Source organism: Clostridium frigidicarnis, assembly GCF_900111985.1.
GTDB classification, from domain to species: domain Bacteria; phylum Bacillota; class Clostridia; order Clostridiales; family Clostridiaceae; genus Clostridium_Z; species Clostridium_Z frigidicarnis.
Genome location: NZ_FOKI01000014.1, coordinates 1 through 105,249, shown reverse-complemented (window position 1 = coordinate 105,249; position 105,249 = coordinate 1). Strand labels below are relative to the sequence as shown.

General features: G+C 28.9%; 86 protein-coding genes, 1 tRNA gene, 1 pseudogene and 3 other annotated features. Of the genes and pseudogenes, 67 read left to right on the top strand and 21 right to left on the bottom strand.

The annotated features are described in order from the left end of the window. The first annotated feature begins 208 nt into the window (after positions 1-208). Positions 209-553 carry a hypothetical protein gene (locus tag BM119_RS10400; RefSeq protein ID WP_090041243.1) on the top strand — a complete coding sequence of 115 codons (345 nt, stop codon included), beginning with the start codon at positions 209-211 and terminating at the stop codon, positions 551-553. Between the two features lie 138 nt (positions 554-691). Here BM119_RS10400 and cooS read toward each other — a convergent pair whose 3' ends face one another. Then, the gene (gene cooS / locus BM119_RS10395) at positions 692-2,575 is read right to left on the bottom strand and encodes an anaerobic carbon-monoxide dehydrogenase catalytic subunit (RefSeq protein ID WP_090041242.1); all 1,884 of its coding nucleotides are present in this window, start codon (positions 2,573-2,575) and stop codon (positions 692-694) included. Between the two features lie 223 nt (positions 2,576-2,798). Then, positions 2,799-3,209 carry an RrF2 family transcriptional regulator gene (locus BM119_RS10390; protein ID WP_090041240.1) on the bottom strand — a complete coding sequence of 137 codons (411 nt, stop codon included), beginning with the start codon at positions 3,207-3,209 and terminating at the stop codon, positions 2,799-2,801. Positions 3,210-3,509: 300 nt separating this feature from the next. Between BM119_RS10390 and BM119_RS10385 the strand changes: the two genes are divergently transcribed. Then, entirely contained in the window at positions 3,510-3,785 is a 276-nt protein-coding gene (locus BM119_RS10385; protein ID WP_090041238.1) for a hypothetical protein, read from the top strand. A gap of 28 nt (positions 3,786-3,813) precedes the next feature. On the opposite strand, the gene BM119_RS10380 is transcribed toward BM119_RS10385, so the two are convergent. Together BM119_RS10380 and BM119_RS10375 are read right to left on the bottom strand one after the other, a co-directional pair. Then, positions 3,814-4,890, bottom strand: a complete 1,077-nt coding sequence (locus BM119_RS10380) for an HD-GYP domain-containing protein (protein ID WP_177199388.1) — start codon at positions 4,888-4,890, stop codon at positions 3,814-3,816. 130 nt (positions 4,891-5,020) lie between these two features. Further along, complete coding sequence (locus BM119_RS10375; protein WP_090041235.1) at positions 5,021-6,922, bottom strand: type I glutamate--ammonia ligase; 1,902 nt, start codon at positions 6,920-6,922, stop codon at positions 5,021-5,023. 574 nt (positions 6,923-7,496) lie between these two features. Between BM119_RS10375 and murI the strand changes: the two genes are divergently transcribed. The 8 genes from murI to BM119_RS10335 all read left to right on the top strand — a co-directional run bounded on the left by murI (position 7,497) and on the right by BM119_RS10335 (position 18,267). Continuing rightward, positions 7,497-8,270, top strand: coding sequence for a glutamate racemase (gene murI / locus BM119_RS10370; RefSeq protein ID WP_090041233.1), 774 nt, complete (start codon positions 7,497-7,499; stop codon positions 8,268-8,270). Positions 8,271-8,747: 477 nt separating this feature from the next. After that, on the top strand, positions 8,748-9,026 hold the full coding sequence (locus BM119_RS10365; RefSeq protein ID WP_090041231.1) for an STAS-like domain-containing protein: 279 nt from the start codon (positions 8,748-8,750) through the stop codon (positions 9,024-9,026). A gap of 353 nt (positions 9,027-9,379) precedes the next feature. Continuing rightward, complete coding sequence (locus BM119_RS10360; RefSeq protein ID WP_090041230.1) at positions 9,380-9,895, top strand: peptidylprolyl isomerase; 516 nt, start codon at positions 9,380-9,382, stop codon at positions 9,893-9,895. 14 nt (positions 9,896-9,909) lie between these two features. Next, positions 9,910-10,272, top strand: a complete 363-nt coding sequence (locus BM119_RS10355; protein WP_090041228.1) for a DUF3783 domain-containing protein — start codon at positions 9,910-9,912, stop codon at positions 10,270-10,272. Between the two features lie 17 nt (positions 10,273-10,289). Beyond that, on the top strand, positions 10,290-10,970 hold the full coding sequence (locus tag BM119_RS10350) for a helix-turn-helix transcriptional regulator (RefSeq protein WP_090041227.1): 681 nt from the start codon (positions 10,290-10,292) through the stop codon (positions 10,968-10,970). 425 nt (positions 10,971-11,395) lie between these two features. Beyond that, complete coding sequence (locus BM119_RS10345) at positions 11,396-14,923, top strand: S8 family serine peptidase (RefSeq protein ID WP_177199387.1); 3,528 nt, start codon at positions 11,396-11,398, stop codon at positions 14,921-14,923. 44 nt (positions 14,924-14,967) lie between these two features. After that, the gene (locus BM119_RS10340; protein ID WP_090041226.1) at positions 14,968-16,323 is read left to right on the top strand and encodes a peptidoglycan-binding domain-containing protein; all 1,356 of its coding nucleotides are present in this window, start codon (positions 14,968-14,970) and stop codon (positions 16,321-16,323) included. A gap of 153 nt (positions 16,324-16,476) precedes the next feature. Beyond that, complete coding sequence (locus BM119_RS10335) at positions 16,477-18,267, top strand: heme NO-binding domain-containing protein (protein WP_090041224.1); 1,791 nt, start codon at positions 16,477-16,479, stop codon at positions 18,265-18,267. 163 nt (positions 18,268-18,430) lie between these two features. Here BM119_RS10335 and BM119_RS10330 read toward each other — a convergent pair whose 3' ends face one another. Beyond that, positions 18,431-19,480, bottom strand: coding sequence for a YkvI family membrane protein (locus BM119_RS10330; RefSeq protein WP_090041222.1), 1,050 nt, complete (start codon positions 19,478-19,480; stop codon positions 18,431-18,433). Between the two features lie 120 nt (positions 19,481-19,600). Between BM119_RS10330 and BM119_RS10325 the strand changes: the two genes are divergently transcribed. From BM119_RS10325 to BM119_RS10310, 4 genes are all read left to right on the top strand, one after another. Beyond that, positions 19,601-20,641, top strand: coding sequence for a hypothetical protein (locus tag BM119_RS10325; protein ID WP_090041220.1), 1,041 nt, complete (start codon positions 19,601-19,603; stop codon positions 20,639-20,641). Positions 20,642-20,816: 175 nt separating this feature from the next. Further along, entirely contained in the window at positions 20,817-21,743 is a 927-nt protein-coding gene (mnmL, locus tag BM119_RS10320) for a tRNA modification radical SAM protein MnmL/YtqA (protein WP_090041218.1), read from the top strand. A gap of 200 nt (positions 21,744-21,943) precedes the next feature. Beyond that, positions 21,944-22,888, top strand: a complete 945-nt coding sequence (locus tag BM119_RS10315; RefSeq protein WP_090041217.1) for a PucR family transcriptional regulator — start codon at positions 21,944-21,946, stop codon at positions 22,886-22,888. Between the two features lies 1 nt (position 22,889). Further along, positions 22,890-23,597, top strand: a complete 708-nt coding sequence (locus tag BM119_RS10310; protein ID WP_090041215.1) for a 2-phosphosulfolactate phosphatase family protein — start codon at positions 22,890-22,892, stop codon at positions 23,595-23,597. A 608-nt stretch (positions 23,598-24,205) separates the two neighbouring features. Here the strand turns inward: BM119_RS10310 and BM119_RS10305 are convergent. After that, complete coding sequence (locus tag BM119_RS10305) at positions 24,206-25,381, bottom strand: class I SAM-dependent rRNA methyltransferase (protein ID WP_090041213.1); 1,176 nt, start codon at positions 25,379-25,381, stop codon at positions 24,206-24,208. A 212-nt stretch (positions 25,382-25,593) separates the two neighbouring features. Between BM119_RS10305 and BM119_RS10300 the strand changes: the two genes are divergently transcribed. From BM119_RS10300 to BM119_RS10290, 3 genes are all read left to right on the top strand, one after another. Then, entirely contained in the window at positions 25,594-27,513 is a 1,920-nt protein-coding gene (locus BM119_RS10300; protein WP_090041211.1) for an ABC-F family ATP-binding cassette domain-containing protein, read from the top strand. 316 nt (positions 27,514-27,829) lie between these two features. Then, positions 27,830-28,681: a CPBP family intramembrane glutamic endopeptidase gene (locus tag BM119_RS10295; protein ID WP_090041209.1), complete on the top strand. Its 852-nt coding sequence runs from the start codon at positions 27,830-27,832 to the stop codon at positions 28,679-28,681. 254 nt (positions 28,682-28,935) lie between these two features. Beyond that, positions 28,936-30,510, top strand: a complete 1,575-nt coding sequence (locus tag BM119_RS10290; protein ID WP_090041208.1) for a [FeFe] hydrogenase, group A — start codon at positions 28,936-28,938, stop codon at positions 30,508-30,510. Between the two features lie 276 nt (positions 30,511-30,786). On the opposite strand, the gene BM119_RS10285 is transcribed toward BM119_RS10290, so the two are convergent. Together BM119_RS10285 and dusA are read right to left on the bottom strand one after the other, a co-directional pair. Beyond that, complete coding sequence (locus BM119_RS10285) at positions 30,787-30,999, bottom strand: (2Fe-2S)-binding protein (protein WP_090041206.1); 213 nt, start codon at positions 30,997-30,999, stop codon at positions 30,787-30,789. A 210-nt stretch (positions 31,000-31,209) separates the two neighbouring features. Next, positions 31,210-32,247: a tRNA dihydrouridine(20/20a) synthase DusA gene (dusA, locus tag BM119_RS10280; protein WP_090041204.1), complete on the bottom strand. Its 1,038-nt coding sequence runs from the start codon at positions 32,245-32,247 to the stop codon at positions 31,210-31,212. A 293-nt stretch (positions 32,248-32,540) separates the two neighbouring features. Here dusA and BM119_RS10275 point away from each other — a divergent pair, with 293 nt between their 5' ends. The 5 genes from BM119_RS10275 (at position 32,541) to BM119_RS10250 (ending at position 41,463) form a co-directional block, all read left to right on the top strand. Then, complete coding sequence (locus BM119_RS10275) at positions 32,541-33,560, top strand: glycoside hydrolase family 25 protein (RefSeq protein WP_090041202.1); 1,020 nt, start codon at positions 32,541-32,543, stop codon at positions 33,558-33,560. Positions 33,561-34,255: 695 nt separating this feature from the next. Beyond that, positions 34,256-34,515: a binding site (T-box leader), on the top strand. 42 nt (positions 34,516-34,557) lie between these two features. Then, positions 34,558-37,683: an isoleucine--tRNA ligase gene (gene ileS / locus BM119_RS10265; protein ID WP_090041198.1), complete on the top strand. Its 3,126-nt coding sequence runs from the start codon at positions 34,558-34,560 to the stop codon at positions 37,681-37,683. Between the two features lie 263 nt (positions 37,684-37,946). Continuing rightward, positions 37,947-38,942 (top strand): LacI family DNA-binding transcriptional regulator, encoded by a 996-nt coding sequence (locus tag BM119_RS10260; RefSeq protein ID WP_090041196.1) that lies wholly within the window; start codon positions 37,947-37,949, stop codon positions 38,940-38,942. Positions 38,943-39,003: 61 nt separating this feature from the next. After that, the gene (locus BM119_RS10255; protein ID WP_090041195.1) at positions 39,004-39,687 is read left to right on the top strand and encodes a M48 family metallopeptidase; all 684 of its coding nucleotides are present in this window, start codon (positions 39,004-39,006) and stop codon (positions 39,685-39,687) included. Positions 39,688-40,086: 399 nt separating this feature from the next. Next, positions 40,087-41,463 (top strand): MATE family efflux transporter, encoded by a 1,377-nt coding sequence (locus tag BM119_RS10250; RefSeq protein ID WP_090041193.1) that lies wholly within the window; start codon positions 40,087-40,089, stop codon positions 41,461-41,463. A gap of 32 nt (positions 41,464-41,495) precedes the next feature. Here BM119_RS10250 and BM119_RS10245 read toward each other — a convergent pair whose 3' ends face one another. Beyond that, positions 41,496-41,681 (bottom strand): hypothetical protein, encoded by a 186-nt coding sequence (locus BM119_RS10245; RefSeq protein ID WP_090041192.1) that lies wholly within the window; start codon positions 41,679-41,681, stop codon positions 41,496-41,498. Between the two features lie 15 nt (positions 41,682-41,696). Next, a complete protein-coding gene (locus tag BM119_RS10240) occupies positions 41,697-41,939 on the bottom strand; it encodes a metal-binding protein (protein ID WP_090041191.1) in 243 nt (80 codons plus the stop codon). Between the two features lie 286 nt (positions 41,940-42,225). On the opposite strand from BM119_RS10240, the gene BM119_RS10235 reads away from it, so the two are divergent. From BM119_RS10235 to BM119_RS19860, 5 genes are all read left to right on the top strand, one after another. After that, the gene (locus BM119_RS10235) at positions 42,226-42,801 is read left to right on the top strand and encodes a nucleoside recognition domain-containing protein (protein WP_090041190.1); all 576 of its coding nucleotides are present in this window, start codon (positions 42,226-42,228) and stop codon (positions 42,799-42,801) included. A 27-nt stretch (positions 42,802-42,828) separates the two neighbouring features. Next, positions 42,829-43,350 carry a spore maturation protein gene (locus BM119_RS10230; RefSeq protein WP_090041247.1) on the top strand — a complete coding sequence of 174 codons (522 nt, stop codon included), beginning with the start codon at positions 42,829-42,831 and terminating at the stop codon, positions 43,348-43,350. Positions 43,351-43,515: 165 nt separating this feature from the next. Beyond that, on the top strand, positions 43,516-44,238 hold the full coding sequence (locus BM119_RS10225) for an ABC transporter ATP-binding protein (RefSeq protein ID WP_090041189.1): 723 nt from the start codon (positions 43,516-43,518) through the stop codon (positions 44,236-44,238). Further along, complete coding sequence (locus BM119_RS10220) at positions 44,231-45,895, top strand: putative ABC transporter permease subunit (RefSeq protein WP_090041187.1); 1,665 nt, start codon at positions 44,231-44,233, stop codon at positions 45,893-45,895. The genes BM119_RS10225 and BM119_RS10220 overlap by 8 nt, the downstream gene beginning before the upstream one ends. Before the next feature lie 51 nt (positions 45,896-45,946). Next, the gene (locus BM119_RS19860) at positions 45,947-46,123 is read left to right on the top strand and encodes a glycine zipper domain-containing protein (RefSeq protein WP_177199386.1); all 177 of its coding nucleotides are present in this window, start codon (positions 45,947-45,949) and stop codon (positions 46,121-46,123) included. Positions 46,124-46,393: 270 nt separating this feature from the next. Here the strand turns inward: BM119_RS19860 and BM119_RS10215 are convergent, their stop codons facing one another. Further along, the gene (locus BM119_RS10215) at positions 46,394-47,746 is read right to left on the bottom strand and encodes an MATE family efflux transporter (protein WP_090041185.1); all 1,353 of its coding nucleotides are present in this window, start codon (positions 47,744-47,746) and stop codon (positions 46,394-46,396) included. A gap of 214 nt (positions 47,747-47,960) precedes the next feature. Continuing rightward, positions 47,961-49,118, bottom strand: coding sequence for a dicarboxylate/amino acid:cation symporter (locus BM119_RS10210; protein WP_090041184.1), 1,158 nt, complete (start codon positions 49,116-49,118; stop codon positions 47,961-47,963). Between the two features lie 659 nt (positions 49,119-49,777). Here BM119_RS10210 and BM119_RS10205 point away from each other — a divergent pair. The 4 genes from BM119_RS10205 (at position 49,778) to metG (ending at position 55,615) form a co-directional block, all read left to right on the top strand. Continuing rightward, positions 49,778-50,968: a glycine C-acetyltransferase gene (locus BM119_RS10205; RefSeq protein ID WP_090041182.1), complete on the top strand. Its 1,191-nt coding sequence runs from the start codon at positions 49,778-49,780 to the stop codon at positions 50,966-50,968. A gap of 30 nt (positions 50,969-50,998) precedes the next feature. Beyond that, positions 50,999-51,955 (top strand): L-threonine 3-dehydrogenase, encoded by a 957-nt coding sequence (locus tag BM119_RS10200; protein ID WP_090041180.1) that lies wholly within the window; start codon positions 50,999-51,001, stop codon positions 51,953-51,955. Between the two features lie 292 nt (positions 51,956-52,247). Continuing rightward, positions 52,248-52,685, top strand: a complete 438-nt coding sequence (locus BM119_RS10195) for an ACT domain-containing protein (RefSeq protein WP_090041178.1) — start codon at positions 52,248-52,250, stop codon at positions 52,683-52,685. Positions 52,686-53,341: 656 nt separating this feature from the next. Continuing rightward, positions 53,342-53,597: a binding site (T-box leader), on the top strand. 77 nt (positions 53,598-53,674) lie between these two features. Next, positions 53,675-55,615, top strand: coding sequence for a methionine--tRNA ligase (gene metG, locus BM119_RS10190; protein ID WP_090041177.1), 1,941 nt, complete (start codon positions 53,675-53,677; stop codon positions 55,613-55,615). 181 nt (positions 55,616-55,796) lie between these two features. Here the strand turns inward: metG and BM119_RS10185 are convergent, their stop codons facing one another. After that, positions 55,797-56,483: a Crp/Fnr family transcriptional regulator gene (locus BM119_RS10185; protein ID WP_090041175.1), complete on the bottom strand. Its 687-nt coding sequence runs from the start codon at positions 56,481-56,483 to the stop codon at positions 55,797-55,799. Between the two features lie 322 nt (positions 56,484-56,805). Between BM119_RS10185 and BM119_RS10180 the strand changes: the two genes are divergently transcribed. Beyond that, positions 56,806-57,972: a DUF445 family protein gene (locus tag BM119_RS10180; protein WP_090041173.1), complete on the top strand. Its 1,167-nt coding sequence runs from the start codon at positions 56,806-56,808 to the stop codon at positions 57,970-57,972. 74 nt (positions 57,973-58,046) lie between these two features. Here the strand turns inward: BM119_RS10180 and BM119_RS10175 are convergent, their stop codons facing one another. Next, positions 58,047-58,253 (bottom strand): cold-shock protein, encoded by a 207-nt coding sequence (locus BM119_RS10175; protein ID WP_090041171.1) that lies wholly within the window; start codon positions 58,251-58,253, stop codon positions 58,047-58,049. 116 nt (positions 58,254-58,369) lie between these two features. Here BM119_RS10175 and BM119_RS10170 point away from each other — a divergent pair, with 116 nt between their 5' ends. From BM119_RS10170 to BM119_RS10125, 10 genes are all read left to right on the top strand, one after another. Next, on the top strand, positions 58,370-59,146 hold the full coding sequence (locus tag BM119_RS10170) for a TatD family hydrolase (protein ID WP_090041170.1): 777 nt from the start codon (positions 58,370-58,372) through the stop codon (positions 59,144-59,146). Between the two features lie 273 nt (positions 59,147-59,419). Continuing rightward, a complete protein-coding gene (locus BM119_RS10165; protein ID WP_090041169.1) occupies positions 59,420-60,442 on the top strand; it encodes a G5 and 3D domain-containing protein in 1,023 nt (340 codons plus the stop codon). 438 nt (positions 60,443-60,880) lie between these two features. After that, complete coding sequence (rnmV, locus tag BM119_RS10160; protein ID WP_090041167.1) at positions 60,881-61,417, top strand: ribonuclease M5; 537 nt, start codon at positions 60,881-60,883, stop codon at positions 61,415-61,417. Between the two features lie 12 nt (positions 61,418-61,429). Then, on the top strand, positions 61,430-62,269 hold the full coding sequence (rsmA, locus tag BM119_RS10155; protein ID WP_090041165.1) for a 16S rRNA (adenine(1518)-N(6)/adenine(1519)-N(6))-dimethyltransferase RsmA: 840 nt from the start codon (positions 61,430-61,432) through the stop codon (positions 62,267-62,269). 380 nt (positions 62,270-62,649) lie between these two features. After that, on the top strand, positions 62,650-63,861 hold the full coding sequence (locus BM119_RS10150; RefSeq protein WP_090041163.1) for a DUF7922 domain-containing protein: 1,212 nt from the start codon (positions 62,650-62,652) through the stop codon (positions 63,859-63,861). Between the two features lie 71 nt (positions 63,862-63,932). Further along, entirely contained in the window at positions 63,933-64,517 is a 585-nt protein-coding gene (locus BM119_RS10145; RefSeq protein WP_090041162.1) for a hypothetical protein, read from the top strand. Between the two features lie 106 nt (positions 64,518-64,623). Beyond that, entirely contained in the window at positions 64,624-65,379 is a 756-nt protein-coding gene (locus tag BM119_RS10140; protein WP_090041160.1) for a prolipoprotein diacylglyceryl transferase, read from the top strand. Positions 65,380-65,431: 52 nt separating this feature from the next. Continuing rightward, a complete protein-coding gene (locus BM119_RS10135; RefSeq protein ID WP_090041158.1) occupies positions 65,432-66,265 on the top strand; it encodes a YhfM domain-containing protein in 834 nt (277 codons plus the stop codon). 12 nt (positions 66,266-66,277) lie between these two features. Then, positions 66,278-67,123, top strand: a complete 846-nt coding sequence (locus BM119_RS10130) for an Mrp/NBP35 family ATP-binding protein (RefSeq protein WP_090041156.1) — start codon at positions 66,278-66,280, stop codon at positions 67,121-67,123. A gap of 361 nt (positions 67,124-67,484) precedes the next feature. Further along, positions 67,485-67,673, top strand: a complete 189-nt coding sequence (locus tag BM119_RS10125) for a ferredoxin (protein ID WP_090041154.1) — start codon at positions 67,485-67,487, stop codon at positions 67,671-67,673. 32 nt (positions 67,674-67,705) lie between these two features. On the opposite strand, the gene BM119_RS10120 is transcribed toward BM119_RS10125, so the two are convergent. Both BM119_RS10120 and BM119_RS10115 read right to left on the bottom strand, forming a co-directional pair. Beyond that, entirely contained in the window at positions 67,706-68,143 is a 438-nt protein-coding gene (locus BM119_RS10120) for a PadR family transcriptional regulator (RefSeq protein WP_090041245.1), read from the bottom strand. A 14-nt stretch (positions 68,144-68,157) separates the two neighbouring features. Continuing rightward, complete coding sequence (locus BM119_RS10115; protein WP_090041153.1) at positions 68,158-69,003, bottom strand: DegV family protein; 846 nt, start codon at positions 69,001-69,003, stop codon at positions 68,158-68,160. 326 nt (positions 69,004-69,329) lie between these two features. Between BM119_RS10115 and nrdD the strand changes: the two genes are divergently transcribed. The 5 genes from nrdD to BM119_RS10095 all read left to right on the top strand — a co-directional run bounded on the left by nrdD (position 69,330) and on the right by BM119_RS10095 (position 76,793). Further along, complete coding sequence (nrdD, locus tag BM119_RS10110; protein WP_090041151.1) at positions 69,330-71,444, top strand: anaerobic ribonucleoside-triphosphate reductase; 2,115 nt, start codon at positions 69,330-69,332, stop codon at positions 71,442-71,444. A gap of 202 nt (positions 71,445-71,646) precedes the next feature. Then, entirely contained in the window at positions 71,647-72,159 is a 513-nt protein-coding gene (nrdG, locus tag BM119_RS10105; protein WP_090041149.1) for an anaerobic ribonucleoside-triphosphate reductase activating protein, read from the top strand. 278 nt (positions 72,160-72,437) lie between these two features. Further along, positions 72,438-72,563 (top strand): hypothetical protein, encoded by a 126-nt coding sequence (locus tag BM119_RS20410; RefSeq protein ID WP_278336790.1) that lies wholly within the window; start codon positions 72,438-72,440, stop codon positions 72,561-72,563. A 174-nt stretch (positions 72,564-72,737) separates the two neighbouring features. After that, on the top strand, positions 72,738-74,243 hold the full coding sequence (locus BM119_RS10100) for a leucyl aminopeptidase (RefSeq protein WP_090041147.1): 1,506 nt from the start codon (positions 72,738-72,740) through the stop codon (positions 74,241-74,243). A gap of 396 nt (positions 74,244-74,639) precedes the next feature. After that, positions 74,640-76,793, top strand: a complete 2,154-nt coding sequence (locus tag BM119_RS10095) for a YhgE/Pip domain-containing protein (RefSeq protein WP_090041146.1) — start codon at positions 74,640-74,642, stop codon at positions 76,791-76,793. An 89-nt stretch (positions 76,794-76,882) separates the two neighbouring features. Here the strand turns inward: BM119_RS10095 and asnS are convergent, their stop codons facing one another. From asnS to BM119_RS10070, 5 genes are all read right to left on the bottom strand, one after another. After that, the gene (asnS, locus tag BM119_RS10090; RefSeq protein ID WP_090041144.1) at positions 76,883-78,274 is read right to left on the bottom strand and encodes an asparagine--tRNA ligase; all 1,392 of its coding nucleotides are present in this window, start codon (positions 78,272-78,274) and stop codon (positions 76,883-76,885) included. Between the two features lie 55 nt (positions 78,275-78,329). Continuing rightward, positions 78,330-78,585: a binding site (T-box leader), on the bottom strand. Positions 78,586-78,675: 90 nt separating this feature from the next. Continuing rightward, positions 78,676-80,463, bottom strand: a complete 1,788-nt coding sequence (locus tag BM119_RS10085; RefSeq protein WP_090041143.1) for an ABC transporter ATP-binding protein — start codon at positions 80,461-80,463, stop codon at positions 78,676-78,678. Further along, positions 80,463-82,217 carry an ABC transporter ATP-binding protein gene (locus tag BM119_RS10080; protein WP_090041141.1) on the bottom strand — a complete coding sequence of 585 codons (1,755 nt, stop codon included), beginning with the start codon at positions 82,215-82,217 and terminating at the stop codon, positions 80,463-80,465. Before BM119_RS10080 ends, BM119_RS10085 begins: the two co-directional genes overlap by 1 nt. A gap of 562 nt (positions 82,218-82,779) precedes the next feature. Beyond that, complete coding sequence (gene murC / locus BM119_RS10075) at positions 82,780-84,153, bottom strand: UDP-N-acetylmuramate--L-alanine ligase (protein ID WP_090041140.1); 1,374 nt, start codon at positions 84,151-84,153, stop codon at positions 82,780-82,782. A 73-nt stretch (positions 84,154-84,226) separates the two neighbouring features. Continuing rightward, complete coding sequence (locus tag BM119_RS10070; RefSeq protein ID WP_177199385.1) at positions 84,227-85,270, bottom strand: HD-GYP domain-containing protein; 1,044 nt, start codon at positions 85,268-85,270, stop codon at positions 84,227-84,229. A gap of 216 nt (positions 85,271-85,486) precedes the next feature. Between BM119_RS10070 and purR the strand changes: the two genes are divergently transcribed. From purR to BM119_RS09970, 20 genes and pseudogenes are all read left to right on the top strand, one after another. Then, complete coding sequence (purR, locus tag BM119_RS10065; RefSeq protein WP_090041136.1) at positions 85,487-86,287, top strand: pur operon repressor; 801 nt, start codon at positions 85,487-85,489, stop codon at positions 86,285-86,287. A 101-nt stretch (positions 86,288-86,388) separates the two neighbouring features. Continuing rightward, positions 86,389-86,679 (top strand): septation regulator SpoVG, encoded by a 291-nt coding sequence (gene spoVG, locus BM119_RS10060; RefSeq protein ID WP_090041135.1) that lies wholly within the window; start codon positions 86,389-86,391, stop codon positions 86,677-86,679. Between the two features lie 172 nt (positions 86,680-86,851). Further along, positions 86,852-88,225 (top strand): bifunctional UDP-N-acetylglucosamine diphosphorylase/glucosamine-1-phosphate N-acetyltransferase GlmU, encoded by a 1,374-nt coding sequence (gene glmU / locus BM119_RS10055; protein ID WP_090041133.1) that lies wholly within the window; start codon positions 86,852-86,854, stop codon positions 88,223-88,225. Between the two features lie 42 nt (positions 88,226-88,267). After that, positions 88,268-89,227, top strand: a complete 960-nt coding sequence (locus BM119_RS10050) for a ribose-phosphate diphosphokinase (protein WP_090041131.1) — start codon at positions 88,268-88,270, stop codon at positions 89,225-89,227. 212 nt (positions 89,228-89,439) lie between these two features. Then, positions 89,440-90,126 carry a response regulator transcription factor gene (locus BM119_RS10045; RefSeq protein WP_090041130.1) on the top strand — a complete coding sequence of 229 codons (687 nt, stop codon included), beginning with the start codon at positions 89,440-89,442 and terminating at the stop codon, positions 90,124-90,126. A 6-nt stretch (positions 90,127-90,132) separates the two neighbouring features. Next, complete coding sequence (locus BM119_RS10040) at positions 90,133-91,551, top strand: HAMP domain-containing sensor histidine kinase (RefSeq protein WP_090041129.1); 1,419 nt, start codon at positions 90,133-90,135, stop codon at positions 91,549-91,551. A gap of 89 nt (positions 91,552-91,640) precedes the next feature. Beyond that, positions 91,641-92,819 (top strand): S1C family serine protease, encoded by a 1,179-nt coding sequence (locus BM119_RS10035; RefSeq protein ID WP_090041127.1) that lies wholly within the window; start codon positions 91,641-91,643, stop codon positions 92,817-92,819. A gap of 116 nt (positions 92,820-92,935) precedes the next feature. Next, complete coding sequence (gene pth / locus BM119_RS10030) at positions 92,936-93,499, top strand: aminoacyl-tRNA hydrolase (protein ID WP_090041125.1); 564 nt, start codon at positions 92,936-92,938, stop codon at positions 93,497-93,499. A 26-nt stretch (positions 93,500-93,525) separates the two neighbouring features. Then, complete coding sequence (mfd, locus tag BM119_RS10025) at positions 93,526-97,041, top strand: transcription-repair coupling factor (RefSeq protein ID WP_090041123.1); 3,516 nt, start codon at positions 93,526-93,528, stop codon at positions 97,039-97,041. A gap of 121 nt (positions 97,042-97,162) precedes the next feature. Next, positions 97,163-98,164 carry a peptidylprolyl isomerase gene (locus BM119_RS10020; RefSeq protein WP_090041122.1) on the top strand — a complete coding sequence of 334 codons (1,002 nt, stop codon included), beginning with the start codon at positions 97,163-97,165 and terminating at the stop codon, positions 98,162-98,164. A gap of 325 nt (positions 98,165-98,489) precedes the next feature. Then, the gene (gene spoVT, locus BM119_RS10015) at positions 98,490-99,044 is read left to right on the top strand and encodes a stage V sporulation protein T (RefSeq protein WP_090041120.1); all 555 of its coding nucleotides are present in this window, start codon (positions 98,490-98,492) and stop codon (positions 99,042-99,044) included. A 167-nt stretch (positions 99,045-99,211) separates the two neighbouring features. Next, entirely contained in the window at positions 99,212-100,759 is a 1,548-nt protein-coding gene (locus BM119_RS10010; protein ID WP_090041118.1) for a putative polysaccharide biosynthesis protein, read from the top strand. Beyond that, positions 100,756-102,210 (top strand): bifunctional methyltransferase/pyrophosphohydrolase YabN, encoded by a 1,455-nt coding sequence (yabN, locus tag BM119_RS10005; protein ID WP_090041117.1) that lies wholly within the window; start codon positions 100,756-100,758, stop codon positions 102,208-102,210. Before BM119_RS10010 ends, yabN begins: the two co-directional genes overlap by 4 nt. A 196-nt stretch (positions 102,211-102,406) precedes the next feature. Further along, positions 102,407-102,697, top strand: a pseudogene (locus BM119_RS10000) (HU family DNA-binding protein); the annotation flags it as partial. Between the two features lie 354 nt (positions 102,698-103,051). Further along, positions 103,052-103,312 carry an RNA-binding S4 domain-containing protein gene (locus BM119_RS09995; RefSeq protein WP_090041113.1) on the top strand — a complete coding sequence of 87 codons (261 nt, stop codon included), beginning with the start codon at positions 103,052-103,054 and terminating at the stop codon, positions 103,310-103,312. A 78-nt stretch (positions 103,313-103,390) separates the two neighbouring features. Further along, entirely contained in the window at positions 103,391-103,684 is a 294-nt protein-coding gene (gene yabP, locus BM119_RS09990; RefSeq protein ID WP_090041112.1) for a sporulation protein YabP, read from the top strand. Between the two features lie 3 nt (positions 103,685-103,687). Next, positions 103,688-104,077 (top strand): spore cortex biosynthesis protein YabQ, encoded by a 390-nt coding sequence (yabQ, locus tag BM119_RS09985; protein ID WP_090041110.1) that lies wholly within the window; start codon positions 103,688-103,690, stop codon positions 104,075-104,077. A 99-nt stretch (positions 104,078-104,176) separates the two neighbouring features. Then, positions 104,177-104,452 (top strand): FtsB family cell division protein, encoded by a 276-nt coding sequence (locus BM119_RS09980; RefSeq protein ID WP_090041109.1) that lies wholly within the window; start codon positions 104,177-104,179, stop codon positions 104,450-104,452. A 62-nt stretch (positions 104,453-104,514) separates the two neighbouring features. Then, the gene (locus tag BM119_RS09975; protein ID WP_090041107.1) at positions 104,515-104,925 is read left to right on the top strand and encodes a S1 domain-containing RNA-binding protein; all 411 of its coding nucleotides are present in this window, start codon (positions 104,515-104,517) and stop codon (positions 104,923-104,925) included. Between the two features lie 230 nt (positions 104,926-105,155). Beyond that, positions 105,156-105,244: transfer RNA gene (locus BM119_RS09970), tRNA-Leu, on the top strand. Positions 105,245-105,249 lie beyond the last annotated feature (5 nt).

The following is a 105,249-nucleotide window of genomic DNA, read 5'->3' as shown; positions in this document are numbered from 1 at the left end:
AACTTTAGAATGAGTAACTTTAGTCCAGATAGCGGGGAGCAATCCGATTTTTATCCTAAACTTTAAACTCTCCACTATCCACTTTCAACTAAAAAGGGCACAGCCACTTTTGTTCTTATAGTGATGTATATATTGGTTGTGGAATAGCAATAATTTATATGATATTATATGAATGCACAAAAGTATACTTAAATATAGGAGAGAAAAAATGAATACTATAAAAAATAAAAATGTAAGATATATAAGTTTTGTATTATATGCAATGTTTGTTTGTTATGTAGCATCAGTTATAGCTAATGTAGTTTATGGAGATATTAGCAACTTAAATACAAAAATATATACAATAACTTCAGTAATGGGGGCAGTGTGTATATTTGCTATAATAAAAAAACAAAAGTGGGGAATATATGGGTTTGTAATATATAATATTGCACTTGGAGCATACAATATAATTGAGTATGGATTTAGTGGCAATACTATAAAGGGAATAGTTATGGGAATTATAATATGTGCATTTATAGTTATGGAGTCCCTTAAAAGATGTGAAAGGTAAGAAATATATATATATGTAAAAATTTTGATTTTAAAATGATGATAAAATCTAGGGTTAAATATATTTTTAATTAGTGACAAGTGGCAAGTTAAGGAAAACCTGTGGTTTTCAACTATAACTCGTCACTTGAAAATTTTACTATAATCCTAAAGCACTTCTTTTTTCTAATATTATCTTTTCAAGTGTGTCAGCAGTACTATCTATTTCACCATCTAATATTAATCTTCCACCTGTTAGATTAACAAGGTCATTAGTTAAGATATTAGTAACAACATCACTACCTTCAATAAATGGAGGTATGGCTAAATGAAGAGGTAACCCAAGAGCTAATCCAAATGCGCCATCTGCTAAAGCTTGTTCTTCTAGCCATTGAGGTGCAGATAAAACTAATGGAAGCTGAGGAATATCAATTCCTAAATATTCAGCAAGCTCTGTTGCAACTATTTCCAATCTTCCAATTGCAAGACAAGGACCAAAGTTTAGCACAGGAGGTATTCCTAAAGTTTTGCATACTTCCTTTAAATTATCACCTGCTAAATCAGCAGCAGAAGGGCTCATAAGACCTACATTTTCAAGTCCTCCTGATGAGCATCCAGCAGATAATACAAGGATATCTCTCTTTATCAATTCTTTAGTTAATTCAACAGTAAAAACGTCATGACCTTTTGCTGTTAAATTAGAACATCCAACTACACCAGCAATACCTTTTATCTTGCCACTGGCTATTAAATCTATTAATGGTTTCCAAGTTCCACCTAAAAATTTCTTAAGTGAAGTCTCGCTTACTCCTGTTATTGTATCATCATTACCGTGATCTTTAGGTATATTTATGGATATTTTTGATCTCCTGTTTTTATAGCTATCTAGTGCAGAAGCTATTATTTTATTTGATAAATTTTCTCTTTCATCATATGAATATCCTAAGAAATCAGCATTAGCCTTTTTAGCCACATCATCTATACAAAGCATTTTAACTTGGAATTTATCAGCTATTGGCTCTATTCCAGGTAAAGTACAGTTGAACTCAGATAATACTAAATCTATGCCACCGGTTGCCAGTACTGCTTCACTAGTATAGTTGTTTCCGGCATGACCAGAGAATACTTCATTATAGTGAACACTTCTTAATTGAAGATCTTGTCCGACACAAGTACATCCAACAATTTTAAATCCTTTAGCACCTAAATCTTTTGCTTTATTAGCAATTTCTTCAGAAACTAATATCTCTTGAAGATGAGATATCATTGAATGTTGATGTCCAGTTATCATTATATTTATATAATCAGGATCTATAACCTTTAAGCCAACTTGGGCAGTAGTTATTTCAGGCTCGCCAAGTAAAACATCATTTAGAAGATTTGTAAGTGTTAAACCATACAATCCAGTTGATACTCCTAAAGTTAAAGAATTTAAGAGCATATCTACTGGATCACTATTAAGATTGGTAGATGTTTTTATAATACCATCAAATACTTCAGATTTAGCACCACCAGGCAATATACCGAGCTCTTTCCATTTTTTAAATCTTGGAGCATAGGCTAATTTTTCAACTAGATCCATTTTTTCATATTTAGGCTTGTATAAATCCTTTAAAATCACATCAGCAATTTTTGTTGCTTTTTCATGTATATCGCTACAATCTATTCCAAAACTTTCAGCTAGATAATTAAGTGTTGCAACTCCTTTAATATCCCCATTATTTTCCCCAACAGATTTTAAATTGGTGGCAGTAGTTTCTATAACATGTATATAGCAACCTGAACCAGCAGATACAGCTCTTAAAAAATTTCTAGCAACTATTGTATGAGCATCTGCTCCACAAACTCCTCTTGGGGATTTTGGTGTTATTTTACATGGTCCATTAGCACAAAGCTTACAACAGACTCCTTGAGTACCAAATTTACACTTATTTTTTTGAGACTCAACCCTATGGTGAGAAGTCTCTACATCTAAAGTTGATATAAAGCTATGAAGCTTTTCATCAGCAGTATTACATAAATTACAATTTGAACAATTACCCATTATTATATTCCTCCTAAATAAACACTAAAAAGGTATACTTTATTTCATAAAATTAAAGGGGTCAGGCACATGAAAGAAAATAACAAGTCCAATATGCAATGTATATTTTGTGTCAGACAAGGAAGTGATATTAGTTCATAGCATAGACTATGGGCTGATATCGTTGACGAAGTATGACACAAAATAGACTAGCATACTGACTTATTATTTTTTTGAATGTGCCTTAATCCTCTTTAATAAATGTATCAAATGTTTTGGATTTTAAATCCTTAATTAAATTTTCTTGTACAATAGCTAAGCTCTTGTGAATTTCACAGTGAGCTGCATTAGATTTGTTGCAAGACTCTGGACAGTTTAAACATCTATTTAAAAATATAGGTCCATCAATTGCGATAATTACATCATATAGTGATATTTCTGATGGTTTCATATTCAATGCATATCCACCTGAAACTCCTCTGAAAGAACAAATTATCTTGGACTGTGTAAGCTTTCTTAAAAGTTTAAGTAAAAACCTATGAGGTATACTCTCTTGTTGTGAAAGAGTTTTAGCCTCAATCTTTTGGTTTAAACCAAGTTTAGATAAGTACATAATTACTCTAAATGCATAATCTACCTCTTGAGTTATTTTCATAAATCATTCTCCCAATATTCTTAATCTACACCCGATTAGTATACTATTTCGGTATATTTTTGTCAACGAAATAAAAATAGGGTTAAATTTATTTCATTGACAACAGAACATATGTTCTATATAATTAAGTTGCAGATAGAACAAATCTAACATTAAGGGGGTATTTTTCCACCACTTGAATGTTAGCTGAGTTAATCTAGGGACGTAGTTATCAGATAAAATAAGCATTATTAGTAATAATTAAAGGTAAAAGGTAATATACATAGACTAACACTAAGAAAATAAGAGGGGGCATTTACAATGCAAAAAAGGGATGGTTTATTTGTTAAAATTAATTATAAAATGGATTATATAAAAGGAAATCAAAAGAGGGATTTAAAAGAAAACAAAAATAATATTAATTTAACTAAATATTTATACTGTGCGGGGACTTACAATAAAAATGGTGGAACAATGATATTTAGAGCAGAAAATATTGATGAAGCTAAATTTATTATAGATAATAATCCATTTTCTCAAATGGCTACATATAATTATGAAATACTAAGCAAAAATAAAATAAATTTACTAATGTAAAAAACCTTATGACTAAATCCATAAGGTTTTATAAAATATTATATGCAACTTCATTTATAACTAAAGATAAGTTTTCTCTAAGATTAATTTTCTTGCCTAAATTAAAGTTATTAGAAGTTTTTATTATTTCTATGTTAGGTCTTAGCGGGAAATTATTAAAATTATCTTTAACAATAGCAATTTCTCCGGTATTAAGTTTAACCAAAGATCCATTAGGATAAGGTACTATAGTGCACTTAAATATTTTTACTAGATAAAAATCAAAGTGTGAGCCAGCGTTTCCTAATATAAATTCTAAGGCTTCATTGGGACTTAAAGGTTTACGATAAGGTCTATTAGATGTTAAGGCATCGTAAACATCAGCAATTGCTACAATCTTTGAAAGAATATTTATTTCTTTGTTCTTTTTATATAGTGGATAACCACAGCCATTTACCTTTTCATGATGTTCTATAACTATAAGTCTAGACTTTAAAGGTATATTTTCAATATTTTTTAAATAATCATAACCTCTTATTGGATGAGATCGAATTACTTTGAATTCTTCTTGAGATAATTTGCTGGGTTTGTTTAGTATTTCTGTTGGAATAAACATTTTTCCAACATCATGTAATAGCGCTCCAACACATAGTTGTTTTAGATCTTCCCTATTTAATCCAAGTTTTAATCCTATCACCAAGGAAAGCATAGCTACATTTACACTATGTTCGTATGTATAATTATCTAAAGTTTTTATGTCAACTAAATTAATCAAAATATCATTTCTATTTAAAATATCATCTATAAGCTCTTCGGATAAATCTAAAATTTTTTGAAAGTCGTTGCTTTTTTTTGTGCTTTTTTTATTTGAAAATAAATTACCAAAAGTACTTTTTATTAAGTTTAATGATTTTTCTTTAAGTTCAGGTTTGATTATATTCTCAAGCTCTATGTAACTATTCTGGTCAACTACATTTAAACAGTTTATGCCTAATAGTTTAATGCTATCAAGTGTTTTTTTATTTAATCTATTCCCTTGTTTTAACAATATACGACCATCAAAATCAAAAATATCCTTAGCCAGTAAAAAATCATCTTTTATACAATAAATAGGAACTATTCTCATGGCATATAACACCTCATACATATATATATGTTATATACTACCATAAAAATTATCTTTTAACAAAGAATATATTGCATAAAAAATACCAATTTAAATTGAGTATTTAAATTGGTATTTTAAAATAATATATTTATATATCTAAAAGATTTTTTTTATAGTTAGAATATAAATGTCTAAGAGCGATCATTTTATCTTCTAATTCTATTTGTAATAATGAAAGATTATTATAATCTTTATTAGTTATACAATCTTGTATTCTAGTAAAGAGGCTTTTAGTTGAATAAGTATCTTTCATTATATAGTATCTTAATTCGTTTATTGACATCCATGTTGAAATATCTAAGTCTAAGGCTTTATCATTACTGTGTAATTGTTTAAGTGATCGTATTTCATCTATATAATTATTTATTAATCTGTGCTTAATTTCAGTTACCCACCTGTTGATAGTAGCCAGTTTGAAGCTATTAATCAAAGAATCATCTAAAACATTATTTACTTTTAAAACTTCTAATTTAGATTTATAAAGTTCAAGATTTTTTAAATTTTCGTATACTGTGGCTGGAGCTACACCAAAAAATTCACTACGTTCAGCTTCAGAATAATACTCAAAAACATCTTCCTCTGATCTGTAACATCTACCCTTTTCAAGATAGTCGGAATAATCACCAGGTTTTTTAGATAATTCACTTAATAACTCATCATTTGATTTTTTAGATTGTATTGCGTAATTTACACCATCTGCCATAGACATATAAGTAACAGCTAATGCTAAATAAGTGTTTGTGTGGGGATTTGGGCTTCTAAGCTCAAATCTAGTAGCTAATGGATTTTGTAAATCTCTTATTAGACCCACCAATACTGTTCTGTTCCTAGATGGAATAGAAGTATCTACACCTAAAGATGTTACTGTACATATAGGGGCTTCAAATCCAGGTTTTAATCTTTTTAAAGAATCATTAGTTGAAGAAATAAAGGGATTCATAATCTCATAGTTTTTAAGTATTCCCATTAAAGCTCCGTATCCTATATTACTAATAAAATGATTATTAGGAGCTGAGAATAAGTTTAGTTTTTTTCCATTTTTAAGTTTAAGAGCAATACCTACATGTATATGCTTTCCGCTACCAGCTACATCATCAATAGGTTTAGCTAAAAATGTAACATCTAGTCCGTTTCTTCTAAAAGTTTCTTTAATTAAAGTTCTAACTAATAACTCGTTATCTGCACATTGAACTGCAGTAGAGAACTTCCAATCCACTTCTAATTGTTCCATTATATGAGTGAGACTTCCATCATCTGTAAGTTTAGCTTTGACACCACCAACTTCTTTATGACCCATCTCAGGCTCTAACCCATAACTTTCCATAAGCATAATGCTTTGCTCTAATGCTGTTCTTACACATCCTTTAGTTCTTGTCCAATATTGCTCTTGTAAAACTTCAGATGTGGATAGCTCTTCAATTTCAGCATTATCATTAGGTGTTTTAACCCAAAATTCTAATTCTGTAGCAGAAGTTGCTATTATATCCTGAATATCATCAAATTGTATTCCGAACTGAGATAAAGTTTCTGGGTATTTTTTTAATAATGATAAAATAGTGCTTTTAAAATGTTCAATAGAATTGTTTAAGATATTACGGGAATCGACAGCTTTGTTATCATGATAAAGAAAACAGGGGATTCTTAATGTTCCAATAGGTTTATTGGTTAGGGGGTCAATATGTTCATAATTATAGTCAACAAACCAATTGCACTTTAAGTCAACAATCATATCAACTTTAGCATTATTTAATGTGGCTATACCGGGAAATGCTACAGATGATCCATCTGTTTGAGCAGCAGCTCCATGAAGAAATGTATCAATATCTTCTATAAATAATTTTATAGGAATTTTTTCATCGGTATCATTACCGGATAGGTCAACACCTATTAATGATACAAATTTAATCTCAGGATGGCTAGAAAGTGTTTCTAACAAAACCTCTTTAGAGTGATTTTCGCTTGGTATAAGGTATATTAAATCATTTTTCATAATGTAACATCTTGCAAAATGTGAAGTTGCAAGAATGAGTTCACATCCTTTCTTCAATAAGCTGTTTTTTACATTTATGGGGTTTTTTGTTTGATCTGAATCGTAATTAATATAGATAAATTCTATGTGAAAACAAGAATACTGTCAATAAAAAATATATAAATTAGAGTGAGAAATGAAACTATTATTAATAAAAATTTCAATAAGTTAAAAATAGTATTATATTCTAAATAAATTAAAAGTAAAATTATTATCTAATCTTAAGTAATTACATAGAAAGAGTATGAGTTCTACTAATTAGGGAAATAAATCTAATAGGAATCATAAATTAAGATTATTTAACTTACGCACATTCAAAAAATAGCAAGTCAGTACGCTGGTCTGTTTTGTGGCATACTGCATCATCTTTTTATATTTTAAAGGACACATAACCCAACTTATAGAATATGGAAGTGTTAGATAAGCTAAACAGAGTATAGAATAAATATAAAAATCTATATATTTTTTACAATAATATATTTTTTTGATAAAATATAAACTAGTTAAACATTTGTCTTTAAGGAGTGAATATCTTATGGAGGATAAAAATAATAGACCAATAGGTTTTTTTGATACAGGTGTAGGGGGATTAAGTGTTTTAAAAACAGCTATTAAGTTAATGCCTAATGAGAACTTTGTATATTTTGGAGACTCTAAGAATGCTCCATATGGAACAAAATCTATAGATAAAGTTAGAGAATTAACATTAAAATCAGCAGAATTTTTAGTATCAAAAAATGTAAAAGCTATAGTTATTGCGTGTAATACTGCTACTAGTGTTGCTATAAATGATTTAAGAAAAATATATGATATACCTGTAATTGGTGTAGAACCTGCTTTAAAACCAGCTATTGAATTAAAAAGAGATGGTAAGATTGTTATAATGGCAACTACAGTTACTTTAGCTGAAACTAAATTCAACAACTTAGTTAATAAATATGGTAAGGAAGCAGAAATTGAACCACTTCCATGCCCAGGACTTGTAGAGTTTATAGAAAATGGAGATTTAAATAGCAAAGAATTAAAAAGTTTTTTAAAGTCTAAATTTAATAAATTTGAGGGCAGTAAATTATCATCAATTGTTTTAGGTTGCACACATTATCCATTTATTGAGGATGTAATTAAAGAAATTATTGGAAGTGATGTACCTATAATTGATGGAAGTTTAGGAACAACTAATGAGCTTAAAAGAAAGCTTGAGGAAAAAAATCTTCTTAATCTTAATAATAAAGATAGGTACATAAAAATATTCAATTCTTCGGAAAATAAAAATTTGATAGATTTAAGTTATAAATTAATAGAGATATAATTCTTTTAGTTGAATGTGGAAAGTGGATAGTTGAGAGTGAAGGATAAATCTTCTAAGGAAGATTTTAAATTTAAAATATAAGCTTGGAAGAAAATCTGTGATTTTCAACCATAACTTTCAGCTTTCCACCTTCCACTCTCAACTTTTATAAATAAGAAAACCTGTAATTTTTAACCATAATTGTAAATTGTCAAATCTCAATTTTTAATTAAAGTGTGGAGTAGTGACTTTTTAATTTGTAAAGAAATTATTAATAAATAAAAAAAATTAATGATTTCTTTTAATATTAATGGCTTTATTATGCTTAATTTGGACTTAATAAGAAGATTTAGAAAGAAGTTATATATATATTGATAAAATTAACACAAAATACATTGTTAAAACATTGACACAATTATTTGTTTTTGATATATTAAATATAAAGATATAATTGTTAGAAAATTTAGAAAACAAATTTGTGTGTGGGGGGGATTTTATATGGAGATATTAGTTAAGGATGTTATAGGGGCTGAATATGAAAGTGAAGATGCTATAATATTAAGGGAATTTGTACGTGATGCATTAAATGAAGAATATAAAGAGAAAGTTATTTTAAACTTTGATGGAATGGGAAGGATTCCCACCACGTTCTTATTTTCATTCTTTACAGATTTAATAAACACAAAAGGAAGAGACTATGTAATCAATGCTGTTAATGTTAAGAATTTATCAAATTCTAGAGATTATAAGAGAGTGTTATTAGGCACAGCTTTTTAAAATAAATAATTTTTAACAAAATAGGGGCTCCTTTTTATAAAGGTGTCTCTATTTTTTTATATAAAAATATAGGATTTTATAAATAGATATGTTATTTTTATATTAGGTACATTCAAAAAATAACAAGTCAGTATGATAGTATATTTCGTGTCATACTACATAAGTAATGTTAGCCCATAGCTTGCTATAAACTAATATTACATCCTTATCTGACCCAAAATATACATGTCATTTTTGGTTTGTTATTTTGTTCCATGTGCCTTAAAGCACATAAATGCGCTAAAAATTAGAATAATTTTTGTGCTAATGTATAATCAATATAATAGTAAGACATTTTGAAGGGAGATAGATTTATGAATCCAATAGTTTCAATAAAATTAAAAAATGAGGAAGTAATAAAAATAGAATTATATCCAGAGGTTGCACCAAATACAGTTAAAAATTTTATAAGCCTTGTTAAAAAGGGGTTTTATAGTGGTAAAATATTTCATAGAGTAATTCCAGGTTTTATGATTCAAGGTGGATGTCCAGATGGAACAGGTATGGGAGGTCCAGGATATAGTATAAGAGGAGAATTTACAAATAACGGATTTAATAATGACTTAAAACACTCAAAAGGCGTAATTTCAATGGCTAGATCTATGCAAAGAGATTCTGCTGGTAGCCAATTCTTTATAATGGTAGCCAATTCACCTCATTTAGATGGTCAATACGCATCATTTGGAAAAGTTATAGAGGGAATGGAGTTTGCTGAAAAAATAGTTAGTGTAGCTACAGATAGATCAGATAGACCATTTGAGGATCAAGTTATGAAAGAAGTAACTGTTGATACTTTTGGTGTTGAATATGATGAGCCAGAAAAGCTATAGGAGTGATTTTATCTATGGTAGATAAGAAAGTATTATTAGCGTATGGTTTAGCTAATAAAGATTTAAATATATTAAAAACATTTAACAAAGAGTATATAATTGTAAAAGACAATATGATAGGGACTAAAATAGAAAACTTAATAAATGAAGTTGAAATTCTTCCTAGTGAAAAAAGTATACCAAAAGAAAAGATTATACTTATAAATGGGTATTCAAATAAAGAGGTTGACGTACTTATAAAAATAATTAGGGGTGCAATGGGAAAAAGAGTAATTATAGCTGTAATTACTGAAAATTCTAATTCCTGGACTTTTGATTATCTTGCAACAGAACATTTAATAAAAGAGAGAGATTGGTATAAAAAAAATAATAAATAATTGAGAGGTAAAGTAAAGTGAGTAGGGTTGGAGAAAAAATAAAGATAGCAAGAGAAGAAAGTAAAATGACTCAAAAGCAACTAGCTAAAAAATTAGGCGTTGCAGAAAGTTTTATAAATGAGCTTGAGCTAGGAAGAAAAATTGCCAATGAACAAGTTTTACAAAGAATATCTAAAGCTTTAAATAAAAATGTTAATGATATTGGTATGTCTTTTGAATCAGAGGTGTTTAAAGAGGAAAAAGCTCCTTCATATTCATCTATAAAAAAAGATAAGTCAAAAGATGGTGAGACTAAAGATATATGGAACCAAGCTTTTGGAGATGTATTGAGAAATGTACCAATATATAAATATGATTTAAGAAAAGCTATTGGTTATAGGGAGTTACCAGTTCATTCTAATAAAATAGAGGGATTTGCTCAAGATAAGGTAATGTTTTTAGAAATAGAAAATGATGAAATGCTAGGTTATAGAATGCAAAAGGGAGATATAGCATTTTGCCATAGTATAAAAGAAATAGAGAATAATTCTCTATGTTTTATAGAATATAATGGTATACGTGCTGTAAGGTATATAAAAAGATTAGATAATTCAAAGCTTCTAATATTAAGCAATAAAGGTACTATGCAAACAGAAACTGTTTATATAAAAGAAGTAACACCTATAGCAAAATTATTAAAATTAGAAATTAAATTATAATAAGGCACATGAAAGAAAATAACAAGTCCAAGATGCCATGTCTATTTTGTGTCAGACAAGGAAGTGATATTAGTTCATAGCATAGACTATGGGCTAATATCGCTGACGAAGTATGACACAAAATAGACTAGCATACTGACTTGTTATTTTTTTGAATGTGCCTAAGAAGCTTATATGTAAGACTCTAAAATATTGTCTTATATATAAGCTTTTTTTTATTTTGTAGAAGATATTATATATTTGAGAAATACGTTATATAGTGACAAGTGGCAAGTTAATGATGAAATAAGAACTATTTTTAAAGAAGATCTGTGATTTTCAACCTCAACTTGTCACTTGTCACTGAGTAAAATGGATTTTAATATAAATTTTAATAACTATTTACCATATTTAACATAATTATATAATGATAATGATTTTGGGGGATGATTACAATAAAAGGAGATGCGCTCTTAGGTTTAATACAAAATTTACCACCAAATTTAAGAGAAACACTTATAAAACGTGTTCAAAGGGAAAAGTTTTTACAAGGTAAATTAGAATTTATGGCTATAGTTGGGGATAATGTGGATAAAGTGGATAAGTCTGTGGACAAGGTTGGAGGAACCTTTGAAAATCTAGGATTTGGATTTGGAATAATAACTTTGCCTGTGGATAACTTGGAAAATTTAGCACAGATAGAAGGTGTAGGTTATGTTGAATTACCTCAAACTTTATATACAACTGAATTTTCTAGTAATAAAGCATCTTGTATACCTGATTTATGGGATCTATATAAATTAACAGGAAAGGGTGTAATGGTTGGGGTACTTGATTCAGGTATAGACTATTTACATCCTGCATTTATAAATAAAGAAGGAAAAACAAGAATAAAATATATATATGATTTATCTCAAGTTGGGGTAATTTACACTGAACAGGAAATAAATAAAGCTATAGAATCTGAAAATCCATACTCAATAGTTAATCAAAGAGATCCAAATGGTCATGGAACACATGTAACAAGTATAGCCTGTGCCGGAGGAAACATAAGAAGAGAACTTTATGGAGTAGCTTATGAGAGTGATATAGCTATGGTGAAGCTTACTCCAGAGGGAATGTTAAATTATACAAAGAGCACAGTCATAATGAGAGGAATAAAGTTTTTACTTGATAAAAAAAATGAAAATAATCAGCCACTAGTTATAAATTTAAGTTTCAGCACCAATGATGGAGCACATAATGGAAGTAGTGTAATGGAGCAGTATATAAATACAGTTTGTAATGCAGAAAATATAACTTTTGTAGTTGCGGCTGGAAATGAAGCAGATAGGGGGCACCATGTAGGCGGAATGCTTAGGAAGGAACAGAATATTTCTTTAAATATTGGAAAAGAAGAGACAGGCATAATATTTCAGTTGTATAAAGGAATTCTAAGTGATATTAGCATAGAGCTTAAAAATCCATCTGGAATAAGTACAGGAAAGTTTAGAATAAAGGAAGGGTTTAGAGAAGGGAATGCTGGAACAGATAGAGTTAGTTTTTATTATACAGGACCTAAACCATTTAATATAAGTGGAGAAATTATTATAGCAATACTTCCTGAAGTCTCAAATTATATAAATGATGGAGTATGGACAATAAAAATATATTTGGATAATGACTATTCAAGTAATTTTGATATATGGTTACCAATTGCTGAGGGATTAAATACAGCTACTAAGTTTTTGAAACCAAATGTTTTTAATACATTAGGAATACCAGCTACAGTACAAAATGTAGTTTCAGTAGGGAGTTATGATTATGCAACTGGTAATATTTCTTCATTTTCAGGAAGAGGTGGTGAAGGTAATCCTGTATTAAAACCAGATTTAGTAGCACCAGGAGAAAGTATTCAAGGTGCGATACCAGGTGGAAGATTTGATACTAAAACTGGCACATCCATGGCAGCGCCTCAAGTTGCAGGAATTTGTGCCCTTTTCATGCAATGGGGAATGATAGAAAGAAATGACCCATTTTTATATGGTGAGAGGTTAAAATATTATTTGCTCAGAGGTGCAAAAAGGAACAGGCAACTAACAGTATATCCCAATGTAACTTGGGGATATGGGACAGTATGTGCAGACAATAGTCTTCAACTTTTAATAGATGAGAGCTTTAGTAGAAATTTAAATAATGAGTATAGGGGATTCAGAATGAACTGTGGTGATTTATATGTAGATTCTAATTATACCAATTATGTAGTTGAATACAATGGTGATATTCTAGGTGCATTAGAAAATATAGATTTTGCCTGTGGCTTTATACTAGATGATAATTTTGCAATTGTAACAGTTCAAACGGGTAAAGAAAGGAGATTATTAAAAGAGGTTAAGGAAATTGTTTATTTAGTACCTAAGATGCCATATACGCTAAATTCAACACCTATAGAAGCTGCGCAAATAGATAAATTTAATGATAATAAATATCTAAATTTAAGAGGAAAAGGGGTGTTAATAGGAATTGTTGATACAGGCATTAACTATCTAAGTAGAGAATTTATGTATGAGGATGACACAACAAGAATTTTTTCTATTTGGGATCAAACAGTGAGCATAGGACCATCACCAGAAGGGTTGATTTTTGGAACAGAGTATACAAGTGAAAAGATAAACGAAGCTATAAAGGCTAATGAAAGAAATGAAAATCCATATTCAATAGTTCCATCATTTGATGAAATAGGGCATGGAACAAGTATGGCATGTATTATAGCAGGAAGAGGATACAATCCTCAAGTTAGGGGTGGAGCACCGGATTCAGAGCTAGTAGTAGTAAAGTTAAAAACAGCGAATAGTAGACTTGATATAAATATAGAGGATCCGGTATATGAGGGGACAGATTTGATTGTTGGTATAAAATATTTGTTCAATATTGCAAGAGCTTTAAATAGACCAATGGTAATATATATACCATTAGGTACAAATCTAGGACCACATGATGGGAACAGTGTAATAGAGAGATATATTGATGATGTTTCAAGAGTAAGAGGAATTGTTGCTGTAACATCAACAGGAAATGAAGGAGAATCAGGAACACATGCTGCAGGTGAAATTGATGAAACTGGAGATTTTCATATATTAGAACTTAAAGTATCACCAGAGCAGAAAAATTTAATGTTTGAGGTGTGGGCTACAAAACCGGATAAAATATCATTAGGCATAGTTTCGCCTTCGGGAGAAGTAATTGAAAAAATACCAGCCAAATTACAAGAGGTAGAAGAAATAAAGTTTGTATATGAAGGTACTAGAGTTACTGTAGAATACTTTTTACCAGAAGAGCTTACAGGAGATGAGTTAATAAGGGTAACAATGAGGGACTTAAAGGAAGGGATATGGCAATTTAGAATTATAGGTGATTATATAGTTAATGGAACATTTAATGCTTATCTTTTACAAAGAAAATTATTAAGGGGAGATACAAGATTTTTAAATTCAACTCCATATGGAACATTAACGCCACCTTCAACAAGTAGATATATAATATCAACATCTTTTTATAATCAAAATAATAATTCTATAGTTGCAGTTTCTGGAAGAGGATTTACAAGAGATGAAAGAATAAAGCCAGATATAACTACTGGAGGAATCGATGCGAGAACAATTTCTAAAAATGATAGTGTAATAACAATAAGTGGAGCAAGTGTAGCATCAGCTACATTAGCATCAGCATGTGCTTTAATGCTTCAATGGGGAATTGTGGATGGAAATGATCCAACTTTATATGCTCCTAAACTTAAAACTTATCTAATAAGAGGTACGAATAAGCGTCCCGGAGACGTTTATCCAAATAGAGAGTGGGGATATGGTATGTTAAGTTTAGAGGGAGTTTTTCAAAGCATAAGAACTAGATGTTCAAGTTGTGAAAGTATAAATTTTTTGCCTGATGATTTAGACGAATTAAAATCTATGGTATTAGACCGTAACAAAGAAGTGTAAAAATTCATATTATATACAGTATTAGTAATAAAAGGGGAAAGATTATGTCAAAAGGTTTTTTAAAAGCTCAACTATTCAGTGGGGATGGTTTTCTACCTTTAGATGGAGCTAAAATAACAGTAACAAACACACAAGATATAGGTTCAAGACAAATAGAAGTAGATCTGAAAACAGATTCTTCTGGTTTATCTCAAACTATAGAAATAGAAGCACCTAATATAGAATACTCTCAGACTCCAACAGGTAAAATACCATATAGCTTTGTAGATTTAAGATTAGAAGCAAGAGGATATGCGGATGTTATGATAAAAGGAGCACAAATATATCCTGATATTACAGCACTTCAAAGATTCAACTTAACTCCAGATACAGGGCTTACTAGAGCTCCAGAAAGAATAATAATAGTCGAGCCCAATACTTTATTAGGTGGTTTTCCTCCTAAAATTCCAGAAGATCCGGATAAACCATTACCACCAACAACTGGTGGGGTAGTTCTTCCTCAACCTGTAGTTCCAGAATTTATTATAGTTCATGCGGGTAGTCCTAATGATCCATCTGCACCAAATTATACGGTTAGATTTAGAGACTATATAAAGAACGTTGCATCATGTGAGATATTTGCTACTTGGCCAGAAACTACAATAAGAGCAAATGTATATTGTATAATATCATTTACACTAAATAGAATATTTACTGAATGGTATATATCAAAGGGTAAAAATTTTGATATAACAAATTCAACAGCATACGATCATGCATTTAACTTTGGAAGAAATATATACGATAATATAAGTAGAATTGTAGATGATATTTTTTCTACGTACATTAGAAGGCAAGGAGCAAAACAACCATTACTTGCACAATATTGCGATGGAGTAAATGTTAAGTGCCCAGGATGGCTAACACAATGGGGAAGTAAGTTTCTTGGAGATGAAGGGAAAATACCATTTGAGATTTTGACCCATTTCTATGGAAATAACATTGACTTGGTTAGAGCGGAAAAGGTAGAAGGAATTCCTAGATCGTGGCCGGGATATACATTGGTTTTGGGAAGTGTAGGAGAACCAGTAAGAACTGTACAATTATATTTAAACAGGATTGCCAAAAATTATCCACTTATACCTAAAACCGCTGTTGATGGAGTATATGGTCCTAGTACAAAAGAATCTGTAAGAGTATTTCAAGGAATATTTTCACTTACACAAACAGGAAATACAGATTTTGCAACATGGTATAAAATATCAGAGGTATATGTTGGAGTAACAGAAATTGCTGAACTTAGAGGGGGGGAGTTAAATAATTCTATAGAAAAGAAATTTATACCACCAACTAACTTTAATAGGTATGATGATGAAAATATTCCAAATATAACTTATTGGGATGATTTAAATAATATCTAAAGAATTTCAATATAAAAGATAAAAGAGAGGTATACTCTCTTTTATTTTTTATGAAAATATTGTAAGATTAAATTAATAATATTTAGTTTGTAATATTTATTAATAAATATATAATATTAACATATTTAAATAATTTATATGGGGGTAGAAACTATGAAAGGAACAGTTGTGTCTACATGGATTAAAACATGTAGAAGATTATATGGTGAATCTGTTGTAGATGAAGCAATGGAAAGTAATGGTTGGAACAAAGATAAATTCTTTACACCTGTGGAAACTGTTGAAGATGAAAAAATTAAATCAGTTATAAGAAGTATAGCAAATCAAAAAGGAATGGATATAGGTAAGTTGTGGAGAGAAATTGGTCGTGATAATTTACAGACCTTCTATAAAGATTACCCTGCACTTTTTGAACATGATAATTTATATTCTTTTTTAAGATCTTTATTTGATATACATGTTGTAATGACTAAAAAGTTTAGTGGAGCAAAACCACCATTAGTAGGAATAGAAGCTATATCATCAAGAGAAGTATATTTTACTTATAGATCTAAAAGAGGAATGTTCGATTATTTCATGGGACTTTTAACAGGTAGCTGTGAACATTTTAATGAGAAGGTTGATATAAAACAAGTTGAAAAAAACTCTGAATATTTGAAATTAAAATTAACTTTTAGTAAGGATATATATTATAAGAAGAAATATATTTTAAATAATATGCTATCCTTTGGATTTATTAAGAGTTTTTCAGGAAAGATAGCGCTAGCAACATTTATACCTATAATTATATTATCTATAATACTTGCAGGCCCAGTTAAAGGTATAATTATATCAGCATTTTCCTCTATAATAAGCTTTATAGTATCTAGCTTACTTATAAGACCAAAGGAGGATATTTTAGAAGAATTAAAAAGAATTAATTCAAATAAATATTTTCACGATGGTAAAATATGCACAAATGATTTCTTTGAGCAAATTTATGATGAACTAAAAGTTTACGGAAAGGTCGTAAGATCCGATTTCACAGGATTTAAAGGAATTACTGATGAAATGAATTCATTTGTTTCAACAATAAATGAAATTTCAGAGAATATGAATTATACATCAGGAGAGATATCTGGTGTAGTTGAACAAGTTGCCACTGGTGCTGTGAATCAAGCTGAAAATACAGAGGAAGCAGTTTCAAGATTAAATGGTAACATAGAAGCATTAAAAGGAATAGTGCAAAACGAAAATTCTAATAAAAAAGAATTAGAAAAAGCTATGGATAAAATAAATAATAGCTTTAGCAATGTTGACAATGCTTCAAAAAATATAGAAACAACATTAGAAAGCTTTATGAAGGTTAAGGAAAAAGGTGCAAACTTACAAGGTAAAGCTCAAGATATAACAAGTATAGTATCAATAGTATCTGATATAGCAGAACAAACTAATTTATTAGCTTTAAATGCATCTATAGAAGCAGCTAGAGCTGGGGATCAGGGAAGAGGATTTGCAGTGGTAGCAGAATCAATAAGAAAGCTTGCAGAGCAATCTAAAGAAGCTGTTAGAGATATAAATTCAAATCTTGCTAAATTTGTTGATGATATAGGGATGCTTGTTGGAAACATAGATAGTCAATACAAAGTATTAGAAGATGAAACAAATAGTTTGAGCGTAGTTAGAGATATAAGTTATGAGGCGACTGTGTCAATACAATCTGTTTCAGAATCAATGATTCAAACAATTAGTGAATTAAATAAAGAAGCTGACTCTATAGCATCTATTTATGATACTATAGAATCATTATCAGCAATTGCAGAAGAAAATTCAGCATCGTCAGAAGAAGTAAGTGCAAACGTAAGTAAGTACACAGAAGAAATAAGAAGGCTTATAACAAATATTGCTGATTTTAAAAAGGTTACAAATCAATTCAAAAAAGACTTAGAAAAATATAAGATTTAATAAAAAAGCTATCTCTTTAAAGAGATAGCTTTTTTTAGTGACAGTGACAAGTGAATGAAGGTTTTATTCCGGTGTCCAGAAAAACTAATAATTAAATTTTAGACTTTTCGTAGAAAAGTCATCCCCAACTTGTCACTTGTAACTAACTAACTTGTAACTTAAATTATTTATCTTTTATAAAAAAGAAATATAATAGTTGAAACATAAATATTAAACTTATAGCACCAAAGAATGGATATATAATGGATATTAAATTTCCAAAGCCTATCTGGGATATAGGTAAAGCAAGTAAAAGTACTATAAAAATACCTTTTTTAAAGGAAATTTTAAATTTTGTCTCTAAGGTTTTAGCAATACTATATATGTCAGAAACTTCAGTTGAAAACATTTCACACCATATAATAACTAATAATACTATCTGAACTATTTTACCAAATCTATTACTTATATATAGTAGTGGAATTTCATACTCATATATATACGGTATATTTGACATTAGCATTATGTTTATAAGAACACAAAGTATAGAAAGAACTACAGAGCCTATTATTAGGCCACTAATTATGTTTTTTTCATCCTTCATTTCCTTACTTAAAGGAACAAGTACACCACTACAACAAAGTAAATTAAAACCGGCATATAAAAGGCTAGATATGAACCAGTTATTTTTAGGATGAGGAGTTGAGATTAGATGGTTAAGACTAATCATATCCTTACAAAATATTGTATACAAAATAAATATTGATACAATAATAGTTATTAATGATGGTACTATAAAGCTGTTAATTTTAATTAGACCAGAGGTATCTTTTAATAGAACTAATGATGAAAGCAGTGCCATTAAAAAAATACCTACCCACCTAGAAACTCCAAAATATTGATGGAGAAGTGCTCCACTACCAGCTAAAATTATAGCTGCACTACTAATAAGAAATAAAGTTGTTATAAAATCAATTATTTTTCCAAGAAACCCTGGACTTACAAAAGTTATAAATTCGTTATATGAATTTAGATCATATTTTATACTTATAGAGGCAATTAAGCTACTTATAAGTATATATAGAAGTCCACATGCAATTATGCCAAAAAAACTAGCAAATCCATAAGATGTGAAAAATTGAGTTATTTCTTTACCGGAAGCTAAGCCCGCACCAACTACTGTACCAATAAATACAGCAGCACATTGAAAAACCAACGTTGAGCTCTTTTTCAATAGTAATCCCTCCTAAAAATGATTATCTGTATAATATATAACTTATATAAAGGAAAAATGAATTTATATTATGTTTTTTTGGAAACATATTATAGATAATTTAAATAAGGAGGAGTTTTTATGAAAAAAGGTTCTTATATTATAATGATTTTAAGTATAATATGCATATTAGTTTCATGTTCTAGTGGTAAGCAACATAATGATAATGAGTTCAATTCAAGGGAAGCTCAAGATGTACTTGAAAAATACATGGATGCCATTGAACTTAACGATTTAGATAAAGCAAAAACATTTTTAGCTGATGAACAATTAGAGAAGCTTAAGACTCCAGAAAAGTCTAAATTAAAAACAAGCGGATGGAATATGGAAGATTCTATGTTAGCTGGAAGTGCAGCATTATTTAAAGTTAGCTCATCATCTTTTTTAGATGAAAATCCATATTCTGTAGTAGAGGAAGTAAGCATTAAAGTTGAAAAGATAGATGATGAATATAAAATAAGTGATATAGGGGCAACTAATATTAAAGAGGCTTTTATGGATAAAGATGAAATAAGATTAAGGCAAAAAGACGCTGTAAAAACTCAACTTGTAATAGATCTCGAAAAGATGCCTTCATATACATATTATAAGGATGATGTAGCTAAGTTTAATAAAATAGATGTGCCAAGAGAGAGTTTTGATGTAATAAGTTTGAGTTTTTCTGGAAATAAAATGGCAATATCATCTAGTGATAAAGCAAGCTATGTTGGTATAGTAGAGATAGAGGATTCAGTTCCAACTGAAGGAGAAGAGCAAGGTCAACAAAGTAGTGGGGAGAGTAAAAAAATGACCCCTAAAGAAATACCAATAGGCAAAAAAATTACGAATATAGATTTAGTGGATGATGTAAAGATAAAGGAAATGGCTTTTTGTAAAAGAGAAAAATTTTTAGCTGTTCAATATGAAGGCAATGAAAAATTTCTAAAATGTTACAATGCAGAATCGGGGGAAGTTGTTTCTAAAACTTTAGAGGAAGAATTTCCGAAGTCAAAGTATGATGTTGTGTTTTCAAAGTTTAAGCTTGATAAGTTAATTTTTGATGTTAAGTCAAAACAAGGGGAAGATGAAAAAGATGGAAATTATGAGATGGAGTTAGAAGACTTTGAAATAGAGAAATTATAATTTATACTAATAGATAGTAAGAATTTATAGAACTAATCTTCATTCAGATGGTATTTTTAAAATCATCTGGATGTGAGATGAGGTAATCTAGGAGTATATAACCTTGTTATTCAACACCTTGTAAGAGGGTAATGGTATATAGGTGAATACATCAGATAAATGAAAGGAATATAATATGAAGAAAATGTGGGGAGAAAAAAGATATAAAAGCTTAAATTATTTTTTAAGAGAGAAGTTTGGAGAAAAGGTTTTTAAGATATCTTTAGATGGAGGGTTTACTTGTCCTAACAGAGATGGAAAAGTTTCTATAGGAGGATGTACATTTTGTAGTTCCAAAGGATCAGGAGATTTTGCAGGAAATAGTAGTATTTCAATAACTGATCAATTTTATAATATAAAAAATATGATGAGGAAAAAGTGGAATGGAGAAAAATATATAGCTTATTTTCAGGCTTATACAAATACTTATGGTACAGTAGAGGAACTAAGAAAAAAATATAATGAAGCTATAAAAGAAGAAGGTGTTGTAGCATTAGCAATTGCAACAAGACCAGATTGCTTAGAGGAGGATATTTTAGATTTACTTAAGGAGTTTAGTGAAAAAATATATTTATGGGTAGAGTTAGGGTTTCAAACATCTAGAGATGATATAGGTAGAAATTTTAATAGAGGTTATGATAGAGATGTGTTTGATAAAGCAATAGAGGGCCTTAGAAAAAGAAATATAGAGGTTGTTGTACACACTATATTTGGATTACCAGAAGAAAACCCAGAAGATATGTTGAATACAGTAAAGTATGTTATATCAAAAGATATACAAGGAATAAAATTGCATCTCCTTCACTTGATGGAGGAAACTGCAATGGTGAAAGATTATGAAGAAGGGAAGTTAAAATTTTTAGAAAAGGATGAATATGTAAAGCTTATATGTGAAGCTATTTGTTTACTACCCAAAGATGTAGTTATACATAGGTTAACAGGAGATGCACCAAGAGATAAGTTAATAGGACCCATGTGGAGTCTTAAAAAATGGGAAGTATTAAATGCAATAGATAAATATTTAGAAGATAATGATTTATATCAAGGAAAATATATAGATTAATTTTAAAAAATGCTTAAAATCTTTAATAATTTTATTATTATGAAGGATTATTAAGCATTTTTTATTTTATTTACTTAGATTTTGATACTATAATTAAGGAAGTAATTTCACAAATAAACAGGTATATGGTAATATTTAAGTGAATAAATTCCATATATAGCAACTAATACAGTATTAAGATATACATAGGGGGGATATGGGTGTATTACTTTAAAGACTTCTTAAGGGAATTATCAGTAGATACTAACATGATGTTTAGTATTGAATGGAAGGATAAAGAAGATATTTATTATTGTGGATTAGATATAGATAAAGAAAATAGCTCATGTACCGAATTGAGTTTAGGAGATGATAAGTATATACTAAGGGTAAAGAAAAGTGAAGAAGCTTGTTTATCTATTTTAAAGTATTATATTGAAAATAAATACTCTGAACTATTTTGTTTAAGAGAGCAATTTTTTACGGATGTAATACAAGGAAATAAAGTATACTTGGAAAAAATTAATGCAATAGAGCCATTTTTAAAAGGTGGCTGTACTTTAATGATTATAAATGTTGATGGCAGCAAGTATGAGGCATTAAATATTTTAAAAGAGAAATATGATGAAAATAAAATCACTAGTATGATATACGATGAAAGTTTAATAGTCATTGGTATGTTTGAAAATAAAAAATTAGAATGCAAAATAATAAAAGAATTATTAAGTAGTAAGTTATGTTGTAAATGTGCTATAAGTTATGGTCATGATTCCTTTAGTGTAGAAGATTTTAAAATATCTTATGAGGAAGCTAAGGATGCAATGATATTAGGTGAGAAAATAAGTAATAAAGATGAAATATATAGTTATAATGAAATGTTTTTTGAAAAAGTTATATTTAATATAGATGATAATATAAAAAAACAATACTTAAATGAATTTAAAGAGACATTTGATAGTCTTGATGAAGAAATGATAAACACAATTGAAGAATTTATAAATTGCAATTTAAATATAAGTGAATCAGCTAAAAATTTATATATACATAGAAATACTTTAATATATAGATTAGATAAACTATCAAAAGATACAGGTTATGATATAAGAATTTTTAAAGATGCCACAGTATTTACAATAGCATTTTTAATTTGGAAGGGGATAGAGTAACATGAAGATTGATTTAATTATATCAGCTGATGATATAAGTGAAGTAAAAACAAAGGGAAAAACAGTGGTTGTTATAGATATGCTTAGAGCAACATCAGTAATAACTACGGCACTAAATAATGGAGCAAAAAAAGTAATTCCATTTTTAACAGTAGAAGAAGCATTAGAGTATAGCAAAGATAATAGGAAGAATTTTATACTTGGTGGAGAAAGAAGAGCAGTAAAGATAGAGGGATTTGACTTATCTAATTCACCACTTGAATATGTAAAGGAACTTGTAAATGATAAGGTAGTTATAATGACTACAAGCAATGGGACAAGAGCAATAAAGGGTTGTGAAAATGCAAAAAATCTATTAATAGGTGCTATGATAAATGCTAAAGCTATAGCAAAAAGAATAATAGAATTAGATAATGATGTTGTATTTGTTAATGCAGGAACCCAAGGACAGTTTTCTATGGATGATTTCATATGTGCAGGATATATGATAAAACTTCTAGAAGAAAATGATAATGTAGATTTAACAGATGTAGCATTTACAGCAAAACATATATATGAAAGCCATGAAGATATTCAATCATTTATAGTTAATGCAAGACATTATAATATTATTAAAAGTCTTGGATTAGAAGAGGATTTAGGTTATTGTATGAAAAAGGACATACTAGATATAGTTCCTTTTTATGAAAATGGAGAGATTATTATATAGAACTTTAAATAGTGACAAGTGATAAGTTAATGATGTTTTTTTCACGTTGTTTGGAAACTTAGAATGATATGAACAGTCAGCTAGTTTAAGTTGATTAGACCTGATTTGACATTAAGTTGTATTTTAGATGAACATTTTTATAATATAAAATTATCTTAATGAAAATAGAATGATAAGTGATAGTAAACTATTATATGAATCGCAAGTATTCTTAGTGAAAAAATATTGCTTCTGTTAAGAACTTCAATTGTTGAACGTAGTAAGTAATATATTTTTTTCTATTTAGAATACTAGGTGAAATTTGCTTTTTTACGGTTATTATAATTCTATTTTTGTGTTTAGATAAAGTTATTATGCTTTTATGAGTTTCTATTTTTAAATAGATATATATTAAAAATGAGTGGGTATAAGTATTAGCAAACTATCTGGCGAGCATTAATCATTCTTGTTATAAAAAATATTTATGGCGTTAAGAATTCCAATTGTTTGAGCAAAGTGAGTTATTGGAATTTAGCCATAAATATTTTTTATAACTTAGAATGATATGTGCAGCCAGCGAGTTTGCGTTGCTTATACCCACTCCTTTTTTATTTAGATGAAATTACTTATTAATAAACTTGGAATACGAAGAATTTTAAGTAGTATGATTCATCTGAATTCCAAAGTATAGGATGATCACAAGATTGAGTTCTAAATTCCACTTGTCTTAAGCATCTTTTAGCATCTACAGCAGCATCAGCTATTGTTTTTCTCAAAAGATCCTCTTTCATGTAGTGTGAACAAGAGCAAGTTATAAAATATCCACCTGGTTTAACCATTTTTAAGCCTCTAAGGTTTATTTCTTTATAACCTCTAGTTGCTCCTTTTACTGCATTTCTTGACTTTGTAAATGCAGGAGGATCTAATATAACAACATCAAATTGTCTGCCTTCTCTTGACCATTGAGGAAGAACATCAAATGCATTATGACATTCAAATTTAACAACATCATCAAGATTATTAAGTTTAGCATTTGTAGTTGCACAATCAATTGCATGTTGAGATACATCTACTCCTAAAACAGATTTGGCACCTGCAATACCAGCATTTAAAGCAAATGAACCAGTGTGTGTAAAGCAATCTAAAACTTCAGCATCTTTACAAATTCTATGTATTGCAGCTCTATTTTCTTTTTGATCTAAAAAGAAACCTGTTTTTTGACCATTAGCTAAGTCAACTATGTATTTAACACCATTTTCTATTATTTCAACATTAGTATCGAAAGGTTCTGTTAAAAATCCTTTTGTTTGCTCTAAGCCTTCAAGTTCTCTTGTACCAATGTCACTTCTTTCATAAACACCTTTGGCATTATAATCTTCAACTAATATTTTAACAATAGTATCTTTGTATTTATCCATACCTAAAGTTGAAAGTTGGATTACGTAATAATTTTCAAATTTGTCTATAGTAAGACCAGGTAAAAAATCAGCTTCCCCAAAAACAAATCTACAGCTTGATGTATCTATAACCTTAACTCTATAATCCCAAGCTGCTTTCATTTTTCTCTTAAAGAAATCTTCATTTATTTCCTCATCTAAATCTCTTGTCATTATTCTTATAGCCATTTTAGAAGCGTCATTTATGTAGCCTTTTCCTAAAAATTGACCTTTATCTGTATATACTTCAACTATATCGCCATTAGTATATTCACCATCATATATATTTATTTCATCTGAGTATACCCAAGGATGACCCTTAATAACTCTTTTGCCCATTCCTTTATGTAAAAAAAACTTACAAGCCAAAATATTCATCTCCTCATACTTAAATTACTGTTAGAATTATACCACAAAATTAATATAAATAATCAATTTAGGTACATTCAAAAAAATAACAAGTTAGTATGCTAGTATATTTGACTTATTATTTTCTTTTATGTGCCTTATAGATGTTGTTTAAAAAAAGCTCATGTTGTATATTGTTTATATGACAATACGTACATAAGGAAGGAGAACTTATGAATTTAATTACTATAGAAAATTTAAGTAAAAGTTACAGTGAAAAAATACTTTTTGATAATATATCTTTAGGAATAAATGAAGGAGATAAAATAGGTATCATAGGAATAAATGGTACAGGTAAGTCAACATTTTTAAAAATCATTGCAGGTGTTGAACATTCAGATACAGGAAATATAGTTAAGGGCAATAGTGTAAGAATAGAATACTTATCTCAAAACCCAGAATTTGATTTTAATGCAACAGTGTTGGAGCAAGTATTTAAGGGTAATTCTAAAGAAATGAAACTTTTAAAAGAATATGAGGAAGTATTACATAAGGTATCTACTGGAGATAATACATTGCAAAATATACTTATAAAGATCCAAAGTGATATAGATACATTAAATCTTTGGGCACTTGAAAGCGAAGCTAAAACAATTCTTACAAAGCTTGGGATAAACGACTTTACAGCTAAGATTGGAGAGTTATCAGGGGGCCAAAGAAAAAGAGTAGCATTAGCCAGTGCTTTAATAACTCCATGTGAATTACTTATATTAGATGAGCCTACAAACCATATGGATAGTGAAACAATAGATTGGCTTGAAGAATATTTGAATTCTAGAAAAGGTGCACTACTTATGATAACTCATGATAGATATTTTCTAGATAGAGTTACTAATAGGATAATAGAAATAAGTAATGGCAAATTATATGCATATGAAGGAAACTATAGTATATTTTTAGAGAAAAAAATAGAAAGAGAAACCTTAGAAGTTGCAGAACAACGAAAAAAAGAAAACTTATATAGAAAAGAATTAGCTTGGATAAGAAGAGGGGCTAAAGCTAGAACTACAAAACAAAAAGCAAGAATAGATAGATTTGAAGATTTAAAAGATGATATGGTAAGTGAAAATCAGGAACAACTTGAACTTTCAGTTGTTGGATCAAGACTTGGTAATAAAATAGTAGAAATCAATGAAATAAGCAAAGCTTTTGGAGATAAAGTTTGTATAAGAGATTTTTCTTATATTTTATTGAAAAATGATAGAATAGGAATAGTTGGACCAAACGGAGAAGGAAAATCAACTCTTATGAAAATAATAAATGGAGAAGAAGTGGTTGATAGTGGATCTATAGAGATCGGAGAAACTGTAAAAATAGGATTCTTCTCTCAAGAAACATATCACATGGATGATTCTCTTAGAGTTATAGATTATGTTAAGGAGGTTGGAGAATATTTACCTTTATCAAATGGAGATAAAATAACAGCATCTCAAATGCTTGAGAGATTTTTATTTACTCCAACAGCACAATATACTCCAATAGGGAAATTATCAGGTGGGGAAAAAAGAAGATTATATCTTTTAAGAATTCTTATGTCTGCACCAAATATATTACTCTTAGATGAGCCTACGAATGACTTAGATACAACAACCTTAACAATACTAGAGGATTTTATAGATGGATTTAACGGACCAGTAATAACAGTTTCCCATGACAGGTATTTTTTAGATAGAATATGTAACAATATATTTTCATATGAGGGAAATGGATTAATTAAAAGGCTTAATGGAAATTATACTGATTATCTTAAAGAAAAAAAATCCACAGAATGTGAAAAGAATAGTGCTAAAATCGAAAAATCTGTGGATAAAAAAGCAAATGATGTGAACAAAAATAAAAAAGAGAAACCATTAAAGTTTTCATTTAATGAACAAAGGGAATTTGATGAAATTGATAGTGTGATAGAATCTATAGAAGAAAAAATAGAAAACATAGAAAATCAAATCAAAACAACAACAAGTGACTTTGTAAAGCTTCAAGAATTATTAGAAGAGAAAGAAAAGAAAGAGGCATTATTAGAAGAGAAGATGGGAAGATGGGAATACTTAAACGAATTAGCAGAAAAAATAGAAGAACAAAAAAGAAATAAATAAACACAAAAAGCATTGATGGCTAAATTCTAATAACTTGCTTCGCTTCGAACAAATTGGAATTTTTAACGCCATCAATATTTTTTTGCTTTAATAGGATATTATAAAATTTCGAATCTGTGAACAACTTTATTAAGTGATGAAACATATGGAATTGTTAAATAAATTGAGAATTGATGATTGACAATTAAAAAAGGGCGTAGCTTTTTTTATAAGTTAGCCAGATAGTTAAGATGTATTTAATGGTAATATATTTAATATTAGTATAATATAAAATATATTAACAAAAAATTAATATACTAGTTTTAGGAGGTCACATATGAGAGAATCTAAATTGTTAAAACCACTTAAATTTTTAAGTGATATTGAACATGGAAATATAACTTTTAACTTAGGAATATGGGGAAGTATAGGCGTATTAATTCTTTTCCTCCTATTTGGAGATCTTTTAATTTCATTACCATTATATATAAAAAAACAAACAACCTTTATGATAATAGTTAGAGTATTATTAAGTCTAGTATTGTTAATATTTGTGCTTTGGGCAGCATCAATGGTTGTAGGTACAAAATCAGAGAATATAAGTAATCATAATACACCAAGTAAAAAAATATTTGTTTATTTTGCATTATTGCTAATTGGGTATAGACTTTTTTTTGGAGGAACTATATCACATATATTAGATTTAATACCACAAAGTAGTATCATTGAATATTTAGGTGAAAGTCTAGAAAATGATACAGTTTTTATGATGTTTACTGTAATTGTTATAGCGCCTATAAAAGAAGAGTTTTTAATGAGAGGTATAATATGCAATGGACTATCTAAGAGATACTCTAATAAAGTTGCAATATTAGTTTCGGCATTTATGTTTGCATTAATACACCTTAATATACAGCAAGGAGTGAATGCGTTTTTATTAGGTGTTATTTTGGGATATGCATATTTAAAAACAAAATCATTATACCTAACTATTTTTCTTCATATGTTAAATAACACTATAGTATTTCCACTCTCAATACAATATGTATTAGGTGGAGCAGTACAGATTGTGTATTCTGCTATAGCCGCTATTATTGGACTAGCTTTGATTTATAAATATTATAATAAGTTAAAACTTAGTTTGGATTCTAAGGATGTTATTGTAGTTGAACAAAATTTACAAGTTTAAATTTAAAATATATTATAAAAAACTAGAGGATTTCGTATGAAGTTTTCTAGTTTCTTTTTATGTATAAGAGTTTGTAACGAAGTTTAAATATGTGGATAAATTTAAAAATATAGAATGTGTATGTTTTTTCAATTTTTTACTCTCGACTTTCCACTAAAAAAGTAGCGTAACTATTTTTTATAATGAATATGTAATAAAAACTAGATTATTTGATTAAGTATTAAGTAAGAATAATAAATAGGAGTTTATGTATTTTGAGTAAATCTAAAGGTAGACAAGTTACACAAAATGAAAACATTATAGATATAAACAAGAAGAAGTGTATAGGATGTACTGGTTGTGCTATTGGATGTACAGATATAACAGGTATTTCAGTGTTAAAAGTAACAGACGATGGGAAAAGGACAGTTGTACCTAAAAAAGGTACCTTTAATAACACAGGGTGCATCTACTGTGGTCAGTGCACACTTATATGCCCAACAACTGCAATAAACGTTAGAAATGATGTGAATAAGGTTAAAGAAGCTTTAAATAGTGGGAAGTATTTAGTTGCAATATCAGCTCCAGCATTAAAAGCAACATTAGGAGAGGAGTTTGGATTACCAATAGGTACAGATGTTGAAGGGAAAGTCCAAGCCTCAGCAAGAAAATTAGGATTTCAAAAGGTTTTTGATACAGATTTTGGAGCAGATATGACAGTATTAGAAGAAAGTAATGAGTTAATAAAAAGATTAAGTACTAAAGAGAATTTACCTATGTTTACATCTTGTTGTTCAGCGTGGGTAAGATGGGTGGAGTTATTCAAACCTGAAATTATAAATAATTTATCTACAAGTAAATCACCACAACAAATGATGGGTGCATCAATAAAAACATACTTTGCAGAAGAATTTAAAATACTTCCTCAAAATATATTTTTACTTTCAATTAAGCCTTGCACAGCAAAAAAATACGAAGCTGAAAGAGAAGAGATGGGGAGAGATAATTATAAGGATATAGATGCAGTGCTTACTGTTAGGGAATATTCAGAGCTTTTGAAAGAAAAGGGCATTGATATAACGGCAATAGCAAGTGAACAATCAGACAGTTTTATGGGAACTTACACAGGAGGAGCAGCTATATTTGGAGCATCTGGAGGAGTTATGGAAGCCACATTAAGAGCTATTGCTTATTATTTAAAAGATGATATAAGTAAGATAAATGATATAAGATTTAATAGTATTTATGGAACAGAAGGAGCAAAAGAATCATCTATTTCTATAGGGGGGAAAATCATAAAAGTTGCTGTAATAAGTACTACAAATGAAGTTGAAAGGTTTTTAAAAGATGACAAATGGAAAGAATATGATTTTGTAGAAGTAATGGCATGTCCCGGAGGATGTATAAATGGAGGTGGAACTCCTAGAATACTTAAAAAATCTGAAATTACAGAAAGAAAGTGTATTAGGTGTGGAACTTGTGTGGAAAATTGTCCTGTAGGAGCAATTGAATTTAATGCTAGGGGATATGCGGAAACCTCAAAAGAAAAGTGTGTTGGGTGTACTTTATGCAGTAAAATATGTAGGACAAAAGCAATAAACATAATAAATTATGATAAATCTACAGGGGAATCTCTAAAAGAAAGTTATATAAAACTCAGGGCAAATGTTCTTAAGAATATTGATAAAAAGTCTATTAAAAAAGTTTCTGTTGAAAATAGTGAACTAAAAATTATGTATGAAAAATATATGGGTGAACCTGATGGAGAAAAGGCTCAAAGTCTTCTCCACACTAAGTATACAGACAGAAGCAAGGATTTAATTGTTCAAATGAGAAAGAAAAAAAGGTAACATTTTAAATTATATAAATTGGTATATGCGTATAATGTTAAAAATTATTTTAAAGAAAAGGAAGGGTCAAGCATTAAAATAGTTGAAGGTTGAAAGTGGAGAGCTGAGAGTAAAGGATGTTTTTCTTCACTCTGTTTAGAAAAACTAATAATTTAATATTTAATTCTAGATTTTTCGTAGAAAAATCAACCTTAACTTTCCACTTTCCACTCTCAATTTTCAAGTTAATATTAAGTGCATTCAGATAGATTATGTTGCTTATACACATTCACTTTTTTAGTTCTTACTTTGTTCTATAAGATCAATGATTTTATTTTTGCATCTACTACCACAACATCCACCAGTAGTTGCTTTAGTTGCATCTTTAACTTTATCTAATGTGTCAGCACCATTTGAAATAGCATCTTTAATTTGTGCTCTAGAAATAGCTTTACATATACAGACTTTAGTTAATTTATCCATTAATTTTTCATTATCTATATTTGACATTATATGACCTCCAAAATTCAAAGTGATTATATTTAATAATTGTTACTTAATAATTATTGTTAAATATATTTTAGTACATTATTTTATAATAATCAATAGATATATGAAAAAATAATATATGCAATATTAAGGCACATTCAAAAATAACAATAAGCCAGTATACATGGCATTTTTGACTTGTTACTTTCTTTCATGCGCCTGAAATAAAAACTATTTAAAATATAAAGTTTCTTCAGGAAGAGATTTTAATGCTAGTTTTACCCTCTCTGATGCTTTCGTATCTTTAAAAGGAGGGCTTATAAGTTGTTTCCATTGTTTCGTTCCTTTTTCATTAAAAAATAATGCAAGTGTATGTTTAAGAATTAAATTAGGGTTTTCACCTTTGTTTTCAAGATCTTCAACATAGGGAAGAACCCAGTTTATAATATCAGCTCTAGAAATATTGCTATCTAAATTGCTATCGAAAAATTTATCTGCGGATCTAAGCATAAATGGGTCTTCATATGATGCTCTTCCAATCATAACACCATCAACATATTTTAAATGGTTTTCTATATCATCAGGGGTTTTTATACTACCATTTATATCTATATTTAAATGAGGAAAATCCTTTTTAAATTTATATACATCTTCGTATCTTATAGGGGGAATTTCTCTATTTTCCCTAGGACTTAAGCCTTTCAGTATAGCTATTCTTGCATGAATTGTAAACCTGTCTATTTTAGCAGCTGATATTGTATCAACAAACTTTACCATATTATCATACCTATTAATAATTTTTGGAGAAATGTTATCTGGAAGTATACCGGTGCCATCTATACCTATTCTATGTTTAACAGTTACAGGTTTATTTGTTGCTTCTTTCATAGCAAAAAGCATTTCTTTTACTAATTCAGGATAAGCCATAAGACATGCTCCCATGCTATTTCCAGAAACTCTATTAGATGGACATCCTACATTTAAATTTACTTCGTCATAATCCCATGAATCGGCTAATTTAACAGCTTCATATATTTCATCAGGAGTTGAGCCAGCAATTTGTAGTGAGAGAGGTTTTTCAATTTTATTAAAATCTAGTAATTTATTTAAGTCACCATTTAAAATAGCTTGAGAAGTAATCATCTCAGTATATAATAATGATTTTTTAGTTATACCACGTAAAAAGTATCTAAAATGTCTATCAGTTCTATCAACCATAGGCGCAATGCTTATCTTTGGTGTAGTTACTTTAGAAATATAATTATTCATATTTTTGCTCCTTGTTTTTAATAGATTTAAAAATTATCTTTTATTAAATATTAAAAAATTATTCTTAATTTAATTTATCATAAGTTTATAAAATTAGCTATTATGGTAGTTGAAGGTTGAAAGTAGATTTCAACCTTCAACTCTCGACTTTATATAGTCCACAATTTTGAGTAATGATAAATTTGTAGTAACAAGTGATAAATTAATATATTGATAAATTTAAAAGTAGTAACAGTTTCATACTAAATCCAATAAAATACAGTATAATCACTATATTTATATTGGAGGAAACAATGCAAGATAGAAATCCCAAAAGTTTATTTGGAGCAGATATAAATGAATTTAGTCAGGGCGTAGATTTTAGAACTTTAGCAACGAAGCTAGATTTTTTATATTTAAGATCATCAGGGTCAGGATCAGGAGCATTTAGAGTGGATAAGAAATTCTTGGAGTTTGCTAGTGGTGCTAGAGGTTTTGGAATACCTGTAGGTGCATATCATTATGCTTTTCCATACAGTGATTTAACCACAGCAGATAGTCAGTGTGATGATTTTATAGACATTTTACAGCAAGGGTTTGGAACAGAAAATTTTGGAGATTTATTTCCAGTTTTGGATGTAGAAGCTCCAGTGGAAAAAACAATTTCAACTAAAACCCTTTTAAGCTGGGTTGAAAGGTTTAAGAAAAGATTTGAAAAAAGAACAAGAAGAAGATTAATGATTTATACAGGAATATTTTTTATACAATTATATGATGATTTCTTATATCCAGGTAGAGGTCATATACTATCCAATATGCCTCTTTGGATTGCACTATATCCCGAAATAAAAGGAAATCCACCATATCCACCTAATGCAGGAGGTTGGACTAGATGGACTATTTGGCAGTATACAGAAAAGGGAAAAGTTGATGGAATAGAATCGTTGACAGATTTAAATTGGGGACCTAATAGTATAGATTACTTAGTTCAACCTAGAAATGTATTAGGATTAAAAGCATATAGAGTAAAAAATAAAATTTATGTATCATGGACTCCAAATAAAGATGTTGATTTATCGGGATATAATTTATATTTAAATGGCTTATATGCTGGAACTGTTGGTAAAAAAGTATCTAATTTTGTTATTGATGTAAATAAATTCACTATCCCTAAAGATTTAGATTATGAGGTTCAAATAGAAGCATTTGATGCAGTTGGAGAATTTTCACCTAGTCGAAGTATTGTTACATTGCCAAGAAATGATAAGGTGAGAAGTAGTGATGAATCTGGTATATATTATGCTTATCCAGATATAATAATGAATGCAAAATAAGTATTTAAATAAAACAATAGACATGCGTTTTTGAAACTGCATGTCTATTGTTTTTATATTGAGAAATTATTACTACTAATAAATAAATTTAGAGTATTTTGTATTTTGGGGATATCTTTTTTTGAAATTACAAATGAAGCTTCGTTTGTCAAATAATCTTCGTCATCATAGTTATTATAGAGAATCTTTAGTACATGATAATTATCTGAGTACAAGGTATAACTGCATATTGATCTCCACTCTACAAAACAATTCTTATTAATACCTAGAAAAGAAGTTTTTAATGAGATACCATCTTCTGTTATGACTAGACGTTCTGTAGATTTATCAAATCCTTGAAGGAAGCATATAGCTAATAGCCAACATAGACAACAATTAAAATTTAATGGATATTTAAGCATAATTGTTTTATAAGATATGAAGAATAGTAATATATACATTATGCAATAAATTATTGTGAAAATATAATTGAATGAAAACTCCTCAATCCAACATTTTTTTGAATGAAATTTTTTGTTGTTTAAATAAGTTAATAAAAATGATAGTGTAAATAAGCAAGATAAACCCACTATAATGCTTTCTAGTGTGAATAAATACAAAGCCAAACCTCCTAAGAATTGATATCTGTAATATAATATATGTATAGTTAAGTAACCTATTGACAATATTTTTCTAATATATTATCATTTAACTTAACAAAGGCTATGATTAGGAAAAGTACTTGAATTTGAACCTCAAAGAGAGTGGTAGTTGGTGCGATACCATAGGTAGGGTTTAGGGAAAATCACCTAGGAGCTGGGAGCTGAATTATAGTAAGCCACCTCGTAATTCTGCGTTAAAGGATAGAGTATATTATTGTACTTGAAATTAATGCTCTATTTTAAATATGATTTCAAAAAAAAATTTGTAGAGCAATTAACCATAGGTGGTATAGCGATTTAACTTCGTCCTGTAGGATGGGGTTTTTTTTATATATAAAAAGAAAGGAGAAATTTAAATGTACAAAAAAGTTGACTCTTCTAGAAGTTTTGTTGATATGGAAAAAGATATATTGAAGCTTTGGGAAGATAAAAATGTTGTAAAGAAAAATTTCAAATTAAATGAAGATGGTGAGTTTTTTACTTTTTATGATGGGCCTCCAACTGCAAATGGTAAACCACACGTTGGGCATATTTTAACTAGAGTTATGAAAGATATAATCCCTAGATATAAAGTTATGAAGGGATATAAGGTTATAAGAAAAGCTGGATGGGATACTCATGGACTTCCAGTTGAACTTGAAATAGAAAAAAAATTAGGGATTTCAGGTAAAGAGAAGATAGAAGAATATGGTGTTGAAAAGTTTGTTAAGGACTGTAAAGAGAGTGTGTTTACTTATGTGAGCATGTGGGAAAATATGACTAACAAAATAGGATATTGGGTTGATATGGAAAATCCATATGTTACATACCATAACAACTATATTGAGTCAGTTTGGTGGGCATTAAAGCAAATGTGGGATAAAGACCTTTTATACAAGGGACATAAGGTTATGCCATACTGTCCAAGATGTGGAACATCATTATCATCTCATGAAGTTTCACAAGGATATAAAGATGTTAAGGATGAAACTGCTATAGTTAAATTTAAGGTAAAAGGAGAGGATAACAAGTATATACTTGCTTGGACAACAACTCCTTGGACATTACCTTCAAATGTGGCACTTACAATAAACAAGGCTTATGACTATGTAGAAGCTAAGGTTGGCGAAGAAATATTCATATTGGCTAAGGATCTTGCACCAAAGGTTCTTGGAGAAGATTATGAAATAATTAGTGAATTCAAAGGTAAAGAATTACTTGGAACAGAATATGAGCAATTATTTAAATTCTATACACCAGAAGAAAAGGCATTCTATGTTATACATGGTGATTTTGTAACCTTAAGTGATGGTACAGGAATAGTTCATACAGCACCAGCTTATGGTGAAGATGATAGCTTAGTATGTAAGAAGAATAATTTACCATTAATAAATTTAGTAGATGGAGAAGGTAAATTTATTGATTGTGTTGAACCGTGGAAAGGGTTGTTTGTTAAAAAAGCAGATTCTAAAATAGTAGAATATATGAAAGAAAACAATATGCTATTTAAATCTGAAAAACATACTCACTCATATCCACATTGTTGGAGATGTGATACACCACTTTTATACTATCCAAGAGAGAGCTGGTTTGTAAGAATGACTTCTCTTAGAGATAATTTGTTAGAAAATAATAATAAAATAAATTGGTATCCTGATAACATTAGAACAGGAAGATTTGGAAAGTTCTTAGAAAATGTTATAGATTGGGGAATATCTAGAGATAGATATTGGGGAACTCCTCTTCCAATATGGCAATGTGAATGTGGTCATATAGATTGTATTGGAAGTATAGAAGAACTTAAATCAAAGGGTATAAATGTACCAGATGACATAGAGCTTCATAAACCTTATATAGATAATATTGATGTTAAGTGTGAAAAATGTGGAAAAATTATGAAGAGAACATCAGAGGTTATAGACTGTTGGTTTGACTCAGGTTCTATGCCATTTGCACAACATCACTATCCGTTTGAAAATAAAGAATTATTTGAGCAAAACTATCCAGCACAATTTATCTCAGAAGCAGTTGACCAAACAAGAGGATGGTTCTATACACTACTTGCGATATCTACAGCACTATTTGATAGAAATCCATTTGAAAATTGTATAGTATTGGGTCACGTTTTAGATAAAAAAGGATTAAAAATGTCTAAGTCAAAAGGTAATGTTGTTGATCCTATAGATGTTATAGAAACTCAAGGAGCAGATGCTACAAGATGGCATTTTTACACAGCAAGTGCACCATGGCTTCCAACTAGATTCTCTAAAGACGATGTTGCAGATGCTCAAAGAAGCTTTTTAGGTACATTCTGGAATGTTTATTCATTCTATATTTTGTATGCTAACTTAGATAATTTTGATGCATCTAAGTATGTAGATTTTAAATCAGAAAATGTAATGGATAAATGGATTTTATCAAAATTAAATACTTTAATAAAATCAGTAGATGATGATTTAAATTCTTATAGAATAACTCAAGCAGCTGAATCTCTAGAAGATTTTGTTGATGAATTATCTAACTGGTATGTAAGAAGAAATAGAGCTAGATTCTGGAGTGAAGAATTAACTGATGATAAAATAGGCGCATATTCAACTTTATATAAAGTACTTGTTGACTTATGTAAGATATCAGCACCATTTATTCCATTTATGACAGAAGAGATATACCAAAACCTAGTTGCAAATCTTAATAGCAATGCAGAAGAAAGTATACATTTATGTCTATGGCCAAAATATGAAAAAGAATTGGTTAATGAAAAATTAGAAGCTGAAATGGATATGGCATATTCTATGGTTAACCTTGGAAGAAGTGCTAGAAATTCTGCTAATATAAAGAATAGACAGCCGCTTTCAGAGATGCTTGTAAGTGTATCAACTCTTCCAGCGTATTATGGAGATATAATAAAGGATGAGCTTAATATAAAAGAAATTAAGTTTGGTGCAGATCTTTCATCATATGTTAATTTTGAAATAAAGCCTAACTTGCCAGTTTTAGGAAAGGCTTATGGAAAATTAATACCTGGAATAAGAAAAGAGATCTCTTCAAGAAATCAAATGGAACTTGCTGGGGCGATACAAAATGGAGAGACTGTAGTTATAAATGTAAATGGAACAGAAATAGAACTAAATTCTGAAAGTTTACTTGTAACAATGCAAGGGCTAGAAGGATATGCTTTTGCTGGAGAAGGTGAAATAGGAGTAGTTTTAGATACAACTATAACTGATGAACTTAAAGAAGAAGGTCATGTAAGAGAAATAATCAGTAAGGTTCAAAACATGAGAAAAGAAAGTGGATTTGAAGTTGCTGATAAAATAAATTTATATTTTGGAGACAATGATGAATTGATAAATATTGTCAAAAAGTTTGAAGACAATATTAAGAGAGAAACATTGACTGTTACTGTAAGATACAATGAAGAAATTTCATACAATGAATGTAGTATAAATGGTCAGACATTAAATATGGCTGTTGAAGTAATTAAGGCACATTCAAAAAAATAACAAGGTTAGTATGCTAGTCTATTTTGACTTTTTATTTTCTTTCATGTGCCTAAGTAACTTAAAAAATAAAAGTAACCATAATTCTATGGTTACTTTTTACATTGGATTTGCATAAAAACAGTGATAGTAGAGAAAATTAAGAATGACTACATAATAAAACCATATTTAGACATTGTATAAAACATGGTTTAAAAGTATAATAATGAACATAATGATAACGATATTTAAATTAATATGTAATTTTATGAATAGAGGTGAATTGTGTGGCAGCTTCAATAAAAGATGTAGCGAGAGAAGCAGGAGTTTCCATTGCAACGGTATCTAGAGTTTTAAATGAGGTTGACGTTGTTAATGAAGAAACTAAGAAAAAAGTACAAGAAGCTATAAAAAAACTATGTTATAGACCTAATATAGTAGCTAGAAGTTTAAAGACCCAAAGAACTAAGACTATAGGAATCTTAGTACCAGACATATCAAGTCAATTTTACCCAGAGGTAGTTAGAGGTGCAGAGGACGTTGCAAACATATATGATTATAATGTAATGTTATGTAACTCTGATTTTGATCTTGAAAAAGAAAAAGAATATTTAAAGGTAATGAGAGAAAAAATGGTAGACGGACTTATTTATATGAGTAGCTACTTAGATTCAGAAATGTTAGACCTTATAAATGAACTTCAAGTTAGTACAGTACTTGTTGAAAGTAAAGATAAAGAAGGAAAACTTCCGAGTGTAACAATTGATGGAGTTCAGGCAGCGTATGAAGGAACTAAGTATTTAATAGAAAAAGGAAATAAAAATGTGGCATTTATAGGAACTCATAAGGATAATCCTAATGCTTGGTCTGCAAGGTTTGATGGATATGTTAAAGCTTTAAAAGAGGCTGGTATAGAACCAAATGAAAATCTTATGTATTTTGATGATTTAAAAAGTAAAACTGGATATGATGGCGTAGAAAGTATACTTAAAAAATCAAAGTTTGATGCTATTTTCTGTTCATCAGATGAGATAGCTATGGGAGCTATAAATTCATTAAGGGATAAAGGAATAAGGGTTCCAGAAGATGTAGATGTAGTAGGATTTAATGACATATATACAGCATCTATATTTTATCCAAAGTTAACAACTGTTTCTCAACCAATGTATGACATGGGTTCAATAGCTATGAGATTACTTATAAAGCTTATAAACAAAAAACCAGTTGAGGAAAAACATTTTGTTTTACCTCATGAGTTAATTAAGAGAGATTCATGTAAATAGAAATTTAAAAAACTCTACAAAGATTTTTCTTTGTAGAGTTTTTTTTATAGTAGAGGTTAAAATGGAAGTATATATAGAGTTAAAAGGAAAAACATATAGATATAATCTTATTAAGAGTAAAAGAAAAACAATTGTATTAAAAATAAATAGTTTCGGAAAAATAGAAGTAAGGGCACCGTATAAGGTTTCGATAGATTATATAAACAGCTTTATAAATAAAAAAGAAAATTGGTTAATAAAAAATATTAATAGTATAAATGAAGATCTGGTAAGTGATAAAATATATTTTTTAGGTGATCTATATAAAATTAAAACAACAGAAGGACTATGTAATAGTTGCTTAATTGATAAAAATGAAATAAATATAATTCACAAAAAACATATAAATCCAAAAGATATTTTTATAAATAAATGCAAAGAAGAATTTTCTAAAATTATACAACCTATTATATATAAAAATGCAAATATGCTTTGTGTAAATCCAAACAAAATTAATATTAAAATATTAAAAAGTAGGTGGGGTAGTTGTTCAAGCAAAGGAAATATAAATTTAAATCTATGTTTGATAGGAGCTCCACTAAGTGTTATAGAATATGTAATTGTCCATGAACTCTGTCATATGATTGAAATGAATCATTCTAAAGAATTTTGGGATTTAGTAAAGAGATCTTATGGTAATTATGATAAGAGTGAGCTTTGGCTTAAAAACAATGGGATGAATCTTATAAACTTCTTTGTCTTATAGGAAAATACAAAGTTTAAACCTTTGGATAACTTTTAGAAATATAGAAAAAGTAAATTGGGGGTTGAGAATTGAAAAGTGAGAGGGAAGGATAAAATCTTCTTAAAAAGAGTTTTAAAACAAAAAATATTTTTAAGAAAATCTGTGGTTTTCAACAATAACTTGTAACTTAAGGCACATTCAAAAAAATAACAAGTTAGTATGCTAGTCTATTTTGTGTCATACTGCGTCAGTAATAATAGCCCATAGCTGTACTATGAACTAATATCACTTCCTTGTCTGACACAAAATATACATGGTATCTTGGATTTGTTATTTTCTTTCATGTGCCTAAAAATATATCAAAATATGATATAATTTATTATCTATTGTTAAATTAATATAATACAGAGGAGGAGTTATATGAATAAAGAAAGATCATATAGGTTAGCTAATGAAGATGTTAAAAAACTTTTAATTAGTTTTTCTATACCAAGCATAGTAGGAATGCTTGTAAATGCTCTATACAATATAATTGACAGAATGTTCATAGGTAAAATACCTAATGTTGGAGGACTAGCTATAACAGGGGTTGGATTAACCTTCCCTATAGTAACCATAATACTTGCATTTGGAATGTTAGTTGGAGTTGGAGCTGGAGCTACAGTATCAATTAGACTTGGACAAAAAAGAAGTGATGATGCAGAAAATATAGTTGGTAATGCTCTAAGTTTAGTTATTATTATAAACATACTTTTAAGTATAGCAGGACTAATATTTGTAGAACCAATATTAAGACTTCTAGGGGCATCTGATAATACATTAATATTTGCTCTTGAATATATTAAGATTATACTAGTTGGAGCAGTATTTAGTAATATAGCATTTAGCATGAATAATTTACTAAGAGCTGAAGGTAATCCTAAAATATCTATGATAACAATGATATTTGGTGCTATTTTGAACGTAATACTAGATCCTATATTTATATTTGTTTTTGATATGGGTATAAAAGGTGGAGCTTTAGCAACAGTTATATCTCAAATGGCATCGTCTGCATGGGTACTATATTATTATTTAAGTGGCAAAAGTGTTTTGAAAATAAGAAAAAAATATTTAATGCCTAGACTTAGTATAGTAAAGGATATTTTTGCAATTGGAATGGCACCCTTTGCCATGCAAATAGTGGCAAGTGTGGTAACTACTATATCAAACAGAACTTTAAATAAATATGGTGGGGATGCTGCAATAGGTGCAATGACCGTTATAAATAGTGTATCTATGATATTTCTTATGCCTATATTTGGGATAAATCAAGGAGCACAACCTATTATTGGATTTAATTATGGAGCTGAAAATTATAAAAGAGTTAAGGATACGTTAAAGTATGCGGTGATTGGAGCTACTACCATATGTTTATTAGGATTTGTTTTAGTACAGGCATTTCCAAAAACTATAATAAATTTCTTTAATGACGACCCTTTATTGGTGGAAATAGGAGTAAAAGGTATAAGAACATTCCTATTTATGCTTCCTATGATAGGATTTCAAATAGTCGGATCAAACTTTTTTCAATCAATAGGTAAGGCAAAGACATCTATTTTCTTAAGTCTTACAAGGCAAGTTATATTTTTGATGCCATTATTAGTTGTTTTACCTAGATTTTTAGAACTAAATGGAGTGTGGTTTGCTGGACCTACATCAGACTTTTTAGCATCTTTAGTAACAGCATTATTTCTTATTTACGAGATGAAACATCTAGAATATAAACATCAAGAACAATTAATAGGAGAACAATAAAAAGGAGCTGTGTATACAGCTCCTTTTTTATATTAAATTATACCTTCAGTTTTCAATATGTTTTCAAGCTCTTGAACTTTTTTAGATAAAATTAAAAACTTATTTCTTAATTTATCGGGAGATAAATTTTCTTCATCTAATACTTCTTCTAGAGATTCTACAGCATTTAATGCTTCATCGATATCTTGTTGAGCTAATTTTAAAGAGGTTTCTTTCATAAATACATTCTCCTTTTAGTTAAGTTTTGAATTGTTTTTGTTTGAAAAAGTTCTATCTATTATAAATGGTGCTGAAAAGTGAAATTGTTTCTCATGTCCACAATTTTCACAAATACATTGGCATACATCAAATGCCATACCATCTCTAAGAGAAATCAACGTGTTATCAGTTAAGTAATATCCTCCACATATTTCGCATGGAGTGTTATTTATAATGACAAATTCGCTTTCTATATATTTCATTATTTCCTCAATCATTTCATATATACCTCTCGTGTACCATTATAAATTAAATATTATCATTTCATAAATATTTATGCAACTTAAACACTAAAAAAACAAGTCTTATTTATGATAATTTAGTCATATTATTTATAGAACGAATCTTTATTCAGGTGATGTTTTTTAATATATAAGAAATTATAGAATTTTTCAAGTCTAAAAGGTTGATGAAATCTAAAGTTATAGAGATTTTTTATCATCTGAATGTTAGATGAGTTAATTGAGGGCTGTAGCCATAAAATAGATAAGAGGGGGATATGTAATGATAAATTATATTTGGTTTATTATGATTTTTTGTGGTGTGATTTTTGGAATATTTACGGGGAAAGGAGAAATTTTATCTAAAGGAATTGTACTAGCTGCAGGAGATACAGTTGAATTAGTTATTGGAATAATGGGTCTTATGTGTATGTGGTGTGGCGTAATGAAGATAGCGGAAAAAAGTGGATTAATGGATAAAATAGCAAGTTTATTAAGGCCAATATTAAAGCTTTTATTTAAGGATGCTTCTAAAGACCCAAAAGCACTAGGAGCTATAGTTATGAACTTAACAGCAAATATGATGGGGTTATCAAATGCTGCAACACCATTTGGGATAAAGGCAATGGAAGAAATGGATAGGCTAAATGTGGATAAAGAGAGGGCAAGTAATGATATGGTTTTATTTTTAGTATTAAATGCAGCTTGTATTCAATTCATTCCATCAACAGTAATATCAATTAGGGCAGCAGCCGGGTCAACGAATCCAGGAATGATAATTGTACCTGCAATAATAGCAACTGGATGTGCAGCCATAGTAGGAGTTACGGTATGTAAAATTTTTCAAAGATACTTTTGATTAAGGAGGAATCTGTCTATGGATATAATTAAATATGTAATGTCTTCTATAATACCAATAATAATTTTTTTGATTATTGTTTATGGAATGATAAAAAAGGTAAAAATATATGAAGCCTTTGTTGAGGGGGCAAAGGAAGGAATGGGCATATGCTTTAGAATATTACCATATTTATTAGCTATTTTAATAGGAATAAAAATTCTTAGGGAATCTGGATTGCTTGATTATATGATTATATTCTTAAATCCAATTGTATCTAAATTAGGAATACCTCCAGAAATAATGCCACTAATAATTGTAAAGCCCTTATCTGGAAGTGGTGCAATTGGAGTATTTACGGAAACAATAAAAACATATGGGGTAGACAGCAGAATTGGATTAATAGCATCTATAATAATGGGATCAACAGAAACAATTTTTTATACTCTTACAGTATATTTTGGTGCTGTTGGCATAAAAAAAATTCGACATACGTTATGGGCTGCAATAACAGCAGATATAGTGGCAATATTAGTTGCAGTAAGTATAGTTAATCTTTGGATGATGTAATTTACTTAAATTTATATTAAATTACAAATATATGCTTGAAAAGTGATTTTACAAACCATATAATACAACTTAATATATCTTTTAAGACATTATAGCTATTTTTTAAGAGTTTCTTAATAATTACTTAAGAAATAAATGTTAAAATTAAATAAAGGGGTTGGTGGAATGATTTGTGTAAAAAATATAACTAAAACCTACGGGGATAAAAAAGTTATAGATGATATAAGTCTGGATATAAAAGATGGTGAGATATTTGGATTCCTCGGACATAATGGAGCAGGAAAGACAACTACAATAAAAATGATTACGGGAATCACAAAACAAAATTCAGGAACTATTGAAATAAATGGTATAGATGTATTAGAAAATAGTCTTGAAAGTAAAAAGCAATTTGGATATGTATCAGATAGTCCAGATATGTTTTTAAGATTAAAGGGTATAGAATACTTGAATTTTATAGCAGACATATATGGGGTTTCTGAAGAAGATAGAAAAGAAAGAATAAAAAATTATGCAAATCAATTAGAGATGTCAGAGGCATTGGGAGATAAAATACAAAGTTATTCTCATGGTATGAGACAAAAGATTGTATTAATAGGAGCATTAATACATGATCCTTCTGTTTGGATTTTAGATGAACCATTAACAGGGTTAGATCCTAAATCATCTTATATACTTAAAGAAATGATGAGAGAGCATGCTGATAAAGGTAATACTGTATTTTTCTCAACACATGTACTAGAAGTTGCTGAAAAAATTTGTGATAGGGTTGCAATCATAAATAAGGGGAAAATTATATTTTGTGGCACATTAGAAGAGATGAAGCAACACTTTAAGAATAATAGTTCTTTAGAAAAAATGTTCTTGGAGATGACTAATAATGAGTAGGCTATTAGCATTAATAAAAATATCACTAAAATCAGGCAGCAACTTTTCAGGCAACAAAGGTGGCAATAGTAAGAAGGGAATAATTTCCGCTGTAGCTTTAGTAATAGTAATGATAATGTGTTTTGCAGCACCTATGGAAGCCATTGTTAGTACTTTGTATGATGGATTATCTCAAGTAGGACAAGAAGGAGTAATAATAGGATTAATAACCATAGCAGTATCTTTTACTATATTTATATTCGGAATAATTTATGTTATGGGTACATTTTATTTTTCAAAGGACATTGAATATTTACTCCCATTACCATTAAAACCTTGGGAAATAACAGTATCTAAGTTTATAACGGTTTTAATATATGAGTATTTGACAGAAGCAATAATATTAGTAATTCCATTAATAACATTTGGAGTTAGATCTCAGGCAGGAGCATTATATTGGCTTATATCTATAATAGTGTTTATAGTTTTGCCAATATTTCCACTTGTTATAGCAACAATTATAAATATTATATTAATGAGTTTTACAAATATAGGAAAACATAAAGAAAAACTAAGAACATTATTTGGAATAATAAGTGTATTTTTAGGAATGGGAATAAGTTTAACAATGTCAAAATTTTCTCAAAACATAGTTAAAGATCAAAGCAAATTAATAGAAATGATATCTAGTGGAAATAATTCAATGGTAGCAACTATAACGGCTATTTTTCCAACAGCAAAATTTTCGTCATTAGCATTGATAAATTCACAAGGAATAAAATCTTTTTATTATATATTAGCTCTTTTAGCAACTACTATAGCTGCTGTATTGATTTTTATTCTTATAGCAAATGCATTATATTTTAAAGGAGCTCTTGGAGGAGCTGAAGTAGCTGCAAAAAGAACTAACATGAAAAACTCAGAATTTTCAAAGGCTACTAAAAAAAATTCAATTATATTTTCTTATACAATTAAAGAATTGAAAATTTTATTTAGAACACCAGCTTATTTAATAAATTGTGTACTTATGTCTTTTTTATGGCCTATATTTTTGATTATTCCAATGGTATCTCAGGCAGGTGCTTTAGGAGAATTAACAACATATATGGATTCAGTAAAAAATTTGAATATTGATGGTACAATTTTGGCAATAGTAGTAAGTGTAATGTTTTTTATATCAGGTTCTAATATGGTATCAGCTACTGCAATATCTAGAGAAGGCGAAAATGTGTTTTTTATGAAATATATTCCTCTAAGTTATAAAAATCAAATTTTATCAAAGGTGTTGTCAGGGGGAATTTTATCTTTGGTATCTTTAGTATTTTTAATAGCAGCTTTAATTATGATTAAAATGGACATACTGTTTATTATGGTGTTTATAGTAATTTCTATAATAGCTGGACTAGTAGCTAATTTCATATGTATACTAGTAGATTTGAGTAAACCTAAATTAAAATGGGATAATGAGCAAATGGCAGTTAAGCAAAATTTTAGGTCTATGATATCCTTCTTTACATGCGCTATAATCGCGGGATTAAATATATTTATTTTTATAAAATCATCACTAAGTTTTTCAATAACAGCATTAATTCTTTTTATTGAAATGTTAGGATTGTTATTAATTTTAAATTACATTTTAAATTTAAAATGTAATAAGTATTTTGAAGATATAGAATAAAAAATATTAGGGGGGTGAAATGAGGGCTTGAAATTTTAGCCTTCAGAATTTATGGAAAAACATGCTGATTTAAAAAGAGATAACACTAAAGAAGTATGCTTAGGTATAGCATTTGGATCAGGTATAGGAATATTAGTAGGAATGTTTTTCGATAATATATCCCTCGGTATGACATTGGGGGCGTGTGTAGGAATTGTTATTGGGGGTACAATCGGATTGTTTAAATAACAGTTGTCCTATATCATTGTAGTAAAAAAGTTGTTTGGTTTAATACCAAACAACTTTTTTATTTTATAGGATATTATAAAATTTCGAATCTGTGGATAACTTTGATAACTATTAAAATACATAGATTTTTTACTTGATAATTGAAGGTTGTGAGTTGAGAGTGAAGGATAAATCTTCAACTTTATATTTAGGAAGTCCATGACTTCCAACAATAATCGTCAATTCTCAATTCTCAATTGTCAATTTAAAAAAGGGCGTAGCCTTTTGTACTTAAACAGTAGTTTTCAATTTGTTAAAATATTTTTTGAATAAGTAATATATAAGAAGTCCATCAAATATCCATTGTATAGTAGTGATCATCCATACATATATCACAGATAATTTTAAGAAATACACAAAATAAATCATAAAAGGAAGTCTTAAAACCCAACTAGAAATAAATGATACAATAAAAGGAGTTTTTACGTTACCAGCACCTTTTAAAGCACCACCAGCTATCATTGATATTCCCATAAAAGGTTGTTCTATAGCTGCTATCATTAAGCATATTGACCCTAAATTTATAACATCAACTTCAGAGCTAGTTATAAAGAGGTTAATTAATAATTTGGGCATTATAATAAATAAAAAAGAACATACAAGCATTATTCCAGAACCTAAAACTATTGATGTATGGGCATAGTCTTTAGCTTTTTCATAATTTTTTTCACCAACTTTATGGCCAACCAAAGTTGTAGCTGCTATGGCAACGCCCCATCCAGGCATAAAACTTATAGATTCTATTGTAGTGGTAATTTGGTTTGCGGCAAACTGAATTGTTCCTAGAGATATTATAAGAAAATTACTTATAAGTCTACTTATGCTAAAAGCTGCCTCTTGCATAGATGAAGGAACACTTAACTTTAACAAATCTTTAAGCATTTGAAATTTGAAATCACGTATATATTTGAAATTTATTTTTATTTTAGATTTATAGGCTACATAATAACAAATGAAACCAAAACCGCTTACTTGAGCTATAGATGTTGCTATAGCTGCACCTCTCACACCAAGTTCTGGAAAACCAAATTTCCCAAATATAAGTAAAAAATCTAAACAAATATTAATTACATTTATCATTGCAGATGCAAATAATGGTGTCTTTGTATTTCCAAATCCTCTAAGCATTGCATTTAAAGAATTCATAAGCATATTAAAAAATATACCTATAGAAGCTATCTTCATATACGGGGAAGCCATATTAATTACATTTTCTTCTGCGCCAGCTAATCTAAGAATAGATGAACTAAATAATAGTATAAACAAAGAAAAGAGCAAAGAAATAATCATTGTTGCACAAAATCCTAAGGTTGCGTATTCCTCCGCTAATTCATAATTTTTAGAACCAATTTTTCTAGCAACTAACGAGGTTATACCTACTGAAACACCAACAGCAATTAAAATATTTGCAAAGGTGTATATAATTTCGGTACTTAAACCAACACTACTTACTGCTAAATTGCCTCCATACTTACCAACCATCATAGTATCAAACACACCTATCATCATATAGAGAACCATTTCGCCTATTGCTGGTAAGGCAAGTTTAAGAACATCTTCAACTGTTTCTTTATGTAACCTCATAAATCTCCTCCTGTAGACTAAAATAACTCTTAATAAGCATATAAATATATAATATCACAACTTTGAGAAATTTGTAAAATATATGCAGATTAAGAGTTATATTTTTGTATATATGAGTTCTAAGTAGCAAAATTAATAATTTGTTAAGTTATCTTGTTATGAATTACTAAAATCTAGTTGAAATTAAAATCAATAAACTTTTTTAGAACATATATTAAATTTTTTTGTTAATTGAATCTACAATTAGTGCTATAGCATTGTCACCAGATATATTACAAGCAGTACCAAAACTATCTTGAGTTACATAAAGGGCTATCATTAAAGCAAGCAAGGCTTCATTGAAACCTAAAATTGACTGCAATACACCTAAGGCAGCCATTACAGCACCACCTGGTACTCCAGGTGCAGCTATCATAGTAACACCTAACATAGCAATAAATCCAAAAATTTTAGGAAAAGTAAAAGGCATATCATTCATAAGCATTATTGCTATTGAAAGACAAGTTAGTGATATTGTGCTTCCAGATAAATGAATTGTGGCACATAGAGGTACTACAAAATCTCTAATTCCTTTAGAAACCTTGTTTTTTTCAGCACATTGTAAGTTTATAGGTATTGTAGCTGTTGATGATTGAGTTCCTATAGCAGTTAAATATCCAGGAATTTGATTTTTAAGTAGTGTAATAAGATTTTTATGACTAATTATTGAGGCAACTGCAAACTGCAAAATAATTATTAAAAAATGTATAACTAAAATTATTAAAAATACCTTCCAAAATACAGATAGTATACTAACAATTTGTCCACTATAAGTCATATTTGCAAATATACCAAGTATATGAATAGGAAGTAATGGAATAATAAATTTTGCTATTGTATTTTGCATTATTTGTTGAAAGTCCGATGCCATGTTATAAAGAGTTTTTCCTTTAATGGATGCGATACCAAGACCAAGTAAAAAAGCAAGTATAAGTGCTGAAGTTATGTCCATTAAAGGTGGCATTTCAATTTTAAATAACGGCTCAAGTAAACTTTCTTCTGGATTTGAAGTTGTAGCTATTAATGCAGAATTTATAAACTTAGGAAATAAATTAGAGGAAACTAGATATGCAATAAGGCCAGCAACTAGTGTTGAAAAATAAGCAATTCCAGTAGTAATACCTAAAAGCTTTCCCGCAGTATTTCCTAGATCAGCAATACCACATACAATAAAGCCAATTATTATTAATGGTATTGAGAATGATAGGAAGTTTCCAAAGATTGAGTTAAAAGTACTTAAAATTTGTACTATTATTTTAGGTGCAAAAGTTCCAAGTAAGATACCTAAAATTATAGCGATTATTAATTTGTAAATTAGTCCAAGTTTTTTCATGTTTAATCCTCCCTGTTGTATAATTTTTCTTGTTATTTGTACATGTGTTTGTTTATGACGAACAAAAAAGTGCAAAAATAATGAGGTTAACGGACCTCTATAAATGATATTTGAATACATTGTAAGTTAAGATCCTGAAAAAATCAATAGAGAATATAGAAAAATAAGATTTATTAGTACATTAGGTGCAAAGTTTTAAAGTACTATAGGCAAAACTAAGGCACATGAAAGAAAATAACAAGTCCAAGATGCCATGTATATTTTGTGTCAGACAAGAAGGTGATATCAGTTCATAGCATAGACTATGGGCTGATATCGCTGACGAAGTATGCCACAAAATAGACTAGCATACTGACTTGTTATTTTTTTGAATGTGCCTAAAGTGATTATTAATTTGTGAATTAATCCAAAGTTTTATATATAAAAAAAACTAATAGTAAATATAGAAAAAAACTATCTAAATTTTCAGAAAATACAAGATAAAGAGATATAAGGAGGAAAACATTGTAAACATTAATAAAATAAAGAAAATTCAGAATCGTAGAACTTAACAATTATAAAATGGGTCTGATATAATGAATTTAAACACAATTTTCAATAAATGTTTGCAATTCAAAAACAATTGTAAGTAAATATAAATTAATTAGGGGGTTAAAGTTATGGGAAGTAAAGCTTTATCAAGTTTTTTAAAACAAAATTTAGATGATTTAAAATCAAAGGGCTTATACAATGAAATAAATATATTAGAAGGTGCTAACGGAGCAATAATAAAAATAGATGGAAAAGAATTAGTGAATTTATCATCAAATAATTACTTGGGATTTGCAACTAATAATGCAATGATAGAAAAATCTATAGAGGCAACTAAAAAATATGGAGTAGGTGCAGGTGCAGTAAGAACTATCAATGGTACATTAGAGATACATAGACAACTTGAAAAAAGAATAGCTGAATTTAAGCATACAGAATCAGCAATAGCATTTCAATCAGGATTTAATTGTAATGCTGGAGCTATACAAGCTGTAATGAATAAAAAAGATGCTATATTATCAGATGCACTTAATCATGCATCTATAATAGATGGATGTAAATTATCAGGAGCAAAAATATTAAGATATAAACATAATGATATGAATGATTTAAGAGCTAGAGCTAAGGAAGCTAAGGAAAGCGGCCTTTATGAAAAAATAATGGTTATAAGTGATGGAGTATTCTCTATGGATGGTGATGTTGTTGACTTGCCAGGTATGGTAAAAGTTGCTGAAGAATTTGACTTAATAACTTATATAGATGATGCACATGGATCAGGTGTTATGGGAAATGGAGCAGGAACAGTTAAACATTTTGGATTATCTGATAAGGTTGATTTCCAAATAGGTACTCTTTCAAAAGCAATAGGTGTTGTAGGTGGATATGTTGCTGGTTCTAAGGATTTAATAGATTGGTTAAAAGTTAGAGCAAGACCATTCTTATTTTCTACATCATTAACACCAGCAGCTTCAGCAGCATGTATAGAAGCATTTGATATTATGACTAAAAGTCCAGAAATAGTTGAAAAGGTATGGGAAAATGGAAGATATCTTAAAAAAGGTTTAAAAGGATTAGGTTTTGATATAGGACATAGTGAAACACCAATAACCCCTTGTATAATTGGTGATGAAAATTTAACTCAAAAGTTTAGCAAAAGATTATATGAAGAAGGGGTATATGCAAAATCAATAGTGTTCCCGACAGTGCCATTAGGAACAGGAAGAGTTAGAAATATGCCTACAGCAGCTCATACAAAAGAAATGCTAGATAAAGCTTTATCAATATATGAAAAAATAGGTAAAGAATTAGGCATAATTTAAAAATAACTTAAATAAATAGGGGGCAAAATTATGAAAAAGATATTAGTTACTGGTTGTCTTGGACAAATAGGATCAGAATTAGTACCACATTTAAGAAAAATATATGGTGCTGATAATATAGTAGGAACAGATATAAGAAAAGTAGAAGGATCAAAAGTTATAGAGGGTGGACCTTTTGAAATATTAGATGTATTAGATGCTAAGAAAATGGGTGAAATAGCTAAAAAATATAAATGTGATACCATAGTTCACATGGCTGCCTTGTTATCAGCTGTGGCGGAAGCAAAACCAGCATTAGCTTGGGAATTAAATATGGGAGGATTATTTAATGCGTTAGAAGTTGCAAGAGAAAATAAATGTTCTTTCTTTACTCCAAGTTCAATAGGTGCGTTTGGATCAACTACTCCAAAAGCTAAAACACCACAAGATACAATACAAAGACCAGAAACTATGTATGGGGTTACAAAAGTTTCAGGAGAACTACTTTGTGATTATTATCATAAAAAGTTTGGTGTTGATACAAGAGGAGTTAGATTCCCAGGACTTATTTCTTATGTAGCACCTCCAGGAGGAGGAACAACTGACTATGCAGTTGATATTTACTATAAAGCATTACAAGAAGGAAAATATAATTCTTATATAGCAGAAGGAACATACATGGATATGATGTATATGCCAGATGCATTAAATGCAGTTGTAAAGTTAATGGAATCAAATCCAGAAAAATTAATACACAGAAATGCATTTAATATAACAGCTATGAGTTTTGAACCATCTCAAATAGCAGCTGAAATTAAAAAACATATAAGCAGCTTTGAGATGACTTATGAGGTTGACCCAGTTAGACAGGGGATAGCAAATACATGGCCAGACTCAATAGATGATACTTGTGCAAGAGAAGAATGGGGATTTGAAAACAAGTATAACTTAGAGAACATGACAACAGATATATTAGATAAACTTAGAAAAAAATTAGATATTAAATAAATTACTATAAACTCCCTTTACTTGTAATAGTATGGGGAGTTTGTGTTAATTATATTAGGCACATTCAAAAAAATAACAATTCAGTATGCTAGTGTATTTCGTGTCATACTGCGTCAATAATATTAGAAAATAGCCCTGCTATGAATGAATATTAATTCTTTGTTTTACTCAAAATATATATAGCATCTTTGACTTGTTATTTTCTTTCATGTACCTTATTGATTAATTTTCATAATGAGGGTATCATTAAATTTGAAAAATAAAGATCATATTAACTTAAAAGGTGGTAAATATGGCAGAAAAATTTTTAATAGTAAATAGTAGGGTATTACCTGAAGTTTTTGAAAAAGTAATACAAGTAAAGGAACTTATTTACAGTGGTCAGGTAAAAGATATCTCAGAAGGTGTAAAACACGTAGGTATAAGCAGAAGTACTTATTATAAATACAAGGACAACGTATTTCTTGTGTCAGAAGGGCTTAAGGGTCAAAAGGTTACCATGGGGCTGCTTTTAAATCATACAACAGGTGTGCTTTCAAAGATACTAGATAAGATAGCTGATGAAAATGGAAATATACTTACAATAAGTCAGGATATACCTATAAACAATGCAGCAAATGTTAGTATAACTTTTGATATATCTCAAATGAAAGTAAACATAAAAGACCTAATTAACAGATTTGAAAAGATAGATGACATAATTAAAGTAAGCTTAATAGCTATGGAATAGTAAAAAAATGACAGTGGGGGACACTGTCATTTTGGTTTGGGGATAAAAGGGGGATTAATATCTAAAATAAATTAGTATTCCTTTAAATTAAGGATGTTTAAGTGTATGATTAAATTATAAAGAGAATAATAATAATTGTCAATAGATAATGGTTATTATGTTTGATATTTTTATTATACGAATAAATTATAAAGAATTTTAATTCTAAAATTATGGTAAACCCAGAGTTGAAGGTCTTTTGAATTGAGAATTTACAACATTAATTTGTCACTTTTAACTTGTCACTAAAAAAGGGCATAGCCTTTTTTTTGCTTTATAGGATATTGTAAAATTTCAAATTTGTGTATAACTTTGATGACTATTAAAATACATAGATTTTTTAGTTGATAATTGAAGGATAAATCTTCTTAGGAAGATTTTGAAACTTAAAAAATATAATTAAAGAAAATCTGTGATTTTTATCCTAAACTTTCAACTCTCCACTTTCAACTCTCCACTTTCAACTAAAAATGGTGCAGCCTTTTGTTCTTGATATTAACTAAAAAATAGGAATTTATTATTAAAAGATAAGCTACTATACAACATAGAGTAAAGCTAAATAATAAAAATTAGTTGACATATATAGTATATTTGAATATTATATAAGTAATAAATTTTTAAATGTTATGAAGAGAAGAGTAATAATGCAAACAATCTAAAGAGAGCTGGGAATGGTGAGAACCAGTGATTTAAAGCTTTATGAATATGGACTCGGAGCAAACTTACTGAATAAGTATTTCTTTTTAAGTGAGTTCGGTAGCAACCGTTATATTGCATGGTGATAAAAACCTTAAAGGTGGAGTCACTTATAGAGATATTATTGGTAACAATAATATGAAATAGAGTGGTAACGCGTAAATATATGCCTCTATGTAGAAAAAAATTTCTGCATAGAGTTTTTTTTATTTTAAAGTAAATAATAATATTAATGAATTTAGGAGGAATAAATTATGTGTGATAAGAAAAAATTTTATATTACAACTCCAATTTACTATCCATCTGCAAAGCTTCATATAGGAAATACTTATACAACAGTTGCAGCAGATGCATTAGCTAGATTTAAGAGATTAGCAGGATATGATGTGTTCTTTTTAACAGGAACAGATGAGCATGGCCAAAAAATCCAAAGGTTAGCAGAGGAAAAAGGTGTTGCTCCTAAGGAATATGTTGATGAAATAGTTGCTGGAATAAGAGAATTATGGGATCTTATGAACATAAAGTATGATAAATTTATAAGAACTACTGACAAGTACCATGTAAAAGCAGTTCAAGATATATTTAAAAAACTTTATGACCAAGGGGATATTTATAAAAGTTCTTATGAAGGTTTATATTGTACTCCATGTGAATCCTTCTGGACAGAAACTCAATTAGTTGATGGAAAATGTCCTGACTGTGGAAGACCAGTTGAAAAAGCTAAGGAAGAAGCATATTTCTTTAAAATGAGTAAGTACGCAGATAGATTAATTGAGCATATAGAAAATAATCCAGATTTTATACAACCAGAATCAAGAAAAAATGAAATGGTTAATAACTTTTTAAAGCCAGGTCTTCAAGATTTATGTGTATCTAGAACATCTTTTAATTGGGGAATACCAGTTGAGTTTGATAAAGAACATGTAGTTTATGTATGGATAGATGCATTATCAAACTATATAACTGCATTAGGCTATGGAAGTGAAAACTTAGATTTATATAATAAGTATTGGCCAGCAGATGTACATTTGATAGGAAAAGATATATTAAGATTCCATACTATATATTGGCCAATAATGTTAATGGCACTAGATATCGAATTACCAAAACAAGTATTTGGTCACGGATGGTTACTTGTTGATGGTGGAAAAATGTCTAAATCAAAAGGTAATGTTGTAGATCCAGTTATACTTGCAGATCACTTTGGAGTAGATGCTATAAGATATTATCTTTTAAGGGAGATACCATTTGGGGCTGATGGATTATTTACTAATGAAACATTTATAAAGAAAATAAATGCAGATCTTGCAAATGACCTTGGTAACTTAGTATCAAGAACAGTTGCAATGGTGGAAAAATACTTTAATGGTGTAATTCAAGCGCCAACTGCTAAGGAAGATATAGATAATGAATTTATAGAATTAGCATTAAATACACCTAAGCTTGTTGAAAAATCTATAGATGAATTAAAAATTCCTGAAGCTCTTTCACATATATGGAATTTAATTTCTAGGTCTAATAAATATATAGATGAAACAACTCCTTGGATACTTGCTAAAGATGAAAGTAAGCAAGAAAGACTTGGAACGGTACTTTATAATTTAGTTGAAGCATTAAGATTTACATCTGTTTTAGTAAGTTCATTCTTACCAGATACAGCAGAAAAAATAAATGCTCAAATAAATGTAGATTTAACTACATGGGATAGTTTAGCATCATTTGATGGAACTCAAGCTGGAAGTAAAGTTAAAAAAGGTGAAGTTATATTCCCAAGAATAGATGTTGAAGCTAAAATAGCTGAATTTGAAGCATTAAAAGAGGCACAAGAAAAAGAAAATAAAAAACCAGTAATGGAGCCTCTAAAAGAAGAAATAACAATTGATGATTTTGATAAGATAGATTTAAGAGTTGTAAAAGTTCTTGAATGTGAAGCAGTTCCAAAAGCTAAAAAACTTTTAAAATTAAAAGTTGAGTTAGGTGAGGAAACAAGACAGGTTATATCAGGAATAGCTCAACATTATAAGCCAGAAGAATTAGTTGGTAAAAATGTTGTGTTAGTAGCTAATTTAAAACCTGTAAAACTTAGAGGAGAGTTATCCCAAGGAATGATATTGGCAGTATCAAATGATGATGACTCTAAACTATTTACTGTAGATGTACCAGCAGAACTTTTAACTGGAAGTCAAGTAAGATAATACATTTCAAAATATAAATAAAGATTTAAGGCACATTCAAAAAGCTGTGAAATTAAATGTTTTAAATTTAATTTCACAGCTTTTAATTTTAAGTATACATATTATTTTTTTAGTTGAGAATTGAAAGCTTTAATTAGTGACAACTTGTAACTTGCCATTTGAAACTTATCACTTAAAAAAGTTAGTTCATCATATCTTCCAGCATTTCCAAATCTTTAATAATTATAATGTCTCTATCATAATCAATTATGCCATCATCTTTAAGTTTAATTAATTCCCTAGAAAGAGATGGTCTTTGTACACCTAATTTATCTGCCCATTCTTTTTTAGAAGTTGTAAGTTTAATTTTGCTGTTATTGTTATTATTTTTGTATTCACTTAAAAGAAACTCGCATATTTTTTGGCGAATAGTTTTTAGTGTAACTTCTTTAATCTTACTACTTAAAGCAAAGGCTTTATTAGACTGTATCTTTAAAAATTCATATAAGAATGTAGAATTTGATTCACAAAGCTTAGCTAAGGAATCTTTACTTATATTAAGTATAATAGAGTTTGAATCTGCTACAACAGTCATAGGATATGAGTTGCGATCTCCAAAGATAAGATTTTCACCAAAAACATCTCCAGATTTAAATCTAGAAACTTTCAATATTTTTCCGGAAATATCTATCTTTTGTATTTCTACACCACCATCTAAAATTACACTTAAAGATGTACAGAGATCATCTTCCATAAATATAATATCATTTTTTTCATATTTACTTATTGTGTAGTTAATATGAGAAAATATATTAGTTAAATCATTATTCTCAAAAACCTTAAATAATTTGTTTGTCTTTAAAATATCTAGATAGTTTAATATATTCATATAATCACCTATTAAGGCATATTCAAAAAAATAACAAGTCAGTATGCTAGTCTATTTTGTGCCATACTGCGTCATCGATATTAGCCCATAGTCTATAATGTGAACTAATATCACTTTCTTGTCTGACACAAAATATACATGGCATCTTGGATTTGTTATTTTCTTTCATGTGCCTAAAACTAATTTACAATAATTATAGCTTTTAATTTATAGCATATACAAGAAAAACTTAAGTTATTCTAAGACAATATTGAAATACATGTAAATAAAACATATAATCAATATTGAGTTGTACTATATAGTATAAAGAGGAGGAGAAAAAATGAAATATATAATAGCTTGTATTACAGGAGCCTTTATAGGGTATATAACAAACTGGTTAGCTATAAAAATGCTTTTTAGACCTTATACTGAAAAAAGAATATTAGGAATAAAAATACCATTTACACCTGGTCTTATACCAAAAGAACAAAAAAGAATAGCTAAAAGCGTTGGAGAAACTGTTGGTAAACATTTATTATCAAAAGAAACTTTAGTTAGTGAACTGTGTAGTGATAAAATTTATAATCACATAGAAAAACTAATAAATGATAAAGTTATTAGTTTGGGAAAATCAAACTTGAAATTAGGCGATAAATTAATGCCATTAAAAAACAATATTAACAATAAAATTATAAACTTGGGGAAAAGTCAGAAGGTTAAAGGTGCTATAAAGAATTTTATTAATAGCAAGGGAAGTCAGCTAAAGAATAGTGATTATACTGTAACTGAAGTAATTGGAAACAAAAGTGTAGATGTTATAAAGATGTATGTAGAGAAAAATAAAGAAACTATAAGTTTAGATATAGTTACGGCAATAAAAGATCCTTTAATGGAAAATAAAATAAAATCAGCAATTTCATCAGGGGTATCATCTAATGTTAATCCATTAATGGCTATGTTTATAAATGCAGATACTATATATGAAAAAGTAATATCATATATAGAAAACAATATTTACAAACCAGATATCCAAAATGAAATTATTTTAATGATATATAAAATAATAGATAAAATAGGAAATCAAAATATAAAGGATATAATTGAAGAAATTGATTGTGAAGATAAAGAAAAATTACTAGAACTGTTAAGTGATAAAATAAGTATACATATATTAAATGAATCATTAATAAATTCTGCCATAGATAATATTTTCGATATAAACATATCAGATTTAATTAATGGTAATGAAAATAAAATAATAGCAGTTGTAAATAACATAGTGAAAGGTTCATATTCAAACTTTATAAGTAAACAGGGAGAAGAAATTGTTGATTTATTAGATATAGAAAGAATAATAGAAAATCAAATAAATTCATTTCCAGTTGAGTTTGCAGAAAAACTTATAGTTGATATTGCTAATAAAGAATTAAAGGCAATAACATGGTTAGGTGCATTATTGGGCTGTATTATGGGTATTTTATCACCTATATTATCATCTTTATACTAGAAAAAAGTACGCTATAAAATGTATACATTTTATAGCGTACTTTTTAATTCAGTAATTTATGGTTTAATATAAAATTACTCTTTTGAATTAGATATAACATTAACAGCTTGATTTCCTTTATCACCTTCTGCTATATCAAAACTAACAGATTGACCTTCTGCTAATTCTTTAAAGCCATCATTAACAATCGCTGAAAAGTGAACGAAAACATCATCTCCATTTTCAGTTGTTATAAAACCAAATCCTTTTTGAGCATTAAACCATTTAACAGTTCCTTGCATAAAAAAACCTCCTAAAGTTAATACATAATATATGATTTCCTATACTCCAATTAATATACTTATTTTAATAATTAGGTTATAATTTACATATAATTTTAAATATAGGAGTGAGTTTAATGGATATAAAGATATTTGATTCACATGCTCATTATGATGATGAATCGTTTAATGATGATAGAGAAGCTGTAATAGAAGATATAAAATCTAAGGGAGTAATAGGGGTATTAAATTGCGGCGCGTCATTACAGGGTGCTAGGGGTTCAGTGGAGTTATCTAAGAAATATGATATGTTTTATGCTGCAGTTGGAATACATCCTGAGTATGCCAATGAAGTTACTAAAGATGTTTTAGAAGAAATAGAAAAATTAGCTTCTTTTGAAAAAGTAAGAGCTATAGGTGAGATTGGGTTAGATTATTACTGGGATACAAATCCACCAAAGGAGACTCAAAAAGATGCATTTAGAAAACAAATGGCTTTAGCAGAAAAGTTAAATTTACCAGTTGTAATACATGATAGAGATGCACATGAGGACACATTAAATATTATGAAGGAATTTCCTAATGTAAAAGGTGTAGTTCATTGTTTTTCAGGGAGCGTTGAGTTCTCTAGGGAATGTTTGAAATTAGGATATTACATAGGATTTACTGGGGTTATAACATTTAAAAATGCAAAAAAAATAATTGAAGTAGCAAAAGAGATACCATTGGATAGAATATTAGTAGAAACAGATTGCCCCTATATGTCACCAAGTCCTTTTAGAGGTAAAAGAAATCAATCTAATTATATAAAGTATATAGTTGAAAAAATAGCGGAAATAAAAGAAATTCCAGTAAATGATTTAAATAATCAAACTATTTCGAATATAAAAGAGTTGCTAAGTTTAAAAAGATAATATAGAATATACATAAACTATAAAAAAATAAATGGAAAAAAATTCAAACAACAAATATTACAATATAAATATGTTAAATAATCACCATACTCTTGGGATAGCTGAGTTTTTATTCACCCTACTGACAAAGATAACGCAATCATATAATTTTTTATACAGATTTTTTTATTAGGGCTTTTATGAGTGCTTGTCGATGATTTTCTTGCAAATTTGACAAGTTTCTACATGCAAGCTATAATGTACAAGTATGTTTTGCCAGAGGGAGGTAATGGAATGGTTGAGAAGTTTAAAAATATTTGTAAGCAGTACTTTTCAAATGGTCCAAAGGCGGCATTTATAATGTCATTAGTTGTAGTTGGGATAGTTGTTACTATCGTTAGTATGAGAAAGACAGTTGTAGTTGTTATAGACGGAGAAGAAAAGAATGTAGTAACTTATAAAAGGACCGTTGAAGGGGCTCTTAAGGACAACAGAATTGAAGTTGGACAAAAGGACAAAGTAGAGCCTAATTTAGACACCAATATAGGGAATCATGACATAATAAATATAAAAAAGGCTGTTAATGTTGAGATAAAAGTTGATGGTCAACAGGTAGACATTTTAACAGCTGAAGAAGACATAGAGTCTATGCTAAGAGCAGAAGGAATAAACGTAATAGAAGAAGATAGGGTTCTTCCAAGCAAAGATTCTAGAGTACATGATGGAATGGAAATTCAAGTAGTTAGAGTTGAAACAAAAACACTTACTGAAACTCAACCTATAGATTACAATACAGTTGTAAATAAGGACGATAATTTAGCAAATAATCAAACTAAAGTTGTCCAAGAAGGTTCAAATGGTGAGAGAGAAGTTTCAGTTAGAGTAGTTTATGAGGATGGAAAGGAAGTTTCCAGAAAAATCATAAGTGAAAATGTTGTAAAACAACCAACTGATAAGATCATGTTACAAGGAACTTTGGGAGTTCTAAATCTATCTAGAGGTGCTGCAGATCAAACTTTATACAAATTATCAATGCAAGTTAGATCAACAGCATATTGTGATACTGGAAATAATGGAAATCACATTACGGCATCAGGAACAGCAACAGTTAGAAATCCAAATGGATATAGTACTATAGCGGTAGATCCAAGAGTCATTCCTTTGGGATCAAAGGTTTATGTAGAAGGATATGGATATGCTATAGCTTCTGATACTGGTGGTGCTATAAAGGGAAATAGAATAGACTTGTTTTTTGATTCTCCAAGCGAGGTATATAATTGGGGAGTAAAATATGTAACTATGTATGTCTTAAAATAAGCAGTAGTTGAGGGGTATGCCCCTCCTACTGCTTATTTTATTTATGTAGCAAAATATAAAATTTTTTGATTCTAAAATGATGATAAAATCTAAGAATAAAGACAGTTTTTTAATTGAGAACTTTACAGAGTGACAAGTTTAGGATAGATCGTTTTAGGGAGATTGAAATGAATTGACAATTGACGATTGAGAATTGACAATTGAAGGATAAATCTTCTTAGGAGGGTTTTAAAATTTTTAAAATATAATTAAAGAAAATCTGTGATTTTCAACCTGAACTTTCAACTTTCAACTCTATATTTAGGAAGTCTGTGACTTCCAACAATAATCATCAATTGACAATTATCAATTCTCAATTAAAAAAGGGCGCAGCCTTTTGTTCTTAATAAATTGTGTGTATAATATATAAATAAGGTTTAGTGAAAGGGAGTAGAATAATTGATTAAAGAAGTTATTGTTGTAGAAGGTAGAGATGATATAACAGCGGTAAAAAGGGCAGTAGATGCTGAACTTATTGCAGTAGGCGGCTTTGGAATAAATAAAAAAGTAATAGATAGGATAAAAGAAGCACAAAAAAGACAGGGAGTTATAGTGTTAACTGATCCTGATTTTGCTGGAGATAAAATAAGAAGAATAATATCAAAAAGAGTAGAAGGAATAAAACATGCATATATAACACAAAGCGAGGGCACTAAAGGTGATGATATAGGTGTTGAGAATGCCGAACCAGAAGTAATAATTAAAGCTTTAGAGAAAGCAAAATGCACAGTTAAAGAAAAGCGAGAAGAATTTAATATTCAAGATATGATGTTTTTTAAATTAGTTGGAGATCCTAACTCAAAGGAAAGAAGAGATAAGCTTGGAAAAGAGCTTGGGATAGGATATTGTAATGCAAATCAGTTTATATCTAGGTTAAATAATTTTGGGATAACGAAGGAAGAGTTCGTTAAAGCTATAAAGAAAATTAATATTTAGGAGATAAGATATATGGATAATAAGACTAGAGAGATAGTTGAAAAACATAAGTTTAAATTTAGCAAGAGTTTAGGTCAAAACTTTTTGATTGATGATACGGTTTTAGATGACATTATAGTAGGTTCAGGAATAAATGAGGACGATTTTGTTATAGAAATAGGTCCAGGGGTAGGTACGTTAACTAGAGTAATGTTACCTAGAGCTAAAAAAGTAACAGCAATAGAACTTGACTCAGATTTAATACCTATATTAATAGAAGAATTAAATGAATTTCCTAATTTTCAATTAATACATAATGATGCATTAAAGGTTGACTTTAATGAAATCATAGGTGATGAAGAGAGTGTAAAGCTAGTAGCTAATTTACCTTATTATGTGACAACACCTATAATAGTTAGGCTTTTAACAAAAGGGTATAACTTTAAATCATTAACAATAATGATTCAAAAAGAGGTAGCAGAGAGAATAGATTCGGAACCTAACTGCAAGGAATATGGATCTTTATCAGTTTTAGTACAATACCATTGCAATACAAAAATAGTTAGAAAAGTATCACCTACGTCATTTTTGCCAAGACCAAAGGTTGATTCTATAGTAATAAGATTAGATAAATTAGATAAACCTAGAGTTGAAGTTGAGGATGAAAAATTGTTCTTCAAGGTTGTAAGAGCATCATTTAATATGAGAAGAAAAACTTTATGGAATGCATTAAAGCCTTTAGGGTTAAGTAAAGAAGATTTAGAGAGTGCATTTATAGAATCAGGAATAGATCAAAAAAGAAGAGGGGAAACTTTATCGCTTGAAGAGTTTGCAACTCTAGCTAATTCAGTATATAAGTTTTCAATCAAATAAGACATATTCAAAAATAATAATAAAACACATTAAGGTAAAATAATACTTTAATGTGTTTTTTATTTTAAGTAAGCATATAGTTTTTGCAAGATTGTCCAGAAATAAGTGGTAAGAGAGTTGCAGGTTTGTAGTTGAAAAGAACAGTGTTATAGCTGTGAATTTTTATAGTTGGTAGCCATAGAATAACTGTATAGTATGCAGTTGTCATCTCAATTTTTAGAAGGTGGGAGTATTACAGTACCAGGTTATGTTATGAGTTTTTATTAGAGCAAGTTAAGTAATGATTTAAAATAGTATATAAATAAAAGAAATAAATAGGAAAGTTTTTACATGTTATACATATAATATAATGAGTAAAAATATGTGGAGGTAACATAAAGGTGTCTAGTAGTAAGAAGCCATATAGTAGATATTTTATAATTTTACAAGAAGATGAGAAAGGATACTCTGTTTCACAAGATAAACAGATATCCGGATACGCAAAAGTAGAAACAAAAAATGATAAATGTAAAGTATCCTATTACGTTCAAAATATAAAAAAGGATAAAAATAATTGTTACATGATATTGATATGCAATAAGAAAGATTGCAAAAAAATTATTAATCTAGGGATATTGAACATAGATGATAATGGTAGAGCTGACGTTACCTATGAGTATAGCCTAGATAATATAGGAGGAACAGGTATAGAAATTGACAAAGTAGGAGGAGCTGCTATTGTCAAATTTATAGGAGAAAAAGTTGTATATTTAATGCATGGATTTGCATCAAGTGATATACCTCAGGGATTTAAAAACTATGGAATGATTAATTGTAAGAAAGAGGAAATGAAAGAGATTGAAAAAGATATTAAGAACGATGAAAAGGATGAGTATAAAAAGAAAGAGGAGCATAAAAAGAAAGATGAGGATGTAAAAAAAGAACATAAGAAAAAAGATGAAAAAGTAGAACCTAAAAAATGTAAAGATGATGATTATGATAGTGAAACAAAGGAGAAAGATGATGATAAAGGCAAAGATGATGATTATGATGATAAAGGTAAAGATGATGATTGTAAATGTAAAAAAGTAGAATTTGATAATTATGAGAGAGAAATTGATGAGCAAATAAAAGATGAAAGAAGAGAAGAAGAAAAAAAATTAGAAGAGATGATAGATGAAAATCCTAAAGGCAGTATGGGAGAATTCTTTAAGAGTGCAATGTTGGGATTTGAAGAAGCTAAAAATATATGCCCTAATATGAATAAATGTAAATGGTATAAAATACCAGTGGAAGAATTGGATACTATGTGCAACATGTCAAATTACAATAAGTATACAATAGCATATTATCCTATGTTGAATTACTTCCCATATATAAGAAAGCATGGCCATTATATGATGGGACTAATGTACGATGCTGATGGGAATATGAAGTATCTAGTATATGCTATACCAGGAACCAAAGATAAATGTGAACAACCTTATGGAGGAAAATCAGGTTTTGTTACTTGGATTACTGAAAAAATACAAAATGAAAAAGAAAGTGAAATGGGATATTGGGTTATGTTTTATGATTTTAGAAATTCTATGATAGTAGTTCCTATGAAATGATCTAAGTATATTTTAGCATGTCCATATATTGTATGGACATGTAATACATAGAAGAAAAGAGGGTTAAAGGTATGAAGTCTTTTAATGTAAATAATAAAAGATTGGGAGTAACATTAGTTGTTGTAGGATTAGTTATTATTTTGTTTGGATTGCAAATTAATTTTCAGGGAAATATTAGAGAACTTGCATTGAAGAATAGTGGATTAGATGAGTTTAAAGAATATAGGGTTTTAAATGATAAATTAATATATGGATTGCCAGAAGTATGGAGTTCAGAAAATGGAGAATATAAGGTAAGTGACATATTATATCATAGTTCATTTAGCTCATCAGATATAGGCTTAAACGGATATATAGAAGTGTGGAGCAATGAAGATGCATTAGAGACGTTTATTGATAGAAGCAAAGATTATACGGTTAAAGAATATACGTATGATAAATATACGTCAAATAAAGTACAGTTAGATTCAAATGAAGCATATGAAGTAAGTTATAATATGAGTTCAAAGGATAAAAGCTATAATATATATGAGTATTTTGTAAGCTTAAATAATAATGTTATAAAAATTTCTTTTTCTGTGGATAAAACTAAGGACAAAGAAAGCAACAATTTAGTATTTAAGTCAATAGTTAATACAATTAAATATAAAGAGTAGTGATTTTTTTAAATTTAATTGATAAAAAAAAACTAAAGTATTATAATTTAAACAAAGAGAATAAGAGAAGCTATATAGCTTCTCTTTTTGTATTAAGGAGGGAAACATGAAGCCAATATTATTTGATGTATGGGGTTTTAAAGTTTACGGATATGGTTTTATGATAGCAATAGGAATAATATTTGCTATTATCTTATTAACAAAAAGAAGTAATAAGGCAGGATATAATGAAGACCATATTTTAAATATGACTATAATATCTATAATAGCAGGTATTTTAGGCGGAAAAATTCTATATATTATAACTGACTTTAAATCTATAATTAAAAACCCAGAAATTTTAAGAGACTTTGGAGCTGGATTTGTTATTTATGGAGCAATAATTGCAGGAGTATTATCAGTATATTTATATGCAAAAAGAAAATCTTGGGACATTCTTGAGGTCTTTGATTTAGTTATTCCTAGTTTACCATTAGCTCAAGGCTTTGGAAGAATAGGATGCTTACTTGCAGGGTGCTGTTATGGAGCTGAAACTAATAGTGTATGTTCAATAGTTTTTACTGGCTCACAGTTTGCCCCTAATAATGTACATTTACATCCAACTCAAATATACTCATCTATTTTTGATTTTATCTTAGCTGCTGTACTTATATGGTATGATAAGAGAAATAAAGGTAAGGGAAAAACATTTATATTATATTTAATCTGCTATTCAGCAGGAAGATTTTTTGTAGAGTTTCTTAGAAATGATCCAAGAGGGAATGTTGGTAATTTATCAACATCACAATTCATTTCTATATTCGTATTTATTATAGGTGTATATTTGTTTAAAACACATTCAAAAAATAACAAGTCAGTATGATAGTCTATTTTATTTCATGTGGCTAATATAGATAAATTAAAGGAGAAAAAAATTGAAAAAGATAAATAAAAAATATTTATATATTTTTCTTGTAGTTTTAATGTTTATACCTTTAAGTGGTTGTAGTAAAATCGACAACTTAAAAGTTAAAATGGGATTAAAGAATAATGATTTTGATTATATGACAGAAAATAAAGTTGATAAAATTGTAATACAAAGTAATAGAGATCCAAGATTTAGATTTGTTGTAACTGATAAGGGTACGATTCAGGATTTAAATAAAATATTATCAGAAGCAAAGGTTGCAAATGAAAAAACTTCATTAGAGCCAGATTATATATTTGAAATTCATCAAAATGATGAAACTGTAATAAAGTTTAATTATGTAGTTGGGCTTCAAGAAAAAAAACAAGGTAATTTTTATAATGATGATAAGGCATATGTAGTATCTAAAAGAATAGATAATGACATTATAAGAAACCTTTCTACATTGACAAAACCTAGAAAATTTGAAGAACTATATTATGATACTATATTAAAATTTATTGATAAATATGGAGAGTCATTTGATACGAATAAGAAAATAGGGGTAAATATTAGTGATGATGTAGAAGTTTTAAAATATGTATTATCAACGGATTTAGAATATTTTAAAGATAGGCTAAACGATAAATTACCTAATGCTGAGGTTGTAAATAAAAATAAAAATGATTTTGATATTTTAGTAAATGTAAAAACTTATGGATATAAAACAACAATATATAAGAGTATAATAACATTACAAGACAAATCTAATAACACAGAGAACAAGTATTATGTATTATGTAATTATGAAGATAATTCTTGGTCAATAGATGTTTCAAAAGAGAAACCAGAGGGATTTTAAGGAGGTTTTATTATGGGAAATTGTTCAACTTGTGCAAGTAAAAGTAGTTGTTCAAAAAAAGGATCTGCTGAAGGCGATTCTTGTGGCAAAATGATGCCTAAATATGGGGAAATAAAAAATATAATAGGTATTATAAGTGGTAAAGGTGGAGTTGGAAAAAGTACAGTTACTGGTATTATGGCAACTGAACTTGCAAAAAAAGGATTTAAGGTTGGAGTTCTCGATGCAGATATAACAGGACCATCAATGCCTAGATTTTTTGGAATAAACAATGAAAGAGCAAAAATATTATCAGATGAAAATGGAGAAAATATAACATTTACACCTGTTAGTACAAAGTTAGGAATAAAGGTTATATCAATAAATCTATTAACAGAAATAGAAGATCAACCTGTAATATGGAGAGGGCCAGTTATAAATGGGGTTCTTAATCAAATGTACCAAGACACTAAATGGGGGGAATTAGATTATCTATTAATAGATATGCCTCCAGGAACTGGTGATATAGCACTTACAGTTATGCAAAGCTTTCCTTTAACAAGTATGATTATAGTTTCAACACCTCAGGATATGGTATCAATGATAGTGAAAAAGGTTGTAATTATGACTGAGAAGCTAGAGGTTCCCGTTAAAGGTGTAGTAGAAAATATGTCATACATAGATTGTTTAAATTGTGGAGAGAAAACTAGAATATTTTCTAAAAAACCGGCTGCTGAGCATGCTCAATATTTAGGGTTACCTCTTATTGCAGAACTTCCAATAAATTTAGATTTAGTAGAGAGTTTAGAAGAGGGTTTGGCAGAAGATTACTTAATAAATACTGATAAATATACATTTTTAATAGACTCAGTAAAATAAATAATAGATAGATGTCTCTAAAATAAAGAGGCATCTATTTTTTTGATGTATAGAAAATTTTAACTCTAAAATGATGATAAAACTAAAGTTAAAGAGTTTTTCAATTGTAACGGTGTATAGATATTTTTATTCATTTATTAGATATTGTGGATTTTGAATTTATCGATAACGTTGAGAAACACTTCATATTGTGACAAGTTAATGATGTTTTTTGTTGCTTAAAAAATAATTTAACCTTAACTTGTCACTAAAAATTTGTCACTAAAAGAATGGAGTAGTCAATTTATAAGTAAGTTAGTATGAATAATTTTCGAGGGTATGATAAAAGATAGTATAGATTTTAAAAAGAGGAGGTGTAGTTATGAATGCACATGTGGATAAAGATGTCTGTATAGGATGTGGATTATGCCCATCTGTATGTCCAGCTGTATTTGATATGGATGATGATGGGAAAGCTAAGTCTATAGTTGATGAGATACCTTCAGAAGAAGAGGCTAGTTCCAAAGAAGCTGAAGAGAGTTGTCCTGTAGATGCGATAGCTGTCCAATAAAAAAATAAAGGATTTTAGATAACTAAAATCCTTTATTTATATAAATCTTGAAAAATTATTTTGAAAACCTCTAAAGCTTCCTCAATTTTAGTTTTCATTAGATATTTTTTGCTTTCAAATTCTTTAAACCCATCTTCCGTTAGACAATATATTTTTTGAAATTTCTTTTTTGGATCATCCCATTGACCTTCAACAAAGCCTTGCTTTTCTAGCTTTTTTAAAAGAGGATAAATACCGCCTGTACTAGGAATCCAAAGGCCATGTGTATTGTCACCTATTTTGTGAGAGATTTCATTACCATTAGTGGGTTCTAAACTAAGAATATACATAACGTATATGGGTAATAAACCTTTTGTAAAAACTTGACCTACAGCTTCTTTTTCTTTGGTAACTTTTTTTAGTTCGTCTAATTTGCTTTTATACTCTTCATACAATCTTTTCTCTTCGGCTTTTATATCATTATCATCCATGAAGCTAGCCATTCTTAATCATCCTTTTCTATAATTAACCCTACAAGACCAGGACCTGTGTGTACACCAAGAGAAGGACTTATTTCTCCAAAATAGGTATCGGTTACGTTATCTAGGGTTTGTATCTGAGATAAAAGATTTTTACTATCATCTAAGGAATCTCCATGTAGTATTGCTATTTTGCATTTAGATTCAGAAAGCGATTTCTTTGCAACATTAAGTAGCTTAGATAATCCTTGTTTTTTTCCTCGTATTTTTGCAAAGGTATAATATACACCTTCATCATTAACAGAAATTATAGGTTTTATATTTAATAAATCACATAAAGTTCCAGATACTTTACCTATACGACCACCTTTTTTTAAATATTCAAGGGTGTCTATAATATAGTATACAGAAACATTTTTTCTCATAGAATGAAGGTTTCCAACTATTTCATCAAAAGAAAGTCCTTGTGCTATCAAAGAGGCACATCTTAATATTATAAATCCAGTAGCCATAGTTAAAGTTTTAGAATCAAATATATGAATGTTTAACTCTGGATAATTTTCAGAAATTAAATTTAATGCATTAAATGTTCCAGATAATTCACTTGATATAGTTATAGCTATAACATGAGTGTATCCTTCAGATATAAGTTTTTTTAGTGTAGTATCCATATCTTCTATTGATGGTAAAGAAGTAGTTGGAACTTCATTACAAAGATTATTATAAACTTCACTTGGAGAAATTTCTATACGGTCTCTGTATTCACGATCCTTATATATGATTTTAAATGGTAGTAAATTTATATTATATTTCTCTAATAATTCCATTGAAACATCACAAGAACTATCACAGATTAAAGCTATCTTTTCCAAAATTGTACCCTCCTAAAATTTAATTATATATCATATTATATCACAACTGATAACTATATCAATACTGATATAGTTATCAGTTGTGATATTTATAAACTACATATTATGTTTATTTTAGATTGAATAAATGTAAAAATATAGAATATATAAAATGTTTTTTGTCAACAAGCGAAAACATGTAAAAAACTCTAAAAATATAAGAATATAAAAATTAAACCACTATAGCATAATAAAAAACTTAAAATTAAAATTGATAATAAATTAGGTTTGCATTATAATAAGTCAGTATGATTAATACTAGATATAGTGCTTTGGAGGTTTTAGATATGCTATATGTTGTGAAACGTGACGGTAGAAGGGTTGAGTTCAACTTTTTAAAGATAACAGAGGCCATAAAAGGGGCTGCTGATGAGATTGGATATACACTAAAAGAAAGTGAACTAATGGAAATTACTAAGAAAGTAATTAATTACATAGAAGATGAGAATTTAGAAAATGTTTCTGTTGAAAAAATACAAAACCTAGTTGAAAAAGGTTTAAGAGATAACGGGGCTAAAGAAATAGCTCAAGCATATTCTAATTATAGAAAAGAAAGAAATAAGGTTAGAGAAATAAAATCTGATTTAATGAAAGCTATTGGTAAGATTGGTATTGAAACAGATAGAGATAATGCAAATGTTGGGAATAATTTCAGTTCAAAATTATTAAGAATAGCTAGTGAATCAAATAAATGGTACAATTTAGCTTCTATGCCTAAGCATTTATCAAAAGCACACGAAAATGGAGATGTGTATTATCATGATTTAGATAGTTATAATTTAACTACAAATTGTTTGCATATTCCAACTAAAGAGGTACTTGAAAGAGGATTTAATACTGGATATGGAACAATAAATCCACCAAGAAGAATAGAAACAGCAGCAGAGCTTTCTTGTATACTTCTTCAATCAACTCAAAATGATATGTTTGGCGGTCAGGCTCATCCTGAATTTGATAATGATTTAGGATGTTTTATAGAGCCAACAAGAGAAGAAATAAGAAATGAATTATTGGAACTAGGAATAGAGGGGTATAAATTAGAGGAGCTTGTTGAAAAAAGATTAAGATCTAGAATACATCAGGCTATGCAGGGAATAGTTTATAACCTAAACACTATGCACTCAAGAGCTGGATCACAGGTTCCATTTAGTTCAGTAAATATAGGATTACCAGAAAGTAAAGATGCCGCTCTTTTATGTGAGATATTTTTATTAGAGTATGAGCAGGGGTTAGGTATGGGAGAACAACCTATATTCCCTAATATAATATTTAGAGTGAAAAATGGTGTGAACAGAGAAAAAGACGATCAATATCATTACTTATATAAATTAGCATGTAGGGTAGCAGCTAAAAGAATGAATCCTACGTTTATGAATATTGATGCTGATTTTAATAAAGAATATTATGATAAGGGATATACACCAGCTACTATGGGATGTAGAACTTATTTAATGAGCAATGTTAATGGTGAGCCAGGAACAAAAGGTAGAGGAAATATAGCACCTACTACAATTAACTTACCAAGAATAGGAATACAGGCTAAGGGAGATAGGAAGAAATTCTTCTCATTACTTCAAGCTAGATTAGACTTAGCTAAGGAATCATTACTTCATAGATATGGAGTTTTAAGACAGTTAAGAGTTAAGGATTTACCTTTTGTTGCAGGTCAAGGTTTAATGAAGGGATCTGAGAATCTATTACCTGATGATTCAATAGAACCTATATTAAAGCAAGGAAGTTGGGTTATAGGATTTATAGGATTGGCTGAAACATTAATTGCTTTAACAGGAAAGCATCATGGTGAAGATGAACAAATAAAAGAATTAGGTGTTGAAATAATTACTTTTATAAGAAATTATACAGATAAATTAACTGAAGAAACTAAGCTTAATTGGAGCACATATGCTACTCCAGCAGAAGGTCTGAGTGGAAAGTTTATAGCTCAAGATAAGAAGGTATTTGGTGAAATAAAGGGCGTAACAAATAAGGACTATTATACAAATTCATACCATGTACCAGTAGGATATCCTATATCAATAAAGGATAAAATAGAAATAGAAGCACCATATCATAAGCTATGTAATGCAGGACATATAACTTATTTAGAAGTTGATGATTGTCCTACAGGTGAAAATATAATGGATATATTAAATTTTGCATATAAAAACACTAATATAAATTATTTAGGAATTAATTTTCACATAAGATACTGTAGAGATTGTGGAACATATCTTCAAAGTAGTGATAGTAAATGTAAAAGTTGTGGTAGCTATAATATACAAGGTGTATCTAGAGTAACAGGATATTTAAGTCTAGACGAAAGATTTGGACCAGGAAAATATAATGAAAGAAAAGATAGATTAACTCATACATCAAATATGTTGGGTTATAAAAATTGTTAGGTTAAGGATTAAGGAACATTCAAAAAAATAACAAGTCAGTATGCTAGTATAGTTGACTTATTATTTTCTTTCATGTGCCTAAAGTTATTTTTAAAAATGCCTTAATAAATAGAGAATGTGTGGTGATAAGCTGAAAATATAAAGCATATTGCCACACATTCTTTAGGGTTAATATATATTACATATGGAAAGAGGAGAATATATGGATAAAAATATAAGGTTATCAGGTCTTATACATGAGAGCTTAGTTAATGGACCTGGAATAAGAAGAGTATTCTTTTCACAGGGATGCAAGCATAATTGTCATGGATGTTTTAATGTGGAGACTCACAGCTTTAATGGTGGTAACCTGTTTAATATGGATGAATTACTTTCTGATATAAAAGAAAACCCAATGATAAAAGGAGTAACTTTTAGTGGAGGAGATCCTTTTGAACAAAGTGACAAATTTTCATATATGGCTAAAGAGTTGAAAAAATTAAATATAAATATATGGTGTTATACAGGGTACAGATTTGAGAATTTAATAGATGATGAAAAAGAGAAGTGCCATTGGGGTGAATTATTAAGAAATATAGATGTTTTAATAGATGGTAAATTTGACGAAAATCGAGCTAGTGAAGATTTAAAATATAGGGGATCAGATAATCAAAGGATTATAGATGTTAAAAAATCTTTAGAGAAAAAAGAATTAATCTTATTTGATATAGAATAATATACAAGATTATTATAGTTAGGTACATTCAAAGAAACAACAAGTCCGTATGCTAGTCTATTTCGTGTCATACTGCGTTAGTAATATTAGCCCATAATTGGCTGGCACGAAATATACATGGCATCTTTGACTTGTTATTTTCTTTCATGTACCTTATTGATAAATTTTATATGAAAAACTAAGGTGTTTTAAATTAGGGTAAATAAACTTTTGCTTACAAAGTAATAATTAATAGAGTTTTTAGGAATCATATTAATTATATGAAGGAGGTAAGCAATATGACTAAATTTAAAATACTTAAGTTTATAATTATAGCTGTAGCTTTAACATTATCATGTGTAGTTATTATGAATAGTACAACGGGAGCTGTAAGAAGTTCAACTAGTATAGAAGTTGAACCTTAACAAAATGTTAAAAATTATTATTAACAAATAATCATTTTACATATTGGAATTTACTGAAAAATAATATATACTTATTTTAGGTACATTCAAAAAATAACAAGTCAGTATGCTAGTCTATTTGACTTATTATTTTCGTTCATGTACATTAATAGAACTTTAAGGGGGGTATATACTATGAATATAAAAATATCTGATATAGCTTGTGATAATATAGAAAATGTAGTAGTTCCCGTTTTTGAGGATGGGAAATCTGATTATATATGTGATGATGTAAAAGCTGTAATTAATACATTAAAAAATAAAGAACAGTTTAAGGGAAAGTGTGGAGAGGTATTTTTCTTTACTAAAAATGGAGAAAACAATTTTAAACAAGTAATTTTACTTGGTTTAGGAAAAGAAGAAGGATTAACTTCAGAAAAAATTAGAGTTGCATATTCTAAAGCTTTAAGAAAAGCAAAAGAACTAAAATTACAAGATCTTTCAGTTAGATTTTTTGAATCTGAGAAAGTATGTAGAAAAAGTAGAATAAAAGCTATAGCAGAGGGAATGGCTTTAGCTAACTATGCTTTTAATAACTATAAAAGTGATAAGAAAGAAAGTACAATTAAAAACATAAATGTAATAGGTGTTAAGGATGAAGATAAGAATAAAGTCCAAGAAGGATTAGATGAGGCCAATTCACTTATTAACGCAATTTATGAAGCTAGAAATTTAGTGAATGAACCAGCTAATACAATTTACCCAGAAACTTTGGCTAAAAGGGCTGAAGAATTAGGAAAAGAATTTGGGTTTGAGGTAGAAGTTTTTGGTGAAAATAAAATACAAGAACTTAAAATGGAAGCCTTTATGTCTGTTGCTAAAGGATCAAATCATGAACCAAAACTTATAGTTATGAGATATTTTGGTGATAAGGCAAATAAGGATAATGTAATTGGTCTAGTAGGTAAGGGACTAACTTATGATTCAGGTGGATATTCAATAAAGCCAACAGCAGGAATGGTTAGTATGAAGACAGATATGGCTGGAGCAGCAGCTGTAATAGGAGCTATGACTTCAATATCAAAAATGGATATTAAAGCAAATGTAGTTGCAGTAGTTGCAGCATGTGAAAATCTAATATCAGGTGCAGCTTATAAGCCAGGAGATATTATTTCTTCAATGGCAGGTAAGTCTATAGAAATCTTGAATACAGATGCAGAAGGAAGACTAACTCTTATAGATGCAGTACACTATATAATAGAGAAAGAAAATGCAACTAAGGTTGTTGATATTGCAACATTAACAGGTGCCGTTGTAGCAGCTCTAGGAAAAACAGTTACAGGAGTAGTTACTAATAATGATGAATTTTATAGTGATTTAGAGAGTGTATCTAAAGTATCAGGAGAGAAGGTATGGAAATTCCCTGCATTTGATGAATACAAAGAACTTATAAAATCTGATATAGCAGATCTTCAAAATTTAGGCGGAAAATATGGTGGAACTATAACAGCAGGATTATTTATAGGAGAATTTGTTCAAGATATACCATGGTTACATCTTGACATAGCTGGAACAGCAGATTCAAATGTTGAAAAAGAATATTTAACTAAAGGCGGTACAGGAGTTGGAGTAAAAACTCTTTATTACTTAGTAAAAAAAACTGTAGAGTGTAAAGAAAAATGTTGTTGTAATAACAAATAACATTTTTATATAAAAAATATAATATGAAAAAGTGAAGCGAGAAATTGCTTCACTTTTTTATTTTATAGGATATTATAAAATTTCAAATCTGTGGATAACTTTGATAACTATTAAAATATATAGATTTTTTAGTTGAGAATTGAAGGTTGAGAGCTGAGAGTGAAGGATAAATCTTCTTAGGAAGATTTCAAAACTTAAAAAATATAATTAAAGAAAATCTGTGATTTTTAGCCTAAACTCTCAACTAAAAAAGGGCGCAGCCTTTTTTTTATAGCAATATGTAACATTCTAAAACTTTAGTATAGATTCTAGTAATTAATTATATATAGGTTAGGGATTAATTTATTCTATATAGCAAATAATAGATTATATAAAAGATCAAGAGGGTGATAACATATGAAAAATATACTAAAAATATACAAAAGAGATATGAAAAGTATAGTTACAAATCCAATAGCTATTATAGTTATACTAGCACTAATATTTTTACCATCATTATATGCATGGTTCAATATTAAGTCATCTTGGGATCCATATAGCAATACAAAAGGTATAGCAGTAGCCATAGTAAATAACGACATAGGATCTAGTTTTAATGAAAAAGAAATACATATAGGCGATGAAATAATAGAATCATTAAAGACTAACGAACAAATGGGATGGCGATTTGTTGATGAAAAAACTGCTATGGATGGAGTAGAAAGAGGAGATTATTATGCATCAGTAATAATACCAGAAGATTTTTCGGAAAAAATAACATCTATAATTAATAGCAAAAAAATAGAAAAAGCTAAGCTTAACTATTATATAAATGAAAAGCTAAATGCAGTTGCTCCTAAGATAACAAGTAAAGGAGCATCCTCAATCCAACAAGAAGTAACCAAGAATTTTATAGAGACCGTAGATGGGGCAATTCTTGAGGCCTTTAATAAAATTGGAGAAGATCTTGAAGAGTATAGACCTAAAATTGGTGAATTTAAATCAGGAATACAGGAATTAAATGATAGGATGCCTGAAATAAAAGAAAAAATTGATTTAGTAGAAAAGGGTATTATAAAAGGAGAGGAGCTAACAGACTCGCTTCAAAAAAACATGCCGTTAATAGAGGAAACACTAAATAAAGGAGTTGAATTAACTAATTCATTTAAAGACTACTCAGCAAGTACAAAAGAAAATATAAATTCTATAGCTCCAACTTTAAAGAAAGATTTGCAGTATTCAAAAACAATATCAGATAATATCAATAGTTTAAGTGGTAAGCTATATGAATTAAATGCATCAGACGAAATACAAAAGGTTCTTAATAGTTTAAAAAATAAGAGCGTAGTTTTAAGAACGATGATTAGTAACACAAAGGATATAATAGATAAGATTAATATATCAAATTCACCAAATTTAAACATACTATCAGAACTATTAGGTTCTAAAATTAAAAAATTAGAGCAATATGAAAATGAAATAGATAGTGCTCTAGTACAAATAGAATCAGGAAACCAAGTAGCTAAAGAAACATTAGATGCTATAAATAATATTTCTAGAGATGTATCCAATGGGTTAGAAATAGCAATAAATGACTTCGACTCTAAATTTTTACCAGAAATAAATTCTGTTGCAGATAAAATCTATGATATAGCATCGAATTCTAATGTTTTAGCAAAAGAAGCAACCAGTAAGATACCAGATGTTAAAGACTTGCTAAATAAAATCTCTGTAATAGGAGAAGGTGGTAAGGAAGATGTTTATAAATTACAAGAAAAACTACCTGAGGTTCAGGTTATATTAAAAAAATTAAATGATAAGATTAATGAGTTAGATAATGCTGTAGATATAAATGAATTAATAAGGCTTCTTAAAACTAATCCTGAGGAAGGAAAAACATTTATATCATCCCCAGTAGAACTAGAGGAAACATCATTATTTAAAATACCTAATTATGGGTCAGCTATGGCTCCATTTTTCACAACTCTATCGCTATGGGTTGGAGGACTAATATTAGTATCAATATTATCAGTAGAAGTCCCACATGAATTTAAAGAAAAATTTAAATACTATGAGATATATTTTGGAAAAAGTCTATTGTTTATAACAATATCTTTACTTCAAGCATTATGTGTAAGTTTAGGGGATATATACTTTCTAGGGACATATACTTCAAATAAAACTGTTTTTGTATTAGGATCAATGTTTACTGGATTTATATTTATGAGCATTATTTACACCTTTGTATCTGTGTTTGGAAGTGTAGGTAAAGTTCTTGGAATAATTGGTCTTGTAATACAATTATCAGCATCAGGAGGAACATTTCCAATACAGGTTACTCCTGAATTTTTCCAAAAAGTAAATCCATATTTACCTTTTACTTATGCAATACAGTTAATGAGAGAAGCAACAGGAGGAGTAATATGGGATGTAGTAAGAAAGGATATCCTTATACTTTTAATATACGTTGCTATATCTATCTTAATAGCACTTGTATTAAAGGAGCCAATTAATAAGAGTAGCGTAAAGTTTGTTGAAAGATTTAAAGAAAGTAAACTAGGAGAACATTAAGTTAAGTGATAAGAGACCTATATCTAAGCAGTAATAATATATGTACAACAAAAAGGACTTGAAAATTAAATTTCAAGTCCTTTTCATAATTAAAATTCAAAATTTCCTGTAGTTCTTGGGAATGGTATAACGTCTCTTATATTAGACATTCCAGTTATATACATTATTAATCTTTCAAATCCTAATCCGAAACCAGCATGCTTAGTTCCGCCGTATTTTCTAAGTTCTAAATACCACCAGTAATCTTCTTTGTTAAGACCAAGTTCTTCTATTCTTTGTTCAAGAACATCAAGTCTTTCTTCTCTTTGGCTACCACCTATTATTTCTCCTATTCCAGGAACTAAACAGTCCATAGCGGCAACAGTCTTTCCATCTTCATTTAATCTCATATAGAAAGCTTTTATATCTTTTGGATAGTCAGTAACGAATACTGGCTTTTTAAATATTTCTTCTGTTAAATATCTTTCATGTTCTGTTTGAAGGTCGCAACCCCATTCAACAGCATATTCAAATTCTTTATCAGCTTTCTTTAAAAGTTCTACTGCTTCAGTATAAGAAACCTTACCAAATTCAGAAGAAACTACATGGTTTAATCTTTCTTTTAATCCTTTATCTATGAAAGAATTGAAGAATTCTATTTCTTCAGGACATTCATCCATAACATATTTAATTACATATCTAAGCATATCTTCAGCAAGCTGCATATCATCTTTAAGATCTGCAAAAGATATTTCAGGCTCTATCATCCAGAATTCAGCAGCATGTCTTGCAGTATTAGAATTTTCAGCTCTGAATGTTGGTCCAAAAGTATAAACATTTTTAAATGCTAAAGCAAAACATTCAGCATTTAATTGTCCAGAAACAGTCAAGTTTGACTCTTTTTCGAAGAAATCTTCTTTATAGTTTATTGAACTGTCATCATTTTTAGGAATATTGTGTAGGTCTAAAGTTGTTACTTTAAACATTTCACCAGCACCCTCACAGTCAGATCCAGTTATTAATGGAGTGTGAGTATATACAAATCCTTTTTCATTGAAAAACTTGTGTATAGCATAAGCTGCAACAGAACGTACTCTAAATACAGCGGAGAAAGCATTACTTCTAGGTCTTAAGTGAGCTATTGTTCTTAAGTACTCAAAAGTATGTCTTTTCTTTTGTAGAGGGAAATCACTATGAGATAGACCTTCTACAACTATGCTAACTGCCTTTATTTCAAATGGTTGTTTAGCTTGAGGTGTAGCAACTACAGTACCTTCAATTGTTAAAGAAGAACTTATAGGAAGCTTTGCAATCTCTTTGAAATTACATAAAGCATCATCAAATACTACTTGAAGATTTTTAAAGAAAGTTCCATCATTTAATTCTATAAATCCAAAACTCTTAGAGTCTCTAAGGGTTCTTATCCAACCAGAGATTGAAACTTTTTGATCCATGTATTGTTCTTTGTTTCTGTATAGTTCTTTAATAGAAACGTTTTGCATATAAATCATCCTTTCAAAAATAAATTTTTGTAAATAAAAAAGCCCTCCATCCACATAAAGGGACGAAAGGCATTAACTTCGCGGTACCACCCAAATTGTTATAAAAATTTATAACCACTCGATCAACATCATATAAATGTTGTTCTTCTATAACGGGAAGCTACCGTCCAAGTCTACTATCATAATGTTATATGATTTCGGTTAGAAACTCTGAGATGTTCTTCAATATAAGCTCCCTACAAGGCTCTCACCATCCCTTGTTCGCTATAAGGTACTAATCCTATATTTACTCTTCTCTTCATAGTCGATACAGATAATTAAATTATTTATCTAACATTCATTCTATATAGTGACTATTATACTATTATTATATGAAAAATCAATACTTTTGAAATTAAATATTATGCTCCTTCTTTTAAAAAGTTATATTGAGCAATGAACAAATCATAATACTTACCTTTTAGTTGAATTAATTCTTCATGATTACCACATTCGCAAATCTTACCATCATCGATAACCATTATTTTGTCACAATCTCTTATTGTAGATAACCTATGTGCTATAACAAAAGAGGTTCTTCCGTTTAAAAGCTTGTTTATACCAGTTTGCACTAGGCTTTCAGTATAGGTATCAATGTTAGAAGTTGCTTCATCTAATATAAGAATTCTAGGGTTTGCAAGTAAGGCTCTAGCAAAAGAAATTAATTGTCTTTGGCCTACAGATAGTCTTGATCCTCTCTCATTAACCTCAGTATCATATCCATTTTCAAGCTTCATTATAAAGTCATGGGCACTTACAGCTTTAGCCGCAGCAATTATTTCATTATCTGTTGCATTAAGTTTTCCATATCTTATGTTTTCTTTGATGGAAGCCGAAAATAAGAATGTATCTTGAAGCATTATGCCCATTTGACTTCTTAAAGAATATAGTTCAACATTTTTTACATTTAAATTATCTATAAAAATATCACCTTTTGTAGTATCATAAAATCTGCTTATTAAGTTAACTATAGTAGTTTTACCAGCACCAGTAGGGCCAACTAAAGCAATGCTTTCACCAGGCTTTATTTTGAAATTAATGTCATGTATAACTGCATCGTCATCATCATAAGCAAAAGTAACATTTTTAAATTCAACATGTCCTTTGATTTTGGGCATTTTAATGGCTGATTTTCCACTAATTATATAAGGGTCAATAGACATAATTTCAAATATTCTTTCAGCAGCTGCGAAATTAGTAATAAGAGTATTATAGAAATCTGATATATTCATTATTGGTTTCCAAAACATTGTTATATATAGTGTAAATGCAATAAGGGTTCCAACAGATATATCACCTTTAGTTATTAATCCAGCTCCAACCCAGTACACAACTATTGATCCTATACCCCAAGAAAGTTCTACTAATGGCCAGAAAAAATCATTTAGTCTTACACTGGATACAAAAGAGTTTACCATATCATTTACAAGACTTAAAAATGTTTCAGATGTATCTTTTTCTTTTGCAAAGCATTGGATTACTCGAATACCCGAAAAATCTTCATGAGTAAATGCATTTAGGTTTGAACGCTTTTTTCTATAATTCATCCATCTTTTAGTTGCAAACTTTTCTATTGAAAATAAGCTTACAAATAGAAGTGGGAGTATAATAATAGCTGATAGAGCTAACTTATAATTCATAGAAAACATAACTATTGTTACACATATAAGGCTTAGAGTATCAGGAATTAGGGTAGTTATAGAATTTGAAAAAAGTTCCTGTAGAGCATTTACATCTCCCATAACTCTAGCTAAAATTTTACCAGCAGGTCTGTTGTCAAAGAAAGAAAATGATAGTTTTTGAATATGGGAATAAAGTTCATTTCGTATAGTCAAAAGTATATTATTAGTTATTGAAGACATAATGACGATTCTTTTTTTTGAAGCTATCATTGATAGAAAGTTTAAAAAACATAGGACTACAGCTATTATTATCAATCCATTAACATTTGAATTAGCTATTTGGATGTCAATAGCGTTTTTTAACAAGTATGGATTTACTAAACCACACATCATAACAAAGATTAACAAAAGTATTACTATAAAAACTTTTAATTTATATGGTTTTAAATATTTTAATAATTTTTTAAGTGTTTCCTTTTTAGAAGAAACATTGGATATTTCATCTTCTTTTACAGCATTTCTAGCCATTATATCACCTCTTTTTCGTTAGAGTCATTATCAGTCAATGATTCAAAATCTTTAAATTGCTCACAATAAATTTCATAATACTTTCCTTTTAAAGATAATAATTCAGTATGAGTACCTTTTTCTATAATTTCACCATTGTCCATAAATACTATTAAATCAGCATTTTTAACAGCAGAAATTCTATGGGCTATTATAAAAGTTGTACAATGTTTTTTATGGTTATTTAAGTTCTTTAAAAGTTGAAATTCTGTTTCCATATCTAGCGCGGATGTTGAATCGTCCAAGATTAGTATAGGACTATTTCCAACTAAAGCTCTAGCAATAGAAAGTCTTTGCTTTTGTCCACCTGAAAGACCAAGTCCACGTTCACCTACTATAGTTTGAAATTTATCAGGAAGATCATTAATAAAGTCTAATACACAAGATAAGTTACAAGCAGTTTCTATTTCCTCTAATGAAGCATTTTTTTTGCCAAAACGTATATTTTCAAGTATAGAATCTGAAAACAAAAATGTATCTTGAGGAACTATAGAAATAGATTTTCTTAATGATGATATATCAAAATTTTTAATATTTATATCATCAACAAGGATTTCTCCAGAGCATACATCATAATATCTTCCAATGAGATTAACTAAAGAAGACTTACCAGAACCAGTAGTTCCCATTAGTGCAATAGTGCTTCCTGATGGTATGTCTAAGGTTATATTTTTTAATATCAAAGTATCATTGTATTGAAAAGATACATTATTAAAAGATATTTTACCTTGTATACTATGATCGCATAAGCAGTTTTTATCGCTTACTATTTCAGGTTTTGTATTTAGAATTTTCATTATTTTTTTGTATGATGCTTTATTTTGGGCAAGAAGGTTTGTAAGCCATCCAAGCATTCTTACAGGCCAAATAACATTCCATATATAACCATTAAAAGCTACTAAAACTCCTATTGTTATCTCTCCTTTTATTACAAGATATCCTCCTAAAGCTATCATAATTACAATAGATATATTAGTTAAGAACTCTATAGGAGGAAAGTACTTACTTAAAATTTTAGATTGATTCATATTAAGATTGTAGTTGTGCTTATTCATATCAAGAAATTTTAATATTTCATGCTTTTCTCTAGAAAAGGCTTTGACAAGTCTTACCCCAGCTATATTTTCTTGAGCTGTAGTATTCAATTCTGCATTTTGATCACTTATTTTATCATAAGTCTCAACTTCTAATTTTTCTAACTTCATAGCAATGAATGCTATAGGGATCATTATAGATATACATGCAAGAGCAAGTTTCCAGTTAAGATAAAATAACGCAATAGATGCAAAAACAAAGTATATAGCATTCTCAATGAATAGGCGTAATCCAAAGCTTAAAGTCCTCCAAATGTTGTCTACATCTTCACCAATTCTGGACATGAGTTCTCCAGTATTCATATTATCGAAATACTTAAAATTAAGACTTTGTATATGGTTAAATAAATCGAGTTTTAAATCTCTATTTACCTTAGTTCCCATAACGTCAAATAGATATTCTTTAAAGTATCCCATTATAGCTCTACTAAGAGTAATTACAAGTAAGCTAATTGAAATAGTTAATAAAAGAGAAAAATCTTTACCTATTATTACTTTATCAACTAAATCCTTTATCAGTAGTGGGTTGATCATATCAAGAATGATATTGGCTAACATGAAGACTGTAGGAATAAGTACAAGAGCTTTATACCTACATACATACTTAAAAATTTTGTTCAAAATAATACCCCCTTTTAGAAAACAAAAGTCATGATAGTCCTAATAAGGACATACCATGACTAGAATCAATAATTTATATAAAAGCATAAAGATGTATCACAAAAAAAGTAATACAATATATGACTTTTAGGCGCAAAAAGATCATGTGTTAAATGTGTAAGACACAACAAATACCACATGACCATAATTTCAAATTATATAGAAAAGCCATGGGAGTGATTCCCAATAACTTTTGTAAAAGAAAACAAATAACACTATTTCCTGTAATACATAAAGAAGATAGAAGAATCACATAAATTTATATTAAGTTTTAGGTTTGAAGAATATAAATTTGATAACATTTAAACTACCTCCTTTAATTAAAATTATTAATTAAGCAGATAGAATTAATGTTAATAGATGACAAAGTTTTAAAACTGATATTTAAATATATGATTAACATAGTTCTACCTCCTTAAAATAAAATTTGATTTTAAATATCCTATTAATAGAATATTACCACAAGAAAAAAATGTCAATAAATTTTCAGAATTAAATAAAAATTCTGTACCGTTCCAGAATTTTAATTATTTAAGAACATTTCTCCAACTTTTACTACATCTCCTGCACCTACAGTCATTAAAAGATCTCCTTCTGAAAGTCTTGGCTTTATATAATTTAAAGCTTCTTCATGAGAATGAACATTAACACATTTAATGCCTTTTTCTCTTAATTTTTCGCCAAGTTCATTAGAAGAGACAAGACCTGTATCTTTTTCTCTTGCTGCATATATATCCATAAGAATTAATTCATCACAATCATAAAAACTTTCAACAAAATCATTAAATAAAGTGTAAGTTCTAGTATATGTATGTGGTTGGAAAACACAATACACATTATTATAGTTCATGTTTTTTGTAGAACTTAAAGTAGCCTTTATCTCTACTGGATGATGTGCATAGTCATCAATGACAGTGACTCCATTTTTTTCACCTTTAAATTCAAATCTTTTATGAGCACCTGTAAATTCTTTTAGACCATCAATTATATCATTGTAAGAAACTTTTAAAATTAAAGAAGATGCTATTGTGCCTAGGGCATTTAGTATATTATGCTTTCCAGGCACCATAAGATCTATTTTAAATAAAAATTCATTGTTTAAAATAACATCAAAACTAGAACCATGGCCAGTAAATTTAATGTTTTTAGCAATTAAATCACCATTATCAATACCATAAGTTAAAGTATTACATTTGCTATCTTTTAACACATTTAAAACTCTAGAATCGTCAGCACAACCAATAGCATATCCGTCTTCAGGAATTAAATTTACGAATTTAAGGAAAGTTTCTTCAATATGATTGATATCTCTATAATAATCAAGATGATCTGCATCAATATTTAGTAGTATTCCTATATAAGGATAGAATTTTAAAAATGATTCTTTATACTCACAGGCCTCAGTTATAAAATATTCACTAGCACCTATTCTAAAATTACCCTCTATAATATCTAAATCAGCACCAACAAGAATAGTAGGATCTAAATTAGATTTTAACGTTACATGGGATAACATAGAAGTTGTTGTTGTTTTTCCATGGGTACCAGCAACAGCAACATTAAATTTATGTCCCTTCATAATAAGACCTAAAAATTCTGCCCTATCCATTAAAAGAATATTATTTTCTTTTGCATATAAAAGTTCTTCATTATCAGAAGGTACAGCAGCGGTGTAGACTACTAAATCTACATCATTAATATTCGAAGCTTTATGACCTATATATATTTCTGCTTTTTTTGATTTTAACCTATCAGTTATAGTTGAAGATTTCATATCAGAACCTGAAACTTTATAACCATTATTTAAAAGTATAGCGGCTAATCCGCTCATACTAATTCCACCAATACCTATAAAATGAACTTTTTTATTTTTGTCTTTTAAAAAATCAAATGACAAAGTAATCACTCCTTTGTAAATTAAATGTTCATTTAATAATTATATACATAATTATTATAAAAAAACACATCAATTACAAAATATCTAGGATTTTTAGATCTCTAGTTTGTTTTAAGTCTATGAAAGTATCTTTTACAGATATTAAAGGGTGATTGACATCCAAAGGATCAATTTTTATTAATTTACAAGATTCACCATTAGATAATAAAGCAGATTCTCCAGTTAAATAATCACACATATTTTTTACAAAAGTATCTACTAAGGAGATATCTAATTTTCCTACATAATCTAATTTAAGTGAATTTAGAGCATCTAAAGCACAAATTTTTTCTTTATAACACCTATTAGAGGTCATAGAGTCAAATATATCGATTATACCAACTATTTTAGCAAATAAAGGAGTTTTATCTCCAGTTAATCTTAAAGGATAGCCACTTCCATCTATTCTTTCATGATGGAATAGGGTAGCTTGGGATACACTAGAATCTAAGAATGGTATAGCTTTTACTAAAGAATAGCCTTTTGAACAATGAGTTTTCATTATATCTTGCTCTTCTCTTGTAAGCTTGGACTTTTTATTTAATATCTGTTCCGGAATTTTGCTTTTACCTATATCGTGAAGGAAGCCAGAAAATATTAATAGCATAATGTCTCTTTCACTTAAGTGTAACCATTTACCCATTAAGCTACTCCATATAGATACGTTTACAAGATGTCTAAATTGATAATCTTCGTTATTTTTATTATCATTTATGTTTTTAATTACTAAACCAGTATGTTTCAATGATGACAATAAAGTATCAGACATACTACGAACTTGATTAAAGTCTATTTTAGAGTTCAGTTTAACATTAAAGAAGAAATTTTCTGACTCTTTATATAATTCGTTTAATAGTTTTTCTGTAGCCTTATATTCTTCAGAATTTCTAATAGATTCGGAATCAACTTCATAAGAATGATTATCATCATATATGTATATATGACTTTCATTTAAAAAGTTCTTAATTTTATCTATAGAACTATTAGTTAGAGTACATCCTTCACTTAAAATTTTAGTTTTATTTAAATAGATGTCTTTTGCAAGAATCATTCCAGGGGATAAATCATAAATACTCATAGGAATAGAAATTTTCAATAGTAACAATCCTTTCTATAAATATAATAGTATACTATATATAATAGTATACTATTATGGAATAAATCTATATATTTTGTTATAAATTTTCAACTTACTTGATATTAAATATAATATAGAATAAAATGAAATGTGAATAATAACTAATAAAGTAATAAAAATAGTTCGTAATAAATTCAAATTTTAGTAGGTGATAAGGTGGAAAAGTTCTCTAGAAATAGCAGAGTTGTTGCTATAACAAAAATTCTTTCAGAAAACCCTAATAAAGTTGTAAGTTTAAATGTGTTTTCTGAATTATTAAATGCAGCAAAATCAACTGTCAGTGAAGATATTGTAATTGTTAGACAGATATTAGAAAAACTCTCACTAGGAAAAGTACAGACAATATCTGGAGCCGCTGGAGGTATAAAATTTATACCTAATATAGGTGAAGTTGAAAAACAGAATTTTGCTGAAGAATTATGCCAGAAATTAATGAATAAGGAAAGAATAATTCCTGGAAACTTTGTTTATATGATGGATGTTATGTATAGTCCAGAGTTTATAAAATTAGCAGGGTTAATATTAACGACTTTTTTTACAGAAAAACAAATAGACTATGTTGTTACAGTAGAAACAAAAGGAATTCCTTTAGCATATGAAGTAGCTAGAAATATGGGTGTTGAACTTGTAATTGTTAGAAGAGATAATAAAGTTACGGAAGGTTCTACAGTTACAATAAATTATGTTACAGGAGTTAATGGATCTATTCAGACTATGTATCTTCCTAAGAGAGCTATAAAGAAGAAATCACAATGTTTATATATAGATGACTTTATGCGTTCAGGAGGAACTGCTGTAGGAATAAGGGATCTTTTAAAAGAATTTGAAAGCGATTTATTAGGAATGGCAGTCTTGATTGATGACCTAACTGTAAGCGAAAAACTTGTAGAGGGATATCATTCTATAATTGATTTCAATGGTGTATTAAATGGTGAAGCTAAATTTACACCATCATAGATTGAAAAAATAAAATTTTCTAAAAATTTCGTATAAAAAGAAGGATTTCATTTAATTTAAGAGAATATAATTGTTATAGCATCTTGGAGGTGAGAATTCAAATGCAAATAACTGACGTAAGAATTAGAAAGATAACATCAGATGGCAAAATGAAAGCAATCGTTTCTGTAACTTTTGATGATGAATTTGTTGTTCACGATATAAAGGTTATAGAAGGGCAGAATGGATTGTTTATAGCTATGCCAAGTAGAAAGACTCCTGATGGAGAATTTAAGGATATTGCACATCCAATAAACACTGAAACAAGAGAAAAAATTCAAAAATCAATTTTTGACCAATATGAAAAGGTTAAAAATGAGGAGCCTGAAGATAAAGAGAATATAGAAGAATAATAAAAGTAAAAAGGAGTTATATAACTCCTTTTTATTTTTATTATTAAATATACAGACTGGTAAGGTTGAAAAACCTATTTATATAAAATATAATATAAGTGTATGATATTTTTCATACTTTAATATATATAGTATACTCTATTTAAAAAATAAAGCATAAAGAGGTGCGAATATGGTTAAATGTGCTATTATATTAGCAGCGGGCGAAGGAAAAAGAATGAAATCATCAACACCAAAAGTATTGCATAAGGTGTGCGGAAAAGAAATGGTTAATCATGTAATAGATACCATGAGAAAAGCTAACATTGAAGAAGTTAATGTTGTAATAGGAAAAGGTGCGGAAAAAGTAAAAGAATCAACAAATAGTAGACATGTTTCTTACTCATTTCAAGATAAGCAATTAGGAACAGGTCATGCAATTATATGTGCCAAGGAATTTTTAAAAGGTAAAAAAGGAATTGTTGCTATATTTGCAGGAGATGCACCATTAATAGAAGCTTCTACTGTTGAAAGTCTTATGGAACTTCATGAAAAGGAAGGATATAAAGCTACTATATTAACATCAATAGTAGAAAATCCTACTGGATATGGAAGAATAGTTAGAAATATAAATGGTGATGTAGAGAAGATAGTAGAGCACAAAGATTGCTCACAATCAGAATTGAATATAAATGAAGTAAATTCAGCTATTTATTGTTTTGATATAGAAAATCTTATAGAAAGTCTTGATAAACTAACAAATAATAATGCTCAGGGAGAATACTATTTAACAGATGTTATAGGAATTTTGAAAGAGCAAAAACATAAAGTAGGAGCTATGGCAGTAAAGTTTGAAGAAACACTAGGCGTTAATTCAAGAGTTCAACTAGCTGAAGCAGAAATGTTATTAAGAAAAAGAATAAATAAGAAGCATATGGAAAATGGGGTTACTTTAATAGATCCTAATTCAACATATATAGGACCAGATGTTGAAATTCATTGTGATACAATAATATATCCAAATAATGTTATAGAGGGTAGCACAATAATAAAAGATAACTGTATTTTATATCCTAATTCTAGAATAGTGGACAGTATTATAGGTAGTGGTGTTAATATTCAGAGTTCTGTAATATTAGAAAGCACAATTGGACAAGAAACTACAGTTGGACCATTTGCATACATAAGACCTGAAACTGTTGTAGGAAAGCATGCTAGAATAGGAGATTTTGTAGAAATAAAGAAATCTACCATAGGAGATAATACTAAAGTGTCTCATTTAACTTATATAGGAGATGCAGAAGTAGGATCAGGTTGTAACTTTGGATGTGGAACAGTTGTTGTAAACTATGATGGAAAAAATAAGTATAAAACTATAATAGGAAATAATTCTTTTATAGGTTGTAATACAAATCTAGTTTCACCAGTGAAAGTTCAAGATAATACTTACATAGCAGCAGGATCAACTATAACTAATGAAGTGCCTGAAGGAAGTTTAGCCATAGCAAGAGCTAAACAAGTTACACTTAAAGGTTGGGTAGAAAAAAAAGGTTTACTAAAGAAATAATATTTACTTTAAGAAGAGGACGAATTTAAGGAGGTCTGTAAAATGATAACACATGGAAAAAATATAAAAATATTTACAGGAAATTCACATCCGCAATTAGCACATGATATAGCTAATATTTTAGGAATAGAAGTAGGGAGTTCAGATATAGGAACTTTCAGTGATGGAGAAATATCCGTTAATATCAATGAAACAGTTAGAGGATGCGATGTTTTTGTAGTTCAATCAACAAATTCTCCAGTTAATAATAACTTAATGGAATTATTAATAATGATAGATGCATTTAAAAGAGCATCAGCTGGTAGAATAACAGCAGTAATACCTTACTATGGATATGCTAGACAAGATAGAAAAGCAAAATCAAGAGACCCAATAACAGCTAAACTTGTTGCGGATCTTTTAACAACAGCAGGTGCAGATAGAGTACTTACTATGGACCTACATGCAGCACAAATACAAGGATATTTTAATATACCAGTAGATCATTTAATGGGAGCATCAATGCTTGGAAAATACTTTGTTGAAAAAGGATTTGGAGATAGAGATGATGTAGTAGTTGTATCACCAGACCTAGGATGTGTTACAAGGGCTAGAAAATTTGCGGATAAACTACATGCCCCAATAGCTATAATAGATAAAAGAAGACCAAAGGCGAATGTTTCTGAAATCATGAATATAATAGGAGATATTAAGGGCAAATCTTGTATATTAATAGATGATATGATTGATACAGCTGGAACTATATCAAATGCAGCAAATGCATTGATGGACTTAGGTGCTAAGGAAGTTTATGCATGCTGTACTCATGGAGTTTTATCAGGCCCTGCGTTTGATAGATTAAACAGTTGTGCAATAAAAGAATTAGTAATGTTAAACACTATAGGACTTGAAGAGAGAGAAGATTTACATAAATTTAAATCTTTATCAGTAGCGCCTATATTTGCAGAAGCTATAAGAAGAATATATGATGATGTACCACTAAGTAAATTGTTTGAAGAATAGTATATAAGAGGCAGGTTTATCCTGCCTCTTATTGTATATAATAATATATAATTCATACAATATTTATATTTGACTTTGTTTTTTAAATGATTAAATATTTGTAATAGTTTTTTCATTATTTCATGGTAGAATATTTATAATGTATGATTATTATAAAATTGTACTGGAATAAAATGGTTAAATAGAAAAATATTATTAATGAGGTGATTTACATGGAAGGCACAATAGGAAAAATTCTTGTTGTTGATGATGATGAAAATATATGTGAAGTTATAAAAATGTATCTTCAAAGTTCAGGATATGATACAAAAATTTGCCACGATGGTAAAAAGGCACAGGAAATCTTTTTAGACTATAAGCCAGAATTAGTTTTGCTTGATATAATGCTACCATATATGGATGGTATAGATGTTTTGAAATGGATAAGAAGAGAAGGAGAAACTCCTGTAATAATGGTAACAGCAAAGGGAGATACTTTTGATAAAGTTTTAGGTTTGGAGCTTGGAGCTGATGATTATATAGTTAAACCATTTGAACCTAAAGAATTATTAGCTAGAATAAAGGCTGTTATGAGAAGATATAATGCAGAAAATTCAGGAAAAGAAACTTTAATATTTTCAGATTTATCTGTAGATGTAAATTCTTATACAGTTGTGTACAAAAATGAAGAAATTAAAATGCCACCAAAAGAGTTTGAATTACTTTATTATTTAGCAAGTAATAAAAATAGAGTTTTTACAAGAGAACAATTGTTATGTGAAGTTTGGGGATATGATTATCCAGGAGATTCAAGAACAGTAGATGTTCACATAAAGAGACTTAGAGAAAAATTGCATGGTGGTAATAATTGGCAACTTGAAACTGTTTGGGGTGTTGGATATAAATTTGAGGTGAAATAAAGAGTTATGAAAAATAGTCTAGTATCTAAGATGATAGTAGCATTTACATCTATTATTGCAATAACATTTATTATAATGGCAACTTTTTTATCAATATGGTTTCAAGGATACTATTTTAATGAACGAAAAAATCAACTAGATAAGGTGGGGAATGGAATAGCTACTTCAGCTATGAAATATCTTTACGAACAACAAGATGTATCTCTTAATAAACTTCAAAGAGAATTAGTTTTAGCCTCAAATGCATTAGATGCAAATGTATTGTTAACAGATTCAATGGGTTATGTTTATGCAGTTTCATCAGAAAAATTTAATGATTTATTATTCAATAGTTTGCCTATAAAAGAAATGGATGAATTAAGATTCGGAAACACAATTGAAAAAAAAGGTGTATTTTTTGAACCATTTAAAGAACCTAGTTATGTATATATGAAGCCAATATTTTTAGGAAATAATTTTAAGGGCATAATATTTATGCAAACACCATTAAAGCAAATAAAAGAGCCCTTGATGAGGGTATATACAATTATTTGGATATGCGCTTTAATTGCAGTGGTTACATCTAGTATATTTATATACTATTTTGCACAAAAAATTCTAATAAGACATTTAGCTCATATAAACTCTGTAGCTAAAAAAATAGCAAAAGGTGAGGCAGATAAAAGAGTTTCAATAAATTCTAATGATGAAATAGGAGAATTAGCTAAGTCTTTTAATACAATGGCTGACTCGTTAGAAGAAGTTGAAATTAATAGAAGAGAATTTATGTCTAATGTTTCTCATGAGCTCAGATCACCAATAACATCTATAAAAGGATTTATTGGTGGGATTTTAGATGGTGTTATACCTAAAGATAAGGAAAATTATTATTTAAATATTGCTTTTGATGAGATAAAGAGACTATCAAGATTAGTAAATGATTTACTAGATCTTTCTTCTATGGAAGCTGGAAAGTTAAAACTATATGTTGTTGAATTAGATATTAATGAACTTATAAGGCTTTGTGTTATAAAATTTGAACAAAGGATAAAAGAAAAAAAATTAAAAGTAGATGTAGTTTTTGAAGGAGATCATATTTATGTTGCAGGAGACAGAGACAGACTTATACAAGTTATAACAAATCTTTTAGACAATGCAATAAAGTATGTTCCAGAGGAAGGTAAAATATCTATAGACGTGAGCTATAAGGCCAATAAAGCTTTAGTGTCTATATATAATGATGGACCAATTATATCTAACGAACATATAGCTCATATTTGGGAAAGATTTTATAAAGATGATAAGTCAAGAACATCTAAAATAAGTACAGGATTAGGGCTACCCATAGTTAGGAATATATTAACTCAATTAGGTGAAGATATATGGGTTGAAAATAAGGGTAAAGAACAAGGTGTAGTGTTTATATTTACTTTAAGTAAGGTTTAAAATTAACACAAAGAACTAATATAACACTTTGTTCATATGGACTTAAAAAATATATCTTACAATATGTTCGTAATTGTAGGAGGTGCCTTATGAAAAAAGAAGATTTTACACATAAGCATTGTAATGAATCTTCAGGAGAGATAAATTTTAGAAAAAAAAGAATAAGAAAAAATGTAAAGTATGCTTTGAAAATAACTATTTTTGTGCTTATATCTGTATCATCTGGAATTATATCTTCTTTTTTTGTAGTAGATTATAAATACAACAAGGAAATAAAGGCTAGTGGTTCGAATGTTACATCCTTCGATGATGATTTTTTTAAACTAAGTAGGAATTGCCCCAAAGATGATGTTAGTGGGGTTGCGGATAGATTAAAATCATCATTAGTAACTATAAGTTCAGATATTAATAGTTTTAAAGATGAAAATTCTAAGAATATATTAGGTACAGGAGTCATTTTTGATAATGAAGGTCATATTGTTACAAATTTGAGTTTGTTAGGTGGACAAAAACAAGTATTTATAAAGCCATCATCTCATGCATCTACTCCTATAAAAGCTGAATGTATTTCAGAAAGTGAAAGCATGGATATAGCAATATTAAAGATAGATTATTTAGATTTACCTAGTATAAAGATTGCAGATTGTAAAAATACAAGGCCCGGAGAAAGCGTAATAGCTATAGGAAATACCTTGGGAGAAGAAAATTCTTCATTTGTAAGTCTAGGAATAATTAGTTCGATAAATAGTAAGCTAGAATATATAGATGCTAAGGATACAAAATCAAATTTTAAAGTTTTTAAAACAGATGCTGATATAAATAAATATAATACAGGTGGAATACTTGCTAACAACAAAGGTGAAGTTGTGGGCATAAATAGTAGCAAATTATCTAATGAGAATGGTGATAATGGAATAGGATTAGCTGTTTCTGCTGAAGATGTAAAAGCATTAATAAATAGCACGAAAATACAGCCTAAAGATGTATCTAACAATATATTAGGTTTTATGGGTGGCGAATTGAAAAAATCTGATGATTCAGAGATAGAGGGCATTTATGTTCAAGAAATAATAGCTAGTGGACCACTTGGAAATGCAGGAGTAAAACCAACTGATATAATAATAGAGTTTGCGGGCAATAAGGTTAGTAGTAAAAAACAACTTTGGTCGCTTATAAGTAAGTACAAGACAGGTGACTCCATAGAGATAAAGATTTGGAGAGATGGAGAAGTATCAACGTGTACTGTTGTATTAGATAGGGGTGAGTAGTCACTGGTTATTAACCAGTGACTTTGTTTTGTATAAATAGATACCCCTTGAGTAATAAAAAATCAGGTGTTATACTGAAAAAAGTAATTAACGATAATAACTATGGAGGGAAAATAATGTTTTTAATAGTAGGACTAGGTAACCCGGGGGATAAATATAAAGGTACTCGTCATAACATAGGGTTTGATACTATAGATTTAATATCAAAAAAGTATAATATTGCTGTTAATAGGGAAAAATTTAAAGGTATGTGTGGGGAAGGAATAATAAATGGAGAAAAGGTAATTTTATTAAAACCTACAACATACATGAATCTAAGTGGAGAAAGTGTAAGACAAGTTATAGATTTTTATAAGATAGATAATGACAATGTAGTTATTATCTATGATGATATTAGTTTAGAAGTGGGAAGATTAAGGATAAGAAGCAATGGGAGTGCAGGTGGACATAACGGAATAAAAAGTATAATAGCTCATATTGGGGATGTGTTCCCAAGAGTTAAAATTGGAGTTGGTGGACCTAAAAACGATTTAGTTTCTCATGTTTTAGGTAAATTTTCCAATGACGAAAATGAAACTTTAAGAAAGGTATTACCTGTGGTTGTTGAGGCAACAGAAGTTATAATATCTAAAGATATAAATGACTCAATGAATAAATTTAATAGTTTTGTTGCGCAGTAACCTTTTAATTTAGGGTGGTGTTTATTATGAGATTAAAAGGAATTATGGAACCTTTGATAAATAGCAAAGAGTTCAACGAAATAAATTGTGCTAAAGAAAAATCTTTATATCCAATAGGAACTTATGGAGTTTCTGAATCAGGGAGAGGTTATTTAATAAGTGGTTTGTATGAAACTACAGACAAGCCTATTTTTGTAATAACTCATAGTGATATGGAGGCAAAAAATTTATATGAAGATTTAAGTTTTTACATACCAAATGTTTATTATTTTCCAACTAAAGAAGTTGTATTTTATAATGTTGATGCTATATCTGGAGATTTAAGGTGGGAACGATTAAAAATAATAAAAGAAATTTTAAGCAAAGATAAAAAAATAATTGTTACATCAGTAGATGCATTAACCCCTATATATACTCCTCTAAATTTGTTTTCAAAGTACACATTTAATTTAAAACTTGGGGATATTATAAATACTAAAGAATTAGTTGAAAAGTTAATACAAAGTGGATATGAGAGAGTAGAAGTTGTTGAGAGCAAAGGGCAAGTATCCCTAAGAGGAGGAATATTAGATATATATTCTCCTACATCTATGGATGCCTATAGAATTGAGTTTTTTGATGATGAAATAGACTCAATAAGGACATTTAACATAGAATCTCAAAGAAGTATTGATAAAGTTGATAATATCGAGATATTTCCAGCTAAGGAGGTTATATTTACAAAAGATAATTTAGAAGATGCAAGTAATAAAATAAAATTAGATTTAAAAGAATTCTTAGATAAAAATAAAGAAGATAAAGAGTTAACTGAAAAGATAAACTCCTTAGTAAGTATAAATCTAGAGTCATTAACTGAAAATTGGAGTTTTGAAACAATAGATAGTTATTTATCATATTTTTATGAGAATCCTAGTAATTTTTTTGATTATATGGGGAATTCTAATATTGTAATTGATGACGTCCAAAGATGTAATGGAAAGCTAGAGAGCGTATATACAGAGTTTCAATATTCTTATGAAATATTTCTTCAAAGAGGAGATATATTACCAAAACAAAGTAATCTATTAATACCTAAAAATGAAGTCATAGAAAGATTAGAAGAAAAAGAAATAGTATCAATAGATGCTATAGCAAAAAATAATCCTATATTAAAGCCAAGGTCAACGGTTACATTTTTAGAGATAGCTGCTAATAATTATCATGGACAATTAGATTTATTAATAGAAGATATAAAGGATAAAAAGGAAAAAGGGTATAAAACACTAATCCTTTCGGGAACAAGAACAAGAGGGGAAAGATTAGTAGAAACTTTAAGAGACAGAGGCATAGAAAGTAACTATAAAGATGATATACAGTTTATAAATTATGGTGAGGTTGTAGTTACTTTTGGAAATCAATTAAAAGGATTTGAATATCCAAATTTAAAACTAAGTGTTATATCCGACAAAGAGGTTTTTGGAGAATCTAAGAGAAAAGCAAAAAAAACTAAGAAAAATAAAAAAGGTGTAGCAAAAATTAAAAGTTTTGCAGATCTGAAACCAGGAGATTATGTTGTTCACGCTAACCATGGTATAGGTGTATATAAAGGTATAACGCAGATAGAAGTTGGAGGAAGTACTAGAGATTATTTAGATATAACTTATGATAAGGGAGATCAACTCTATGTTCCTGTGGATCAACTTGATTTAGTACAAAAATTTATTGGAGCAGATGGTAAAGTCCCTAAGGTAACTAAACTAGGAAGTGCAGAATGGATTAAAGCAAAGAATAAAGTAAGAAAATCCATAAATGAAATTGCACAGGATTTAGTAAAACTTTATGCATCAAGGGCAACAGTTAAAGGATATAAATATTCAAAAGATACACCTTGGCAAAAACAATTTGAAGAAGAATTTCCATTCGATGAAACACCAGATCAATTAGTTGCAATAGAAGAAATAAAGGATGATATGGAATCAGATAAGCCAATGGATAGATTATTATGTGGCGATGTAGGATATGGAAAAACTGAAGTAGCGTTGAGAGCTGCATTTAAAGCTGTTATGGATGGCAAACAAGTTGCATTTTTAGTGCCTACAACAATACTGGCAGAACAACATTATAATAACTTGAAAAAAAGATTTTCAGACTTTCCAGTAAACATAGATATGATTAGTAGGTTTAGAAGTTCTGCAGAACAAAAATCAACATTAAAGGCAGTTAAAGAAGGAAATGTAGACATTTTAATTGGAACTCATAGATTGATATCAAAAGATATTAATTTTAAAGAGTTGGGTTTGTTAGTTATTGATGAAGAACAAAGATTTGGTGTGACTCATAAAGAAAAAATTAAGAAATTAAAGAAGAATATAGATGTTTTGACTTTAAGTGCGACACCTATTCCAAGAACTTTGCATATGTCTTTATCAGGAGTAAGGGATATAAGTGTTATAGAAACACCTCCAGAAGAAAGATATCCAATTCAAACCTATGTTGTTGAATACAATGATCAGCTTATAAGAGATGCTATTGTAAGAGAACTTAACAGAGAGGGCCAAGTATTTTTTGTATACAATAGAGTTGAAGACATAAAGAATATGGCAGGGTATATACAAAATCTAATTCCAGAAGGAAAAGTAGGTATAGCTCATGGACAGATGACAGAAAGAGAATTAGAAGATGTAATGATAAAATTTATGAGTAAAGAGGTTAATGTACTTATATGTACTACAATAATTGAGACTGGTATAGATATTCAAAATGCAAATACAATGATAGTTTATGATTCAGACAGAATGGGACTATCACAGTTATATCAATTAAGAGGTAGGGTTGGAAGATCAAGCAGAATTGCATATGCATATTTTACTTATAAAAAAGATAAAATATTAACAGAGGTTGCAGAAAAGAGATTAAAGGCTCTTAAAGATTTTACAGAACTAGGTTCAGGGTTTAAGATAGCTATGAGGGACTTAGAGATAAGAGGAGCAGGAAATATAATGGGCTCTGCACAACATGGGCACATGGCTGCAATTGGGTACGATTTGTATTGTAGAATGTTAGAAGATACTGTAAGACTTATAAGAGGAGATATAGAAAAGGAACCTATAGAAACTTCTATGGATGTAAAAGTTAATGCGTTTATACCAGATGCATATATAGAAGATGAAATTCAGAAAATACAGATATATAAGAAAATTGCTTCTATTGGCAGTTTAGAAGACTTTAAAGATACAGAAGATGAATTAAACGATAGATATTCTGATATACCAGATCCGGTATATAATCTTATGAATATTGCTTATATAAGAAGTATAGCAAGACTTATAGGAATAGAAGATATTAAAGAAAAAGGATCAGAAGTAATATTTCAATTTGATAGTAAGGAAAGCTTTAAAGAAGATATAATGAAAAAGCTTATGGTAAAACACTCAAAGAATATAATATTCAAACTAGGTGAAAAACCTGCATTTGCATTTAAACTTTCCAATATAAAAAAAGAGGAGATGTTAAGTATCTTTAAAAAAATGCTTGAGGACGTTGTAAAAAAGAAATTGAAATAAATGGTAATGTATGGTATTGTTAATAAGTGTTTATATTTTGTTAATTTGAATATTAATAATAAAAAACTTATAATAAGTAAAGTTAGACAATAACAAAAAATAGAAAAGCGGGGGAAGCGACGTGAAAAAAATTAAAAATATAGTAACTATAGTTGCAATTGCAAGTATGAGTTTATTTGCAGTTGGATGTAACATGGTACAAAAAACTCCAGAGGCTATTCAAAAAACAGTTGTGGCTAAAGTTGGAGATGAAAAAATAACAATGGCTGATATTAATAAAGAACTTGAGCCTCAAATTAATCAATTAAAAGAACAATATGGAGAAGATTATTTAAACAGTGATGAAGTAAAGAAACAATTAGCAGATGCTAAAAAAAGTGTTTTAAACAATCTTGTTACAGAAAAAATATTCTTAAAGAAAGCAGATGAATTAAAACTTACAGAAGATAAGGATAAAATAGATGAAGAAGTTAAAAAACAATTTGATGAAATAAAAGCATCTTTTGGCGATGATGATAAGTTTCAAGAGCAATTAAAATTAGCTGGATTAACAGAAGAAAAGTTTACAGAGGCTATTAGAAAACAAGTTATAGGTCAAAGAGTTAATGATTACATATTTAAAGATGTAAGTGTATCGGATGAAGATGTTCAGAAATTCTATGATGAAAACAAAGAGACACAATTTGTTGATCAACCAGGTGCAAAAATATCTCATATTTTAGTTGCAGATGAAGATACAGCTAAAGAAATAAAGACAAAGTTAAATAACGGTGAGGATTTTGCTAAACTTGCAGGAGAATATGGCACAGATGGAACTAAAGACAAAGGTGGAGAGTTAGGGTTTATAGAATACACAAATCCTAATTATGATAAAGATTTTATGGAAGCAGCTAAAACTTTAGGTGAAGGTGAAGTATCGGAACCTGTTAAAACTCAATTTGGATATCATATAATAAAAGCAACAGAACTTAAAAAGGATCAAGTTGTTAAAGAGTTTGATTCAGTTAAAGATCAAATAAAATCTTATTTAGATAATAAACAAAAAGATGACCAATATAATTCAACTTTAGATCAATGGAAAAAAGATTTAAAAGTAGAGATTCATGAAGATAAATTAACTTAATACCAGAAAAAGGCACTAACTCATAGAGTTAGTGCCTTTTTTAGTTAAAAGTTGAGTATGGAGAATTAAGGGCTTTAATCAGAAGGTGACAAGTTATAAGTCAATGATGTTTTTCTTCACGTTATTCAGGAAAATTAATAATTAAATTTTAGAGTTTTCTTAGGAAAATCAACCTCAACTTTCCACTTAAAGAGTGGCGTAGCCACCTTTTTATAAGTATAAGTGGATAAAGAAAATAAAAACTACAATTGTGCATAAAATTACATGTTTAGACAAATAATATGACTATAAACAAACAAAATGTTTTTAGGAGGGAATAATAATTATGAAGGCAACAGGTATTGTAAGACGTATAGATGATTTAGGTAGAGTAGTTATACCAAAGGAGATCAGAAGGACTTTAAGAATAAGAGAAGGAGACCCTCTTGAAATTTTTACAGACAGAGAGGGTGGAGTAATACTAAAAAAATACTCACCAATAGGGGAACTATCTGATTTCTCTAGGGAATATGCTGAAGCACTTCAACAATCAATTGGTCATATTATTATAATTGCTGATAAAGATGTAATTATATCAGTAAGTGGTGCACCTAAGAAAGACTTTGTTGATAAGAAAGTAAGCGATGAGTTAGAAAAGCTCATAGATGCAAGGAAACCTAAAATTTTAGGTAGTGGCGCAGAGGAAATTATCCCTATATATGGAGAAGAAAATATAGAAAATAAGTACTCAAGTCAAGTAATAGCACCAATACTATCAGAAGGAGATGCTATAGGGTCCGTTATAATTTTATCCAAAGAAACAGGAGAATCTTTGGGAGAATTAGAACTAAAGCTTGCTGAAACAGCAGCGAATTTTTTAGGAAAACAAATGGAACAATAATAAAAAGCATGTGACGATGTAAATACATTTTCACATGCTTTTTATTTGTTTGATGGTCAACATTGAAGGAAGATTCTTTTTATAGTAAATTTATATAAATATAAGGAATAATCAGCCTCTCTTTTAAATAAAGATTATGAAGAAGAGAATTTTTGGGAGGGGTAAAAATGAAAAAACAATCCCTATTAAAAGGAACATTTATTTTGGCTATATCAGGTATATTGTGTAAATTTTTAGGTCTGTTTTTTAGGTGGCCACTTATAATGTTAGTTGGAGATGAGGGTATTGCATACTATCAGATATCATATTCAGTATACACATTTTTCCTTGGTGTGGCAGCTGGAGCACCGGTAGCAATATCAAAATTAATAGCAGAAAAAAATGCTGTTGGAGATAGAAAAGGTGTATTTGATGTATTTAAAACATCAGTTTATATGATGCTAATTCTAGGAGTAGGTGGAAGTACTATAATGCTATGTTTAGCAAAAACATTTATTAAATATTTAAATTGGAATCCTAATGCATATCCATCATTGATAGCAATAGGCTTTGCACCATTTTTTATATCTATAATTACTTGCTATAGAGGTTTTTTTCAGGGTATGCAAAATATGAACCCATCAGCCATATCACAAGTAGTAGAACAATCAGGTAGGGTTGTAATTGGTATAGGATTAGCTATTCTATTATTACCTAAGGGAAAGGCATATGCCGTAGGGGGAGCTACATTAGGAGCAACAGCAGGTGCTCTATTTGCTGGAATATATTTAAGCTTAAAGTATAAACAAGAAAAACGTAAGATGGATGTTAATATTAAGGGTAAGTCAAACCCTGCAATTATGGAAAAGTTGTTAAAGGTTGCAATACCTATATCATTAGGATCTACAGCTGGAAGCATAATGGCTTTAGTAGACACTATATTAGTTCCAAATCTGTTATTAAAATCAGGAATGGATATAATGAAATCCATAGAACTTTATGGACAACTATCAGGTAAAGCACATTTACTTGTAAATATACCATTGACCTTATCGGTAGCATTGAGTATTTCTTTAGTACCAGTAATTTCTAGTGCAGTGATTTCTAATAAAAGAGTTGAATTTGAGGATAAAATAGATACAGCTTTTAAGATATCATCGGTTATCTCAATTCCATCCCTTATGGGATTATTCTTTTTAGCATATCCAATTCTACATATGCTGTTTCCAGGGCATAGTGATGGATATGAGATATTAAAGTATTTATCTATATCTATACCGTTTATAGTGTTTTATCAAACCACTGCTTCCATACTACAAGCTTCAGGACATACTTATAAGCCATTAGAAACTTTGCTTATAGGGTGTTTAATAAAAGTAGTTGTAACATATATATTAGTTCCTATGCCTAATATAAACATATATGGAGCTGTAATAGGCTCTATAGTTGGTTATTTAGTACCAGCTATTTTAAATATTATTGTATTAAAAAGGTGCTTAAATGTAAAAATTAAATATTATAATACTTTAATAAAACCATCTTTTGCTAGTGTGATAATGATATTTATTGTAATTTTTATATATAAGAATTTATTAATTTTTGGATTTGGATCAAGTATAGCTTGCTTGATAGGTATTTTTTTAGGTGGTATTATATATGTATTATTAATAATGATATTCGGCGTATTTGATTATAGTTATATAAAAAGTAAATTTTTAAAGGAGAAAAACGTATGATTAAAATAATAGGTTTAGGACCTGGTGCAAAGGATGCTTTAACAATTGGAACATTGGAAATATTAAAATCATCAAACAATGTGTATTTTAGGACAGAAAAGCATCCAACAGTAGATTTTCTAAGAGAACAGGGGTTAAAGTTTAAAACATATGATTTTGCATATGATAAGTTTGACAATTTTGATGAAGTGTATGAGTTTATAGCTAATGAAATTATTAAGACGCATAATAGTTGTGAAGACATAGTTTATGGTGTGCCAGGACATCCATTTGTTGCTGAGAAATCAGTGAATATTTTAATGAAACTTTGTGAAAAGTTAAATGTTAAATATGAAGTACTTCCAGCAGTAAGCTTTGTAGATGCAATGATGGAAGCACTAAAGTTAGATCCAGTTGAAGGATTGAAAATTATAGATGCATTTGATATGAATAATCAAGTGTTGGATAAAAGATTAGGAACAATAATAACCCAAGTGTATGATCCGTTTATAGCATCAGAAGTAAAGCTAAAGTTGTCTGAGTATTATAAAGATGATACTGAAATTTATTTTGTAAGAGCAGCGGGAATTAAAGGATTAGAAAGTATAAGAAAAATACCATTATATGAAATAGATAGGCAGGAAGATATAGACTATCTTACATCATTGTATATACCTAAAGATATTAATAACAACAAGGACTTTTATGATTTATTAGGAATCATGGAAAAATTGAGAAGCCAGGATGGATGTTCTTGGGATAGGGAGCAAACATCTGAATCATTAAAAAAATATCTCATAGAAGAAAGCTACGAGGTATTAGAAGCCATAGATGAACAAGATGATGATAAAATTATAGAAGAGCTTGGAGATGTGTTATTACAGGTTGTATTCCATGCACAGATAGGCAAGGAAGATGGTTTTTTTAATATAAATGATATTATTAGTAGTATATGCAATAAAATGATTTTAAGACACCCCCATGTTTTTAGCAACAAAGACAACATAACATCAGATGAAGTATTACAAAATTGGGATGAAATAAAAAGAAAAGAAAAGCACTTTGATACTTACACTGAAGAAATGAAAGGCATAGCTAAAACTTTACCATCATTAATTAGAGCTGATAAGGTTCAAAATAAGGCCGCTAAGGTAGGTTTTGATTGGGATAATGTGGATGATGCTTTAAACAAAGTTCTTGAAGAATTTAATGAGATAAAAGAAGTATATAAAATGGAAAATAAGGAAAGAATACTAGAAGAAATTGGAGACCTTATATTTTCAGCAGTTAATGTGTCTAGATTTTTAGGTGTAGATCCAGAAATAGCTTTGAATAAAACAACAGATAAGTTCATAAAAAGATTTTCATTTATAGAGGATATGTCTAGAAAACAAGGCTATGATATGAAAAGTATGACCTTAGAAGAAATGGATAGGCTTTGGAATGTTGCAAAAATTAATGAAAAAAATTAAAATAAGAAGGATTTTTGTGATTTTTGAAGAATATATTTCTACAAAGCGGCTCAATGTTTTGATTTAACTATATATTTTTCTATGCAGTATATAGACTACTATGATAAATAGATATATAATAGGATAATATAAAGTTAATAAGTTAAATGAATAATAAATAATTATATTTATTATTTACTGATTATACTCTAAATTTAAGGAGGAAGTTAAAGTGAATAAGGCAGAGTTAATAACAAATATGGCTGAAAAGAGCAAATTAACAAAGAAGGATGCAGAAGTTGCTCTAAAAGCATTTATAGAAAGTGTTGTAGAAGCGCTAGAGTCAAGCGAAAAAGTTCAATTAGTAGGTTTTGGAACTTTTGAAGCTAGACAAAGAGAAGAAAGAAAAGGAAGAAATCCAAAGACTAAAGAAGAAATAATAATACCAGCATCTAAAGTGCCAGTATTTAAAGCAGGAAAAGAATTTAAAGATAGAGTTAATAAATAGTTTCTATCTTATAAAACCCGAGATATCTCGGGTTTTTTATTCTATAAGGCACATTCAAATAAATAACTAGTCAGTATGTTAGTTTATTTTGTGAACTATTTCTTCCTTGGAACCTACTAATAGCACAACTATTAGCAGAACCCAAGTCATTGTATTTCACAAAATATCCGTCGCATCTTTGACTTGTTATTTATTTTCATATGCCTAATGATAAATTTAATATTAAATTTACTAACTTATTTAAATATAGGAATTATATAAAATTACTTCAACAACATAGAAGTCTAGTTTGAGGTAACGGTTTTTTAATTATTGATTATTATATAAAAAATATATTATAGGAGATGATTGTATATGAGATTAGATAAATATTTAAAGGTATCTAGAATTATAAAAAGAAGAACTGTTGCAAAAGAAGCATGTGAGGGTGGAAGAGTTTCTATTAATGAAAAAGTTGCGAAGGCAGGTACAGAAATTCAAGAAGGTGACATAATAGAAATTAAATTTGCTACCAAGTACTTAAAAGCAAAAGTGGTTAATGTAGCTGAGCATGTTAGAAAAGAAGATGCAGGTCAGATGTATGAAATAATGCAAGGACAAGAAGATACAGAATAAGAAATTTTATTATAAGTTGTCATATATAGCCTGGTAGTTTCATAAATATGATATAGAAATAGCTATGGAGGGTTATATATGGATATTAATAAAGATGTAAAGATAGAAGATAAAAAGAGTAATCTTTTTATGGAGAGTAGAAAAAAAATATCTCTTACAGGAGTTGTAGAGGTACTAAGTTTTGATGAAGAAAAAATAATTTTAAATACAGTGCTAGGTGGATTAGTTATAAAAGGGAAAAAATTAAAGATGCATAAACTTGATGTACAAAACGGTGATGTAATTATAGTTGGTAATATAAACTCGTGTATTTATTCTGATGTTGAAGCTAAAAAGAACAATGAAGGATTTTTAAGGAGATTATTTAAATAGGCTATGGTAATATCTATAGAATTACAGTTCAGGATAGTAATATTTAGTTTATTAGCTGGAATAGTTACAGGGGTATTATTTGACTTGTACAGAGTGTTTAGAGGCTTCAACACAAATAAAATAATTATGATAATTGAAGATATGCTGTTTTGGGTATTATGCTCATTATTAATATTTATATTTCTTTTATATACAAACTATGCATTTGTAACTCTGTATGTATACTTAAGCATAGTTTTAGGAATTTTATTTTATTTAAAGGTAATAAGTAGAAGTTTCTTAAAGGTTCAATATGGACTTATTAGAAATATATCGCAGGGATTCAGAGTTATGTTTAAATATATAGCATATCCATTTAAGATTCTGTTATATAACAAATATAAAAATAAATAGTGAACATATAAAAAATATCTTGAATAATAGCTTAAGACAACTTAAAATATATGTAAGAGAAACTTTTATTTTTAAAATTTGTGTACAGGAGTATAATAAATGAAAAAAAGGTTAACATTAAAGAATATAATAATAGCATTGCTAATAGCATACAGTGTAATTAGTGTAGTTAACCAACAGGTAAAAGTAAATCAAATAAAAAAAGAAATGTCTAAAGAAGAAACAGAATTAGACACTCTTAAAGAAAAAAATCAAAAATTACAGGATGAGGTTGATTTATCCAAAACGGACCTTTACATTGAAAAAATGGCTAGAGAAAGATTAGGATATGTTAAAGGTAATGAGATTCCTGTAATAAATAATAAAACACAATAATAAAAGTTTATATTTTAGTTTTAAAATATATATTAATTATTTTAAGGAGGAGTCTTTTTAATATGACCTTAATGGCAGGAAACATTTTAGAAGGTACAGTGGTTAACATCACTAATTTTGGAGCTTTTGTTGAGCTTGAAGGAAAAACAGGGCTTGTTCATATATCTGAGGTTGCAGATACCTTTGTTAAGGATATAAGAGAACATTTAAAAGAGCAAGACAAGGTAAAGGTAAAGGTGCTTTCTATTGATGATAATGGAAAGATTAGTTTATCAATAAAACAAGCAACTCCAAAAAGGAGATCATGCAAGCCAGCAGATATAGACTGGACATCTGAAAAAGGAAAAAAATCATCTGCAAACTTTGAAGACATAATGTCTAGATTTTTAAAAGATAGTGAAGAAAGAATGCAAGATGTTAAAAAGAATACTGATTCTAGAGGCAGAGGGGCAGGAAAAAAGAGTATCGGTTAGAAATTAATCCCTATGATATTTTTCATAGGGTTTTATTTTTAAAAAAATTAATAAGTATTAATGCAAATTTTAATATAATACCATGGTACAAATCCTTGGTAATACAAGGGCTAAGGGTATATACATAAAAAAATAAAAAAATATATTAAAAAGCATTGACATATATGTTTAATTAACATATAATTAAACATGTCGCCGGGAATAATCGGCGGATGAAACAAAATCTGCTTGCTGGAGTGGCGGAACTGGCAGACGCACAGGACTTAAAATCCTGCGGTGGTTAAACACCGTACCGGTTCGATTCCGGTCTTCAGCACCAATATA

Bases quoted from the DNA above. Each gene is read 5' to 3' on its own strand.
- rsmA (WP_090041165.1), top strand. From the start codon at position 61,430: ATGGATAATAAGACTAGAGAGATAGTTGAAAAACATAAGTTTAAATTT.
- BM119_RS10070 (WP_177199385.1), bottom strand. From the start codon at position 85,270: ATGAGTATTTATGATTTATCCCCTGGAATGATTCTTGCAAAAGACATC.
- BM119_RS10085 (WP_090041143.1), bottom strand. From the start codon at position 80,463: ATGGCTAGAAATGCTGTAAAAGAAGATGAAATATCCAATGTTTCTTCT.
- BM119_RS10365 (WP_090041231.1), top strand. From the start codon at position 8,748: ATGGAGATATTAGTTAAGGATGTTATAGGGGCTGAATATGAAAGTGAA.
- BM119_RS10045 (WP_090041130.1), top strand. From the start codon at position 89,440: ATGGAAGGCACAATAGGAAAAATTCTTGTTGTTGATGATGATGAAAAT.
- BM119_RS10205 (WP_090041182.1), top strand. From the start codon at position 49,778: ATGGGAAGTAAAGCTTTATCAAGTTTTTTAAAACAAAATTTAGATGAT.
- glmU (WP_090041133.1), top strand. From the start codon at position 86,852: ATGGTTAAATGTGCTATTATATTAGCAGCGGGCGAAGGAAAAAGAATG.
- BM119_RS10215 (WP_090041185.1), bottom strand. From the start codon at position 47,746: ATGAGGTTACATAAAGAAACAGTTGAAGATGTTCTTAAACTTGCCTTA.
- BM119_RS10390 (WP_090041240.1), bottom strand. From the start codon at position 3,209: ATGAAAATAACTCAAGAGGTAGATTATGCATTTAGAGTAATTATGTAC.
- BM119_RS10235 (WP_090041190.1), top strand. From the start codon at position 42,226: ATGATAAATTATATTTGGTTTATTATGATTTTTTGTGGTGTGATTTTT.
- asnS (WP_090041144.1), bottom strand. From the start codon at position 78,274: ATGCAAAACGTTTCTATTAAAGAACTATACAGAAACAAAGAACAATAC.
- mfd (WP_090041123.1), top strand. From the start codon at position 93,526: ATGAGATTAAAAGGAATTATGGAACCTTTGATAAATAGCAAAGAGTTC.
- BM119_RS10255 (WP_090041195.1), top strand. From the start codon at position 39,004: ATGGAAGTATATATAGAGTTAAAAGGAAAAACATATAGATATAATCTT.
- dusA (WP_090041204.1), bottom strand. From the start codon at position 32,247: ATGAATAATTATATTTCTAAAGTAACTACACCAAAGATAAGCATTGCG.
- BM119_RS10310 (WP_090041215.1), top strand. From the start codon at position 22,890: ATGAAGATTGATTTAATTATATCAGCTGATGATATAAGTGAAGTAAAA.
- BM119_RS19860 (WP_177199386.1), top strand. From the start codon at position 45,947: ATGGAAAAACATGCTGATTTAAAAAGAGATAACACTAAAGAAGTATGC.
- BM119_RS10095 (WP_090041146.1), top strand. From the start codon at position 74,640: ATGAAAAATATACTAAAAATATACAAAAGAGATATGAAAAGTATAGTT.
- BM119_RS10375 (WP_090041235.1), bottom strand. From the start codon at position 6,922: ATGAAAAATGATTTAATATACCTTATACCAAGCGAAAATCACTCTAAA.
- BM119_RS10100 (WP_090041147.1), top strand. From the start codon at position 72,738: ATGAATATAAAAATATCTGATATAGCTTGTGATAATATAGAAAATGTA.
- BM119_RS10220 (WP_090041187.1), top strand. From the start codon at position 44,231: ATGAGTAGGCTATTAGCATTAATAAAAATATCACTAAAATCAGGCAGC.
- BM119_RS10125 (WP_090041154.1), top strand. From the start codon at position 67,485: ATGAATGCACATGTGGATAAAGATGTCTGTATAGGATGTGGATTATGC.
- yabN (WP_090041117.1), top strand. From the start codon at position 100,756: ATGATTAAAATAATAGGTTTAGGACCTGGTGCAAAGGATGCTTTAACA.
- BM119_RS09995 (WP_090041113.1), top strand. From the start codon at position 103,052: ATGAGATTAGATAAATATTTAAAGGTATCTAGAATTATAAAAAGAAGA.
- BM119_RS10035 (WP_090041127.1), top strand. From the start codon at position 91,641: ATGAAAAAAGAAGATTTTACACATAAGCATTGTAATGAATCTTCAGGA.
- yabP (WP_090041112.1), top strand. From the start codon at position 103,391: ATGGATATTAATAAAGATGTAAAGATAGAAGATAAAAAGAGTAATCTT.
- BM119_RS10250 (WP_090041193.1), top strand. From the start codon at position 40,087: ATGAATAAAGAAAGATCATATAGGTTAGCTAATGAAGATGTTAAAAAA.
- BM119_RS10285 (WP_090041206.1), bottom strand. From the start codon at position 30,999: ATGTCAAATATAGATAATGAAAAATTAATGGATAAATTAACTAAAGTC.
- spoVG (WP_090041135.1), top strand. From the start codon at position 86,389: ATGCAAATAACTGACGTAAGAATTAGAAAGATAACATCAGATGGCAAA.
- BM119_RS10210 (WP_090041184.1), bottom strand. From the start codon at position 49,118: ATGAAAAAACTTGGACTAATTTACAAATTAATAATCGCTATAATTTTA.
- BM119_RS10345 (WP_177199387.1), top strand. From the start codon at position 11,396: ATGATTACAATAAAAGGAGATGCGCTCTTAGGTTTAATACAAAATTTA.
- BM119_RS10185 (WP_090041175.1), bottom strand. From the start codon at position 56,483: ATGAATATATTAAACTATCTAGATATTTTAAAGACAAACAAATTATTT.
- pth (WP_090041125.1), top strand. From the start codon at position 92,936: ATGTTTTTAATAGTAGGACTAGGTAACCCGGGGGATAAATATAAAGGT.
- metG (WP_090041177.1), top strand. From the start codon at position 53,675: ATGTGTGATAAGAAAAAATTTTATATTACAACTCCAATTTACTATCCA.
- BM119_RS10130 (WP_090041156.1), top strand. From the start codon at position 66,278: ATGGGAAATTGTTCAACTTGTGCAAGTAAAAGTAGTTGTTCAAAAAAA.
- BM119_RS10295 (WP_090041209.1), top strand. From the start codon at position 27,830: ATGAGAGAATCTAAATTGTTAAAACCACTTAAATTTTTAAGTGATATT.
- nrdD (WP_090041151.1), top strand. From the start codon at position 69,330: ATGCTATATGTTGTGAAACGTGACGGTAGAAGGGTTGAGTTCAACTTT.
- BM119_RS10145 (WP_090041162.1), top strand. From the start codon at position 63,933: ATGAAGTCTTTTAATGTAAATAATAAAAGATTGGGAGTAACATTAGTT.
- BM119_RS09975 (WP_090041107.1), top strand. From the start codon at position 104,515: ATGACCTTAATGGCAGGAAACATTTTAGAAGGTACAGTGGTTAACATC.
- yabQ (WP_090041110.1), top strand. From the start codon at position 103,688: ATGGTAATATCTATAGAATTACAGTTCAGGATAGTAATATTTAGTTTA.
- spoVT (WP_090041120.1), top strand. From the start codon at position 98,490: ATGAAGGCAACAGGTATTGTAAGACGTATAGATGATTTAGGTAGAGTA.
- BM119_RS10275 (WP_090041202.1), top strand. From the start codon at position 32,541: ATGCAAGATAGAAATCCCAAAAGTTTATTTGGAGCAGATATAAATGAA.
- BM119_RS10300 (WP_090041211.1), top strand. From the start codon at position 25,594: ATGAATTTAATTACTATAGAAAATTTAAGTAAAAGTTACAGTGAAAAA.
- BM119_RS10385 (WP_090041238.1), top strand. From the start codon at position 3,510: ATGCAAAAAAGGGATGGTTTATTTGTTAAAATTAATTATAAAATGGAT.
- BM119_RS10165 (WP_090041169.1), top strand. From the start codon at position 59,420: ATGGTTGAGAAGTTTAAAAATATTTGTAAGCAGTACTTTTCAAATGGT.
- BM119_RS10355 (WP_090041228.1), top strand. From the start codon at position 9,910: ATGGTAGATAAGAAAGTATTATTAGCGTATGGTTTAGCTAATAAAGAT.
- BM119_RS10140 (WP_090041160.1), top strand. From the start codon at position 64,624: ATGAAGCCAATATTATTTGATGTATGGGGTTTTAAAGTTTACGGATAT.
- BM119_RS10050 (WP_090041131.1), top strand. From the start codon at position 88,268: ATGATAACACATGGAAAAAATATAAAAATATTTACAGGAAATTCACAT.
- BM119_RS10200 (WP_090041180.1), top strand. From the start codon at position 50,999: ATGAAAAAGATATTAGTTACTGGTTGTCTTGGACAAATAGGATCAGAA.
- BM119_RS10340 (WP_090041226.1), top strand. From the start codon at position 14,968: ATGTCAAAAGGTTTTTTAAAAGCTCAACTATTCAGTGGGGATGGTTTT.
- BM119_RS09980 (WP_090041109.1), top strand. From the start codon at position 104,177: ATGAAAAAAAGGTTAACATTAAAGAATATAATAATAGCATTGCTAATA.
- BM119_RS10180 (WP_090041173.1), top strand. From the start codon at position 56,806: ATGAAATATATAATAGCTTGTATTACAGGAGCCTTTATAGGGTATATA.
- BM119_RS10380 (WP_177199388.1), bottom strand. From the start codon at position 4,890: ATGAGAATAGTTCCTATTTATTGTATAAAAGATGATTTTTTACTGGCT.
- BM119_RS10195 (WP_090041178.1), top strand. From the start codon at position 52,248: ATGGCAGAAAAATTTTTAATAGTAAATAGTAGGGTATTACCTGAAGTT.
- BM119_RS10225 (WP_090041189.1), top strand. From the start codon at position 43,516: ATGATTTGTGTAAAAAATATAACTAAAACCTACGGGGATAAAAAAGTT.
- BM119_RS10325 (WP_090041220.1), top strand. From the start codon at position 19,601: ATGAAAAAAGGTTCTTATATTATAATGATTTTAAGTATAATATGCATA.
- BM119_RS10245 (WP_090041192.1), bottom strand. From the start codon at position 41,681: ATGAAAGAAACCTCTTTAAAATTAGCTCAACAAGATATCGATGAAGCA.
- BM119_RS10360 (WP_090041230.1), top strand. From the start codon at position 9,380: ATGAATCCAATAGTTTCAATAAAATTAAAAAATGAGGAAGTAATAAAA.
- BM119_RS20410 (WP_278336790.1), top strand. From the start codon at position 72,438: ATGACTAAATTTAAAATACTTAAGTTTATAATTATAGCTGTAGCTTTA.
- cooS (WP_090041242.1), bottom strand. From the start codon at position 2,575: ATGGGTAATTGTTCAAATTGTAATTTATGTAATACTGCTGATGAAAAG.
- BM119_RS10400 (WP_090041243.1), top strand. From the start codon at position 209: ATGAATACTATAAAAAATAAAAATGTAAGATATATAAGTTTTGTATTA.
- BM119_RS10040 (WP_090041129.1), top strand. From the start codon at position 90,133: ATGAAAAATAGTCTAGTATCTAAGATGATAGTAGCATTTACATCTATT.
- mnmL (WP_090041218.1), top strand. From the start codon at position 20,817: ATGAAGAAAATGTGGGGAGAAAAAAGATATAAAAGCTTAAATTATTTT.
- BM119_RS10170 (WP_090041170.1), top strand. From the start codon at position 58,370: ATGGATATAAAGATATTTGATTCACATGCTCATTATGATGATGAATCG.
- BM119_RS10175 (WP_090041171.1), bottom strand. From the start codon at position 58,253: ATGCAAGGAACTGTTAAATGGTTTAATGCTCAAAAAGGATTTGGTTTT.
- BM119_RS10335 (WP_090041224.1), top strand. From the start codon at position 16,477: ATGAAAGGAACAGTTGTGTCTACATGGATTAAAACATGTAGAAGATTA.
- murI (WP_090041233.1), top strand. From the start codon at position 7,497: ATGGAGGATAAAAATAATAGACCAATAGGTTTTTTTGATACAGGTGTA.
- BM119_RS10120 (WP_090041245.1), bottom strand. From the start codon at position 68,143: ATGGATGATAATGATATAAAAGCCGAAGAGAAAAGATTGTATGAAGAG.
- BM119_RS10240 (WP_090041191.1), bottom strand. From the start codon at position 41,939: ATGATTGAGGAAATAATGAAATATATAGAAAGCGAATTTGTCATTATA.
- BM119_RS10010 (WP_090041118.1), top strand. From the start codon at position 99,212: ATGAAAAAACAATCCCTATTAAAAGGAACATTTATTTTGGCTATATCA.
- ileS (WP_090041198.1), top strand. From the start codon at position 34,558: ATGTACAAAAAAGTTGACTCTTCTAGAAGTTTTGTTGATATGGAAAAA.
- nrdG (WP_090041149.1), top strand. From the start codon at position 71,647: ATGGATAAAAATATAAGGTTATCAGGTCTTATACATGAGAGCTTAGTT.